Here is an 81680-nt window from a genome sequence, read left to right on the forward strand (position 1 = left end):
ACTGGTGAGACTACAGCGTCGCGCAGCGACTGCAGGATCGTAGGCGGGGCTTTCAAGCCCCGACGCGGCGGCACGACGCGCTCAACATACGATTGCACTGGTAGCAGCATCAGGGCGATGGCATGTTCATTGGTGTACCCGATGCATCATGGAACGGGCGGTCGGGGACTGAAGTCCCCGCCTACAGTCATTCAGTCGCTGCGCGACGGACACCGGAAACGGCGTCGTCTGGTGAGACCGGGGCGTCGCGCAGCGACTGCAGGATCGTAGGCGGGGCTTTCAAGCCCCGACGCGGCGGCACGACGACATCAACATGCAATCGCCCTGCAGGCCGACAGCCTATCCTTGGCCCCAGATGAAGCGGCGAGCACCATCACACAGGCCGCCGAAGGAGGACGTCGATGTCTCAGGAGATCCAGCCCGGGCTGATCGGCGAGGTCGCGCGAACCGTCACGCCCTCCGATCTCGCCAGCGCCGTTGGCTCAGGGCGGCTGGACGTGTTCGGGACGCCGGCCATGCTGGCACTGGTCGAGCTCGCCGCCGTCAACGCCGTAGACCACCTGCTGCCCGACGGCTCGACGACGGTCGGCACGCGGCTGGACGTCCGGCACCTGTCACCGTCGCCGCTGGGCATCGAGGTCCGGGCGCGCGCCGAGTTGACGGCCGTCGAGGGCCGCAAGCTGAGCTTCCTGGTCGAAGCGTTCGACGCGGTCGAGAAGATCGCCGAGGGCACCCACGAGCGGTTCATCGCCGATGGCGCGCGCCTGCTGGCCCGCGCCGAGGCCAAACTGCCGAAGACCTAGCAGGCACGGCATCGCGCTCAGTTGCCGCTCCGGCTCGAAACGTGTATCGGGCCGACGCAGTCACTATGCCCTCACACCAAACACACTGGAATGCAACGAAACTGCAAACATTTCTACACATTTCAGGGGCAGCCATCTCGGCTGCCTCATTCTGTCGTTATGGTCTGCGGGTCAACGATGACGGCCTGCGAAGTCCGGAATACAACCTTCACAGTGGAGAGTGATTCGAACATGCGTCGCCTGTTTTTCAGCCGCCTCGGCGGTGCGATGCTCGCGTTGGCGCTGGTCATCGGGAGCGTCTCGACGGCGTTTGCCGATCCGCGTGACTTTGTCCTGAACAATGCCACCGGCCGGGTTATCACCGAGGTCTACGTGACGCCGTCCAACCTGGACGACTGGGGCGAGGACATCCTCGGGCAGGACGTGCTCGAAGCCGGTCAGAGCGTGACCATCAAGTTCTCGCGCTTCAAGGAAGGCGACTGCTACTACGACGTCAAGGTGATCGTGGTGGACGGTGGCGAGGGTGAGCTGAATCAGGTCAACCTCTGCGAGACCCAGACCGTCACCTTCAACTGAGGACGGCTGGCTCATCCACAGCGCAGACAACAGAAGCGAGGGCTGCCGCCATGGCAGTCCTCGCTTCTTTCCGGTCCGGGCTGCGCCGGTCAGGTCCGCCGTCAGACGGGTGGGCGCTCCAGCGGACGAGCGAAGCTGAGCTCGTGGCCATCCGGGTCCGTCAGGTGGAAGTAGCGCTCGCCCCAGGGCGCATCCGCCGGCGGGAACTGCGGTGAGAGACCGCCAGCAATGGCGCACTGGTACGCGGCGTCGACGTCCGAGACGTGGAAGATCACGCGCCCCCACCAGCCCAGCTCCCGCTCACGCGGGACCAGGATAATGTTCAGGTAGCTGCTCCCATGCGTCAGCTCGCCAGCCCGAAAACTCGTGAAGTCGGCGTCCTCGCCGCCGTAGTGAATCGGGAAGCCCAGCGCACGATAGAAGCGAACAGACCGCGCCATGTCGTGGGTTGCCAGGGTGATCGCGCTCACCGCCTCAAGCGCGAACGTCGGCCGGCCCGCCTTCCGACCCTCGACCTCCTGCGTGATAGCCATAGCTCACATCCCTTCTGCCGCTGAGTTCAGGATACGGCCGAACACGCGCGCGCGTATACCAAAAAACGACGGATCTCTCCGTCGTGATGCAGGCCGAGGCATCGAATCACACGAAGTCTGGCCCGGCGAGGCCGATCCCTCGACCCCGTACACGGATGAGGGGGCGGCGCCACCGGGCCGGTCTGTGCGAATCGGTGGGGACTGATCTCAGTCGAAGAACCCGGCATCCTCCGGCTTGAGGTACTGCCGCGCCTTCTCGGTATCGATCTCGATGCCCAGTCCTGGCCGATCCCAGACGGTGATGTGGCCGTCTTGCACGATCGGGTCCGGGAGGCCCTTGACGATGTCGTACCACCAGGCCGGCTTGCCGTAGGGGTACTCGAACGCGATGAAGTTGTGAGGCATGGCCGCCGAGACCTGCACGAGCGCCGCCAGCCCGATGACGCCGTCGAAGACGCCGTGCGGGGCCATCATGATGCCGTGGAGGTCGGCGTACTCCGCGATCCACTTCAGCTCGGCGATGCCGCCAACATCCTCCGGGTCCGGCCCCACGACGTTGATCGCCTGACGCTCAATCAAGTCCTTGAAGTTGTGGCGCAGGTAGATCTGCTCGCCGGTGTGGATCGGCGTGGTGGTGTTCCAGGTCACGTCGCGGTAGACCTCGGCGCTCACATACGGGGTGTAGTCCCCGGTGATCATGTCCTCGAGCCACATCAGGTTGTACGGCTCGACAGCCTTCGCGAACTTGAGGGCGTCCTTCGGGGAGAACCCGGGGCCGCAATCGAGCGCCAGTCCGATCTCATCGCCGGTCACGGCCTTCATCGCCTCGACGCACGCCACGAGGTGCTTCAGCCCCTTCTCGGTGAGAGCGCCACGGTCCAGCGCGCCGTGCAGCCCGGCCGGGCGTGGGTCGCCGTAGAAGAAGTCGGGCACGATGCGCTTCATCGGGCTGTGAAACCCGATGGGTTGCTTGATGATCGTGAAGCCCTCGGGCGCGGCCACCATTCCGCGGGTGACCTCGGCGTACTCCTCGGGGGTGTACGACTCCATCGGGAAACGCAGCCCGCCGTTGTAGATGCGGACGCGGTCCCGCACTTTGCCGCCGAGCAGTTTGTAGACGGGGACGCCGGCCGCCTTCCCGGCGATGTCCCACAGCGCGATCTCGATGGCACTGATGGCGCTGCCCCACGGCTTGAACGCCCCGCGCTGGCGAATCTTGAGCATGACGCGCTCGACGTTGGTGGGGTCTTCGCCGAGGATCGCGTCCTTGAAGAAGAGGACGTTCGGGACGATGTACGGCTTGGTGGACTCGATCTGGCCGTAGCCGTCGATACCCTCATCGGTGAGGATGCGGATGACCGGGTTCTCACCCAGCACCACGCATCGGAGATCGGTGATCTTCATGCCAGCTCCCTCATTGGATCGCGCGGTCGATGCGGATGGTACCGCGCAGGGCGGTTTCCCGGGCGGCGCCCGTCCCGAGCGGCTGGACACCGCGGTCCCGGACGTGCGACCGTACCAGGCAGCCGGTGTGGGCAAGGGAGTGCGGGCCATGCGACTGTCGCTGTCGGTGCGGATCGCCGAGCTGCAAGCACAGAAGGATCGCGCCTTCATGCCCCTGGCAGAGCTGGCGTCGCTGGCCCGCGAGGTCGGCTTCGAAGGCCTCTCGATGCGGGCCTCGGCGGTATCCGTGGACTCGCCGCCCGAGCGCGTGCAGGAGGTCCGCGCGCTGCTCGACCGCCTCGGACTGGCCGTCTCGATGGTGACGGGCGACGTACCGCTGGCTGCCAATACCGGCGATGTGGCGCGTGTGCTGCGCGATCCGCTGCCGTACATCCGTCTCGCGCAGGCGCTGGGCTGCGACCTGATCCGCGTGATGGTCCGCACCGATGAGGAGGTCGAGTTGCTGAGGTCGGCCTGCGACACGGCTGCCGCCGAGGGCATCCGGATCGCCCATCAGACCCACTTCTTCACCCTGCTCGAAACGGTGGACGAGTGCCTGGACATCCTCCAGCGGGTGGACCGCCCGAACTTCGGCATCACGTTCGAGCCGGCCAACCTGCTGATCTGCGGCAGCGAGTACGGTCGGCGGGCCGTCGAGCGGCTGGCGCCGTACCTGTTCAACGCCTACTTTCAGAACATGCGCCTCGCGCCAGACGGGCCGGTCCGCTGGCGGCACCGCGACGGCGGCCCTGAGGTCCGCGCCGAGTACACGCCGGTCGGAGACCGCTCGGCCATCGACGTCGCGGAGATCGTCTCAGCCCTGCGTGAGGTGGGGTACGACGGCTGGTTCACGGTCCACCAGCCGTTGCAGCCGGGGCAGACCGTCGAGCAGGCGATCCGCGAGTCATACGCGGCAGTGGGGCCGCTGCTCGCCTGAGCGCCCGCTGCTCTCCCGAGCGCCGGCGCGCCCCCGCATCCAGCCGGGCACGCGCCGCCCACTCCCTGTTTGCGCCTGCCGTCAGGACAGGATCTCGACGTACCCCTCCGTGCCATGCACCCGGATCCGCTGTCCATCCCGGATCAGGCTGGTCGCCTGCTCGACGCCGACCACCGCCGGCAACCCGTACTCCCGCGCGATCACCGCCCCGTGGGTCATCAGGCCACCCACCTCGGTTACCAGGCCACCGATGGCAACGAAGAGCGGCGTCCAGCTCGGATCGGTGAAGGCGGTGACCAGAATGTCGCCCGGTTCCAGGTCGGCGCCTGCCATATCCAGGATCACGCGCGCCCGCCCCTCGACCATCCCCGCCGACACCGGCAGACCAGCCAGCGCACCGGCCGGCAGGTCGTCGCGGTGGTACGCCCCGGTCAGGGCTTCGCCGTCAGACGTCAGGACGCGCGGCGGCGTGAGCGACTGATAGGTGCGAAACTCATCCTTGCGCTGGCGGATCAGCCCCGGGTCGACCTGCTGCGTGCGCGCGCCATCATGCAACTCCTGAACAGTGAGAAAGAAGGCGTCTTCTCGCGTCCGCAACACGCCGACGGCCACCAGCCGGTCGGCTTCCGCCATCAACGCCTGCTTGTACACGGCGTAGCGGCAGACCATGCCGTACTTCGGAAACTCGCGGTAGCCAGCGAACGTCCGGAGCCGGTCGATCATCCGTTGGGTCTCGGCGGCCCTTTCCGCGCCATCTGGCAGGGCGCGGACGCGCTCCACCAGTTCGTGCGCCTTCTCAGCAGCTTCCTGCCGTCCCCGCTCGAAGCGCCGCATGCCCTCGCCCGGCCCGAAATTCCTGACGTTGCTGAGGATCATCGGGATGAGCGCGGACGGGCGCTCGCTCCAACGCGGCCTCGTGATGTCGATCTCGCCGACACAGCGCATGCCGTACCGGTCGAGGAAGCCCCGGATCGCCGCCGCCTGACCGCTGGGCAGCCTGGACAGGTCGTCCAGAAAACCGTCGTCCTGGATCTGCTCCAGGAACGCCACCACGGCAGGCGACGTGCGAACCACATCCGCAACGTCGAGCAGCGCCAGCCCCATCTCGGACGTGACGTTGTCGGGCACGGACTGAGAAAGCGTGTGGGCAGCGTCCTTCTCGCCGAGCCACACGCGCAGGTGGTCGTTGAGCCACCAGGTCGCCTCGACACTGGCCACGATCGCCTGATGGCTCTGTGGGTCGAACAGGAGTCGCTTCAGCTCCTGGAGATCGGCCAGGATGAAGTCGAACAGCGCCGGTCCCGATTTCGAACGAATCGCGTCCTTCAGCGCGGCCAGCGAATCGTGCATGCGCCCGACCAGACCGGCGACGATGGCCGGGTCGTTCGCGATGGGCGCTGGCGTGCCGCCTGCCGCCGGTCCGGCCGCCGGGGCCACGCCGGCTCCGTCGTCAGGAAGCGCTCGGAGCCTGTCGTCCCGAGCAATCACCGTTCGCAGGGCGTCCCCAAGCAGCGGATCTGACCGCCCAACAAGCTCCAGCAGCCCGGATTGCCCTGCCGGCGAGGACAGCTCAGCGGTCACGTCCACGAACAGCCGCCCGCCGGCCGTCAGCATCGGTCGCAAGGCCGTCAACTGCCACATCGACAGCCCCAGCTGGAGGATCGGGTCGGTCATCATCTGCTGGTGGCCGACCGAGATGTAAACGTGGTACTCGCCGTCCTCCGCTTCGGGGATCGGGAACAGCGTAGTGACCGGCCGGCTCTGGACGATCTGGAAGCTGCCGTCGTCCAGACACCACTCAATGTCCTGCGGGCGCCCGAACTGGGCCTCGATCCGCCGGCCAAGCTGCGCGAGCTGGACGATCTGCTCGTCGGTCAGGGCCGGCTGCTGCTGGCGCGCTGGCGCAACCTCCTGCCGGATGGTGCCGCCACCCGGTGCAGCGCCGATCTCCAGGCGCTTGGCGGCCACCGTCCTGGCGACGATCTCGCCGTCACGCACCTTGTAGACGTCCGCGTTCACCAGTCCGGACACCAGGGCCTCGCCCAGGCCGAAGCTGGCCTCGATGGAGGCGACCTTCCGATTGCCGGTGATCGGATCGGCGGTGAACAGGATGCCCGCCGCCTGCGGAAAGACCATCCGCTGCACCACGACGGCCATCCGCGCCGTCCGATGGTCGATGCCGTTCCGCAGCCGGTAGGTCACCGCGCGCTCGGTGAACAGCGAGGCCCAGCAGCGGCTGACATGCTGAAGGATCGCTCGCGGCCCGACGACGTTGAGGTAAGTGTCCTGCTGGCCCGCGAAGGAGGCCGTCGGCAAGTCCTCCGCCGTCGCGCTGGAACGGACCGCGTAGGCCTCCTGCCCCCCAACGCGCGCGAGGCGGTCCGCGATCTCCGCCGCCACATCATCTGGCATGGCGACGCTTTCGATGGCCTGGCGAACTTCCCCGCTCAGCACCCGGATCGCCTCGCGGTCATCCGGCCAGAGGTCGGCGAGGCGGGCGATCTGCTGGTCAAGCGACGGCGCTTCGGCCATGATCCGCACAAAGGCGGCCGTCGTCACGCAGAAGGCGGGCGGCACGCGGACGCCATCGATGCGCGCAAGCTCGCCCAGGTGCGCGCCCTTTCCGCCCACGACGGCAAGCTGTGTTCGGTCGATCTCCTGAAGATCCAGCACGTAGCAGCGCATCCGCTCCTCCCCGTCCGGTGTTGTTGAGCGTGCTGCAGCGCGGCACTGGCGCAGCGAGACAGGCATGTCGCGACTCCAGCGTCGGGAGTCCATGCCGAGGACGGCCATTCTGCCAGGGGAGGGCGCTCTTGCGGCAAGTCCCACGTCGGGGTATACATTTGAAGTGGGGAGGAGCATGCACGCTCGTCCCCTTCTTTGTCGGGCACGAGCCGACAGCCCCGGTTCAACGCCGCAACGATGCCGCTCCCCTACCGTATCGATGGCGCACTGACCAGGCACGCTGGGCGCGACGGTCACAGGGCAATTGCATGACAAGCACGTCCTGCGACCCCGGCGGGGACTTCAGTCCCTGACCGCCCGATGCACCGTCTTCGGGAACACCAGAGATCATGCAATCGCCCTGCAGTTGGTCCAGCGCGGGTGGGGATCGAGGCGCGATCCGGGGTACCCTGCCTCGCGTCGCCTCCGCTCCCGCGCGCGACGCCACCATCTCGGCTGCCGTCTGCTGAGCGCCATCGTCGGCGATGCGACGGCTGGCTCGCTCGGAGTGACCATGACCGGAACTGGCCGCGACTACGGTCTGAACGCCATGCCCCTGCGCTACCCCGATCCTGACGTTGTCGTGCTCGACAAGCGCTTTGCGGCGCTCCAGCAGGGCAACACGCCGATCCAGCGCCTCTGGACCGGCTCGCTGTGGGCCGAGGGGCCAGCCTGGAGCGCCAACGGCCGCTACCTCGTCTGGAGCGACATCCCGAACAACCGGCAGCTTCGCTGGCTGGACGAGGACGGCCACGTCTCGGTGTTCCGCAGCCCCTCTGGCAACAGCAACGGCAACACCTTCGACGCGCAGGGACGGCAGATCTCCTGCGAGCACCTGAACCGGCGGGTGGTCCGCTACGAGCTGGACGGCTCGCAGACGGTCCTGGCCGACGCCTACGAGGGTAAGCCCCTGAACTCTCCGAACGACGTAGCCGTGCATGCCGACGGCTCGGTCTGGTTCACGGACCCGCCGTACGGCACCATCGCGGTCGGCGGGTACGAGGGCACCCCGGGCGGCAAGGTCTACCACGACTGCTTCGTCTACCGTGTGGACGCAACCAGCGGCGCGGTGACCCGCGTCCTGCCGGTCAGTGAGATGGACCGCCCGAACGGTCTCTGCTTCTCGCCCGACTTCTCGCGGCTCTACGTCGTGGACACTGGCGAGCCAAAGGACATCCGCGTCTACGACGTGGTGGATGGCACGAAGCTGGCGAACGGCCGCCAGTTCACCGACCTCTCGATCACGGTGGACGGCGAGAAGAAGAACGCGATGTCGGACGGCATCCGCGTGGACATCCACGGCAACGTCTGGTCGGCGGCGGCCGGCGGGCCGGGCATCGACGGCGTCCAGGTCTTCACGCCGGAGGGCGAGCGGATCGGGCAGATCCTGCTGCCGGAGCGCTGCGCCAACCTCTGCTTCGGCGGGGCGAAGCGCAACCGGCTGTTCATGGCCGCCAGCCAGTCGATCTACTCGCTGTACGTGAACACGCGCGGCGCCCACTGGAGCTGACCGGAGGGCCATAGGAGGGTCGTAGATCGAGGGTCGTGGGTCGTGGGGGCGGACCCGGTCCCCACGTCCTACGATCCTCGACCCACGATCCACGATCCTCGACCCATCACCTGGAGGAAACGTGCCAGAGCTTGTCGGGCGCGTCTGGGATAGGGACACCGGCCGGCCGCTCGCGGCGCGCGTCCGGGTGGTCGATTCGGCGGGAGCGCTCTGCAACCCCGTCGACAGCATCCTCAAGTACGGCACCGGCGACCCGTTCTTCTACGCCGAGAACGAGTTCGTGGTGAGCCTACCCTCCGGGCAGGTCGATATCGTGGTGGAGCGCGGCACCGAGTACCGTCCGCTGCACACGGTGGTACAGGCCCCACGCCACGGCAAGGTCGAGATCGATCTGACCATCGCCCGCTGGACGAGCCTGTCCAGCCAGGGCTGGTACGCCGGCAACACCCACATCCACTACGACGAGAAGGAGACGCGCCCCCTGGAGCGGCTGCGCCTCGATCCGCGGGTGGACGATCTGCCGGTCTTCATCGTCAGCGTGCTGCAACGGTGGGATCTGGCGTACGCGTCCAACGCGTTCCCGATTGGCCGGCACGAGTTGTCCACGCCCGAGCACCTCATCGACGTGGGCGAGGAGAGCCGCCACAACCAGGAGCCGTGGACGATTGGCTACGGCCACATCATGCTGGTCAACATCAAGCAGCTGGTCGAGCCGATGAGCCGGGGCGTGCTGGTGGACGACTCCAGCCCCGACTACCCGCCGCTGGTGGACGCTTGCGACCGCGCCCGCGAGCAGGGCGGCGTGGTGCTCTGGTGCCACAACGCCGACGGCATGGAAGCACCTGTCGCCGGGGTGTTGGGGAGGCTGGACGGGCTGAACCTGTTCGATCCGTGGTGGCGCGACCCCGACTACGACGTCTGGTATCGGATGCTGAACTGCGGCATCCAGATCCCCTGCTCGACCGGGTCGGACTGGTATCTCTGCTCGACCAACCGGGTGTACACCCACGTGGCCGGCGACTTTGGCTACGAGAGCTGGCTCGGCGCGCTGAAGTCAGGGCGGACCTTCATCACGGATGGTCCGATCCTCTCGCTGAGCGTACACGGGCACGCGCCCAGCAACGACGTGCTCGCGATCTCGGAGATGACGAAGACGGCAACGGTTAGCGTCACCTGGGAAGGCGCGCAGCCGGTGGATCGCGTCGAGATCATCCGAGACGGAGCGGTCGCCTACGGCCACGAGAACACGAGCGGGGCGCTGGGCGGCTCATTCGAGGTGGCGCTGGATATCGCCGATGCTGGCTGGCTGGCCGCACGCTGCTGGGGCAGCCGCCGAACCAGCTTCGCCCACCCGCTGTGGGCGCACACCAGCCCGGTGTACCTGCGGGCCCGGCCCGGGGCTGCTACCGTCCGCCTGGCGGCCACCTCGTTCCTGGCGCACATTGAGGGTGTGCGGGGCTGGATCGGCGCCAGGGGGAAGTTCGACAACGCCGCCCAACGCGACCGATTGCTGCAGCTGTACGCTGACGGCGAGCAGGCGTTCGAGCGGCTGTCGCGCAGCTAGCAGAAGGCCCGTGCGCTGCCGGCCTGCCCCTGAACGATTCTCGGCGGACAGATTCAAGCAGACAGATACGAGTGCCTCGTGCAAAGCGTGCAAGACGCACCTGTCGTCCTGAGCCTGCGAAGGACCTCACCCGCTGGCGCGACCCTTGACGGTCAGCGGGTGACGGGAGCGTTGACGCTCGGCGGGTGACGCCAACGTTGACGGTCAGCGGGTGAGGTCCTTCACTGCGTTCAGGACGACAGGGGTGGTTCGATCGCGGCATGCTGGATCGTGATGGGAGGGGACGGCGGCGGGTGCAGGGTCACACCTCCATCTGACGAGCAGCCTCGTGGTCTGTCAGTCGTGAACGACCGGGTTGGACCTCTGCCGACGCTTCACCCGTCATCCCGTGGGAAGCGACGCGTTCGGCATGCTCAGGGCAAGCCTGACGCCCCTCCCCCGTCATCCCGAGCGAGGTGAGGCTGCTCCCTTCACCGTCATCCCGAGCGGCGTGAGCGTGCGAACGCAGTCGAGGGATCTTCCTCGTCAGTCGTCCGTCACCCTGGGAGGATCCCTCCACTCCGCTCGTGCCTCGCCGCGGTCGGGATGACAAGAGGGGTGTGCTCGTGCCTCGCCGCGGTCGGGATGACGAGCGGGGTGTGCTCGTGCCTCGCGTAGCTTGCCCTGAGCGTGCCGAATGGGGTCGGGATGACGACCGGCACTGAGCGACCCTGCGATTGACGCCAGACGAGCCTCTAGCGGCGCGCCATCGCGTGGTTGAACACCGGCGCTCGCGACATCCCGCGTCGTCGCTGCCAGCGGTTGATCCCAAAGCCGATCGAGTTCACGATCAGGACGATCGCCGCGATGACCCCGGCGTGCAGGCCAAACTCCGGCAGCCCGCGCGTGAGGTTCGGGCCGCGCCCGCCGCCACCGGCCGCTCGCTGTGGAGCCTGGAGCTGGGTCGTCCCCGTCGAGGCATCCGCCGCGGCAGCCTGTCCGGTGCCCTGGGCCGGTGCGGCGGCCACGGCGGCTTGCCCTGTATCAGACGGTACGGCGCTCGCGTCCACCGCTGTGACACCGGCGGTGGCCGCTGTGACACCGGCGGTGGACGCTGTCGGCTGCGCCTGGACAGCCTGCGGCGGGCCCGGACGGCGGCTCGCGAAGGACGAGCCGTACGGGGTCAGCGAGACGCCGTACAGCACGCCGGTCACGGCGAACGCCAGGACGACGATGATCGAGAGTCGCCAACTGTAGCGACCGAGTGCGTTCATGATCTTGCTCCTCACGGACATCGGTTCAGGCGGCGCGTGCGCGCTGGCCGAGGCGGCTCGACCGGCTCTCAGCGCTCGTTCCACGCGTCGCGATCCACCCGAAGCCCCGCTGCACGACGTTGACCAGCGTCCGCCAGTAGACGGCGATGTGCAGACCCATCAGCACCAGACAGGCGTTCGAGGACGTCGTGTGCAGGACGCGCCAGAAGCCGCGCGAGCCAGTCATCGGCAGCCAGTTCGGTGCGATCGCTTCGGAGATGACCAGGCCGGTCACCGTCACGACGACCAGCGCCGCGAAGAACGCCATGTTGAGCAGGTAGGTCAGGCGGGTCTTCCAGGGGAGCGTCCCGAACAGGCGGCCGGTCGTCGCGGCAAGCCACGACCAGCTCACCAGCATGTGGACCGGCAGGACGATACAGAGCGCCAGCCCCAGCCACTCGTGCAGCGCGAGGCCCGTCAGGCCGAAGGAGAACAGGGCCAGCATCAGGCCGGTCAGCCCGATGTCCAGCCCGAGGCGGGCCAGCATCCCAGGAGAAAGGCGTCGAGTGCGCATCGCGAGTTGCCCCATTCTCGCCCGGCAGCGAGCGCATCGTTGCGGCGTCGAGCGTGTGTGTGTAGCGTGTTTCCGTTCCTGTCTCAGTATCGACGCACCACCTGAAGCGCACGCGACCCGAACCTGACAGATTCCTGAATGTCGACACGCTTCTGACCCACGCGGTGCCGCATAGTGAGCGCAATCCGAAACGTCTCCCTGTGGTACCGTCTGCTCTCAGCATGGCCGAGCCGCCCCCCGACCGATCCGACCCGCCTCAGGCATCTGACACGGCTGACGCGTCCGGAGCCGCCGACACGTCGTCGCTGATCGAGGATGATGTTCTGCTGGACGGAGCACGCCACCACTCCGAGCTGGCCCTGGCCGCGCTGTTCGACCGGCACGGTGGCCGCGTGCTCTCGCTGGCGGCCAGCATCGTCGGCGATCATGCCCAGGCGGAGAGCATCGTGCTCGACGTGTTCATGCGGTGCTGGCACGGCGAGGCTCTGGACGGGCGCACCCGCACACCCGTCCGCGTCTGGCTGATAAACCAGACGCGGCAGCGCGCCACCCCCCTGCTGGCCGAGAGCCAGGAAGCTGCGTCCCACGCCGACGACCCCGCCGGCCGGCTGCGTTCATCACGGCTGTCGGTGGTCGATCCGCGCCCCCTCCGAGACCGGCTGCTGGCGCGGGCACGCGGCGAGGAGTCAGCAGGACCGGCCCTGCCGCCCGCGGCACCGGCCCTGCCGCCCGGAGCAGCGTCCACCCGGCCGATCCGCCCGACGTCCCCACCCATCGACGCGTTCCCCGACCCATTTCCCGGTCCGGCCGCGCCGATCCGCATCGAGGTGCATCCGCCGACAGCCCCACCGACGCCACGTGGCGACGCCATCGAGCCGATCCCGTCGTCGCGCATCCCACACCGGACCGCGCCACGCAAGATCCGGCTCGTCTCGCTGATGTGGGGTGCGGCCCTCCTGTTTGTGCTCGCGGCTGGCCTGTTCGTCGGGGCCTGGAGCGCGACCGGCCCGCACGCCTCGCCGACCTTCGAGGTGCTGGCACGGCTGCCCGGGGGGCAACTCGTGACGCTTACCGGGACCGGCCTGCCCGTTGCGCGGGCACGGCTGTTCTTGATCGACGGCGGCCTCCGCGCCGAGCTTGCCGCCGAGGCGCTGCCGCCGACCCGGCCCGGGCGAGCCTTTCAGGTCTGGTTCGGCGAGCCCGGCCAGCCGTTCCGCACGGGCGGGACGTTCACGGCGAACCAGCGCGGCGTCGCATCAGGGCGGATCGCGGTGCCGCTGCCGATGGACCGAGTCCGCCGCATCTCGATCACCGAAGAGTCCGCCACTGGCAGCGCCAACCCGTCCGGGGTCGAACTGTTATCCTGGACGCCATGACGCTGGTGACTGGCGGCCGGCCGTTCTACGGCGAATCGATCGGTATCCTGATGCTGGACAGCCGATTTCCGCGCATCCCCGGGGATGTCGGCAACGCCACGACGTTCAGCTTTCCCGTGCGCTACCAGGTGGTACACGGCGCCAGCCCGAGCCGCGTCGTGCTGGAGCGCGATCCGTCCCTGCTCACGCCGTTCGTGGAGGCCGCCCAGCAGCTTGCCGGGGAGGGCGTGCGCGCCATCACCACCAGTTGCGGGTTCCTGGCGCTCTACCAGCGAGAGATGGCGGGCGCGGTGGATATCCCGGTCTTTACGTCGAGTCTGCTCCAGGCGCCCCTGGTCTCGCGCATGCTCAGGCCCGACCAGTGCATCGGCATCCTGACCGCCCACGGCGAGACGTTGGAGCCGCGCTACCTCCGCGCCGTCGGCATCGACGAGAGCGTGCCGGTCGTCGTGCAGGGCTCCCAGGACACGCCCGCCTTCTACGAGACGTTCGTCAAGAACGGTCTGACGCTCGACATCGAGGCGGCCGAGGCCGGGGTCGTCAAGATGGCGACCGATCTCCTGGCGCGCCATCCGAACGTCGGCGCGTTCGTCTGTGAGGGCACCAACTTCTCGTCGTTCGGGCCGGCCGTGCAGGAGGCGACGGGCCTGCCCTTCTTCGACATCGTGACGCTCACCCGCTGGGTCCACGAAGCCGTGGTCCGACGGCGCGTCCCCGGCGGCTTCCTGTAGGCGCCGAGCGCCGTTCCGGCTTCTGCCCGGCGGATCGCCCCCCGGCGCCGATCCGGAGGTCAAATCCTGGCCGCACGCCGCCAGCCGTACCGGACAATCCTGACACGATCCTCCCGATCCGGCGGCACGTCGTGGCGTCGATTCTGCAAGGGGGCTCAGCGGCGGGCGACGGGCACGATGCGTCCCGTCAGGAGCGGCAGCAGGGATGTTGACGGGAGCTACAGCAGAACACCATCACACGACGGAGCCACTCCAACGGCGCGTCCGCTTTCTGGGGCACGCCTCGTTGTTGATCGACCTGGACGACACGCGCATCGTCACCGATCCGCTGCTGCGGCAACGGGTGGCGATGCTCTACTGGCGACACCCGATTCCTCGCGCGGCGCTGACTCACCCGGTCGACGCCGTGGTGATCTCCCACATGCACCAGGATCACCTCGATCTGCCGTCGCTTCGCGGGCTCGGCTACGACGTGCCGCTGCTGGTGCCGCGCCGGGCCGGGCCGTTTCTGGAACGGCGGGGCTTCCGCGACGTCACCGAGCTGCGGCCGGGTGACGCCGTCACCGTCGGCAAGGTCCGGGTGCGGGCTGTGCCGGCCCGCCACACGGGGTTCCGGCCGCCGTTCGGCCCCTGGGGTGACTGCATCGGCTTCGTCATCGACGGGAGCGCGAGCCAGACCAGCGTCTACTTCGCCGGCGACACGGACATCTTCGCGGACATGGATGCACTCGGCCCCATCGACGTGGCGCTCCTCCCGGTTGCCGGCTGGGGGCCGACGCTCGGACCAGGGCACATGGACGCGCGCGGCGCTGCCGAGGCGCTCCAGTTGATCCGGCCGCGCGTCGCCATCCCGATGCACTGGGGCACGTTTGCGCCGTTCGGCCTGCACTGGCACCAGTGGTCGTACCTGATCCGGCCGCCGCTCGACTTTCAGAGGCACGCCCGCGCACTGATGCCCGACGTGGACGTGACCATCCTCGAACCTGGCGAGGCGCTCGACCTGGATCCGCTCATCACACGCTGGGCGGCTCAGGAGCGCGAGCGGTTGGGCGCGCCGCTGCACCACCCGACCGCTCCCGGCGACGGCGCATCGTGATCTCGCCATTCCGGCTGTTCGCGCGCGCGGCCGTCACCTGGGCCGCCGAGGTGGCCTTCCTCTACCTGATGCTGCGGCTGTTGCCGACGGTCCATGTCACGGCCTGGGAGTTCGCGCTGCTAGCCGTCCTGGTGATGGGCCTGCTCAACGCGATGGTCCGGCCGGGCATCCTGCTGCTGGCCGCCAACCTGGGGCTGATCCCGTTCCTGATCGTGGCGCTGGCGCTCAACGGTATGCTCGTGCAGGTCACGTCGTGGCTGGTGCCCGGGTTCTGGGTGGACGGGCTGCTGTCAGCATTTGCCGTGGCGTTCGGGATGGCCGGTGTCAACACCGTCCTGACGGGCCTCCTGAGCGTGGACGACGACGACGCCTTCTACCGGAACGTCGTCAGGCGGATCGCGCAGCGGACCGTGCCCGCCGCCGACGACCTTGAGGAAACCGGGGCAGTCATCGTCCAGATCGACGGGCTGGCCGAACCGATCTTGCGACGGGCCCTGGCCGAGGGCCGCATGCCGACGCTCGCCTCGTGGCTGGCGGCCGGTTCGCACCGGCTGATCGGCTGGAAGAGCGAGATTCCGTCGATGACGACCAGCGCCCAGGCGGGCATCCTGCACGGCTCCAACGGCGGCGTCCCGGCCTTCTACTGGTACGAGAAGCGGGGCAAGCGGCTGATGTCGTCGGCCAACCCGCACGACCTGCACGCGGTCCAGCAGCGCATCTCGGACGGCCACGGGCTGCTGCACCGTGACGGCGTCAGCGTGACCAACCTCTTCAGCGGTGATGCCGAACATTCGGTCATGACGGTCGGCACGCTGTTGGACGACGAGGGCAGCATCCACGCCGACCCCCACGACTTCTACGGCTACCTCGTCAGCCCGTACAACCTCTACCGTGGGCTGATCGGCCTGATCTTCGAGGCGGCGCTGGAATGCTGGCAGTGCCTGCGCCAGTGGGCCGAGAACCGACAGCCGCGCATCCGCCGCTTCGGCCTGTTCACGCTCCAGCGCGGCCTCGCGAACGTCATCCTGCGCGATGCCACGACCTGGACCGTTGTCGCGTCGATGTTCCGAGGGCACCGGGTGATCTACTGCGACTACCTCTCGTATGACGAGGTCGGGCATTTCGCGGGTCCGGAGACGCCGGACGCCGTGGCGACCCTCTACGCTATGGATCGGCAGTTGCGGCAGATCGCGCTGGCCGCCCGCGAGGCGCCGCGTGCGTACCAGATCGTCGTGCTCTCGGATCACGGCCAGACGACGGCCCCGATCTTCCAGGCCAAATACGGCGAGACGCTCGACGAGGTCGTGCGGCGGGCGATCGACGCCGGCCCGACAGTCCGCGTCTCCGGCGGCAAGGGTGAGACGCCCGGCTACCTGAGCGCGTTCCTCAGCGAGATGTCCGGCGCGAAAGGCCTGCGGGGGCGGGGGGCGCGCCGCCTGCTCCGCACGAAGCGCGGCTCTGGCCTGATCGACCCGGTCCGCGAGGGGATGAATAAGGCTGCATCGGACGACGTCGAGATCGTGGTGACCAGCTCCGGCAGCCTCGCGCACATCTACTTCGCGAAGGTTCCGGACAAGCTGACGCTCGAGGAGATCGCCGCCGGCTACCCGGGCCTCATCGAGACGCTGGTGGCGCACGAGGGCGTCGGACTGGTGATCGTGCGGTCCGAGTCGCGCGGGACGCTGGTGCTCTCGGAGGACGGCATCCGCGAGCTGCGCGCCGAGCACGTCGAGGATGGCGTGGTCGAAGGGCGCGATCCGCTGGCTGAGTTCGAGCCGTACACCGCTCGCTTCCTGGACGATCTCGCCCAGTTCGAGCAATCCGGCGACATCATCGTCAACGGGACGTTCGATCCGTCGACCGGCTGGGTCATCGGGTTTGACGACCTGGTGGGCGCACACGGCGGCGTCGGTGGGATGCAAACGCAGCCGTTCATCGTCTACCCGGCTGGCTGGACCGACGAACCACCCGAGATCATCGGGTCGGTCGGCGTGCACCGCTTCCTGCGCGAGTACACCGGGGGCGCGACCGCCAACGACCCGGCTCCCCGCATCGACGAGCAGCCGATCCCGGCCTCGCCGCGTCCATGATGGATCCAGCGGGCAGACGGCTGGCCGGACCGGCCCAGGCCCATCTCGGAGTCGGGCGTTGGCGGTCACGGCAGCCGCTGGCGAGTGACGGACCGAGCCGCGACCCCCACCCTGCACCGACCGCGTGGCGTCTCAAGCTCGATCCTGACAATCAAGGCTGCGACCTGGGCTGGCACGAGCGCGAACTGCCACCTGACGCCGTGCCAGCCGAGGTTCCGGGCGTCTGGAACACCGCGTACCCGGGCTACAGCGGCGTCGGCTGGTACGCCTGCCAGTTCGAGCCGAGGTTGCCGCCTGGCGGCCAGACCCGGCTCGTCGTGGGGGCCGCCAACTACTTGACCGACGTCTGGCTGAACGGCGTCCACGTTGGGCGCCACGAGGGCGGCTACGACGCCTTCAGCGTGCCGGCCGGAGCGGCCCTCAGCGTCGGCAGCAATCGGCTCGTACTCAGGATCGTCGACCCACGACCGGAGCGTGAGATCGATGGCCTCCTCCTCCGCGAATGCCCGACGGGAAAGGAGTCCTGGTACGGCGGTGCTGGCGGCCCCTGGGGCGGCGTCTGGCTGGAGCGGTCGGCGGCCATCGCCTTTGAGGACGTGCAGGTGCGCGCCGACCTCGTCACGGGGCTGGTCAGGTTCCAGGCCGCGCTCGTCAGTGACCTGCGAAACGCCACCAGCGTCGTGCTGCGGGCCGACGTAGCTGACCCGTCAGGTCGCCGCTGCGCCGCGCAGATTACCGAGTTGCGTATCGCGCCGGGCCGCGCGTCGGCCTCCCTGCTGCTGGGCATCCCCGATCGACAGGCCTGGTCGCCGTCCGCGCCCAACCTGTACCGCTGGCAACTGACGGTCGAGTCCGGCGACGGCGATGCTGGACAGGTCGACGGCGCCAGCGGGCAGTTGGGGTTCCGCACGGTCGGGTGGCGAGACGGGGTCTTCCACCTGAACAGCGCGCCGCTGTTCCTCAAGGGCGCGCTGCTCCAGCCCACCTATCCGCGTACCCTGCTCGGGTCACCAGTGCCGGACTGGCCGCGCACCGATGTTCAGGCAGCACGGCGCGCCGGCCTGAACCTGCTGCGGGTGCACCTTCGTCCACCGCTGCGGTCGATGCTGGATGCCGCCGACCGTGAGGGTGTGCTGCTCTACGTCGAGCCGCCGTTGGCCTGGATCGAGCCATCCGAGCGACTGCTGGAGCATGGCCGCCGCGAGCTTGCTGCGATGGTCCGCGCCTGCGGCAACCACCCGTCAGTCGCGCTCTGGGGGATTTTCAACGAGAACGCCCGCGCCACGCATGAGGTCGGCGGCGCGCTGATGGCCGAGCTGGCCGCGCTCGACCCGACCCGTCCAACGATCGAGGACAGCGGCGGCGCAGCCGTCGGCGAGGTCGATATGTGGGCCTGGGACGGTCAAAGCCGGTGCTGGTCGCCGGGCTGGGAGTCGCCGCGCCCCCTCAACGACATCCACATCTACCTGGCAAACCCGCCGCGGCGGGAAGCGCGCAACGTGCTGACCTCAGTCGGAGACGGGCCGATCCTGAACGTCACGCCCGGCCGAACCGCTGCTGAACAGGTCGAGTCTCGTCTGACCTCGGACCCGGTCGTCGTCTCGGAGTACGGCTGCGGCGCGCTGCCCGACTTCGACGCTGCGCTGGCGCAGTTCGGAGATGAGGAGCATCTTGCGGATGCGCAGCTCCTCCGCGTGCTGCGCGACAACCTGGCGCGCGGCCTCGCCGAGCGCGGGTTGACGGACGAGATCGGGGACGTCCCTGCCCTGACGCGGCGCACCCAGGCGTTGCAGGCCGAGGGCGTGCTGGCGCAGACGGCCGCCCTGCGCCGCAACCCGAACGTCGCGGGGATCGTCATCACCCAGCTGGCGGATGCCGGCTGGGAGCAGATGGCCGGCCTCACCAGCCTGTGGCGAACGCCGCGCCCGGCGCTTGCCGCCCTCCGCCACGCGATGCGGCCGCGCCTGCTCCACCTGGAGACCGACGACCCGTGCAGTGACGGCGCCGTCACGGTCCGTGCCTGGCTGATCGAGGAGCGGGGCCTGCCGGCGTTGAGGGGAGCAGCGGTGCTGTCGGTGTCGGTGGTGGCGGATGACAGCGAGGGCGTCGATCTCGCGGCGCGGTCGATGCCGGTGGTGGCGAGGCCGCGACCGGGCCGGCCGCTCGCAACGCTGACGCTGCCGCTGCCGGAGCGCGCCGGCCGATGGCGAATCGTAGCCCGACTGCGAGCCGACGGCTGGACGGGCGAGGCACGAGCCGACGGCTGGCGGTTGCCAGATCGCCAGCCGGCCGCCGGCGCGGGGCTGATCGTGCTGGGGCGGACAGTTCGACGCCTGCTACCGGACGCGCAAACATCCGTGCCGGCCGGCTGGCGCGGCCCGATCCTGGCCGAAACGGCGATACCCATCGCCGAGTCGGCGCTGCGCACGGCGACCGACGCGGCCCGCGCGGGCGCACATCTCGTGCTGGCGGGCCTGAAGCCGTCCAGCGCCGAGCGCCTGGGCGAGATCCTCGGGCTGCCGCTGCGGGTCCACGGCGCACGGGGCAACTTCATGGGCGTCTACCACTACCGACGACGCCACCCCGCGTTCGAGGGGCTGGGCGGCCCGGGACTGGCCGACGGCGCCTGGGCCGAGACGCTGCCGGCCTGGGCGCTGGCGGAGCTGCCCGACGCCGACATCGCGGCCGGCTGCTTCAGCGTCCCTGACGGCGGCCGCGACTTCCTCTGGCGCGCAACCGTGCAGACCGTCCGATACGGGGCCGGCCGCGTCACCATGTGGCAGCTGCCGCTCGGGCAGCGGCGCGGCGGGAGGCTGGGTGCGCACCTCCTGGACGGGCTGGTCCGCTGGCTGACACACCCGCCACAATGATGCAGGGCCGACACCGGGGGCGGATACGGGAGCAGGCATGGCCATCAACATCGACGATCTTCGCAGGCTCGCGATGCGCCGCCTGCCGCGCGCCGTCTTCGACTTCGCGGACGGCGGGGCTGAGGACGAGCAGACCCTCCGTGCGAACCGGCGCGACTTTTCGAAGATCGTCTTCCGGCCACGTGTCCTGGTCGATGTCACCCACCGCGACCAGTCCACCACCATCCTCGGCCAGCCGGTCAGCTCGCCGCTGATCCTCGCGCCGACCGGTCTCGCCGGTATGCTCTGGCCGCGCGGCGAGATCGAGGCCGCGCGCGCCGCCACCCGGCGTGGGATCGTCTACACGCTCAGCACCCACGCTGCCTCGTCTATCGAGGAGGTCGCCGAATCCACCTCCGGGCCGCTCTGGTTTCAGCTCTACGTGCTGCGGGACCGTGACCTCGTCAAGCGGCTGGTGGAGCGGGCGAAGGCGGCCGGCTACCGCGCGCTGTGCCTGACCGTGGACGTGCCGATCCTCGGACAGCGCGAGCGCGACCTCCGCAACGGAGCGACCATCCCGCCGAAGATCACGGTCCGCAACGTCGTGGACGTGGTGCAGCGGGTCAACTGGCTGCGCGGCGTCCTGCTCGGCCCGAACATCACCTTCAAGAATTTCGTGGGGGCGAATGCCGGCCTCGGCAGCGACCCTGTTGCCCTGTGGTCGTTCGTGAGCAGACAGCACGATCCCTCGATCACCTGGGACGATCTGGCGTGGTTCCGCAGCCTCTGGCCGGGACCGATGGCCATCAAGGGCATCATGACGGCCGAGGACGCCCGCCGGGCCGTCTCGGAGGGTGTCGAGGGCATCATCGTCTCGAATCACGGTGGCCGTCAGCTCGACTCGCTGCCCTCGGCCATTGAGGTATTGCCGGAGATCGCCGACGCTGTGGGGAACCGCGCCGAGGTGATCCTCGACGGCGGCGTGCGGCGCGGCACCGACGTGGTCAAGGCGCTGGCGCTGGGAGCACGCGCCTGCATGGTCGGGCGTCCGATGCTGTACGGCCTCGCGAGCGGCGGGCAGGCCGGCGTTGAGCGCGCCGTGGAGATCCTCCAGACCGAGACGGACCGTGCGCTGGCCCTGATCGGGCGCCCGACGCTCGCAGACCTGGACCGGACGGCCGTTCGCCCGGCGATGGGGTACCGCTTCGACTAGCCGACCGCCTCAGGCACGCTTCGCAGCCTAACAGCTCAGGCGCAGCCGGCCGGTGACCGTCTTGCCGGCGACATCTACCTCAACTTCGCGGTCGTTCCCCGCTCGTACGGTGAGCGGCACCTGCGCGTCGATCTGCTCCATCGACCAGGACGTGACGCTCGCCTGCCGCCCGTCGATCCTCACCGAGCCCGACACCGACTTCTGGCTGCTGCCGAGCGCCTTGCCACGGATGGCCATCGACTGGCCACAGGTCGCGCTCGCCGGCAGGCTGATCTCGGCCGGCGGCAGGGTTGGGGTCGGCGTGGGAGCCGGCGTATCGGTCGGGTCGGGGCGCGGCGTCCGCGTGGGCGTCGCCGTCTTGACAGGGGTGGCCGTCCGCGTCGGCGTCGGATCGCGGTCAGCCTCGTTGTCGTTCTCGTTGCCGTTGTCGCTCTCAGCACGGCGAACCGGGGTATTGGTCGGCCGGCGGGTACTGGTTGGCCGTGCGTCATGGCCCGGCTGACCAGTAGAGCCGGCCTCGCTGCTGGTGACGGGCACAGGAGTCATCGTGATGGTAACCCCGGCATCCTCTGACGGCCCGACAGCGGGAACGTTGGCTTGCCACGGGTGCAGTGACGCGAACAGCACCGACGATTCCGGACCGGCCGTGGATGCCGGGTCATCGGCAGTGACGGCTCCTGCCGGCATGTCGTCGTCCACTACGTTCACAAGGGCCTGGGTGCAGGTGATAACCCCGCCATCGTCGCCCACGACGCCGAACGTGAACGTCTGCGTCCCAACCGTCTCCGGGATCACCGTCAGTTGCCAGACGAACCGATCGCCCAGACTCTCGGAAGGCGGCTCCTGTGGGCCGCTCGGCCCTGCCAGCAGCACCCGGCCGTGCGGAAAGCGCGAGACGGCGGCCACGGTCACCGGCTCGCCAGTCCGTGGCTCGGGCGGCGCAAGCAGCAGTTGTTCGTCGCCAAAGCAGGCAGTCGCGAGCGCGGTCCCCGGCGGCCGCGGCGACGCTCCGAGCAGCACGGCCACCACGATCGTCGCCGCGAGCAGGCGCAGGCCGGCCACCGCTGGCCGCCACCCATGCGCTCGCATCGCCCCGCACGCTCCCAAAATATGCTGAGTGTCGCCGGGCTGCGTTTTCGCGGCCCGACCACGCGCCTCCAGCATACCTGAGTGAACAGAAGCAGACAAGACCCGACAGAAGACGACGGGCCGTACACAACTGGGTGATGACGCTCTACAATGCGCCCGTGAGCGACGGGCAACACCTGTATCGACCAGCCGCCGTCATCCTGGCCATCCTGGCGTTAGGCACGCTCGGCTACATCGTGATCGAGGGTTGGGGGACGCTCGACGCGCTCTACATGACGGTCACCACGATGGCGACGGTCGGGTTCGGCGAGATTCATCCGCTGACCCAGCAAGGACGGGCGTTCACCATCGGCCTGATCGTCCTGGGGGTCGGCGGCGCGCTGTACTTGCTCACCACGATGATGCAGTTCGTGTTCGAGGGCCACCTCGGGCGCAACCTGGAGCGACGACGCATGGACCGGCGCATCGAGCATTTGCGCGACCACTTCATCCTCTGCGGCCTGGGGCGCGTGGGTCGGCAGGTGGCTCGCGACTTCGAGGATGCGAAAGTCCCGTTCGTGGTCATCGACAGCGATCAGGCGGCCATCGACAGCCTCGCCTCGTTGGGCTATCTATGGGTGCGCGGCGACGCCACCGACGACGATGTCCTCCGGCGGGCGGGCGTCGAGCGTGCCCGGGGCCTCGTCACCTGCGTCCAGAGCGACGCCGACAACATCTTCGTCACGCTCTCCGCGCGGGCGCTGCGCTCGGACCTCTTCATCGTGGCGCGGGGCAACAACGACGACGCCACCCCGAAGCTCAGGCGGGCCGGGGCTGACCGCGTCGTCTCGCCGTACAGCATCGGCGGGCGGCAGATGGCGATGCTCGCCACGCGCCCGGCCGCCGTCGAGTTCGTGGATCGTGTCCTCGGCCGGGCCGACATCGATCTGCTGCTGGAAGACGTGACCGTCCGCGAGGGGTCAATCCTCGTCGGCAAGACCGTGCGCGAGGTCGGCCAGGAAATCGCCCCGGGCATCACGATCCTGGCGATCCGCCGGCGCCTCCAGCTCGTGACGCAGCCACCGCCAGATGCGAAGGTCGGTGCCGGCGACGACCTCGTGGCCATCGGCACGAGCGCCCAGTTGGAGGCGCTGGAGGCCGTCTCGTAGTGCGTCGCTACAGGCCGGCGGTGCCCACCACCCGCATCTTGCCGTTGGCGATGTCGATGGTCCGGATCTTCACCGAACGGTCACCCAGGAGGTCGTCAACGCGCGTCTGGAGCGAGTCGGCGAGCGCGTTCCGTGCCTGCTCCGGCAGGTCGATGCCGCCGACGCTCGCCTGGCTGACCTTTACCAGGGGCCGACCGTTCCCGTCGGGCACGACTGTCCCGGCCGCCTGAAACGGCGCTTGCAGAAAGCCAGCCCTCGCGCCGCCGCCGACCTGGATCAGCCCGTCCCGCAGCTGGACGCTGACGGTCTGGACGGTGGCGTCCCCGAGCGGCGTCGAGCCGAGCGACTGGCCGACCAGCATCCCGTTGAGCTGCGACTCAAGCTGGCCCTCCGTCACCTCAACCGCCACGTCGAGCGGCGCGGGCGTCGGCGTCAGTGCAACCTTGGCCGGTGCCGTTGGAGCGGCCGGCGGCGCAGCCTGCGCGACGGTTGCCTGCGTCGCCACGATGGTCGGCTGACTGGTCACGACATCCACGGTCGCTTGACTGACGTCGAACAGCGCCCGTGCGCCAAGGCCGAGCACGACGCCCACCGCGAGCATCGCGCCGAGGACGGCTACGATCAAGACTCGTCGCATAGTGATGGTTCCTCTTGCAGAAAGAGTACCAGCCTGCTTGACCGGCGCCCTCGGTGAGCGGCATCCTCTCGGAAGACACGCCGACCGCTCACGCGGCCTACCCATGTACCGTGTACTACGCTTGCATGTGCATGCATCTCGGAACGTGGCCGCGCGGAGCTGTCGGCGCGAGCTCCCCCGCTCCCGACTCCTCGGCTCCAGTGCCCGATCCCGCGCCGAGGACCCCACGAGCGGAACTCTCGGCGTGGAGGTCTCACGGTATGACGGCGACGGGTGTCGAGCGGTTCCAGGAACTGCTCTCCAGGCGGGCGGCGAAGGGGCCGCGCCCGCCCCAGGGTCTGGCTCCGCACATCAAGTATCGGTTCGGCACGGGCAACCCCGATCCGGCCTCCTTTCCGTATGCCGGGCTGGCGCAGGCTGCCGCCGACGTGATGGAGACCGATGGCGCAAACGCGCTCTCCTACGGCGGCGTCTTCGGCTTTCAGGAGCTGCGCGAGTGGGTCTGTCACAAGCACAAGGTGTTCGAGAACCTCGCGATCTCGCCGGACAACGTCCTGATCACCAACGGCTCGGGCGACGCGCTCGGACTGGTCATCCAGACGTTCGTCGACGAGGGCGACCCGGTCATCACCGAGGCTCCAACCTTCTCGGCCACGCTCCAGACGTTGCGCCGCAACGGGGCCGACCTTCATGGCATCGAGGTCGATGCCGATGGCATGCGGACCGACCTGCTGGCCGACAAGCTCGAACAGTTGGCGAAGGCCGGCAAGCGCTGCAAGCTGATCTACACCATCGACAACTTCCAGAATCCGGCCGGCCCGACACTCACCCTGAAGCGCCGCCACGAGCTGCTGGCGCTGGCAAAGCAGTACGGCGTGATCGTGCTGGAGGACGACGCCTACGGTGAGCTGCGCTTCGAAGGCGAGCAGCTACCGTCGCTGTTCTCGCTGGACGACGCCGGGTTGGTCGCGCGCACCGGCACCCTCTCGAAGATTCTCGGGGCGGGCACCCGCGTCGGCTGGGTGATCGCGCAGCCGACGCTGATCCCGTACATGTCGGCGTTCAACTACGGCGGCGGCGTTGCGCCGTTCATGAGCCGCATCTGCCACGCCTACATGAAGAACAACCTGGAGACCCATGTCGAGGAGCTGCGCCGGGTCTACCGCGAGAAGCGCGACGCGATGATCGGCGAGCTGGAGAAGGGACTTGCCGGCCTGGACGCCTTCTGGCACAAGCCGGAGGGCGGCTTCTTCCTGTGGATCAGGCTGCCCACGGGCACCGATTCGAAGAAGCTGATGGAGCTTGCCAGCGCGGCAGCAGTCGGCTACGTTCCTGGGCCGGCCTTCATGCCCAACGGCGGCGGCGAGAACTACATTCGGCTGGCCTTCAGCCAGGAGTCGCCGGCGGAGCTGCGTGAGGGCACGCGCCTGATCTGCGAAGCGATCCGCCAGGCCCGCGGCTAGCACCGAGACCGGCAGCCCCGACGCCCTTCGCCAGCGCTGCGCGCGAAGGGCATCGGGGCGACTCGCGCCGGCAGCCCGGACCCCCTCCCGGAAAACTGCAACGCCTCACGCCCATCACTCGTTCTGTCCAGTGGCACAACTCTTGCTCGTGATGCGTCCGTAACGTATTCTGAGCGTGCGCTGCCCGAGTGTGAGCGACTTCCTCGCGGGCATGACACAACCGTGATGTTGTGCCGTGGGGAGGCCGTGGTGTCGGGCAGCGAGAATCAACGGCAGGCTACACTCAGCCTGATCGTGCCCGCGGTCATGCTGGCGGTGGTGAGCGGCTTGCTGCTCCTCGGCCTGCTGGCCGGCCCTGACCCAGTATCCGCGGCGCCCCGCGTCGAGCAGATCGCTGCCGCCGAGAGCGAGCAAGCGGACGTCGACGACGACGAGCTTGTCGCGCCCGTCGCGCTGCCGCCGACCGAAGCGCCGGTCGTCTCAGTCCCGGTTGCGGCCGCCGTTCGGACGCCAGCGCCGGCGACGCCAGCGACTCCGCCCCCCACGCCCACGCCGACCTGGAGCGGCCCGCCCACGTTCACGTTTGTCGCGCTGGGGGTCGATCAGCGAAACGACCGCGAGATCCCCCGCACCGACACCATCATGATCGGGCGAGTGGACCTGCGTGGCCCGTATGTGACGGTCGTCTCGGTCCCGCGCGATCTGCTGGTAGACATCCCGGGCTACGGCAAGGACCGCATCAACGCCGCCTACGTCTACGGCGAGCAGTTCAAGGAGCCGGGCGGCGGCATCGGGCTGCTGCAGCGCACGATCCAGAAGAGCTTCGGCATCCAGATCGACCACTTCGGGATTGTGGACTTCCAGTGCTTCCGCACGGCCGTCGATTCGGTCGGCGGGGTCACGGTGAACGTGCCCCGCGCCATCGTCGATCCGAAGTACCCGACCGAGGACTACGGCACCAAGATCGTCAAGTTCGATCCCGGTATCCAGGTGATGGACGGCGAGCGCGCCCTGGAGTACGCCCGCACGCGCTACGCCGACAACGATTTCCAGCGCATGCAGCGCCAGCAGTCGATCATCTCCGCCATGCGCGAGCAGATGCTCCAGGTGCGCTCGCTGCCGGCCATCCCGACGCTGCTCACCGGCTGCCGCAACATGCGGAGCGATCTCGGCTGGCGCGAGTACCTGAACCTCGCCACCAGCCTCCGCAGCCTGGACAGCAAGAGCGTCTCGTTTTCCGCCATCAACGAGACGATGGTCGTGGATTCGGTGCTGCCGAACGGCGCGGCGGTCCTGCTGCCCCGCTGGGAGGTCATCCGCCCGATGATCGGCGAGCGATTCGGGACCGTGAGCGGACCAGCCCGCCCCACTGCTCCGAACGGCAGTACCGTTCGGCCCGGCGCGTCGCCCCAGCCGAATGCCTCACCGACGCCGTTCACCTCGCCGGCCCCGTTCGCCTCGCCACTCCCGGCCGCGACGCCCCAGGCCGGCTCGGTGGCGGACAGCCCGAAGGACATCCTCCCAGGCGACGCGCTGACGCCGGCCGTTCCCAACGCCCGACGCACCTGACGCCGCCGGCTGGCTCTGACAGCAGGGCAATCGCATGTGCGCTGGTGTTCCCAACCTACCATCCAACGAGTGGTCGGGGACTGAAGTCCCCGACGAGGCCGCACGGCGTGCTCATCATGCAATCGCCCTGGCTCTGACAGACTCCGGCTGGCCCCGGACGGTGCTGCCGACCACAATATCCCGGGCGAGCCTCGCGACACGCGCGAGCAGGCGCATCGGCGGCTGGCCGGCCACGACCAGCGCCACTCTGCCCCCGGGAGCGCCGATGTCTACCAGCCAGCGACGACCGATCTCCGCCGAAGACCTTGCCGCGCTCGTGCTCATCGACAGCCCACGCCTGTCACCGGATGGCACGATCGTCACGTTCACCCGCACGACGACCGAGCTTGCCGAGCGCTGCTACCGCTCGGCCATCTGGAGCGTGCCGTACGACGGCGGCGAGCCGCGCCAACTGACCAGCGGCACCAGCCGCGAGCGCTCGGCGCGCTGGTCGCCAGACGGCCGCTGGCTCGCGTTCATCGCGGACCGCGACGGCGAGAAGGGCCAGCTCTACGTGCTGCCGACCGGCGGCGGCGAGGCCCGCGCCGTCACCAGCAAGCTCGCCGGCATCGGTGGCGTGGCCTGGAGTCCGGACAGCGCTCGGCTGGCGTTCACGGCGCGGGTGCGGCCGGCGGATCAGCCGTCGATCCTGAACAGCCCCGACACGCCCGTCTTCCGCGAGATCCGCCGCATCAAACACCGCTCGGACGGGACCGGCCTGCTCGACGGTCGGGCGCACCTGTTCGTGGTCGAACGCGATGGCGTGGCCGGGAGCGACGGCGCAGCGGCTTCCCAGATCACGGATGGCGACTGGGATGACAGCACGCCAGCCTGGTCGCCGGACGGCCGGAGCATCGCGTTCGCGTCGAACCGCTCCCCCGATCGCGATTGGAACGACGTGTCTGACATCTACGTCGTACCGGCCGCTGGCGGCGAGGCCCGGCTGCTGACGGACGGCGGCCATGCGTTGAGCGCGCCAGCCTTCTCGCCAGACGGTCAGACCGTCGCCTGCCTGGGTCGGACGCTCGACGCGCCGGCCGGCGCAAATGTCGACCTTTGGACCGTCCCGGCGGCGGGCGGCGCACCGCGCTGTCTCACGGCCGGCCTCGACATCTCCATCGGCAGCGACGTGCTGTCAGATGTGCGCGGCGGGCACCTCGTGCTGGCCCCGATCTGGACGCCGGACAGTCAGCATCTGCGGTTCCTGGTCTCGGAGCGTGGCAACGTCACCCTGCAAGAGATCGGCGTGGACGGCGGCTCGCTCCGGCAGATCGCCGGCGGCGACCGTGTGCTGCTCGACGCGGATGGCGACGGCGAGCGGATCGTCTTCGCCGCCAGCACGCCGACGAACCCGGGCGATCTCTACACGATCTCCGCAGACGGCAGCGCCGAGCGGCAGATCACCAGTCTGAATGACGACCTGCTGGCCTCACTGGCACTGTCGGAGCCGGAGCACCTGGAGTTCACTGGCGCGGACGGGCAGGCTGTTGAAGGGTGGTTCCTGCCCGGGCGCGGCGAAGGCCGGCGCCCGCTCGTGCTGGAGATCCACGGCGGGCCACACTCGCTCTACGGCAACGCCTTCTTCCACGAGTTCCAGTTGCTCGCTGCCGAGGGCTACCACGTCCTCTACACCAACCCACGCGGCAGCAAGGGGTACGGCGAGACGTTCTGCTCGGAGATCGCCGGAGCCTGGGGCGACCTCGACTATCGAGACCTGATGGCGGCGGTTGACCTGATCGTGCAGCGGCCGGATGTGGATGCATCGCGGCTCGGCGTGGCTGGCGGCAGCTACGGCGGCTACATGACGAACTGGATCATCGGACACACCGACCGCTTCAAGGCCGCCGTGACGATGCGCTGCCTCTCCAACTTCGTGTCGTTCTACGGCACCAGCGACATCGGACCGTGGTTCGGCGAGCGCGAACTTGAGGGGTCGCCACGCGATCGACTGATGCGCTACTGGGACCGCTCGCCGTTGGCGCACGTCGAGCAAGTGACCACGCCCGTGCTCATCCTGCACGGGGAACAGGATCTGCGCTGTCCCATCGAGCAGGCCGAGCAGTGGTTTGTCTCGCTGCGGCGGCTCGGCAAGACGGCCGAGTTCGTGCGCTTCCCCGACGAGAGCCACGACATGTCGCGGAGCGGTCGGCCGGACCGCCGTCAGGTGCGGCTGCAGCGGATCGTGGGCTGGTTCAAGGAGTATCTTGGGTCGTAGGTCGTAGGTCGTAGGTCGTGGGTCGTGGGTCGTGGGTCGTGGGTCGTGGAAAGGAACTGGCAAATAGACGATGCGGTTTTAGTGCATCATTGCGAGTTTCCATGTCATCCTGAGCGCAGCGAAGGATCTCACCCGCTGACCGTCTACGTGTGCGCCATCTGCCCACCATCAGCATCAACTTGCCCGCTGACGCGAACGTCGACGGTCAGCGGGTGACGCGGACGTTGACGGTCAGCGGGTGAGGTCCTTCGCTGCGCTCAGGATGACAACTGCGACTTGCATGCTTTCACCCACGACCTACGACCTATTCCCCTCGACCTACGACCTATTCCCCTCGACCTACGACGCTGGTGACGGAGGAAACCATGTGGCAACATCGGACGCCGGGGCGGCCCCGCGTCTTCGGTCATCGCGGCTCGATGGGCTACGCGCCCGAGAACACGTTCGCCTCGTTTGAGCTGGCCGTCCAGCAGGGCGTGGACGCCATCGAGCTGGACGTTCACCTGACCACGGATGGCGAGGTCGTCGTCATCCACGATGCGCTGCTCGACCGAACGGCCGGCGGCAGCGGCCTCGTCGGCGAGAAGACCCTGGCAGAGCTGCGGACGCTCGACGCCGGCGCGCACTTCGGGCCGCGGTTCGCCGGGCAGCGCATCCCGACGCTCGGCGAGGTGCTGGCCTGGGCGCGCGGCAAGGTCGTGCTCGACGTGGAGATCAAGGGCGGCCCGTGGCCGTATCCGGGTCTGGAAGAGAAGGTCGTCGGGCTGATCCGAGAACACGAGATGCAGGATCAGACCATCGTGATCTCGTTCGACCATCCGACGTCGGCGCGCGTCAAAGCGCTGGCGCCGGAGGTCGCGACCGGCACGCTCTGGAGCTGTCGGCCCATCGATCCGGTGGCGGTGGCGCAGGCGGCGGGCGCCAACGCGATCCTGCCATTCTGGGCCTACTGCGATCAGGAGACGGTTGACAGGGCGCACGCCGCCGGCCTGAGCGTCCATCCGTGGGCCACATCGGAGCCGCGCGTCGTCGAGCGCCTGATTGCGATGGGCGTGGACTCGATCTGCAGCAATCACCCCGACCTCGTTGTCGGCGCGCTGCAGCGCGCCGGCGGCTAGCGGGAGCGACGCAGGCCGGAAACGGGGTGCTGCCCCCCCTGCCTGACCGATTCAGCTAGGCAATCGCCCAGCGGGTCGGCAGGTAGGCCGAGGCGCGGCAGCGGCGGCGCACGGACTGCCAGCAGGAGCGGCAGAGGTACCCAAGCCCGTCGGGCGATGGCAGCGGCACGCGCTCCTCATGGCCCGTGCCGATGAAGATCTCGCACTCGCGGCACTTCACGGTCGAATGAAACTGACTGACCATCTGGGGGTGGTTTCGGATCAGGCGTTCGGCCATGTCAGGCGTTGCCTCCGACAAACCCGTGCAACAGGGCCACGGCACATGCCAGCCCGAGAACGATGACGGCCAGGTCAAGCATCGCCTACCTCCAATCACCACGAGTCAGCGTCATTGTCTCGCGGTTCCCCAGGGGTCACAATCGATTCGCGATCACAGTCCTGTCACAGCGAGGACTGCCGCCCGCCGACGACGAACATCTGGGCGACGGCGACCGAGAAACCGATCCCGAGCAAGACGAACCCGAACTCAACCATGCGCTGACGACTCCACCGACTGTGAGATCGCGGGCCACGTGTCTTCGTGGTGCGAGGATCGTACGTGTCGATGCATCACATCGCCGTCACGCGGGGCGTCAGAAGTCTCTCGGAGGAATAACAGCCGCGTGATCCGGCCGAGACTCCGCTGTGCCAACGGGCCAGCGTGCCGCCGCCTGCATGCGCCAACCCAGTCTGTCAGGTCTGCCCGTTTCGACCCCACTCGCGCCGGCCGGTTTCGCCAGGGCCGCCCAGGCGCCTGCCTATAATCGCAGCATGGCCGACACGAGCGGACGCGCCCTCTATCTCGTCTGGCGGCCCCGTCGCTTTGACGAGGTCGTCGGGCAGCCGCATGTGGTCCGTACCATCCGGAACGCCGTCAAGCACGGCACCATCGCCCACGCCTACCTGTTCTCCGGCCCGCGTGGCACCGGCAAGACGACGATGGCGCGGCTCCTCTACAAGGCCGTCAACTGCCTGCAGCCAGTGGACGGCGGCCCCTGCGAAACCTGCTCGATCTGCACCGACGCCAACGACGGCCGGGCGCTCGACCTCATCGAGATGGACGCCGCCTCGAACCGTGGCATCGACGACGTGCGCGACCTCCGCGAGAAGATCAACTATGCGCCGGCCGAGGCCCGCTACCGCGTCTACATCCTGGACGAAGCACACCAGTTGACCCAGGCGGCCTGGGACGCGCTTCTGAAGACGCTGGAGGAGCCGCCGCCCCACGCCATCCTGGTGCTGGCGACGACCGAGTCACACAAGGTGCCGGCGACGGTCCTCTCGCGCTGCCAGCGCTTCGACTTCCACCGCCACACGGCCGTCAACATCCGCGACCGCCTCGCGACCATCGCCCACGACGAGGGCATCGAGGTCGAGGGGGCCGTGCTCTCCTGGCTGGCCCGCGCGGCGCGCGGCGGCATGCGCGACGCCATCAGCCTGCTCGATCAGTTGCGCTCGTTCTGCGGCGACCGCATCGATGCCGACAGCGCCCGCGACGTGCTCGGGCTGGCCGGACTGGAGACGGTCCGCCCGTTCCTCGAAGCGATGCAGCAGGAACGGCCCGGCGACGCCCTCGAAGCGCTGAACGAGGCGCTCGACCGTGGCACCGACCTGCGCGTCTACCTCGGGGACACCCTCACCTACTTGCGCGCGCTGATGCTGCTCCGCTTCGGGGCCGTCGCGCCGTTGCGCGCGGAGCTGCCAGACGAAGAGGTGGCGTGGCTCGAGGAGTACGCCACGGCCTGGGACGCCGGCCGACTCCGTCAACTGGTGGGCGGCTTTGGGGAGGCGCTGGCGAAGCTGCGCGACCCGGCCCAACTGTTGATTCAGGTCGAGCTGGTGGTCCTGGGGGGCGGCAGCGCAGCCCACGAGCCGGCCGCGCGGTCTGGCAGCGCACCCCTCCCGACGATGCCGCCACGACCGACGCCGACGTTCACGCCCGCCCGGAGCGGCCGGCCGGCGCCCGGGCAGCCAGCAGGCAGTCCTGCGCCGCAGCCACGGGAAGACCTCACCCCCCAGCCGGCCGCGACGAACCTCACCCCACAGTCGGCCGCGAATCTCACGCCACAGCCGGCCGCGACGAACCTCACCCCACGGTCGGCCGCGAATCTCACGCCACAGCCGGCCACGAACCTCACCCCACAGCCCCCTCTCCGCGTCGGAGAGGGGGAGCAGTCGCCGCCGCCAGCGCCCGCGCATCCGATGGCCGCCAACAGCGCCGTCGCCCGCCCGCCCCTCACCGTGCCTCCCGTGCGGCCCGACGACGACGATCCGCTGCCGGACCTGGACGATCTCGATCCGTACTACGGCGGCGAGCAGCCAGCGCGGCGGCCGGCCACCAGCGCACCGCCTGCAGCACCGGCAACCGCCCCGCCGATGTCAGCGCCGGCAGCCAGCACACCGTCGCAGACGCCCGCGCCGGCCGCCCCCGCTCCGACGAAGGACGACGAGTCGCGGCGCTCGAAGTGGGACGGCATGGGCGTCGGCGGCGGCACCGTCCGTGCCCACTGGGAGACGGACGAGGACGACGCTGCCGAGGCGAAGCGGGTCGTCGTCGATGCGCCCCCGCCGCCGCCACCACCGATCCGCCGGCCAGCCAGTGCGCCCGGCGGGGCAGCCACGCCCGCCGCACCGGCGTCGGGAACGCCGACGCCGGCCGAGCCGGCCCTCGACTTCGCCGACCTGCGGAAGAGGTGGCCGACCATCCGCAACCAGATCTGGAGGAACGGCATTGAGCGCGCCCCGTTCCTCTCGGCCGAGCTGGTTGGGGTGGAAGGCCGCTGCCTGGTCGTTCAGGCGAGCAGCGGGGCCCTCAACTTCGTGGCGAAGGACGAGCAGAAGCGCGCGCTCCGAGGCCGGGTCATCGATCTGCTCGGGCGGGGCGCGGATATCCGCTTCGTCGACGACAAGACGCCCTACACGCCGCCACCCAGCTCGGCGGCGGCGGTCGTTCCGCCTGGACCCGCACTTCCCACGTCGGACCCGGTGATCCAGGCCGGTCTGCGGTTCTTCGGCGGGCCGATCGAGCGGCTGCCGGATGACTGACGCGAACCCTCTGTCCAGGCCGGCGCATCGCAAATCGGGCGCGCCTCTCGAAGCCCCTGGTATCATGAAGCGGTCACACGAAGGCAGCTTCCTCGAAGGAGAACTCGGTCATGATGGGTGGTAACCCGCGCGATTTGCAGCGGCAAATGGCGCAGATGCAGGCGAAGCTCGCCAAGATCCAGGAAGACCTGGGCTCCGAGACCGTCGAGGCGAGTGTTGGCGGCGGCGTCGTCACCATCACCATGACCGGGCATCAGGTCGTCGAGTCGGTCAAGATCGACGCCGAGATCGTCGATCCCGAAGATGTTGAGACGCTCCAGGATCTGATGGTCGCGGCGTTCAACGAGGCGCTCAAGAAGTCGCAGGAGCTGGCCTCGACACGGCTCGGCGCGCTGACCGGCGGGCTGAAGATCCCCGGGCTGATGTAGTCCAGCGGACGCCAGCGCCCCCCGCGCCGAGGCGTCCCTCCGCACAGTCACACGCGCCGGCCGCACCGAACCCGCGGCCGGCGGCTTTTTTCCAAACCTGATCCCTCGCCGGTCGTTCTACTGTCAGGGGATCGCTCGTCCCGGGAGCTGGCAGGCCGCCCATGCAGACAACGGTTGAACCGGTGGCCCGGCTCATCGAAGAGTTGGCGCGGCTGCCTGGCATCGGTCCGAAGACGGCGCAGCGGCTGACCTACCATCTGCTGCGTGTCCCCGAAGACCGCGCCCGCGCCCTGGCCGAAGCCATCGTCCACATGAAAGAGGCCGTCATCTTCTGCTCGACGTGCCTCAACATCACGGACCGCGATCCCTGCACGGTCTGCCGCTCGGAGTCCCGCGATCATGCCACCATCTGCGTGGTTGAGGAGCCGCTCGACGTGGTCGCTCTGGAGCGGACCCGCGAGTATAAGGGGCTGTACCACGTCCTCCACGGCACCCTCGATCCGATGGGCGGCGTCGGCCCCGACGATCTGAAGATCCGCGAGCTGCTGCGCCGCCTCGACGGCGCCGTGACCGAGGTGATCCTCGCGACAAACCCGAACGTCGAAGGCGAGGCCACCTCGATGTACGTGGCGCGGCTCGTGCAGCCGCTCGGCGTGAAGGTCAGCCGCCTCGCGCGCGGCCTGCCCATCGGCGGGGATCTGGAGTACGCAGACGAGGTGACGCTTGCCCGCGCTCTCGAAGGCCGCCGGCCGTTCTAGGCGAATAGCAGCCGCAGGCGTCCGCCGGTTTCGTTCCCAGGCGGCTCCGTCGAGCTTCTTCGCCGGCGGCATCCGACGATTCTGGCGCATCACTCGGCGCGACCGGCGCATCGTCGGCCGGCTTGGCTGGCTGGTGTTGGCGCTGCCACTGATCCTGGTGATCGTGGCCGACAGCATCGGGACACCCACGACGCCGGCCGACGCCGCCCCCAGCACACCCCCTGCGGTCCTGGCTGGGCCGGGTTCAGCGCCGAACGGCGACGGCTCGAACGTCGCACAGGCCGCCGACGCCTCGGCAGTCCAGGCGGTCGCTCCACAGCGGGGCGGCCCGGCCCTCGCGCCGCTCGACGCGGCCGAGCAGGCGCGCCGGGCCGGCGACTACGACCGCGCGCTCACGATCCTCCGCGAGCAGGCGAACGCCCAGGATCGGAACACGGCGAACGAGGCGTTGCTGCAGCATGCCGTGGTGCAGATCGACGCCGGCCGGTACGCCGCCGCCACCGAGTCCGCCGGCGAACTGATGGGTCGGCAGATCGATGCGCCCGTGCGCGCGCGTGCCCTCTTCGTGCTCGGGCGGGCCAAGCGAGCATCCGAGGACTATCTCGGCGCGCTGGCCGCCTTTGACGAGGTCGTCAAGACCGCGCCCGACTTCGGCCCCTACGCCGACTTGCAGGCGGCGTACTGCCTGGCCGCGCTCAACGACCGCCCGGGCCAGAACGCCCGGGCCGGCAAGGCGTTGGAGCTGGCTCAGGCCCGCCTCACGAAGGTGGATGCGCTCGAGCACCAGGTGACGGCCACCCTCAAGCAGGGCAACACCGACGCCGCGCTCAAGGCCTCAGACGCCCTGCTGACGCAGGCCACCACGCGCACCTATCGCGCCCAGACGCTGACCAGCCTCGGCGTCATCGCGCGGGACGCCGAGCGACGCGATCTCGCGATCAAGTCGTTCGCCACGGTCATCGCCGAGCTGCCGGACACGCCATCGGCCATCGGCGCGTTCGACGCTCTCCAGAGCATGAACGCCCTGACCGCCGTCGCCCCGGACGAAGCCCCCGCCGTGCTGTTCTTCGCCGCCCGGTACGGCGAGGCCGTGCCGGGCCTCCGCGCCGCCATCGACAGCGGGCTGATCCCCGAGAAGAAGGCGCGCGCCCGCTTCTACCTGGGGCAGGCGCTCTTGCGGCTCGGCTCGGTGGACGAAGGCGTCTCGACGCTCAAGCTGGTGGCCGACGACCTGCCGGGGTCGGATCTGGCCGCGCGGGCGGCGCTCCGGGCTGGCCGCCGCCTGGAGGCGGACCGTCGGCTCAAGGACGCCAGCGACCTCTACGACCTCGCGGCGAAGGCGTTGCCCGCGTCGGCAGCCTCCCAGGAGGCCCAGTCCCAACTGGTCTACACGCTGATGATGCGGGGGGCGGCGCCGGAGGCGCTCCAGGCGGCCATCGCACTCGCAGGCGGCGAGGCGGACGGCCGCTGGAAGGGGCTGGCGCTGCTCTGGGCCAGCAAGGGCCTGACGAAGGCCGGCGACCGCGCCCAGGCCACGGCGCTGCTGGCCCGCGCCGCCGAGATCGATACGGACGGCTTCGGCGGGCTGCGGGCGCGCGCCATCCTCGACGGCGACACTCGTGGTGGCCAGGGCTCGCCGGACCTCGATCTCGCCGTGCTCCAGCCCACGCCTGACGACCTGGCCGGGCTGAACGGCTGGCTCGCCGGCGGCGGCATCGACCTCGCGGCCCTGGAGCGCGAGCAGGGGTCCGAGCCGGGCTACCAGCGCGCCGCCCTGCTGTACCGCGTCGGTATGCCCGAGTGGGCGGCCTGGGAGCTTCAGGAGCTGGCCGCGCGCTGGGAGGCCGATCCTGGCCGCCTGTATGGACTGGCGCGCTTCGCCTCCGAGCGTGGCGACACGCCGATCAGCATGCGATTCGCACTGGCGGCGCAGAAGGCAACGGGGGCAGCCGTGGCGGCCCAGCCACGGCTGCTCCAACGGCTGATCTACCCGCTCCCATACGCCGACCTGATCGCGGCGCAGGGCAAGCAGCGCGGCGTCGATCCACTGCTCTTCGCCGGGCTGATCCGCCAGGAGAGCACGTTCAACCCGCGCGCCCGTTCCTCCGCCAACGCGCTCGGGCTGGCGCAGGTGGTGCCGTCCACGGGCCAGGGCATCGCCTCGGCGCTGGGGCGGCCGTCGTTCAGCAACGACGACCTGTACCGGCCGGCGGTCGCCGTCGAGTTCGGCGTGTTCTACCTGGCCCGCCAGCTTGGCACCTACGACGGGCGCGTCTACCCGGCCCTGGCGGCCTACAACGCCGGCGGCGGCAACGTGAACGGCTGGGTGGCGGAGTTCGGCAACGAAGACCCGGACATCTTCATGGAGATGATCCCGTTCGCCGAGACGAGCTACTACGTGCGGATCGTCTACGAGAACTACCAGCAGTACCGCCGGCTCTACCGTTAGCTGCGCCTCAGGCGACCTGGCTCTTCTGGCAAGAGGGGGCGACGAGCTGGGGCCGTTCGACCAGCAGCCGGCGCAGCGCCTCGGCCGGGATCGGGCGCGAGAGCAGGTAGCCCTGGCCTCGGTCGCACCCGAGCACCTGGAGGTGGGCAAGCTGCTTGGGCGTCTCGATGCCCTCCCCGACGACCGACAGGCCGAGGTTCCGGGCCAGCGCGACCAGCCCACCCACGATGGCCGTGTTCTGTCGATCTTCGCCCAGGCCAGTCATGAACGACTTGTCCACCTTGAGCGTGTCGAACGGAAAGTGGCGAAGCTGCCCCAGTGACGAGTAGCCGGTGCCGAAGTCGTCGATGCTCAGGCTCACGCCGATGCGCTGAAGCGCTTCGAGGCGCGCCCGCGCGGCGTCGGGATCTTTCATCACGGCGCTCTCGGTGACTTCCAGCTCCAGCCAGTGGGCGGGAAGCCCGGTGGCATGCAACACCCGCCCCACGTCTTCCAACAAGCCGGCGTCGCGAAGCTGGCGCGGCGAGACATTCACACACACCGTCAGCGGCTCAGCTCCATCCGCCTGCGGCCAGGTCATCGCCTCACGGCAGGCCTCGGCCAGTACCCATGCACCGATCCGCACGATCAGGCCGGTCTCCTCCGCGATGGGGATGAACCGGGCCGGCCCGATGGTCCCGCGCTTCGGATGCTCCCAGCGCAGCAACGCCTCGACGGAGCTGACGCGGCCAGTCGCCAGGGAGATGATCGGCTGGTACACGACGGACAGTTGATCCCGGGCGATGGCTTCCCGCAAGTCCATCTCCAGCTCGAGCCGGTCGCCAGCGTCCGCCGCCATACGCGGATCGAACAGCTCAGAGCGGGCGCGACCGTTCACCTTGGCGCGGTACATCGCAAGGTCGGCCGCCTGGAGCAGGGCATCGCGGTCCGCCCGCTCGCCGGCGCTGATCGCCACCCCGATGCTCGCCGTCACCACGACATCGCGGCCCGCGATGGAGAACGGCGCGCGCATCGCCTCGGCCAGCCGGTCGGCCACGCCCTCCGCGTCGGCCTGCGAGCCGATCTCGCCCACCAGCACCGCGAACTCGTCGCCGCCGAAGCGGGCGGCCGTGTCGCAGGCACGCAGGCAGCCGGTGATCCGCCGCGCCACCTGCACCAGCAAGTCGTCGCCGATGTGGTGGCCCAGGCTGTCGTTCACCACTTTGAAGTTGTCGAGATCGAGGAAGAGCACGGCCAGCAAGCTCTGCTCGCGGGCCGCGCGCCGCAGCGCCTGCTCCAGCCGATCCCCGAAGAGCATGCGGTTCGGCAGTCCTGTCAGCGGATCGTGGAACGCCAGCGTCCGATACTGCTCCTGGCTGGCGCGCAAGGCCTGCTCGACCTTGACCCGGTCCGACACGTCGGTCCCGACGCCAATCGCGCCGATCACCTCGCCGCGCTCGTCTCGCTGGGGCGCGAGGCGGACCTCGAACCACTTGCGCGCGAGCTTGACGGTGCCCACGACCTCCTCGCCGTCCAGCGTTCGCTCGACCGCCTCGAAGAAGGGGTCCACGTTCTCGACGATCTCGTGTATGGGCAGGCCGACGATCTGCGCCGAGTTCACGCCGAGCGATTCCAGGCCCAGTCCCTCGGCCATGGTGAAGACGCGCTGCCGATCCACGGCGAAGAGCATGATCGGCGCGCCCGACACGACGGCGCGGACGCGAGCCTCGCTGGCCCGAACCGCCTCTTCAGTCGCCTTCTGATCCGTGATGTCGAAGCCGACGGACAGGTACTCGACAACCAGCCCGTCCGACCCGAAGACGGCGAGGTCGTTCCAGCGGTGCCAGCGAACGGTTCCGTCCGCCATCGGCGCCTGCACGTCGACTTCGACGCTCGGGCGCTCAGGCGTGAGGGCGCTGAGCTGCTCGCGCATGCGCTCGATGTCCGTCGGCGACTTCAGCTCGCAGAGGGACCGCCCGATCAGCCGGTCGGGCGACGTGCCTTCGTGCCGGGCGTAGGCTTCGTTCACGAATGTGATGGTGAGATCAGGGTCGAACCTCGTGATCCACTCGGTCTGCATCTCGACAATGCCGCGGATGTACGACGCCTGGTCGCGCAGCGAGTCATTGGCCTCCTGCAAGGCCGTGACCGCTCGCCTGCGCGAGCGGATCAGCCATGCCGTCAGCGCCGCCATGACGGCCAGTCCGAACAGGTCGACTTCCGGCGCACGGACGAGCAGCGAGCCGGTCGAATCGATGTCAAACGCTGGCATGCCGTACAACACCACCTGCTGCACGGTCCAGATGCCCAGGGCCGCCAGCAGCGCACCGACCGGCAGCCAGAGCAACTGGAACGCACGGCGAGCGTCTGCGACAGGCCACCGTCGAGCCAACCGATTCACCTCCTCGTGCCGATCGCGTTGAGCATCTTCCCGGCGCTTCCCCGTCGCCTGGAAGGGCGCACGCATCTCGTGTGAGAGCGTCGCTGCGTCGATTAAAACGACGCTACCGCGCAGAGGGGACGGTAGGACGGTTCTGGCTCACGTTGTTACGAACGAGAGACGCCATTCTGTCGCTCAACCGCGCCCGAGATCCCTCCCAGACCGATGCACGGCGTGACAATACAGACGGTCAGCATCTATCCTGGAGCCTGGCGGCCGGTCGGTCCGTGCGACGTTCAAGGGGGTCTGACACCGTGTCCATCGTCGTTACCGCCGCCACGGCGGCCACGCCATCGCTCGCCGAGGCGCTCGCACGGCTCGTCCCACAACTGACCGGTGGCCTCTCTCCGATGACCGTCGAGCGACTGGAGACCGTGCTCTCCCAGCCGGCCCTGACGTTGCTGGTGGCCCGCGACGAGCGCGACACCGTCGTCGGGACGGCCAGCGTGGTCGTCGTGATGACGATCAGCGGCTGGGTGGCGCGGCTCGAAGACGTGGTGGTGGACACGGCGACCCGAGGACAGGGGGTCGGTGCGGCCCTGACCTCAGCCGCGCTGGCCCTGGCGCGAGATCGTGGCGTCGAGCACCTCGACCTGACGTCAGCGCCGCACCGCGAGGCGGCCAATCGCCTCTACCGGCGGCTCGGGTTCCAGGCGCGCACGACGAACGTCTACCGCCACCCGCTCGTGTGAGGGCCGCGAGCGCCTACTGGACGACGTAGATCAGCGTCGCCGCGCCGAGACCGACGCCCTTGACCGGCTCACGGTGAACCTCGGCCGTTCGGACGGGCAGACGCATCCGCTCACGGGCCATCGCCACGAGGTGCGCCGCCGTCGCCTTGGCCCGGTTCACATAGAGATCGACCGTCCGGGCGTACAGGTCGAGCGTCACCGAATCGACGCCCGGCAGCGCCCGCAAGCGATCCCCGAGCGCCTGCGCATCGACGCCGTCGAGCGAGTCGCAGACGAGCCGGAGCACGGCGGCATCCGGCGGCAGCGGGATCGGCTTCTGCGGCGCGGCCTCCGACGGATCGCCGGTGCGGCGGCGGCTGCTGGCCGGCCGAGCGGCCTTGCGCCAGGTCAGCGGCGGATCGTCGGAGGCCCCGCTGCCAGGGCGCGTACTGCCGCCTCGACGCGGAGCCGGGTCCACCCGCCGCCAGATCGGCGGCCCGAACGGGCTTGAGCGCGGCTCGTCGGGAGGGTCGGCAGGCATCTCGGCCGGCATCTCGGCCGGCATCTCGGCCGGCGTGTCGTCGCGGCTGGTACGGCGCGGATCGCGCTTGACGGCGTCACGCAGGCCGAACCGGTCCTGACCACCGCCGACGCCGTGCACGTCGACAAGATGATCGCGGGCGCTCTCGGCGACCGAATTGCAGAGCGGGCAGCGCCACGGTTCTGATGTCACGTTTGCATGATACCGGGCCGGCCCGCCGGGGCGCGCCTATCCAGCGGCGAACGCCTCGATGTCTGCCCAACCCTCTACGACCTGAGATGCGCAGCCTTGAGCGCCGCCAACTCCTGCTGGGCGGCGGCCACCATCGCAGCCTTACGCGGCTCGGGCACGAACGTCGAGCGGAACCCGTTCAGGATCAACTCGTCGATCTGCTCGACGCCCAGCCCCATCGGCTCGATCAACGCGGCGTAGTCGTCGGACAGCGACGTGTTGAACAGGGATGGGTCGTCGGAGTTCACCGTCAGTACCACGCCAGCCTTCAGCAGCGTCGGGAGCGGGTGACGCTCCAGGCTGGCGGCCACGCCGAGGCGGACGTTGCTCAGCGGGCAGACGTCCAGTGGCGTCCCGGTCGTGGCAAGGTGGCTCACCAGCGACGGATCCTCGATGGCCCGCACGCCGTGCCCGATGCGCTCGGCCCCGAGCGCGCGCAACGCACCCCAGACGCTCGACGGGCCGTCGTGCTCGCCGGCGTGCGGGGCGCTGTGCAGGCCGGCTGCACGGGCCTTGTCGAACCAGGGCGCGAACGGCTCCGGCGGGGCTCCCGCCTCGGCGCCCGCCAGCCCGAGCGCCACCACGCCGATCTCGCGTCCCTCGATGGAGGCCGCCAGCGTCTCGTCGGCCAGCGGCACGACCTGGTTGCCGTCCTTCCACTGCCGCACGATGTTGAAGATCCAGGCCAGCTCGATCCCGTGCTCGGCCAGCGCACGCGCGCGGCCACGGGCCAGCCCGTCGAAATACTCGCGCCGCGGCACGCCCATCATGTGATGGACGCTCTCCGAAAAGGTCACCTCGGCGTAAAGCACGCCCTGCCGCGCGAGGTTCGCGCCCAGCTCGACGGTCACCAGCTCATAGTCGGCGGCAGTCCGCATGCAGCGGCAGGCAGCCCTGAACACGTCGATGAAGTGATCGAAGTCGCGGAACTGAATCCAATGCCGCATCTCCTCGACCGTGTTGGCCGGCAACTGAACGCCGTTCCGCTGGGCCAGGGTCAGCAGCGTCTCGGGCTGGACAGCCCCCTCCAGGTGAACGTGCAGCTCAGCCTTGGGCGCTGCCTGGACGTACGATGAAAGAGACACCGCGCGCTCCTCTTCGCGGCGCACGGTGTCGATAGACGCGGGAGGGGGTGCCGAGCTTACCGCTCTGGCCCCCAGGCTGCGTGAACCGTCTGCGCCACAGATGCGATTGTCTGGTTGGCGACCTCAGCGTCGTCGATGCCCTCGGTGAAGACGCTCAGCACGTAGCTGCTCGCTCCGTGCGTCACGATGCCGACATCGTTCGCCACGCCATCGTACCACCCGCTCTTGTGCGCCAGCCGAGCGTCGAGCGGCAATCCACGCTTGATCTTCGAGCCATCCTGCGACTGGAGCAGCAGCGCCCGCATCTCGCGGCTGGCAGCGCTGCTCACGAGCTGCTCGCTAGCCAGCATGTCCATGAGGCGGCTCATGTCGAGCGGTGTCGTGACGTTCTGCGGCGCGCCGGTCGCGCGGGACAGGCCGAACGGGTTGCCAAGGCGGGTGCCCGCGAGACCCAGTGCCTGGAGATTGGCGTTCACCGCTCGGGTGCTCAACGCCTCCATCACACGGTTGGCCGCGTCGTTGTCGCTCGAGACGATCATCGCGCGGAGGTCAGCCTTCTGCGCGTCGTTCAGGACGATGGTGCCGGTGAAGGTCTGCCGGTACGCCTCGACCAGCAACGCCAGCTTGCCGACGCTCGCGGCCGGGAACGTCTGCTCGGGGGCCACCCCGATCCGTTGCCCCGTCACCAGGTTCCGCCCGGCGATGCCGATGCGGGCGCTCGGGCCAGCCACCGAGCGAGCTGCGCCAATCGCTCGGGCGGCGAGGCTGGCAGTCGTGGTGCTGGTGGTGGCGCGCGGCTCAGTCGAGACTGCGGAAGCCTGCCGGCCCGTCGCGGCAGTGGTCGCGGCCGCGGCCGGCACCCCGGACTTCAACCGGTCCCGCAGGGCCAGAATGCGCCTGACCTGCTCGTCCGTCCCCGGGCGAACGCCGTTCTCCTTGACGCTGCCCGGCCCCTGAATGAACCCGGCCAGCCCACGCGCGTCGTCGCCGCCCCACTTGAGCATCGAGGCCACGTAGGCGATGCCGGCCTCGACGTTGTCGGACGGATTGCCACGGTCGAGCGCCCGCCGCACGATGGCCGCCTGAATGTACTCAAACGTCTTGTCGGTGACGGTGAGGTAGCCCAGGCCGCCGGGAGCGTCGAGCTTGCGGGGCTTGCCGTCGGTGTCGACCCAGGCCAGGGCGCGCGCCAGGGCCGGATCGACGCCGTACTGCTGCGCCAGCCGGTCGAGCGTCGCGCCGGCCTCGTCGGATGCCGGCGCAGCCGGAGCGTTGTTCGCCGCAGGGGCCGTCGAGCCGGGCTGATTCGAGCGAGCCGCCGTCGTGCCGGCCGGGGCGCTGACCGCGCCGGCCGGCACGCTCAGCTTCTGCCCGACAGTGAGTCGATCCGGGTCAACCAGCTCGTTCGCTTCGAGCAACGCCTTCATCGTGACGCCCAGCGACTTCGCGATGCCGCTCAGCGTGTCGCCGGCCTGCACCAGGTACTGGCCGCCGGCTGGACTCGGTTGCGGCGCAGCCGCCTGTTGCGGGGCGGGCTGGGGCTGCGCGGGCTGGGACTGCGCCGTCGGCGCACCGCTGGAGCGAGCCGGAGCCGGCGGCAGCTTGAGGGTCTGCCCCTCGCCGACCCGGTTCGGGTCCGTAATCCCGTTGAGCGTCACCAGCTGCTCGACGGTCACGCCGTACTGAGCCGCGATGCCACTCAGCGTCTCGCCCGACTTCACGACATGCCCTGATCCATCGGCGACGTTCGCCACCAGCGAGCGCCCACCGAAGAGGCTCGCCAGGATCAGCACGGCGAGCATGAGTCGAACGATCAGACGAGGCACAAGCCCTCCATCACATGCGGTCGAGAGGAGTCTAGGCTGCCCCCCGTCACGCCCGAATCACGCGGCGTGTCACTGGCGTTACAGGGCCATTACAGGTCATTCGTGCGGCTCGTGGGGAGGCCCGGGCGCGGGAAATGCGCGCGTATACTGGCCTCGGCCAGGGTGCCGGGCTGGCGCCGTCCAGCCTGACTGAGGCCGCGCCGCCGTCTGAAAGGCATGGCGGCGACGGGTCGGAGCCGCAGCCTGCGGAGGGGCGGGTCGGGCTGACCACGGGGACACGGGTGGGGATCCCGGCGCGGCGGCGTCGGCAGGTTGAGAGGATCGAGACACCATGGGGCCGAGCGGGCAGCCAGTCAGGCCAGAAACCCGCGTACTTGTCGTCGATGCTGACGCCAGGAGCCTTGAGACCCTGGCCGTCGCGCTGCTCGACAGCGGGTTCGCCGTGCGGACTGCTGCGAGCGCCACGGAAGCGCTTGCCGAAGCACGGAAGCGCCCGCCTTCGTTGATCCTCAGCGACATCGCCATGCCGGGCATGGACGGCTTCCAGCTCTGCGCCGCCTTCCGTGGGGATCCCGGATTGGGAAACGTACCCGTCGTCCTGCTGGCCGGCGGCCAGAACGATCCGCGCCTGCGCGAGCGCGGTGCGACGGCGGGCGCTTCGGACTACCTGACCAAGCCCATCGACCTTCCACGGCTGGTGCAGGTTATTCGCGGCCTGTCGGCGTAGGGGCCCGCTCGGGGTCGGATCGAGCGCTCTCGCATCGTTCAGCGGCGATTTCAGGCAAGTTCGCGAGCGAAAGCGTCGCTCGGAGCCGTTCCGGGACGTTGTTCATCTGTGGACAGGCTCGCGGCGATATGCCGTGCGGGAGGCCGCCTCGATGAACGAACGCCCAGCGAATCCGATGCGTCTGCGTGCGACCGCCGCCATGATCTGGTTTGCCACGGCGGCCGCCGTCTTCGTCACGACGGGCGAAGTCGCCGCGCACTACGCCGGATTGGCCGCGCTTCTCTCGGCGGCTGCCGCCGGCCAGTTCTTGCCATCCAATCGCCTCGTGGTCGCCGCCAGCCTCGGGCTGGGGACGCTGGCGCTGGTGATGCTCTGGGCGGCCGGTGACAACCCGGAGGCCGGCGCACTCGGCGCGCTGTCGGTCGCCGCAAGCTGCCTCGTGGCGCGGTGGTCGCGCGCCACGGCTCCGCCCCGCCCGATGGCCGCGGAGCAGGGCCGCCAGCTGGTGGCCGCCCCGGCCGGCTCGCGCCTGCCAGCCGGCGTAGCCGACGAGCAGTTGCTGGAGCGGCTGGCCGTGCATGAGATGACCCGCGCACGCCGCTACGAGCATCCGCTGACGCTGCTGCTGATCGAGATCGACGGCTGGCCCGCCGTCTATGGTGGCCGCGAGCGGCGCGCCGTCGAGGAGCGCCTCGCCGCCCTCGCCACGCGAGCGCGGCGGCTGCTGCGCGATGTCGATGCGATTGGCCTGCATGGCGACTCGCAGCTTGCGGTGCTGCTGCCCGAGACGCCGCTCGACGGCGCGCTGGTCGTCGCGGCCCGCATCGAGGAGACCGCCCGCCAGGATCTCGACCTGTCGGTGCTGCTCGGCGCGGCGGTCTTCCCCGACGACGCCGTCACCGTCGAATCGCTGCTGCACGAGGCCGGCGAGGCCCTGGAGCTGGCACGCCTCGAAGGGACGGGCATCGCCCGGCGGGTGGTGCTGCGCTAAACGCCGCAGGCCGACCGCTTCGGCGCACGCCCGACAGCCGACCGTCCCCAGTCGGCCGCTCGGGATCAGTTCGACTGCCCGACGCCGCTGCACGGAGATATCGCTGCTACGCGGTACAATCACCCTCGTGATCCCGAGGGTGTGAGGCCGATGGCAGTCCAGCGACGACGCATTCTCCTGGTAGACGACGAGCCACGCATCCGCGACTCGGTCCGCATGAACCTGGAGCTTGAGGGCTTCGACGTCTTCGAGGCGAACAATGGCCAGGAAGCGCTCGACAAGGTGCGCCTCGCCATGCCAGACCTTGTCGTGCTCGACGTGATGATGCCCGACATGGACGGCTTCGAGGCGCTCCGCGAGCTGCGCCGCTTCTCGACGGTGCCCGTCATCATGCTGACCGTCAAGGCCGACGAGCGCGACGTTGCGCGCGGCCTGGAGCTGGGTGCCGACGACTATGTCGCCAAGCCGTTCAGCCAGGTCGTCCTGACGGCCCGCATCAAGGCTGTTCTGCGGCGCGCCGAGCTGCCGCCGCCGGCACCCCGCCAGTCGATCACCGTCGACGACCGCCTCAGCATCGACTTCGAACGGCGGGAAGTCATCGTCGACGGGCAGAAGGTCCAGCTGCGACCGACCGAGTTTCGCTTGCTCTACCATCTCGCCAGCAACCCGGGCGCAGTCCTCTCCCACGAGACGCTCTTGTCGCGCGTGTGGGGTCCGGAGTATCGTGACGCGAGCCACTATCTGCGTCTATACATCAACTATCTGCGGCAGAAAATCGAGCTGGATCCCTCAAACCCGCGCTACATCCTCACCGAGCGCGGCGTGGGCTATCGCTTCATCGACTACACGCGCGACACCTGAGCTTCCCCGTCCGCTTGCGACACAACCGGCGCGCAGTTCGCGCGCGAGCTGTGCCTCCACCACCCGTCCGTATCCCCCTGATCCCCGGTCCCCCGGGCCGTTAATGGTTCGCTAACGGCCTTCTCATGCGGCTCTTACGTTCTGCTCACACCTCCTTCATGTTCGCCCCCTATCATCATGCTCGGAGCGAGAATCATCGGGCGCCAGCAACGGTCTGGCCGTCCGATTCAGGCGCTCCAACCTGGAGCACAGGCAGCGCATCTCTGGCCCACATCCTGCGTACATCCTGACGGTTCGACCTGAAGAGGTTGGCGGCGTAGGCATCCACCCCGGTCCGTTTGGTTGAAGGGACTGGCGATGGACTCTCGGGTCTCGCCCCAGCCTGTCGATAGGTAGACCCTCGTCCCCAGCCCCCAGGAACTTTGCCGGGGAGGCCGGGGGACGGGGGAGTCCAAAAAGCACCACCGCCCCGTTGCGCGGCCACGCTCGGGTGTCCCCTGTGACCACCATCGAGCGTCGCTACGCCGCACGGCCCGCACACGTCGAGGCCCCCGCTGACAGGCGGCGCGGTGGTACCATGAGCCAGTGTCACGATCGGTGCAGCCCCTCGGGCTACCGGATCGGCACTGGCTCGTTTCATGCGTGGGCGCGGTCCGCAGGACCGTACCTGCCATGAGGGGGTGCGCTACCGGCCGGACGTGGCCGCTGGCGCATGGCTACGGAGGAATGAGGTAGAGATGCGAGCTGCTATTGGCATTGCTGCTGGCGCGCTGTTGCTGGTGAGTTCCACCACGGCGTTTGCCCAGTCGCCGGCCGCGACGGCCGAGCTGAAGACGGCTGACGGCAAGAGCGTGGGCATGGCGACGTTCACCCAGGAGAGCGGCGGCGTTCGCCTCAAGGTGCAGGGCGTCGGCATGCCGCCCGGCGACCACGGCATTCACGTCCACGCGGTCGGCAAGTGCGACGCCCCAGACTTCATGACGGCCGGCGGTCACTTCAACCCGGGCAACAAGCAGCATGGGCTGAACAACCCGCAGGGCGCGCATGCGGGCGACATGCCCAACCTGAAGGTGAACGCCGACGGTACAGCAGCATTTGACGCGCTGCTGAAGGATGCCTCCACCGCATCGGGCGCTGGCTCGCTGTTCGGGCCTGAGGGTACCGCGTTGGTGATCCATGCCGGCGCCGACGACGGTATGACCGATCCGTCGGGCAACAGTGGTGGCCGCATCGCCTGCGGCGTCATCATGCGTGCGGCCGGCACTGCCGCGGCGGCGCCGGCGGCCCAGCCGTCACCGGCCGCGAAGCCGGCCGGCCCCGCTCCGGCCGCGTCACCCGCACCGGTCACCAAGCCGGCGGCGCCGGCCCAGGCTCCTGCCGCTGCAAAGCCGTCCGTCGCGGCGTCCCCGGCCGCGCTGCCGCGCACTGGTATCGCGGGCGCACCCATCGACCTGGCCATCCCGGCCGCTGCCACCGGCCTCGGCGCGATTGTCGCGGGCCTGGCGATCTGGCGGCGACGGCGGTAACGCGCCCTCGCCCTCCACGGCATCCGGAGCCGCTCCACCTCGGTGGGGCGGCTCTGCTCGTTTCAGGTGCGGTCCGCCACGAGACGGTACAATTCGACAGATTCCTGCCGCCGTGAGGACCGAGACGCCATGCCGGTGTACGAGTACCGCTGCCCCGCCTGCACCCACCTGTTTGAGAAGCTGGTTCCGTTTGCACAGGCCGGCCGCGAGGCCGACTGCCCGATCTGCTGCGCTCGGGCTGGCAAGGTGCTCTCGACGTTCGCGGCAATCGGCGCAAGCTCCGGGTCGGCGGGCAGCGGCCCCGTGCCCGTCGGTGGCGGTGGTGGTGGCTGCCGCGGCGGCGGCTGTTGCGGGGGAAGCTAGCCGGCGATGCCAGTCGATTTTGGCGTGGTCGCGGCGCTGCTGAGCCAGCTTCCCCGGTCTGAACGTCCTGATGGCGCGCTCCAGATCGTGACGGCAGACCGGCCGTTCGAGCCGAACCCGCTCGCGCCGACGCTCATGCTGAACGGCTCGCCCGACAGCGGCGCACTGCCGGCCGCGGTGATCCGGGTCTACGACAGCAGACAACCGGTCTGGCTGCTGACGCCTGACGCCGACCCGCTGCGCACCACACTCGCCGAAGTCAACGGGCGACCCTGCGACGGACTCTACATACCGGCCGTCCAGGCCGAGGCCGCCGAGCGGAGCCCGGCCGGTCTGCGGCGCATCGTGGAGCGGCTGCGAGTCGAGTGCCCGTGGGATCGGAAGCAGACCCATCAGAGCCTCACGAAGTACGTCGTGGAAGAAGCGTACGAGGTCGTGGACGCCATCGAGCATCACGGCCCGAACGAGGTGGCCGAGGAGCTGGGCGACTTGCTGCTGCAGGTGTACTTGCAGGCGGAGATCGCCCAGCAGGCCGGCACGTTCGCCCTCGACGACGTCGTGCAGCACCTGACGACCAAGCTGATCCGCCGGCACCCGCACGTCTTCGCGGATGTGCAGGTCGGCGGCGCGGCCGATGTCGAGGTGAACTGGGACGCGCTGAAGAAGGCCGAGAAGGCGGCGAAGGGCCTGGCTGAGCGGCAGCCCTCGGCGCTGGACGGCATCCCCCGCAGCCTGCCGGCCTTGATGATGGCCGCCGAGCTGCGCAAGCGAATGATGAAGACCGGCTTCCGCTGGCACGACCGCGCCAGCGAGGAAGCGAAGCTCGACGAGGAGCTGGCTGAGCTGCGGGCCGCCGCCACGCCTGAAGAGGCCGCCGCGGAGCTGGGCGACGTGCTGTTCGTGCTGACGGGGCTGGCGACCTGGCACGGCACCAGTGCCGAAGAGGCCCTGCGCGCCACCATCGCGAAGGTCGACCGGCGCTTCCGATTCGTGGAGGAGACGGCCAGGGCACGCGGCCAGGAGATCGCCGACATCCCGCTGGACGAGCTGTTAGCGATCTGGCGGCTGGCCAAAGCGCGGGAAGACGCCGGGGCAGCGCCGTCCGCGTGACCGACCCGGCCCAGGCTGCCATGCCCGCTCTACCCAGGCCGCGCCGAGGGCGAGCCGCGCGACCCGCGCCGCCGACGCCAGCGGTCGAGCCGGCCCGCCTGCGCGCCGTTCAGGACGCGTTGCTCGGCTGGTTCGCGCGGGTCGGGCGGGATCTGCCCTGGCGGCGCACACGCGATCCGTATGAGATCCTGGTCTCGGAGATCATGCTCCAGCAAACCCAGGTCGACCGGGTCATCCCGAAGTACCGGCAGTTCCTGTTGGCGTTCCCGACACTCGCCGCGCTGGCGGCTGCGCCGCTGGCCGAGGTGATCCGCGTCTGGGCCGGCCTGGGCTACAACCGGCGCGCGGTGCGGCTGCACGCCATCGCGCGGCGAGCCATCGAGCAGCCTGGCGGTACGCTCCCGACAACCCCAGCAGGCTTGCAGGCCCTCGACGGCCTGGGCACGTACACCGCCAATGCCGTCGCCTGCTTCGCCGCCGAGGCGCAGGTCGGGGTGGTGGACACCAACGTGCGACGCGTGCTCGGGCGGGTCTTCGCCGACGAGATCGGGCTGGAACCGGCGGCCGGACCGCCGCTCCAGCGCTTCGCCGAGTCGGTGCTGCCGCCCGGGCAGGCCTGGGCCTGGAATCAGGCGTTGATGGATCTCGGTGCAACCATCTGCACGGCCCGCAACCCAAAGCACAAGGTCTGCCCGCTGGCGCTCCAGTGTACGGGCCGCGCGCTCCTGTCCGAGAGCGACGCGCTGGCCCGTCGTGCCGCCGAGCGCGGCCCGGAGTACGTCGTCTCACGGCCCACGGCGCCATTCGAGCAGACGACCCGCTACTTCCGGGGGCGGATCGTGGATCGCTGCCGCGAGCTCGGGCACGGCGAGACGGTCGGCCTGGACGAGCTCGGCGCGCTACTGCGGCCCGAGTACGATCCAGCGCAGAGGCCGTGGGTCGCGGATCTCGTGCTGGGGCTGGCTCGGGATGGCCTGGTGGCCACCCATGAGCGGGATGGCGAGACGCGCGTCAGCCTCCCGTAGCGATCAGCCGGGCCTGGCCGTCAGCCTCTCCAGGAACCGGCGCACGTCGGGGTAGAGGCCGTTCCAGCCGTCGTCAAGCTGAGCCGTCTCCTCGGGCGTGAGATCCGCGACCAGTTTGCCGAAGCGCGGTACCACGATGAGCGCCGGGAACCAGAAACCGTCCTTGATCCTGGCCGGGTCGTATAGCTCAACCAGCCGCCCGATCGCGCCGCTGGCCTGCCACATCCCCAACTCCTCGCCGGGCCGCGCCAGCCCGACGCCCTCGATCCAGGAGATGTCGCGGTTAGCACCCTGCTCGCCGGCCATCAGCGCGAGCAAGTGGTCGGCCCGGTCATGGTCGTCGGCGTCGCTGCCGGCGGCCCGCTTCGTGAAGATGCTGTTCCAGTCCTGCCCGAGCGCCGGAATGTATGCGCCACCATCGCTGGCGATGACCAGTTGGCCGGAATGTTCGGCCCAGGCCCGCGCCTTCGCCGCCGCGACCTCACCGTGCGTCTCGCCGTGCTCTGGCGGGTCGAAATCCAGGCCTAGATCGCGCGGCGTCACCACGTCGAAGCCGAGACCGTCGATCAGCCAACGCAGCTTGGTCTGCTTCGCCCTGTTGCCCGTCGCCAGAAGGATCGTCGTCATCGGCCGGCTCACCCCCGAAGGCCGCCGGCTCGCGGCTGACGCCCCAGGCGATGGTGCGGCATCGGGGCGTCAGGTGTCCATCTCAGCGGCATCAATCTTCCCGGCCAGCGCCCATTCCGACCGTATACTCAAGAGGCGTCAACCGAACGTCGGAGGCTCCTGGTGGTGGACTGGCTGGACACGCTCAACCCCGCGCAGCGACTGGCCGTGACCACGACGGACGGGCCGCTGCTGATCGTGGCTGGCCCCGGTTCGGGCAAGACGCGGGTGATCGTCCACCGCATCGCCTACCTGGTGGAGCGGGCCGGCGTGGCGCCCTGGAACATCCTGGCCGTCACGTTCACCAACAAGGCTGCCAGGGAGATGCGCGAGCGGCTGGACAACCTGTTGAGCGAGCGCCAGATCCGTGCCCTGACGGTCGGCACGTTCCACTCGACTTGCGCGCGCTGGCTGCGCCAGGACGGCGAGGCGATCGACCTCGACCGCCGCTTCACCATCTACGACGATGGCGACCAGCTCGATCTCGTCAAGCGTGCGCTCGGCGATCTGGAGCTGGACGACAAGAAGTTCAAGCCGCGCTCGGTGCTGGCCGCCATCTCCGGGGCCAAGAACGAGTCGCTCTCGCCGGAGCGGTACGCCCGCAACGCCGAGGGGTACTTCGAGCAGACGGCGGCGCGCGTCTACACCCGCTATCAGGAGCTGCTGGACGAGAACCGCGCCCTCGACTTCGACGACCTGCTGGGCAAGACGCTGGAGCTGTTCAGCACCGTCCCGGAGGTGCTGGAGCAGTACCAGGACCGCTTCCCCTACCTGATGGTGGACGAGTTTCAGGACACCAACGTCGTCCAGTACGAGCTGGTCCGGCTGCTCGGGAAGAAGCACCGCAACGTCTGCATCGTGGGCGACGAGGATCAGTCGATCTACGGCTGGCGCAAGGCGGATGTCCGCAACCTCGAGCACTTCGAGCGCGACTTCCCCGAGTTGAAGACCGTCATGTTGGAGCAGAACTACCGCTCCACCCAGTCGGTCCTCGACGTGGCCAGCGCCGTGATCTCGCCGAACGAGGGCCGCAAGGCGAAGCAGCTCTGGACCGAGAATCCGCGCGGCCTGCCCGTTCACCTGCACGAGGCGTACGACGAGCGCGACGAAGCCCTGTACGTTGTCCGCGAGATCGAGAAGCTGCGCCGCGACGGTCATCGCTACGGCGACGTGGCCGTCACCTACCGCACCAACGCGCAGTCCCGCGCGCTGGAAGACGCCTTTGTGCGGTACGGCGTGCCGTACAAGCTGGTCGGTGGGACGCCCTTCTACCAGCGTCGCGAAGTCAAGGACGTGCTCGCCTACCTGCGGCTGATCGGCAACCCGGCCGATGGCCTGAGCTTCGAGCGGGTGGTGAACGTGCCGGCCCGTGGCATCGGCCAGAAGACCGTTGCCGATTTGCTCCACTGGGCGACGCGGCTGGGCGTCTCAGCGTTCCAGGCGGCGAAACTGGCGGCGGACGGCGTCGAGGACATCAACCATGAAGGCCGCATCGCGCCGGTGGTGCCGATGGCCGCGCGTCCCCGCGCGCTGATCGCCCGGTTCGTCGCGGTGATCGACGGAGCGCAGGAGCGGCTCAAGGACGCTACCCTCAGCGAGACCATCGAGTCGCTGCTGGAGCGGGTGGACTATCGCGGCCATCTCACCGATGGCACCGAGGAAGGCAACGACCGCTGGCAGAACATCCAGGAACTGGTGACGAAGCTCCACGACTATGACAACATGGAGGGCGAGACGGCGCTGCGCGCGTTCCTGGAAGAGGCAGCGCTGGTGCAGGCAGCCGACAGCCTGGAGTCCGCCGACACCGGCGCCGTGACGCTGATCACGCTCCACGCCGCCAAGGGCCTGGAGTTCCCGAACGTCTTCATCATCGGGCTGGAGGACGGCATCGCGCCGCACAGCCGCGCCATCGGGCCTGAAGGCTCGATGGATCAGCTTGCTGAGGAGCGCCGGCTGCTCTACGTCGGCGTGACCCGTGCCGAGAAGCGACTCTTCATGGTCTACGCGGCCGAGCGCACCCTCTACGGCGAACGCCGCGAGCAGATCCGCTCGATGTTTCTGGACGATGTGCCGGCACACCTGCTGACGCTGTCGTTCAGCCAGGCGAGCGGCGGCTCCCGCCAGCAGGCGCAGCGGTCGCTCGGCGGACGGTCGGACGGCTGGGGTCGGCGGGCGTCGTCAGGGTACGGCTCGCGTGGCGAGGCGGCGCGCTTCGACCGGAACCGTCAGCCAGCGCCGTTCAAGCCGTCGGCCATGCCCGGGCGCGGGACCGGCCAGGCTCCGCCACCGCCGCTGCCTCGGGGGTTGCGCCGCGATCCGTATGCCGATCTGGATGTTGGCGTCGGCGGCCGAGGAGACGGCTCATCGTTCGACGACCTCGGAGTCGGCGACGACACGCAGCCCGACCTCGGCTTCGACAGCGGGTCGCCGCCCCGTCGAGGCTCGCCGCCAGCGCCCCGCCTGCCAGCGTTCACGCCGGCCCGGGCCGCCGCCCCTGCGCCGAAGCGCAAGCCGCGGTTCGGGCGAGGCGAGCGGGTGCGGCACCCAGACTACGGCCCCGGCACGGTCGTGGTGTCGAGCTTCGCCGGCACGGAAGAACTGGTGCTGGTCAGCTTCGATCAGCGGCCCGACAAGCCGAAGAACCTCTCGCTCTCGATCCATCGCCTCGAACGAGCATGACGCCGCCCGCACCCGACCCGCTCCCATCTTTTGGCGACGTCCGCGTGGCCAGCCCCGACGACGGCGCGCCCGTCGGGCGTCACGAAGGCAGTGCCCACGGCCACCACGACGGCCGGCCGCGCATGGCCGAGGTGCTGCCGGCCTTGCGACGCGGCGCGCTGCGGTTCGCCAGCGGCGGACTCCTGCCCGTCGTGTCCTTCTACATCGCGTTCCGTATGTACGGCCCGGTCGTCGGCATTCTGACGGGCATGGTCGTCTCACTTACGGCGCTCTCGATCCAGGCGTACCGGCTTCGACGCCTCGATCCCATCGTGCTGGCGCCGATGATCCTGATTCTGGTGCAGGGTACACTCGCCAGCCTGACCGGCTCGGTCCAGCTCTACCTGGCTGCGCCGGCGCTTGAAGCGATTGTCTGGGGCGTCGTGCTGCTGGGGTCGGCGCTGCTCAGGCGGCCCCTGGTGCCGATGATCGCCCGCGAGCTCGGGGTCGTGCCGGCCCGGTTCGCCAGCCACAGCGGCCTGCAACAGTCGCTCGGCCTGCTCACGGTGGGCTGGGGCATCGCAGCGTTCCTGAAGGCCGGCTTGCGGCTCTGGCTGCTGACCTGGCTGGATGTCGAGGCGTTCCTGGTGGCCGTCACGGTCGGGATCGCCGCCATCAACGTCGTGATGCTGAGCGTCTCAATCGGGCTGCCGTTGCTGATGGTGCGCCGTCCGGCGGCGGCCCGGCCCGCCTGACGCTCAGCGCCCGGCCGGCCGGGCGCGCTATGGCGACGCTCGGCCGCCCGTCAGGATCTCGGCAACCTCGGTGACCACCTGCGTGATGTAGAACGGCTTCGAGATCACGCGCGCCACCCGGCGGCGCAGCGGCGCGTCCAATTCTCGGGTGTAGGCTGAGATCACGAGGATCGGGATCTCGCCCGTCTGCTCGTCGTCCTGCAGCTCTTTGACGATGGCCCACCCATCTTTGCCGGGCAACGCCAGGTCGAGCGTGATGAGCATCGGGCGCAGCCTGCGAACGGTCTCGACGACGTCGCGGCCATTCTCAAGCGAGACGACGCGGTAGCCTTCAGCTTCGAGGACGAGTCCGAGCAGCTCGCGAATCTCGTCGCTGTCCTCGACGACAAGGATGCACTTCTCGTCGTCGTTCGGGTGAGACTCTGTAGGCGGGTGGTGACTAGTCATGCATGATCGTCCGAAGGGGAATCCGATCACCCTGACGAGCAAGAATCAGGCCGCCCCTGGCGGGCGGCCTGATCCAGATCACGACTAGCTGCGGAACATGAACTCGACGCGCTCGGGGCGGGAATCGACCAGCTCAAGCTCGCTGCCACGCTGCGTGAGCAACACGCGCGAAAGCTGATTGCCCAGCTCGTGCGTCACCTGGAAGGTGAGCTGCCGCTCGTCAAAGTCGGCCACGCGGACCTCACGCACCTCAGACATCGCCTTGAGCGAGCGCTCGAGCGCGAGCGCGGCCTGGAAGTTCGGCACGGCCTGGAAGATCAGCGTCTGGGTGACCGGGCCGGACGGCGCAGACTCGGCAGCAGCGGCCGAAGGCGCTTCGTGCGGGATCGCCGCGTGCACCGCCGTCGGCACGTTGGAGAGGGTATCCTCGTCCTCCTCCTCGTCGTCGCCGAAGCCGGCCGATGGAACAGCCGTGACGCCCTGCGCGTCGATCTCGTCCTCGGTCTCCTCTTCCTCATCCCCATCAATGGCAAGATCGTCCTTGAACCACGACGACGAGCCGGACGACGGGACAGACTGGATCGGCACGACTGGCGGCGGCGCCGGCGCAGCGGCGAACGGAGCAACCTCCGGCTCGTCGCGATCGTCCTCCTCGACCTCAGTCTCAGACTCGGCCTCAATGGGCCGTCGCGTCTCCAGCAGGGGCCGAGCGGCCACCGGGAGGCTCTCCGGCTCGTCCGGCTCGTCCGGCGCGACGGGCGACTCCGGCGTAGCGGCGGACGGAGGCGGGGGCGACGGCGGGGCGCTCGCGGCGGCTGCCCCGGCCAGCCCGGCCGCGCCGAGACCGGCGGCGGCAACACCCGTCCCCGGCTGGGACAGCAGTCGTCCGACCCGGTCGGACAGGCCACGCAGGCGTCCCTGAGCGTCGTGCGAGCCGCCGACTTCCGACGATGATGCGGGTGCTCTGGCAGCCGCTCGCTCGTGTGCCTCGGCGACGATGGCCTCAGCCCGCGACTCGGCCTCAGAGACGATCAAGTCGGCGCGCCGCCTGGCCGCCGCGCGGATCGACTCGGCATCGCGCTCGGCCTCGGCTCGCGCCTCGCGGATCTCCGCCTCGACGCCTTCGATGTCGGTCTGGAGGGCGGCGACCCGCTCCTCGCGCGCCGTGTTTTCGCCGGCCCGCTCCTGATCGAGAGCCGCGCGCTCCTCGTCCAGGGCGCTGAATAGCTGCGTGCCGCGCTCCTCGATGGATCGCACTGCGCCAAGGGCCTGTTCACGGGCGGCTTCGAGCGCATCCGTCAAGTCGCGCTGAATCGAGGCGACGAGCTCGGTGAGCCCCGCGCGCCACTCCGTTTCTGACGGCGAAGCCTCTGCGCCGGCCGCATCAGCATCGCCGGACCGGGTGATCCGCATGGGCTCGTCCACGATCACGCTCCTTTGTCGAAATGCACCTGGGGGGCGCCCAGGTCTGCGCTGAGGTGCATCTTCATCAACGAAGACGGGTCGGCCGGAGTGCCCGGCCCGTCACTTCTCACGATATCACCGGAGGATAGCCCGAACGACGCCATCGTAGGCACTGTCCGCCATCCGGGCATGCTTACCGCGCCGTCCTCGCCTTGATCAGCGATGCGGCGACCTTTCCACTCTCGCTGGAGAACGCCTTCACTGGCCCAAAGACGGCATCGCGGACCGGCCCGCTGCCCAGGAGCGGCCAGAACGTGAAACCGATCAGGGCCGCCGCCACCCCCCACAGGCCGGCACGCTGCGCGACGCCCGGCCCGACAGCCACCGCGCTCCGCAGACGGGCGGCCACGCGCGGCGGAATTTGATGGGTGGCGGCCGGGGCCTGCGAGGCCACGCCGTGCGTCTCGTGCGGCGCATCGACCCCCGTGAGCGACAGCATGTGCCGCACCAGACGACCGGTCTGATCGATGGTCGCATCCTCAGGCTGGTACACATCCAGTTCGTGGTCGAAGCCACCGGAGGCCGCCGTCAGTCTGGAGCGGACAAAGATGACCGGCGTCGTGGCCTGGCCATCGGCCGGCCGCAACACCTCGTACAACTGCATCAGCAGCCGCCCGGTCACGCCGCGATCCAGCAGCACAGCCTGTGCACCACGGGTCACGCTCAGGCCCGCCCGCAGGGCCACCCACACCGATGCCTCTGGCAACGAGAGCACGATCATCCCGCTCAGCCGGGCCTTCAGCTGCGCCGAGTAGCGATCGTCGTCCGTCACCAGCAGCACGCGCGGCCGAATGGTGATTCCGTCGCGCATGGACATGATCTCCGCTCCCATGAGTCTCCGCGACACGTTGAGCCTGCGTGCGCCCATCGTCACTCTGGACACCACCAGCAGCACGCACCCAAACAGTGCGAGACGCTCTGCCACATCGAACGGGCGGTGGCATACGGGGTTGCACACCAGGGTCCTGTTATGTCGCCTGTGCGCGAAACCCGCCGGAGATCGGCGAAATGTGCGGCGAATCTCGGCCGGCGCTCAGGAGACCCTGGCTACCGCCGTGCCAACGGCAAAGCGGCGGGCCAGCGGCACAGCGTCGAACTGGAGCAGCGCAGCGGGACTCGGGCTGGCGGTCGGCGCGTTCGTCGGCGTCGCGGGTGCAGACTGCGGCGGCGCGGCCATCGGCAGCGAGAACGTCTGCGGACGAATGAACGCCAGCAGGCCGCCGAGGATCAGCAGCACCATCCCGATGCGGAACAGCATGACGTCGAGCCGCCGCCGCGAGCGCGGCGGCCCGTCTGCGACGGCCGGTGTGGCAACAACCGGGCCGCCAGCGACGCCGACAAGCTCGGGAGTCCGATGTTCGCCGGACTGCTCCGGAGTCGGGGCTGAAGGCATCACGTCGTCTGACAGGACGCCGGCCGGCTGAGCCTCACCCTCCTGGTCCAGCGCATCCACGTCCGGAGCAGGCTCGGACGCATCGTCGGCCACGCCAGCTTCGGCATCGGCGTCGGCCACCATCTCGATGACCTGCGCCGCCACGCCGAGCGGAGATGGCTGTCCTGGCAGGAAGTAGTCCGTGCCATCGGACTCCCCAGCCTCGCCGACGAACAGCACCTTGACCCGGGGGCCGTCCAGCTCGCCGCGGACCAGGCTGTTGAGGCGCATCAGGAAAACACGTGGCAGCCCGTAGTCCAACACCAGCACCGATGGACGCAGCTTCGTGAGGATCTCCTCGGCCTCGTCGATGTCGAGCGTGGCACGGGTCGGGACATCGGCCAGATGCAGCGTACGCGCATACAGGTCGAGGCGTGCCTGGTCGACAGCAACGACGACGGCGCGCGGCTGCAGTTCGAGGGCGGCCGGCTGCGGGTCGCTGGTGTCCTGCTCGGACCCGGTCACGTGACTACCGCGCGCCAACGGGCGATGAGCGCCAGCGCGCTACGAGAATGTGCCATGACTGCTCCCAAGCTGGCCTGCGGCGATTGTATCATCGCCATCCGGCGTGGCCGCCGGTGGGCCGGCGTTTCGGTCTGATTCCGTAACGAGACGGGGCGCGGCCGGTGCCGTCACACGCACGTATCCTGCCAGGATGACCAGCAGGCCCAGCACCATCGGGCCGTACAGATAGTGGTGGCCAAAGCGTGTCAGGCTCGCGCCGCTGGCGACAATGAGCGTGCCCAGTCCGATGAGAAAGACGCCGAACGCGCGGCTGCCCTGCCCGCGCGACCACTGGGCATACGCCGAGCCGAATGTGCCGAGCAGCACGACCATCGTCCCAAGCACGTTGATGGTCAGCGCCAGCGCCCGAACCGGCGCCTCCTTCGGCAGTGCCTCCCAGCCGAGCGTCCGCGCCAGCTCGGGATCGACCGGCGTCCGCAGCACGAAGAAGACCATCGACAGCGACTGAATCAGCACCACGCCCAGGGCCACCAGGGCGATGGGACGCGGGACCAGCAGCACGAGCGCGCCAAGGGCGAGAAACCCGACGGACATCGAGGCACCGGCCAGGTAGTAGAGCCGCACGAGTGCCGGGGTCCAGCCGAGGAGGTTGGCGTAGGTCTCCGCGCCGGCCGCCAGGCCAAACGCGGAGAACGTCGCGCCCCAGATCAGCTCATGCACCCGACGCCGGCGGGCAAACCGCGCGAGCATCCGCCACGCCAGCACCAGGCAGAGCGCCGTCGCCGCCCCCGGCAGCAGCAGCTCCATGCTAGCGCCCGGGCAACCAGTTCGGCATGCCGACGACCACCAGCAGCAGGCTCACGACGACCGCGATGGCGACGTTCCGCGCAGCGCCCTTGTCAGAGCGAGATCGCTTCGCCAGCACCTGCCCGACATGCACGGCAACCACGGCCAGGATCATGATCAGCGGGTGCTCCAGCCGGTACGGCCGGGCCTGATCAAGACCGCCGCGCAGCAGCCACAGAACGATGCCCAGCGCCGCCTGCAGGTCAATCGCGATGACGTACAGCAGGCCGGCGCGCCGGGCCGTCTGGCGCGGTGGCAGCGATCCAAACCAGCCGCCGAGCGCCCCAACCAGCGCGACGACGGCCGCGATCAGAACGGCATAGCGCCAGAAGCTATGAAAGTGCGACAGACCGATGACAAGCGTATCCACAGCGTCTCCGATGCCGGGCCAGGGCGGCCCGGTGACAATCCACCCTCGCGCCGACACGCGCCCGCGAATCTGGCCGGCGGATCCGGCCGTCGCTGGCAGGCGGCGACACGCCACGGTCGATTGTATCGTGCGTCAGGCGGCCAGCACGGGAATAGTCGTCGAGCCGCCAGGCACCTGGAGACGAGGAGTCCCGTCAGATGCTCGAATGCGCGGGCAGCAGGAAGGCCCGGGGACAGGTCCCCGGGCCTTCCTGCTGCCTGGAGACCGGCCGTCTGCCGCACCGCCGGCGGCCGGTGACAAGACTCCTGACTGCGCTACTGAACGGGCCGCCGTCGCGAGAGCAGGTACACGCCAGCGCCGACGAGGCCGACGCCACCCGAGATCAGCAGCCACAGGCCAGCGGCCGGATCGGCGGCCTCACCCGTGCGCGGGAGCGCGACCGGCGACGGCGACGCGACAGGGCGCGGCGCCTGGGCCGGGGCCGTTACCGGAGATGCGGCCGGCTTCGCGGCGGGGGCCGGCGCGGCGCCGGCCGCTGCCGGCGACGCCTGGGCGGCCGGGGCGGCTGCCGCCGATGCCACGAGGTTCCCGCACGAGACGTACGCCGAGATCTCCTGCGGCGACTTGTGCACGTTGATGGCGTGCGGCGCGCGCAGAATGTCGGCGATCGACGCGGCGACCGTCGTCTCTGACTTGCCGTTCGTCACCGAGGTCAGCGGGAACACCACTGCGCCGACGGTCGGGCAGGAGCCAGCATGGATGTGAGCCGGGTGGGGACCAGGCGCATTCGACAGCGTCAGCACCACCTTGGTGCCAGCGCCATCGGGAGTCAGCACTGCCGTGCCAGCCACGCCAGAGTTGTTCTGGGCGGTCAGGTTGATAGTCACGCTCTGCTGGGCCTGTGTCGCGCCCGGCAACAGCGCCAGCGTGGTCAAAGCCACCGCGAAGGCCCCCGCAAGCGAGGCCCATACGGCTCTCATACTGCCACCTCCGAAAAATCAACATCGATTGGAGTACGGGCGTGCGGCCAGCCCTTGGCCGATGATAGCGTCAGCCCCAGAGGCTGTCTACCAGATAGGTCGCTCGCAGCGCCCATTCTGGGCAGTTTGCGCAGAGTCAGTCAGAACCGTGGCCGGCGCGGCCATCACCGCCTCGCGTTACCCGCGCGGGAGGATGCGGCGCGGGTTGTCGACGAGCATCGTGTCGAGGGCGACCTGTGGCACGCCAGCAGCCAGCAGGCGCGGCGCCATATGGCGGAGGATGTATCCGTAGCCGGGGCCGCCGTAGGCCGTGAGCGCATCTCGATAGCAGATATCCTGCGCCAGCACCAGCGACGACGCCAGGCCTTCCGCCACGAGGCGGGTCAGCAGCTTGACGCGGTCCGGGTCGCTGGGCATCGAGAAGTTGCGGCTTTCGTAGTGCTTGGTATTGCCCCAGGTGTCCAGTGAGAGCTGATAGCCGCGCTTCGCCAGCACGTGGAAATCCTCCGGCCGCTGCCCGAGGCGTGCCTCCAGGTGGCTGATGACGACTCGCGCCGGGTCTGCGCCCTCTCGCTCCAGGATGTCGAGCCATCTGCCCATCGCATCCGCGTTGAGATGCTGCGGGGCCGGGTGAACGACCATCGGTGCGCCGGTCAGGGCCTGAGCGCGCGCCGCCGCGCGAAGCACCAGGATCTCGGTCTCGTAGAGCGGCTCGGACGTGCCGATCTCGCCGATGACGCCCGCGCGGATCGTCGTGCCGTCGAGCCCGACATCGAGATCGCGAACCAGCTCGTCTGTCACAGCTTCGACCGAACGCCCGGCGAGGCTGGCCGGGTGCGACGACCCGACGTAGTAGCCCGTCCCGGCAACGATGTTCAGGCCGGTCCGCTCGGCAATCGCCCTGAGGCCGTGTACGTCGCGCGACAGCCCGATGCTCGACACCTCGACGATGGTGGAGCCTCCGGCCGCGCGAAACCTTGCAGCCTCAGCAGCCGCCAGCGACGGATCCCGCTGCGAGAGGTTGTGCCGGCTCGCCATCGGATGCTCGCGGACCCACCAGAGCGTGTCGAGTGCCAGCGGCGCTTCGACCAGTGGCGCATCGGCCGGATCTGGCGGCTGATGGAGATAGGTCTCCAGGTCGAAGAGCAGATGCTCGTGCATCAGCGTTCGCCCCAGCGCGTCGGCTGAGATCGGCCCGAGGACGGTCATGACGGCGCCAGCCTCTGCTGTCACCTGCTTCCTCCAAGTCTGAGACAGTTGGCGGTCGACGGTCAGGGGTGAGCGACCACCTCGACCTTGCCCATACGTCGGTGTTCACAACAGGGTACGCTGCCGAACCATAGCCTGCCGTCGCGCACTACTGCGACAGCGCTGCGCTGATATACTCCGTCACGTTGGCAGGCCAATCTATCAAGGTATCGTCAGGAGTGCTGGTGCAGCAGCAGCGCGGTCCCCGCCCGTTTGACATTACCACCCGCCTGCTGATCGACACCGATCCGGAAGGTTGGCTGCGGTGGGCCGGCTACGAGGTGGACGGTGTGCCGCGACCGATAGACTCGGAGGTGTCCACCGTTCTGGCCGAGGTCGACAAGGTGCTGTACGTGGATAGCCCACACCCGTGGCTGGCGCACTTCGAGCTGCAGTCCGGCTACGACCGCACACTGCCAATTCGCCTCCTCCAGTATTACGGGCTGCTGCTTCGCCGCCACGAGCTGCCAATCGAATCGACCATCGTGCTGCTTCGGCCGCAGGCAGATGGGCCTGACCTGGACGGTCGCTTCCGCCACCACGGTCCGCGTGGCAACCTCTTGGTAACGTTTGCCTACAACGTCATTCGCGTCTGGGAGCGGCCCGTAGCCGAGTTCCTTGATAGCAGCCTCGGATTGCTCCCCCTGGCGCCGCTCGCACGCGTCCGGCCTGCGGAGCTACCGGAGGTCATCGCGCACATTGACGAGCGGCTTCAGCGAGATGCGGCCGGCGAGCTGCGCGGCGATCTGTGGGCCAGCATCCGCATCCTGATGGGGTTGCGGTATGATCGAGATCAGGTGAATCATCTGCTCCGAAGGGTTCGGGAGATGCGCGAGTCAGTCACATACCAGGAGATTCTCGAAGAGGGCCGCGAAGAAGGCATGCGGCGTGGGCTGGCGGCAGGCCAGCTCAGAGGCCAACTTGAAGGGCGGATTGAAGGGCGGATTGAAGGCCGGCTCGAAGGCCGGCTCGAAGGCCGGCTCGAAGGCGAACGGCGCGTGCTGCTCAGGTTTGGCACGGCGCGATGGGGTGAGCCGACTGCTGACGTGCGCGCGCAGATCGAGGCCCTGAGTGATCCCGCCGACCTCGAACGTCTGGTGGATCGCTTGCTTTCCGCAGTCTCGTGGGAGGATCTGCTCGACCGTCCCGCATGAGCACCGAGCCACGGCCGTGCGTGCGTAGCTGAGAACATGGGACGAGGGGCCGACAGCAGAACTGTCGGCCCCTCGCGGTGATGCTGGCGCGGTGGGTGCTAGACGTTCGCGCCGCGCGCCTTGAAGATCTCGGTCATCGCGTCGTGTGCGGTCTTCACGGCAGCCTCGACGGCCGTGCCCTTGACGACGATATCCTGGACCATGTCCGGGATCACGTTGCGTGTCCGGGTCTCGCCGAGCGCCGCCATCAGCTTCGGCTCAGGCGACGACGGGTACCAGAGGCCGCGACCGCCAGCCAGCAGATCCGGGTAGAACTTGAAGATCTCGCGGGACTTCCAGTACTCGTGCTGCGAGCCGTTCTTGTAGATCGGGTACCAGCGACCGCCGACCGCTTCGTACACCGTCTGCAGGCGCTTCGGGTCCATCAGGTTGAAGATGAGATCCTTCGCGCCATCGGCGTTCTTGCTCGTCTTGAACACCGACCACGACCACGCGCCCGACGACGAGTAGCTGCCGCCCTTGCCCGCCGGGAAGGCGGCCATGGTCGAGTCCTTCAGCAACTGCTGGTCGTTGGTCTGCATCCAGGCGTAGATCGACGGCGGGTTGCGGACGAACGCCACCTGCTTGGCCTGGTACGCCGAGTTGTTGCCCGTGTCGTCCCAGGTGGTTGACGCGGGCGGGATCAGCTTGTCATCCCACCAGCCCTTGAGCCGCTTCATGGCATCGATGGTGCCCTGGGAGTTCAAGTTCGGCTTGCCGTCCTTGGTCACCAGCGAGCCGCCATCGTTCCAGATCAGCTGGACGGCCTCGCCCTCGCCATCCGGGGTGCGCCCGAGGCAGATGCCGAGCGCGTACACCGATGGCGGCGTGTTGATCTTCTTGGAGACCTCCGTCAACTCGTCGAGCGTCTTGGGGGGCTCGCGCTTGCCGGTCGCCTTCTCCACGAGGTCGAGGCGCGTGAACAGCGGCGAGGTATCGGCCTCGAACGGGATCGCGAAGATCGCGTTGCCGATGTTGTAGTAGTCCTTGACGTAGTCGTAGAAGCCGCCCTCAACGTCCGCCACGCCCTTCCAGAGATCCGCAACGTCCACGAACAGGTCGCGCGAGGCGAAGTTCAGGACGTCAGTCGGGCTGGTCAGCATCGTGATGTCGGGAGTGGCCTTCGCCTCGATGGCGGCAGCCAGCTTCTGCGGGAACTGGGCATTCTCGATCACGACATACTCGATGTCGGTCTTGTTCGCCGCGCCCCACTCCTTCATCTGGTCGCCGAGGAGCTTGTCACCCTCGGGCGTGAAGCTCTGCCAGCCCCAGATCGTCAGCTTCGAGCCGTTCGAAGTGAACTTCGGCGCAGCGGCAGCAGCCGGCTTGGCGGCCGGCGAGCCAGCCGGAGCCGGCGACGCGCCAGCAGCCGGCGAGGCAGCCGCGGCCGGCGAGGCTCCTGGCGCAGCAGCCGCTGGCGACGCTGCCGGAGCAGCGGGCTTGGTCTCGGCCGGCTTCGTCTCAGCCGGCTTGGCCGGCGCGCTCGTCGGCGCGGCGGCGGGTGCGCCGCTGCAGGCGACGGCCAGCACGCCAGCGCCGGCCGTCAGCAACCGGAGAAACTCGCGCCGCGCGAGGAATCGTCCCTGAGATGCCACGAGGTATCCTCCCTTGGATCCGCTTGGTGATTCGCTCGGATTAGCCCTTGACGCTCCCAGCAGACAGGCCCGACACGACCCACTTCTGGGAGATGATGTAGACCAGGACCGGCGGCAGGGCGCCCAGCAGCGATGCCGCCATCATTGGCCCCCACGGGAACGTGTCGCCCCGCACCAGGCCGATCAGGCCGAGCGTCAGCGTCTTCTGCGAATCGCTCCCGATGAAGACGAGCGCGTACAGAAACTCGTTCCATGACAGCGTGAACGAGAAGAGTGCGACCACGGCCAGCGCCGGCAACGCCAGCGGCAGCATGATCAGGACCAGCGACTGGATCCGCGAGCAGCCGTCCACGAGCGCCGCATCTTCCAGCTCGAACGGCACGTTGCGGAAGTAGCCGATCATCATCCAGGTCGCGAAGGGGATGGTGAACGTCAGGTAGGTCACCATCAGGCCGAGGATGTTGTCCATCAACCCGAGCGAGTAGATCACCTGGAACATCGGGATGAACAACAGCGAGACCGGCACGAGATAGGTGACCACCACGGATCGCGCGACCCACTCGCGGCCCTTGAAGTGCAGCCGGGTGATCGCGTAGGCCGCCAGCGTGCCGACGACAATCGAGGCAAGGGTGGTCGCCAGGGTGACGAGCGCGCTGTTCCTGACGTAGAGCAGGAACGGCGTCTTGCTCAGCACGAAGCTGTAGTGATCCATCGTGACCTCGCTCGGGAAGAGCGCCGGCTCACGGTAGATCAGCAGGTTCGGCTTGATCGACGTGACGACGATCCAGTAGAGCGGCGTCAGCGTCCAGATGCCGAATACCAGTAGACCGAGTCCGATGAACACGGACTTCGTGGTACGGGCCTGTCGGCGCGTCATCGCGATTGCCATACGGTCCTCGTCACCAAGTCAAGTGAGGTCGAGAGGCGCGTGCGCCTCGACGTTGTTGCTCGCAGAGAGCATGCGCTCGCAGCAGTTGCGCCACGGGCCTACTTCTCTTCTTCAGCCAGCATCCGCTTGGTGAGGAAGTAGATCATCACCAGGAATACCGGGAAGAAGAAGAGGGAGATCGTCGCGCCCATCCCGAGCCGCTGCGCACCGGCCACGCCGATCTGGTACGCCAGCAGCGGGAAGATCATCGTGGCGTTGGCCGGGCCGCCGCCCGTCAGCACGTAGACGAAGTTGATGCTGTTCGCCGTCCAGATCGTCGAGAGCATGAACGTGATGATCAGCACGTTCATCACGCCCGGCAGCGTGATCATCCAGAAGCGCTGGAAGACATCTGCACCGTCGATCTCGGCCGCCTCGTACTGTTCGGACGGGATCGCCTGGAGCCCGGCCAGCAGCATCATCGACCAGAACGGCGTGCTGGCCCAGACCACGGCGACGGTCACCGACCAGAGCGCCATGTTGTAGTTGCCCAGCCACTGAATCAGGTCCGAGGTCAGGCCGAGCCGCAGCGCCAGCATGTTGAGCAGGCCAACCTGGGTGCCATCGTACATCCACTTCCAGGTCAGGCCAGCGATCAGCGTCGGGACGGCCCAGGGAATGAAGAAGATGCCCCGCACCAGCATCCGGTACGGGAAGTTCTCGTTGAGCAGGAGCGCCATCCCGAAGCCCAGGAACAGCTTCATGCCCTGGGCGGCCGTCACGAAGAGGATCGAGACGACGACGGACTGGCGGAAGACGCCGCCGACGTCGCGCCCGAACAGCAGCTCCTGGTAGTTCGCAAGCCCTACCCACGTGGCAGGCGAGCCAACCAGCTTGGCCTGGAAACTGAGCAAGATCGCCGAGAAGAACGGGTAGGCGATCAAGCCGATGATGACGATCATGCACGGCGCGAGGAAAATCCAGGCCGTCAGCCAGTCACGCCCCAGCGCGCGCCGGAGCGCAATGGTGGTGGAGCTGCTCGCAGGCTGACCGGGCGCCGCGAGCGGTGAACCGGTCGAGAACGTCTGTGAACCCTGGGTCATCCGTGCTCCCGTGGTCCGCCAGTCAGGGCGGCCTACACGGGAGGCGAGTATACCAGAGGCATGAGCGCTCCTTGGTCCGCGACGACCTCCGCGGCCAGGGCAATCGCATGTTGATGTCGTCGTGCCGCCGCGTCGGGGCTTGAAAGCCCCGCCTACCATCCTGCAGTCGCTGCGCGACGCCCCGGTCTCACCGGCCGACGCTGTTCCCGGCGTCCGTCGCGCAGCGACGGCGTGACTGTAGGCGGGGACTTCAGTCCCCGACCGCCCGTTCCATGATGCTTCGGGGACACCAATGAACATGCAATCGCCCTGCCTCCGCGGCTCATTTGACGATGCGTGGCGACGCTGGAACGGACGCAGGCCGGCCCGGCCGACGCGTCACGAAGACGCATCCGTACGGGTGCGTCCCCGGCGACAGCTCCAGTGTTACAAGTCTCTCATCTGCGACAATGCCCCATTCAGGCGGTCCCGTTCCTCGACGGACCGGCGTTACATCGTCAGGTAGGTGATCGGACGATGGACGAGATGTTCGAAGAAGTGCTCGCGATCTGCCTCGATCGTCTTGCGGATGGCGATACGGTCGAAGATTGCATCGCGGACTTTCCGGAGTGCCCGGAGCTGCAGCCGCTCCTGGCGCTGGCGGCCGCGCTGACGGAATCGGCTGAACAGAGCGCCAGTCAGCAGAGCGGCCCCACCTGGCTCGTCCAGCGTGAGCCGATCCAACTGCGGCCCACCGGCTGACGCACCGCCCCGGCCGGGCAGCGGTCCATTCGTACCGCGGCCTGCCCCAATCCGACCACCGGCAGGCTCGCCACGTCACCTCGGCGACCGTCGCGCCGTTGCATCAGAGGGAGCGGTCTTCCCGCCCCAGGGAGCACTGATGGAACGGACGACGCCGGTCCCCTCGCCGGCTCTGGTCAACGTCCACACACGCACCTTGCTCTGCCCGCGCTGCGAGCGCGAGCAGCCTATGCGTGACTACGCCATGCTTGGCATGAGCCCGTTCTTCGCGTCGCAACTGGTGCCGGTCTACCGCTGCGGAGCCTGCAGCCACCTGTTCGCGTTGAAGCCGGGCGTGCTGGGCGAGGCCTGAGGGCGACCACCGTGGCCCAGCGCGCCGCCTCCACCGAGCCTTCAGGCAGCCTCGTCCAGCCGACTGACGCCGCTGCTGAGCCGACAGGCGTCCGCGCCAGTCCGCCTCGTGCGCTCGCTGCGGCTGTGCTGGCTCCAGACTGCGCCGAACTCGGCCAGCGACGCCGCTCCCGCCTGACGCCGTCGCTCTGGACCGTCTGGCTCGGATTGGCTGCCCTGGCAGCAGCGCTCGGGGCCGCCCTCCAGCCGATGGAGCCGATTGACTACTGGTGGAGCGTCCGTCTGGGCGGCCTGATCCGTCAGCTCGGCGCGCTCCCCGCCGACGACCCGCTGGTCTACACACCGGTCCGGCCGGCCCTGGTTGACGGCCAATGGCTGGCCCGCCTGATCCTCTCGGGCCTGCATGACCTGGGCGGCGTCGCGCTGAGCCTCTCGCTGCGGAGCGCGGTGGCAGTGGTCGCGGCGCTGTCGATCGCGCGGGCCTGCCGACAGGCGGGCGCCGGGCAGCGAGTCTCGGCGCTGGTCGCTGGCCTCTCTGTCATTCTGTTCGTACCGGGGCTCGCCGTCCGCCCGCAGCTGCTGGCCGTCATCCCGTTCCTCCTGGTCGCCCAGGCGGCGGCGCGTCCGCCTCAGACCTGGACCGGCAGGCTTGTCGTCGCCGCCGCCGTGGTGTTCTGGGCGAACGTCCACGGATCGTTCATCCTGATCTATCCGCTGGTCGGCATCAGCATCATGGTGGCGGCCCTGGACTGGGCGCGCACCGGCGAGCGCGCCGCGCTCAACCGCGCCCTCCTGCTCGGCATCGTCTGCGGCGTGGCGCCGCTGGTCAACCCGCACGGACTGGATCTTGGCGAGTACGTGCGCGACACCGTCCTCTTCAATGGCGGGTCGGGCGGCGCTTCCGGGGTCGGGGTGCTCGGCCTCGAATGGGGGCCGCCGGCCATTCGGACCCCCTACGGCGGGCTGTTCTACGGGTCGGTCGTGCTGGTCGTGGTGCTGCTTGCGGCCGGAGTCCGACCGCGCCTCGGCGAGGGGCTGCTGCTGCTCGGCTTCGGGGTGCTGGCCGTCTCATCGGTGCGGCACGTGCTGTGGTGGTCGCTGGTGGCGGCGCCGTTCGTGGCGCGCGGCATCGCGGCGCTGGCCGAGCGCGGACCGTCCTGGCTCCCGCGTCCCGGGCCGTTGCCGGCTGGCGCACCGGTGCTGAACGTGACCTGCCTGGCCCTGTTCGGCGTCATGATGGCCGCGTCCCTTCCCTGGTATCGCCAGCAGCTTCCCCTGCCGCCGACACGAACGGCCCTGCTCGACCTCGACACACCGGTGCAGCTCGGCGAGTACCTTGCGGCGAACCCGCAGCCCGGCCGCCTCTTCAACGACACGAACTGGAGCGCCTACCTGACGTGGCGGCTCGCGCCCGACACGCGCGTGTTCGTCGACAACCGCTTCGAGGCGCACCCTGCCGAGATCTGGGAAGCCTACGTGTCGATCAGCCGGGGACACGTCACCTGGGAACGTCAGTTGGATGCGTGGGGCGTCACGCGGCTGGCGCTGAACCCCGTGTCACAGGCAGGGCTGGTCACGGCGGTCCGTGAGTCCACAGACTGGACGCCGGTCTACGAGGATCGGCAAGCCGTCGTCTTCGTTCGCACCGCCACCCTCGCCGCCGAGGTCCCGCCCGCGCGGTAGCGCCCACCCTTCGCAGACGGAGGTCGCCATGTCCCCAGGGTCCGCGCGGTACAGCGCGCTTCGCGTGTGGCTCGCTGGCGCGTGGGCGCCGCTGCTGCTGATCGTCGTCGGGTACATCGGCGTGACGGTCGTCATCCTGCGAGCGTTCGACTACAACCCGTCTGGCCCGATCCGCATCGGCACGATGCTGCCGGCCGACCAGTTCTGGCGGCCAGACACTGTCGTGACGTCGGGCGTCGGCTACGACGGCCAGTGGTTCTTCTACATGGCGCACGATCCGCTGCTGCGGACGCCGGACCCGGACTCCTACCTGGACCTGCCCGCCTACCGCTACGCGCGGATCCTCTATCCGACACTGGCCTGGGCGCTGGCGCTCGGGCAGCCGGCCGCGATCCCGTGGTCGCTGCTGGTGGTCAACCTGCTGGCCGTCCTGGTTGGCACGGCGGCAGTACTGGACCTGCTCAAACAGCTGGGGGCGAATCGGTGGCTGGCCGTCGCCTACGCGTTCAGCCCGCCGATCCTCATCGGGGTGTCGGCAGCGCTCGCCGAGCCGACCGCGCTGGCGCTGGTGGCGCTCGGCCTCGCGCTGGTGGTTCGCGGCAAGGACCGAGCGGCAAGCTGCGTCCTGATGCTGGCCGTCCTGGCCCGCGAACCCTCGATCCTGGTCCCCGTGGCGTTTGGCCTGTACGCGCTGGGCCGGCGCGACTGGCGGCGCGGCCTGACCTATCTCGTGCCGCTGGCGGTCCCCGTCCTCTGGCACGTCTCGATTCTGGTGCGACTCGGTGCACTGCCGTCGGCCCAGTCCCCGTCCAACTTCGGCATCCCCTTTGGAGGGGCGTACTACCGCCTGGGCCTGTTGCTCGGGTGGCACGCTCCCGCTCTGGGCGAGCCGCTGCCCGAGGGGAACGTCTGGCCCGAGGCCGTCATCATTCTGACGAGCTGCGCCATCGTGCTGATCGGCCTGACGAAGCTGCTGGAACGGCGCGACGTGTTCGCCTGGGTCTTCTTCCTGCAGGCGGCGCTGGCGCTTGGCACTGGTCCGCTGGTCTGGGCGGACCTCCATAGCTACGGGCGAGTGCTGGGGCTGCTCTACTTGACGTTTGCGTTCAGCCTGCTGACACAGCCAGCCCGGTCGCGCTTTTTTCCCGGTGCGCTCTCTGAGTGGACTATTCAGCTACCTGGAATGACTAAGTCTCGGAACATTGCGACAAAACCCGTCACTCCGGCCGTCACGACCCCGTTGATTTCATTGAAGCGGTCGGAACGGTCGTCCTGACGCGCTGAAGCGACATCATTTTCATCGTCGCGGAGGAATCATGTTCGAAGTTGTGCGGCACTACCTCAACCTGCTGGCGGTCAAGACTGGTAAGGGCCAGGGCCTCGTCGAGTACGCCCTCATCATCGTGTTGATCTCGGTCGTGTCGATCCTGATCCTGGGCACCCTCGGCCAGAGCGTCTCCAGCGTCTTCTCGCAGGCGAACGCGGCGCTGGCTGCGCCGTGATCTGACGCGCGGGAGACCGGGGTCGGCTAAGACTCCAGCATCCCTGACAAGAACAGCCCGCCTGGGAAATCCCAGGCGGGCTGTTCTCGTTGTGAGGCCGCACCCGTTGCGGACCCGCGCGGCATAGACCCAATCGACGGCCTGCTGATAGCCCGAACGGATCAGTCACCCTGTCCTTCTGTACCATTTCTGCGAAATCACCATTATAGCCGTCTCTTTCATGCGTGACACCCCGTTAGTCCTTGGTGGAAGGTCGGAAGCCCATCGGGGGCGGCAACTGGAGCAGCGGGCGGCCGAGGCTCCATCCGACCCGTAGTGAATTGAGGGGACTCATGTTCGACATCGTTCGGCACTACTTGGACCTTCTCACGCTCAAGACCGGTAAGGGCCAGGGTCTCGTCGAGTACGCACTCATCATCGTCCTCATCTCCGTTGTCTCCATCGTGATCCTGGGCACCCTCGGCCAGAGCGTCTCCAGCGTCTTCTCGCAGGCGAACGCGGCGCTGGCCGCCCCGTGATCTCGCGCTCTGGCAGCTAGCGCTGCCGGAGCCAGTGACGCCTGGTTACCCGAGGCGGCCCACCCGAACGTCGGGTGGGCCGCTCGTCGTTTCGGGACCAGCCCTGACCGGCACGGTTGGGGCTGACGCCCGTCGGGGGCCGCGAGCGCTGCGTGGGGGCCGCCCTCCCACACGGGGCGCGTGGCAAGCGTAAGGAACTCACGATTGATGACTCGTCGAGCGTTGGGCAGCGGGGGCGTCTCTCGGCGTCACTCTCTGCCGTTCTTTAGTGCAGAAGCTGTGAGTACCGCTGCCCGGGCGACTGCGTACTCGGTCGTTCGTGCGAGCGGCTGCCTACACAGGTCGTCGGCTATCGGGGTCGGCGAAGGAGGACTCGATGCCAAGCCGGTTCTGGCACTGGCTGCACCAACTCTCCCGCCAGGTGCAGCGTGGGCAGGGCCTTGCTGAGTACGGGCTGCTGTTGGTGCTGATGGCCGTGACCTGCGTCGCGGTCCTGACGACGGTCGGCCAGAGCGTCAACGGGCTGTACTCGCACTTCCAGAGTGTCTTCCCACGGTAGGGGTGGATTCAGCCAACTGAGGCCGGCGCCTGTGCGCCGGCCTCAGCCGGAAGTTGCAGTCGAAGTCGAAGCGGAAGGAAAGAGCAGATGAAGCGACGAGGAGCGTTGGCGCTGATGGCCCTCGGCATCCTCCTCGCGGGTGGAGCGAGCGTCATCGTGCTCGGCATCGCCCGCCAGGCGGGTGAGGCGAGCCGGGCCGTGATTCCCCAGGTCTACGTGGTGATGGCCGTCCGCGAGATTCCAGACGGCGCGGTGGTCGTGCCAGACGCCCTGGTCGTGCGGCCGTTCCCGGCCGACTTCGCCCCACAGGGCGCTATCGTCCAGCCTGAGGCTGCCGTCGGCAAGTTCGCCGTCGGCACGATCTACAAGGATCAGATTCTGCTCAACGGTCACGTCTCGACCGGCAAGAAGGCCTCCAGCATGTCGGACCGCGTGCCAACGGGCAAGGTGGTCGTATGGCTGCCGATGCCAGACCTGCTGGCCGGACAGGTCGGCTTCCGGCCGGGCGACCGCCTCGACATCCTGCTCTCGCTGAAGCTGGTGCAGAACTCGCTGGGGAGCGACGAGGGCGCCGGCGGCAACCTCGGCATGAGCACCCAGACGACGCTGCAGAACGTCGAGATCTTCGCCATTGGCGAGCAGATTCAAGCGGGCGTCCAGGCGACCAGCAGCGGCCTCAGCGCCCGTACGTCGTCCAGCACCCAACCGCTGGCCCTCCTGGTCGATCACCAGGACGCGATCATCATCAAGTACATCAAGGACTCCGGCGGCACCATCGACATCGCGCTGCGCTCCTCAGACGAGGACCGCATCGTTCGGACAGACGCCGTGACGGTGGACAGCATTGCCGAGCGTTTCCGCTTCCGCGTCCCGCAGGAGGTTGGCCAGGCGAAGCCAGCCGCAGGAGTGATGCCGTGAACAACCGAACATCGCGACTCCGCGTGCTGGTCCTGCGTGACCCTGGCTTCCAGCTTGACGGCCATGAGACCGATGTCGGCCCGATCACCTCGATGCTCGAACAGGATCCCACCTTCAAGGTCAGCGAGAGCGCCGCTGGCTACGGCGAGGCGGCGCGAGCCGTCCACCGTGGCGACGTCGACCTGGTGATCGTGGACGAGGTGGCCGGCGATCCAGCAGCCGTGGTCGAGCAGTTGGACGCCGCCGCTCCCGAGATTCCGGTCATCGTCCTGCTCGATCAGGAGACGGCCACCCTGGCGCAAGCCTGTATCCTGGCGGGCGCGCGTGCCTACCTCTTCCGCCCCTTCGAGCCCGGCGACCTGATCGAGATGATCCGCCGCATCTACGAGAAGGAGGATCGGCGGCGGCGCAAGTCCTCTCCACAGGGCGGCTCGAAGAGCGGTCGGATGATCGCGGTGCACGGCCCGAAGGGGGGTGTGGGCACCACCACCATCGCGGTGAACCTGGCGGTGACCATCTACCAGCAGACCGGCTTGCGCGTGGTGCTGGTGGACGGCAGCCTGCTCTCGGGCGATGTCGCCGTTGCGATGAACATCGCCAACGAGAACAGCATTGCCGACATGGTCGCTCACCTGCGCGACCTGGACGGCGATCTGCTGAACGACATCCTGCTGCACCACAACTCGGGGATCTGGGTGCTCCCCGCGCCCTCTGAACTGGAGCGCGCCGAGGTCATCTCCGGCGAGGAGACGACCGCCGTCTTCACCGCCCTGCGCCAGCACTACGACGTCATCGTCGTGGACACGGCCTCGCGGCCAGACGAGCACCTGCTGGCGGCGCTCGACCTCTCGGATGCCGTGCTGGTGGTCTGCACGCCGGAGATCGCCTCGCTCAAGAACGCCGCGCGCTTCCTGGCCCTGGCCCACGAGCTGGGCTACGGCGACGAGAAGCTCAAGCTGACCATCAACCGTCTGAGCAGCGGTGGCTCGATCCCGCTCAAGGATATCGAGTCGAACCTCCGCCACAAGATGGCGTTTGGCCTGCCCAGCGATGGTCTGCCCGTCATCGAGGCGCTGAACGCGGGAGAGCCGGTCGTCCTGATGCGCCCGAGCGCCCGGATGTCCCGGCAGATCCACTCGGTGGCCCACGAGCTCATTCGGCAGCTCGGGCTGTCCGACGAGGAGCCGCAGGCCAAGGGCACAGCCAACGTCGCACCTAAGAAGCGCCCGGGTCTGGGGGTGCTCACCAAGCTCACACGCCGAAAGGCCAGCTAGCCGCCCGCCGGGCGGCGCCGGATTGTCCCGTCCGCGCCGCCCCCGGCGTTGGCCTAGATAGGGGTCAACGACGACCGTTCCCCGTCGACCAACGCCGCGAGACCAGCGCCAGCACTCTGCCCCGTACGCACGCGTGACAAGGACGGACCGACGATGCCATCACCGATTTTTGAGCGGCTCAACGGAGCGCGCACCGAGGCTGATCCGAAGCGCTCCGGCCCGACTCGTCCGACGGAGCGAGCGAAGGAGCAGGCCCAGCCAAACGGTGCACAGCTGAATCGGACCGACTTCGGCGCGCTCAAGTCCCGCATTCAGCGTCGCATCATCGCCGAGCTGGCCCCCGAAGCCGATCTCGGCGGCGTACCCGGCCGCCGGGCCATCGAGGAGCTGTTCAACGACACGCTCGCCGAAGAGGGCATTCCGCTCCCGCGCTTGGAGCGCACGCGCCTCCTCGAAGCGATTATGGCCGAGCTGCTCTCGTTCGGCCCCATCGAGCCGCTCCTGCGCGACGAGTCGATCAGCGAGATCATGGTCAACGGGCCAGATCAGATCTGGGTCGAGCGGAAGGGTCAGCTCGAAGAGACCGATATCCGCTTCGAGAACGACGATCACGTGCGGCGGATCATCGACCGCATCGTGGCGCCGCTCGGCCGCCGCTGCGACGAAGCCTCCCCGATGGTGGACGCCCGTCTGCCTGACGGCTCGCGCGTCAACGCGATCATCCCGCCGATCTCGCTGATCGGACCCGTCATCACCATCCGAAAGTTCTCACGCGAAGCCCTGACGATGCAGAACCTCGTGCAGTACGGGTCGATCACTCCCGACGTGGCCGACTTCCTGAGCCTGTGCGTCCAGGGCTGCCTCAACGTCCTGGTGTCTGGCGGCACGGGCTCGGGCAAGACGACGCTGCTCAACGTGCTGTCGTCGTTCATCCCAACCAATGAGCGCATCGTGACGATCGAGGACGCCGCCGAGCTGCGGCTGCGCCAGCGCCACGTGATCTCACTGGAGAAGCGCCCCGCCAACATCGAGGGCACGGGTGAGGTGCCGATCCGCCAACTGGTGGTCAACGCGCTCCGAATGCGGCCCGACCGGGTGGTGGTCGGAGAGTGCCGAGGCTCCGAAGCGCTCGACATGCTCCAGGCGATGAACACTGGCCACGACGGCTCGATGACCACGCTGCACTCGAACGGCCCGCGCGATACGCTGGCCCGCCTCGAAACGATGGTGATGATGTCCGGCATCGAGCTGCCGCACCGGGCCATCCGCGAGCAGATCGCATCTGCCGTGGACCTCATCATCCACCAGGAGCGTCTGTTCGACGGCTCACGCAAGGTCACGCACGTCTCGGAAGTGCAGGGCATGGAAGGCGACGTGATCATCCTGCAGGACATCTTCCGCTTCGAGCAGGGGGCCATCGTGCGCGGCAAGGTCCAGGGCGAGCTGCGCTCGACCGGCGTCCGCCCGAAGTTCGAGTTGAAGATGGCCCGCAACGGCGTCAAGCTCCCCGATGCCCTGTTCGGCAACGGCAACGGCATCAGCCAGCGGCTCAACGAGAGCCGCGTCACCTCCCCGCTCCGAGGAGGCCACTAAGCCATGACCCAGCCCGAGCTCGCCGCCCTGATCGCCGGCGCCGGCATCTTGATGATGACGTTCGCCGTGTTCCAGCTCGCCAGTCAGGCGTTGCTTGACAGCCGGCTGCGCGTCTTCGTGCGGCGAGGCTCGACCCCCCAGCCGGTCATGAGCGTGCGCCGCCAGCGCCAGACCTCGCGCGTCGCCTGGGTCGAGGAAGTCAACCGCCGCCTGCGACAGGCCAACTACTCCAAGCAGCTGCAATTGCGGCTGGTGCGCGCGGGCGTGGACATGCAGGCCAGCCGCTTCCTGGTCATTCAGGGCATCGCCGGCGTCGGAGGCTTCATCGTCGTCTGGTACCTGGCGAACACCGTCCCCGACCTGAAGGGCATGGGCGCCGTGATCGTCGCGATGACGGTCCTGCCGGTTGCCTGGTTCGTTCCCCTGATGACGCTCTCGTTCCTCGAGGGCACGCGGCTCAAGAAGCTGGAGCGGCAGCTCGCGCCGACCATCGACTCGATGGCCGGTGCGCTCCAGGCGGGGTCGAGCCTCCCCCAGGCGATGGAGATGGCCAGCCGCGAAATGGCCGCTCCGATCGGCGAGGAGCTGGCTATCGCCGTCCGCGAGATGGCGGTGGGTGTCCCGATGCAGGAGGCGTTCGCGCACATGCTCGACCGCGTCCGCAGCCTCGACCTCGACATGCTGGTGACGGCGATCACCATCCAGCACCGCGTGGGCGGCAACCTCGGGCAGATCCTCCGGACGATCTCCCACACCATCCGCGAGCGACTGCGTATTCGCGGCGAGATCGCCATCCTGACGGCGCAGCAGCGGATGTCGGCCTACATCGTCAGCGCCCTCCCGATCCTGATCGTCGGTGCGCTGTTCGTGCTCGCGCCGGCCTACATCGGCAAGCTGTTCCAGCCGGGCATCGCCCGCATGCTGCTGATCATGGGCGGCTTCGGGATGCTGGCCGGCTTCTACGCGCTCATGAAGATTGCAGACATCGATGTGTAACCTGTCAGCGCCCCAGATCCTCCGCCGGCTCCGCAGCCTTCCGGGTGCGCTGGCCCTCTTTGTGGCCGGTCTGGGACTGCTGCTCGTCGGCGTGCCGCTGATGGCGACCATTACGCATGCCGCCGACGAATCGTCCGTGCGGGCGGTGATCCCGCCCCGCGCGACGGCGGTCCCAGCCCCGGACGATTCCGAGATCACCATCGACGAGATCCGCACGGACAAGTACCCAAGCATCAAGACGCGCTTCAGCCTGCGGCCACTGTCCGGGCTGCCGCCAGCCTACCTGGAGCCGCACGACATCAACATCATCTCGGGCCTTCAGTTCCACCCGGTCCTCGAAGTGCACACCGTCGGGCGGGTGCCGACGACGGGGGTCGGCAGCTACGAAGTGAGCTGGATCTCCTACAGCCCGACGTCGCCCGGCGAGTCGCTCGCGGCGCGGATGGCCGTCTCGATCAACGGTCGTCCCGAGGTCAGCACCGGGCTACAGTTCACGGTGCCGTTCCCGCCGCAGGCGGATGCTCCGGCCCAGCGCGAGCTGAATCATGCGCTGATCGCCGTGCCGGCGCCCACACCCGGCACGATCAACATGTCGCTCGCCAGCTCGCTGGCGGCGATCTTAGGCGGCACGGCGTTCCTGGCGACCATCGCCGGCCTGATCTGGCACGCTCGCTGGCGCGCCGCGCAGGACCGCCTCGCGATGTGGGTCGGCCGGAGCGCGGAGCATCGCGCCAGGGCCATTCAGAAGGCGTCGAAAGAGGGCCGCAAGAGCCTGACCATCTCGCCGATGGTCGCGTTCTTCGGCAAGATCGGCGCGAAGCTGGTGCCGTCCAACCAGGGCGACAAGCTCCGCCGCACGCTGATCCTTGCAGGTCGCCCTGGCAACCAGCAGTACACGCGATTCGTCGCGACGAAGGCCGGCCTTGCTGTGGCCCTGTTCATGGGCGGGTTCTGGCTGATGATCGGGCTGGCGCCGTTCACGACGACGCTCCTGACTGCCACGACGGCGGCCATCGTCGGCTTCATGTTGCCGAGCATCTGGCTCGGGCGGGCTATCAAGAAACGTCAGTACCTGATGAAGAAGGCGCTGCCGGACGCGCTCGACCTGATCACCATCGGCGTGAGCGCTGGCCTCTCGTTCGACGGGGCCATCGGCGAGATCCTGGAGAAGTGGGACAACGATCTCAGCTTCGAGTTCTCGACCATGCTTGGCGAGCTGCGGATGGGCGCAGGCCGCCGGCAGGCGCTCCTGAATCTCGCGGATCGCACCCAGGTGGACGAGATCCAGATCATGACCAGCCAGTTGATCCAGGCGGACGAGCTGGGCATGAGCCTGACCGAGACGCTGCTGACCCTGGCGAACCAGATGCGCCTGCGCCGTCGCCAGCACGCGGAGGAGCTGGCCCACAAGGCGGCGGTCAAGATGCTGATCCCGCTGGTCTTCCTGATCTTCCCGGCCCTGTTCGTGGTGATCCTCGGTCCGGCCGCTCAGGACCTCTTCTCCTTCTTCTCAAACGGCCCGAACTAGTGGCTCGGCAGGCCTGAATCGCAGGGCTGCTCGGTGCCCATCCTCAACCTGACAGCAGCGAGAAACGCGCTCCCGTCCGTCATCCCGACCGCGGCGAGGAACGAGCGGAGAGGGATCTTCCCCAGGTGAGGGACGGCTGACGAGGAAGATCCCTCGACTGCGTTCGCACGCTCACTCCGCTCGGGATGACGGTGACGGGAGCAGCCTCACTCCGCTCGGGATGACGGGGGAAGCGTCGGCAGGAACTCAGCCCGGCAGTTCACGACTGACAGGCCACGAGGCGGCCTGCCATACTGGAGCAGGCACGTCATGCCCAAGACCGTTCGCATCACCAACCTCAGCCGCTCGGTGGAGCTTGCCGACCACGCCGGCCTCGCCGACGGCTTCCTCAGTCGGCTGCGTGGCCTGCTTGGCCGCACTGACCTGCCGGCCGGTGATGGACTGGTCATCGTGCCCTGCAACTCCGTCCACATGTGGGGCATGAAGATCCCGTTGGACGTGGTGTACCTCGACCGCCAGGGGACGGTGCTGCGGCTGGTGACCGACCTCCGGCCGGGTCGGCTCGGCCCGTACGTGCGGCGGGCGCACACCGTGTTGGAGCTGCCGGTTGGGTCCATCGCCGAGAGCGGCACCGAGGTCGGGGATCAGGTGGCCGTGGAGCGCGTGGCCTGAGCGTCTCACGAGTGGAGCCAGCGTCTGGGGTGAAACATCCGACGCGCGCGATGGCCGGCCGTATACTCTCCTGAGTGGACGAACACGGCGGCAGCGGACGCGGCGGACGCTCCATCGACGACGGGCAGCAGCCCGAGCGGCGAGCGCTCTCCGATCAGCAGTACACCTGGGGCGGCAGGCCCGGCGAGGACTTCGGGCCGATAGCGCCGCCGACGCCAGCGCAAGACCCTGGCACCGCCCGCGAGACGCTCGGTCAGCAGCGCGCGGACCAGCCGCCGGCACGCTTCGGGATGCCGCCAGAGGCGCACACCACCTCGGCTGAGGCAGCGCCGACGATCCAACTGCCGCGTTCCGCACCACGTCCGGTCCGGGCGCGGCCGGCGCTCTGGCGACCGATGTTATTGCTTGGAGTCGGCCTGCTGGTGCTGGTCGGGCTGGTGGGCGGCGTGCTGCTGGCGATCTCGCGCTCGGGCGGCGGGCCTGCTGCCAGCCCCGCCGAGCCGCCGCCCACACTCCAGGCTGCCAGCAGCCCGGCCCCCTCGCCGGCCGTCGCCGCGACGCTCGCGCCATCCCCGTCACCGGTCGCGCAGGCCGCTGCCACACCCAGCCCGAGCGCGGCCCGGCCCAGCGAGACTGTCGCCGCCGCCACGCCGAGTCAGGCCGTGACGCCGGCCACCCCCCCGACTCCCCCGCGTGCGGCTGGCTCGCCAGCTCCGGCCGGCAGCCCGCCCACGCGGTTCTCGCCACCGGTCATCGGGCCGACCCCTCCCAGCCTGATCCTGCCGCCCGGCCTGAGCTTCCCGACGAGCACACCGGCCAGGATCATCGCGACCAGGACGCCGCTCCCGGTCCCGACGCTCCGGCCGATCACGACCAATGCGCCCCTGCGGGCGGACCGCAACACCTACAGCGTCGGCGAGGAGGCCACGCTCTGCGCCCAGGCGACGCACGGCAGCTCGGCCCAGATCAACGTCCTGGGGCCGGACGGCTCGCAGCGAACGCTCGGGGAGTTCCAGCCGCCGGCCGACCGCGTGTGCCAAACGCTTCGACTCGATCTGCCAGGCCTGTATGTCGTGACGCTGACCGTGCGGGATGCCGGCGGGCGTGAGCTGGAGCGGTTCGCGACGGTCGTCAACGCGACGCGCTGAGGCAGCCCGACGGTGACAGCGCCCGCGATGCGCGTCAGGTGAGCCGGGCGTGCCGTGGCAGCGGCGACCCCAGCAGCGGCTCGGCGTAGCGCCGGAAGGCCGCCGTCGGGCCGCCGCGCGGGTCGGGCACCATCTCGGGCGGGAGCAGCCGTTGCTCGTTGGCGACCGACGAGAGCGATGTCGCGCCCAGCGCCCAGGTGTACGGATCGTCTGACGCCCGCTGGATGACGGCCATCTGATCCGTTGCGCCGCTCAGGGCCAGTTGCACGGCCTCGCGCCCGACGGCCACGGCCTCCTCGGCGTCGGCCTCCGAGCGGCACGAGATCGACATCCGCTGGAGCGTCCCGTACTTCTCCCAACGCGCCCGCAGCCCGAGCTGTCCGCGAATCTGGCTGACGAGGTGCTCGGCCGGGCTGTCGAAGTAGGCATGTCCGAAGGCATCGACGTGGCGTGGCTGCCCGCCCGATCCGAGGACGTGTCCATCTGGCCCCGGCTGGTTCTCCGAGAGCACCATCACCACGTGGCCGTAGGCCTGGTGGGTCTCGGCGACGTCGGCCAGAATCGAGTCAACGCTGACGGGCCACTCGGGCACGTACACGAGGTGCGGGCCTTCGTCCTCGTACCGCCGTCCGAGCGCCGCCGCGGCGGCGAGCCAGCCGGCGTGCCGACCCGCCACTTCGAGGATCTTGACCGGGTCGCTGCGACGCATCGCCTCGGTGTCCCGCGAGGCCTCCATCGCAGCCAGTGCCAGGAACCGCGCTGCGCTGCCGAAGCCCGGGCAGTGGTCCATCCCGACGAGATCGTTGTCAACCGTCTTCGGGACGCCGATGCAGACGAGATCGTCGCCGGCCGCCTGAGCCGCCAGCGCCAGCCGATGCGTCGTGTCCGCCGAGTCGTTGCCGCCGATGTAGAAGAACATGCCGGCGTTGAGCTGACGGAGGGCGCCGAGCGCACGGTCCAGGTCTTCGTCGGCCAGCCGGTAGCGGCACGAGCCGAGGATGCTGGACGGCGTCTCCTCCAGCGCGTCGAGGAAACCCGCCTGCTGGTTCCGAAGATCGACGAACTGCCCGCCGAGCAGCCCCTCGATGCCGTGGCGCAGCCCGAGGATCGGACCGACACGGTCGTCGGCAGCGAGAGCCTCGCGGATGATCCCGGCGAGAGAACGGTTGATGACCGCTGTCGGACCGCCGGATTGCCCGACGACAAGCGCACGTGGCTGTGACACGCCGCGAAGTCTACCCGAGCGGGACGGCCGGGAGCAGGCTCTTGCCGCGCCAGGCCCTCAGGCCCGACCACTCGTGTCGTGGCGTCCTGGCAACGCCGACGAACATGCAATCGCCCCGCGGGCGGCGGGCCGGCCCCCGCGCCGCCCGGGGGCGGCCCCGGGCCCCCGGGCGGCGCCGCCGCCCGGCGCGCCCCGCCGCGCGGCCGGCCGCCCGCCGCGCCCGACTGTTGGGGCACCCGGCGGGATGATCGGCGTCGG

General features: G+C 69.0%; 69 protein-coding genes and 1 pseudogene. 45 read left to right on the forward strand and 25 right to left on the reverse strand.

Annotated elements, in window-relative coordinates; all coding sequences use genetic code 11:
• Positions 1-401 precede the first annotated feature (401 nt).
• Entirely contained in the window at positions 402-803 is a 402-nt protein-coding gene (locus IT306_02475; GenBank protein MCC7367257.1) for a thioesterase family protein, read from the forward strand.
• 231 nt (positions 804-1034) lie between these two features.
• Positions 1035-1379 (forward strand): hypothetical protein, encoded by a 345-nt coding sequence (locus IT306_02480; GenBank protein MCC7367258.1) that lies wholly within the window; start codon positions 1035-1037, stop codon positions 1377-1379.
• 101 nt (positions 1380-1480) lie between these two features.
• Here IT306_02480 and IT306_02485 read toward each other — a convergent pair whose 3' ends face one another.
• A complete protein-coding gene (locus tag IT306_02485; protein MCC7367259.1) occupies positions 1481-1912 on the reverse strand; it encodes a VOC family protein in 432 nt (143 codons plus the stop codon).
• Between the two features lie 207 nt (positions 1913-2119).
• Positions 2120-3316 carry a mandelate racemase/muconate lactonizing enzyme family protein gene (locus IT306_02490; protein MCC7367260.1) on the reverse strand — a complete coding sequence of 399 codons (1197 nt, stop codon included), beginning with the start codon at positions 3314-3316 and terminating at the stop codon, positions 2120-2122.
• A 148-nt stretch (positions 3317-3464) separates the two neighbouring features.
• On the opposite strand from IT306_02490, the gene IT306_02495 reads away from it, so the two are divergent.
• On the forward strand, positions 3465-4292 hold the full coding sequence (locus tag IT306_02495) for a sugar phosphate isomerase/epimerase (protein MCC7367261.1): 828 nt from the start codon (positions 3465-3467) through the stop codon (positions 4290-4292).
• Positions 4293-4373: 81 nt separating this feature from the next.
• On the opposite strand, the gene ppsA is transcribed toward IT306_02495, so the two are convergent.
• Complete coding sequence (ppsA, locus tag IT306_02500) at positions 4374-6977, reverse strand: phosphoenolpyruvate synthase (GenBank protein MCC7367262.1); 2604 nt, start codon at positions 6975-6977, stop codon at positions 4374-4376.
• A gap of 553 nt (positions 6978-7530) precedes the next feature.
• Between ppsA and IT306_02505 the strand changes: the two genes are divergently transcribed.
• Together IT306_02505 and IT306_02510 are read left to right on the forward strand one after the other, a co-directional pair.
• Positions 7531-8526 (forward strand): SMP-30/gluconolactonase/LRE family protein, encoded by a 996-nt coding sequence (locus IT306_02505; protein MCC7367263.1) that lies wholly within the window; start codon positions 7531-7533, stop codon positions 8524-8526.
• A 121-nt stretch (positions 8527-8647) separates the two neighbouring features.
• Positions 8648-10090 carry a CehA/McbA family metallohydrolase gene (locus IT306_02510; GenBank protein MCC7367264.1) on the forward strand — a complete coding sequence of 481 codons (1443 nt, stop codon included), beginning with the start codon at positions 8648-8650 and terminating at the stop codon, positions 10088-10090.
• A gap of 734 nt (positions 10091-10824) precedes the next feature.
• Here IT306_02510 and IT306_02515 read toward each other — a convergent pair.
• Both IT306_02515 and IT306_02520 read right to left on the reverse strand, forming a co-directional pair.
• A complete protein-coding gene (locus tag IT306_02515) occupies positions 10825-11343 on the reverse strand; it encodes a hypothetical protein (GenBank protein MCC7367265.1) in 519 nt (172 codons plus the stop codon).
• A gap of 25 nt (positions 11344-11368) precedes the next feature.
• Positions 11369-11896 (reverse strand): DUF4405 domain-containing protein, encoded by a 528-nt coding sequence (locus IT306_02520; protein ID MCC7367266.1) that lies wholly within the window; start codon positions 11894-11896, stop codon positions 11369-11371.
• Positions 11897-12117: 221 nt separating this feature from the next.
• Between IT306_02520 and IT306_02525 the strand changes: the two genes are divergently transcribed.
• The 6 genes from IT306_02525 to IT306_02550 all read left to right on the forward strand — a co-directional run bounded on the left by IT306_02525 (position 12118) and on the right by IT306_02550 (position 21251).
• The gene (locus IT306_02525) at positions 12118-13272 is read left to right on the forward strand and encodes a hypothetical protein (protein MCC7367267.1); all 1155 of its coding nucleotides are present in this window, start codon (positions 12118-12120) and stop codon (positions 13270-13272) included.
• A complete protein-coding gene (locus IT306_02530; protein MCC7367268.1) occupies positions 13269-14003 on the forward strand; it encodes an aspartate/glutamate racemase family protein in 735 nt (244 codons plus the stop codon). Before IT306_02525 ends, IT306_02530 begins: the two co-directional genes overlap by 4 nt.
• A gap of 205 nt (positions 14004-14208) precedes the next feature.
• Positions 14209-15099 carry an MBL fold metallo-hydrolase gene (locus IT306_02535; GenBank protein MCC7367269.1) on the forward strand — a complete coding sequence of 297 codons (891 nt, stop codon included), beginning with the start codon at positions 14209-14211 and terminating at the stop codon, positions 15097-15099.
• Positions 15096-17189: a phage holin family protein gene (locus tag IT306_02540; protein MCC7367270.1), complete on the forward strand. Its 2094-nt coding sequence runs from the start codon at positions 15096-15098 to the stop codon at positions 17187-17189. The genes IT306_02535 and IT306_02540 overlap by 4 nt, the downstream gene beginning before the upstream one ends.
• Positions 17186-20059, forward strand: coding sequence for a hypothetical protein (locus IT306_02545; protein ID MCC7367271.1), 2874 nt, complete (start codon positions 17186-17188; stop codon positions 20057-20059). Before IT306_02540 ends, IT306_02545 begins: the two co-directional genes overlap by 4 nt.
• Positions 20060-20096: 37 nt before the next feature.
• Positions 20097-21251, forward strand: a complete 1155-nt coding sequence (locus tag IT306_02550; GenBank protein ID MCC7367272.1) for an alpha-hydroxy-acid oxidizing protein — start codon at positions 20097-20099, stop codon at positions 21249-21251.
• Positions 21252-21539: 288 nt separating this feature from the next.
• Here IT306_02550 and IT306_02555 read toward each other — a convergent pair.
• A pseudogene (locus IT306_02555) lies at positions 21540-21641 on the reverse strand (energy transducer TonB).
• 857 nt (positions 21642-22498) lie between these two features.
• On the opposite strand from IT306_02555, the gene IT306_02560 reads away from it, so the two are divergent.
• The gene (locus IT306_02560) at positions 22499-23488 is read left to right on the forward strand and encodes a potassium channel protein (protein ID MCC7367273.1); all 990 of its coding nucleotides are present in this window, start codon (positions 22499-22501) and stop codon (positions 23486-23488) included.
• Between the two features lie 7 nt (positions 23489-23495).
• Here IT306_02560 and IT306_02565 read toward each other — a convergent pair whose 3' ends face one another.
• The gene (locus tag IT306_02565; GenBank protein ID MCC7367274.1) at positions 23496-24125 is read right to left on the reverse strand and encodes a hypothetical protein; all 630 of its coding nucleotides are present in this window, start codon (positions 24123-24125) and stop codon (positions 23496-23498) included.
• Between the two features lie 260 nt (positions 24126-24385).
• Here IT306_02565 and IT306_02570 point away from each other — a divergent pair, with 260 nt between their 5' ends.
• From IT306_02570 to IT306_02585, 4 genes are all read left to right on the forward strand, one after another.
• On the forward strand, positions 24386-25588 hold the full coding sequence (locus IT306_02570; GenBank protein ID MCC7367275.1) for a PLP-dependent aminotransferase family protein: 1203 nt from the start codon (positions 24386-24388) through the stop codon (positions 25586-25588).
• Positions 25589-25837: 249 nt separating this feature from the next.
• Positions 25838-27157, forward strand: coding sequence for an LCP family protein (locus tag IT306_02575; protein ID MCC7367276.1), 1320 nt, complete (start codon positions 25838-25840; stop codon positions 27155-27157).
• A gap of 265 nt (positions 27158-27422) precedes the next feature.
• Complete coding sequence (locus IT306_02580; protein ID MCC7367277.1) at positions 27423-29411, forward strand: S9 family peptidase; 1989 nt, start codon at positions 27423-27425, stop codon at positions 29409-29411.
• Between the two features lie 365 nt (positions 29412-29776).
• Positions 29777-30529 (forward strand): glycerophosphodiester phosphodiesterase, encoded by a 753-nt coding sequence (locus tag IT306_02585; protein ID MCC7367278.1) that lies wholly within the window; start codon positions 29777-29779, stop codon positions 30527-30529.
• A gap of 55 nt (positions 30530-30584) precedes the next feature.
• On the opposite strand, the gene IT306_02590 is transcribed toward IT306_02585, so the two are convergent.
• Positions 30585-30806, reverse strand: a complete 222-nt coding sequence (locus tag IT306_02590) for a hypothetical protein (protein MCC7367279.1) — start codon at positions 30804-30806, stop codon at positions 30585-30587.
• Between the two features lie 533 nt (positions 30807-31339).
• Here IT306_02590 and dnaX point away from each other — a divergent pair.
• The 4 genes from dnaX to IT306_02610 all read left to right on the forward strand — a co-directional run bounded on the left by dnaX (position 31340) and on the right by IT306_02610 (position 37248).
• Positions 31340-33613, forward strand: coding sequence for a DNA polymerase III subunit gamma/tau (dnaX, locus tag IT306_02595; GenBank protein ID MCC7367280.1), 2274 nt, complete (start codon positions 31340-31342; stop codon positions 33611-33613).
• 110 nt (positions 33614-33723) lie between these two features.
• Positions 33724-34041, forward strand: a complete 318-nt coding sequence (locus IT306_02600) for a YbaB/EbfC family nucleoid-associated protein (GenBank protein MCC7367281.1) — start codon at positions 33724-33726, stop codon at positions 34039-34041.
• Between the two features lie 161 nt (positions 34042-34202).
• A complete protein-coding gene (gene recR, locus IT306_02605; protein ID MCC7367282.1) occupies positions 34203-34799 on the forward strand; it encodes a recombination protein RecR in 597 nt (198 codons plus the stop codon).
• Entirely contained in the window at positions 34765-37248 is a 2484-nt protein-coding gene (locus tag IT306_02610; protein MCC7367283.1) for a transglycosylase SLT domain-containing protein, read from the forward strand. The genes recR and IT306_02610 overlap by 35 nt, the downstream gene beginning before the upstream one ends.
• Positions 37249-37255: 7 nt before the next feature.
• Here IT306_02610 and IT306_02615 read toward each other — a convergent pair whose 3' ends face one another.
• Entirely contained in the window at positions 37256-39619 is a 2364-nt protein-coding gene (locus IT306_02615; GenBank protein ID MCC7367284.1) for an EAL domain-containing protein, read from the reverse strand.
• 398 nt (positions 39620-40017) lie between these two features.
• On the opposite strand from IT306_02615, the gene IT306_02620 reads away from it, so the two are divergent.
• On the forward strand, positions 40018-40359 hold the full coding sequence (locus IT306_02620; protein ID MCC7367285.1) for a GNAT family N-acetyltransferase: 342 nt from the start codon (positions 40018-40020) through the stop codon (positions 40357-40359).
• A gap of 13 nt (positions 40360-40372) precedes the next feature.
• Here the strand turns inward: IT306_02620 and IT306_02625 are convergent, their stop codons facing one another.
• From IT306_02625 to IT306_02635, 3 genes are all read right to left on the reverse strand, one after another.
• On the reverse strand, positions 40373-41071 hold the full coding sequence (locus IT306_02625; GenBank protein ID MCC7367286.1) for a hypothetical protein: 699 nt from the start codon (positions 41069-41071) through the stop codon (positions 40373-40375).
• Between the two features lie 74 nt (positions 41072-41145).
• Positions 41146-42195 carry an adenosine deaminase gene (add, locus tag IT306_02630; GenBank protein MCC7367287.1) on the reverse strand — a complete coding sequence of 350 codons (1050 nt, stop codon included), beginning with the start codon at positions 42193-42195 and terminating at the stop codon, positions 41146-41148.
• Between the two features lie 56 nt (positions 42196-42251).
• Positions 42252-44021, reverse strand: a complete 1770-nt coding sequence (locus IT306_02635; GenBank protein MCC7367288.1) for a serine hydrolase — start codon at positions 44019-44021, stop codon at positions 42252-42254.
• A gap of 331 nt (positions 44022-44352) precedes the next feature.
• Here IT306_02635 and IT306_02640 point away from each other — a divergent pair, with 331 nt between their 5' ends.
• The 7 genes from IT306_02640 (at position 44353) to IT306_02670 (ending at position 50624) form a co-directional block, all read left to right on the forward strand.
• Positions 44353-44748: a response regulator gene (locus tag IT306_02640; protein ID MCC7367289.1), complete on the forward strand. Its 396-nt coding sequence runs from the start codon at positions 44353-44355 to the stop codon at positions 44746-44748.
• 151 nt (positions 44749-44899) lie between these two features.
• Entirely contained in the window at positions 44900-45739 is an 840-nt protein-coding gene (locus IT306_02645) for a diguanylate cyclase (GenBank protein MCC7367290.1), read from the forward strand.
• Positions 45740-45889: 150 nt separating this feature from the next.
• Positions 45890-46600 (forward strand): response regulator transcription factor, encoded by a 711-nt coding sequence (locus IT306_02650; GenBank protein MCC7367291.1) that lies wholly within the window; start codon positions 45890-45892, stop codon positions 46598-46600.
• Between the two features lie 737 nt (positions 46601-47337).
• A complete protein-coding gene (locus IT306_02655) occupies positions 47338-48126 on the forward strand; it encodes a superoxide dismutase family protein (GenBank protein MCC7367292.1) in 789 nt (262 codons plus the stop codon).
• Between the two features lie 129 nt (positions 48127-48255).
• Entirely contained in the window at positions 48256-48489 is a 234-nt protein-coding gene (locus IT306_02660) for a zinc ribbon domain-containing protein (GenBank protein MCC7367293.1), read from the forward strand.
• A 6-nt stretch (positions 48490-48495) separates the two neighbouring features.
• Positions 48496-49599, forward strand: coding sequence for a nucleoside triphosphate pyrophosphohydrolase (gene mazG / locus IT306_02665; protein MCC7367294.1), 1104 nt, complete (start codon positions 48496-48498; stop codon positions 49597-49599).
• Between the two features lie 20 nt (positions 49600-49619).
• The gene (locus IT306_02670) at positions 49620-50624 is read left to right on the forward strand and encodes an A/G-specific adenine glycosylase (GenBank protein MCC7367295.1); all 1005 of its coding nucleotides are present in this window, start codon (positions 49620-49622) and stop codon (positions 50622-50624) included.
• 3 nt (positions 50625-50627) lie between these two features.
• Here the strand turns inward: IT306_02670 and IT306_02675 are convergent, their stop codons facing one another.
• Positions 50628-51251 (reverse strand): hypothetical protein, encoded by a 624-nt coding sequence (locus tag IT306_02675; protein MCC7367296.1) that lies wholly within the window; start codon positions 51249-51251, stop codon positions 50628-50630.
• Between the two features lie 162 nt (positions 51252-51413).
• On the opposite strand from IT306_02675, the gene IT306_02680 reads away from it, so the two are divergent.
• A complete protein-coding gene (locus IT306_02680) occupies positions 51414-53969 on the forward strand; it encodes a UvrD-helicase domain-containing protein (GenBank protein MCC7367297.1) in 2556 nt (851 codons plus the stop codon).
• Positions 53970-54013: 44 nt separating this feature from the next.
• A complete protein-coding gene (locus IT306_02685; GenBank protein MCC7367298.1) occupies positions 54014-54703 on the forward strand; it encodes a hypothetical protein in 690 nt (229 codons plus the stop codon).
• 27 nt (positions 54704-54730) lie between these two features.
• Here IT306_02685 and IT306_02690 read toward each other — a convergent pair whose 3' ends face one another.
• From IT306_02690 to IT306_02725, 8 genes are all read right to left on the reverse strand, one after another.
• Positions 54731-55150 (reverse strand): response regulator, encoded by a 420-nt coding sequence (locus tag IT306_02690; GenBank protein MCC7367299.1) that lies wholly within the window; start codon positions 55148-55150, stop codon positions 54731-54733.
• 84 nt (positions 55151-55234) lie between these two features.
• On the reverse strand, positions 55235-56575 hold the full coding sequence (locus IT306_02695) for a hypothetical protein (GenBank protein ID MCC7367300.1): 1341 nt from the start codon (positions 56573-56575) through the stop codon (positions 55235-55237).
• A 172-nt stretch (positions 56576-56747) separates the two neighbouring features.
• Positions 56748-57425, reverse strand: coding sequence for a hypothetical protein (locus IT306_02700; GenBank protein MCC7367301.1), 678 nt, complete (start codon positions 57423-57425; stop codon positions 56748-56750).
• A gap of 222 nt (positions 57426-57647) precedes the next feature.
• A complete protein-coding gene (locus IT306_02705) occupies positions 57648-58511 on the reverse strand; it encodes a hypothetical protein (protein MCC7367302.1) in 864 nt (287 codons plus the stop codon).
• 39 nt (positions 58512-58550) lie between these two features.
• Entirely contained in the window at positions 58551-59318 is a 768-nt protein-coding gene (locus IT306_02710; GenBank protein MCC7367303.1) for a hypothetical protein, read from the reverse strand.
• A 1-nt stretch (position 59319) separates the two neighbouring features.
• Positions 59320-59727 carry a hypothetical protein gene (locus tag IT306_02715; protein MCC7367304.1) on the reverse strand — a complete coding sequence of 136 codons (408 nt, stop codon included), beginning with the start codon at positions 59725-59727 and terminating at the stop codon, positions 59320-59322.
• Positions 59728-60041: 314 nt separating this feature from the next.
• The gene (locus IT306_02720; GenBank protein ID MCC7367305.1) at positions 60042-60707 is read right to left on the reverse strand and encodes a hypothetical protein; all 666 of its coding nucleotides are present in this window, start codon (positions 60705-60707) and stop codon (positions 60042-60044) included.
• Between the two features lie 177 nt (positions 60708-60884).
• Positions 60885-61940 (reverse strand): phosphotriesterase-related protein, encoded by a 1056-nt coding sequence (locus IT306_02725; GenBank protein MCC7367306.1) that lies wholly within the window; start codon positions 61938-61940, stop codon positions 60885-60887.
• Between the two features lie 200 nt (positions 61941-62140).
• On the opposite strand from IT306_02725, the gene IT306_02730 reads away from it, so the two are divergent.
• Complete coding sequence (locus IT306_02730; protein MCC7367307.1) at positions 62141-63109, forward strand: hypothetical protein; 969 nt, start codon at positions 62141-62143, stop codon at positions 63107-63109.
• A gap of 98 nt (positions 63110-63207) precedes the next feature.
• Here IT306_02730 and IT306_02735 read toward each other — a convergent pair whose 3' ends face one another.
• From IT306_02735 to IT306_02745, 3 genes are all read right to left on the reverse strand, one after another.
• A complete protein-coding gene (locus IT306_02735; GenBank protein ID MCC7367308.1) occupies positions 63208-64743 on the reverse strand; it encodes an extracellular solute-binding protein in 1536 nt (511 codons plus the stop codon).
• 40 nt (positions 64744-64783) lie between these two features.
• Positions 64784-65632: a carbohydrate ABC transporter permease gene (locus IT306_02740; GenBank protein MCC7367309.1), complete on the reverse strand. Its 849-nt coding sequence runs from the start codon at positions 65630-65632 to the stop codon at positions 64784-64786.
• A gap of 98 nt (positions 65633-65730) precedes the next feature.
• Complete coding sequence (locus IT306_02745; GenBank protein ID MCC7367310.1) at positions 65731-66714, reverse strand: sugar ABC transporter permease; 984 nt, start codon at positions 66712-66714, stop codon at positions 65731-65733.
• A 516-nt stretch (positions 66715-67230) separates the two neighbouring features.
• On the opposite strand from IT306_02745, the gene IT306_02750 reads away from it, so the two are divergent.
• The 14 genes from IT306_02750 (at position 67231) to IT306_02815 (ending at position 80197) form a co-directional block, all read left to right on the forward strand.
• A complete protein-coding gene (locus IT306_02750; protein MCC7367311.1) occupies positions 67231-67455 on the forward strand; it encodes a hypothetical protein in 225 nt (74 codons plus the stop codon).
• A gap of 139 nt (positions 67456-67594) precedes the next feature.
• Entirely contained in the window at positions 67595-67807 is a 213-nt protein-coding gene (locus IT306_02755) for a hypothetical protein (protein MCC7367312.1), read from the forward strand.
• 11 nt (positions 67808-67818) lie between these two features.
• A complete protein-coding gene (locus IT306_02760; GenBank protein ID MCC7367313.1) occupies positions 67819-69489 on the forward strand; it encodes a hypothetical protein in 1671 nt (556 codons plus the stop codon).
• 28 nt (positions 69490-69517) lie between these two features.
• Positions 69518-70765 carry a hypothetical protein gene (locus IT306_02765; protein MCC7367314.1) on the forward strand — a complete coding sequence of 416 codons (1248 nt, stop codon included), beginning with the start codon at positions 69518-69520 and terminating at the stop codon, positions 70763-70765.
• A gap of 40 nt (positions 70766-70805) precedes the next feature.
• Positions 70806-70991, forward strand: a complete 186-nt coding sequence (locus IT306_02770; GenBank protein MCC7367315.1) for a Flp family type IVb pilin — start codon at positions 70806-70808, stop codon at positions 70989-70991.
• A 332-nt stretch (positions 70992-71323) separates the two neighbouring features.
• Entirely contained in the window at positions 71324-71509 is a 186-nt protein-coding gene (locus tag IT306_02775; GenBank protein MCC7367316.1) for a Flp family type IVb pilin, read from the forward strand.
• Between the two features lie 376 nt (positions 71510-71885).
• A complete protein-coding gene (locus tag IT306_02780; protein ID MCC7367317.1) occupies positions 71886-72068 on the forward strand; it encodes a hypothetical protein in 183 nt (60 codons plus the stop codon).
• An 87-nt stretch (positions 72069-72155) separates the two neighbouring features.
• Entirely contained in the window at positions 72156-72986 is an 831-nt protein-coding gene (cpaB, locus tag IT306_02785; GenBank protein ID MCC7367318.1) for a Flp pilus assembly protein CpaB, read from the forward strand.
• A complete protein-coding gene (locus IT306_02790) occupies positions 72983-74260 on the forward strand; it encodes an AAA family ATPase (protein MCC7367319.1) in 1278 nt (425 codons plus the stop codon). The genes cpaB and IT306_02790 overlap by 4 nt, the downstream gene beginning before the upstream one ends.
• 153 nt (positions 74261-74413) lie before the next feature.
• Positions 74414-75853, forward strand: coding sequence for a CpaF family protein (locus IT306_02795; protein MCC7367320.1), 1440 nt, complete (start codon positions 74414-74416; stop codon positions 75851-75853).
• 3 nt (positions 75854-75856) lie between these two features.
• Positions 75857-76849, forward strand: coding sequence for a type II secretion system F family protein (locus IT306_02800; protein ID MCC7367321.1), 993 nt, complete (start codon positions 75857-75859; stop codon positions 76847-76849).
• Positions 76842-78377 carry a type II secretion system F family protein gene (locus tag IT306_02805; protein ID MCC7367322.1) on the forward strand — a complete coding sequence of 512 codons (1536 nt, stop codon included), beginning with the start codon at positions 76842-76844 and terminating at the stop codon, positions 78375-78377. The genes IT306_02800 and IT306_02805 overlap by 8 nt, the downstream gene beginning before the upstream one ends.
• A gap of 309 nt (positions 78378-78686) precedes the next feature.
• Complete coding sequence (locus IT306_02810) at positions 78687-79049, forward strand: DUF192 domain-containing protein (protein MCC7367323.1); 363 nt, start codon at positions 78687-78689, stop codon at positions 79047-79049.
• 74 nt (positions 79050-79123) lie between these two features.
• Positions 79124-80197, forward strand: a complete 1074-nt coding sequence (locus tag IT306_02815) for a hypothetical protein (protein ID MCC7367324.1) — start codon at positions 79124-79126, stop codon at positions 80195-80197.
• A 34-nt stretch (positions 80198-80231) separates the two neighbouring features.
• Here the strand turns inward: IT306_02815 and IT306_02820 are convergent, their stop codons facing one another.
• Entirely contained in the window at positions 80232-81422 is a 1191-nt protein-coding gene (locus IT306_02820) for a diphosphate--fructose-6-phosphate 1-phosphotransferase (GenBank protein ID MCC7367325.1), read from the reverse strand.
• Positions 81423-81680 lie beyond the last annotated feature (258 nt).

The organism is Chloroflexota bacterium, from assembly GCA_020850535.1.
GTDB lineage: Bacteria > Chloroflexota > UBA6077 > UBA6077 > JACCZL01 > JADZEM01.

Coding starts and splice junctions, on each gene's coding strand:
- IT306_02490 (MCC7367260.1), bottom strand. CDS start 3,316: ATGAAGATCACCGATCTCCGATGCGTGGTGCTGGGTGAGAACCCGGTC.
- IT306_02775 (MCC7367316.1), top strand. CDS start 71,324: ATGTTCGACATCGTTCGGCACTACTTGGACCTTCTCACGCTCAAGACC.
- IT306_02515 (MCC7367265.1), bottom strand. CDS start 11,343: ATGAACGCACTCGGTCGCTACAGTTGGCGACTCTCGATCATCGTCGTC.
- IT306_02700 (MCC7367301.1), bottom strand. CDS start 57,425: ATGCGCGACGGAATCACCATTCGGCCGCGCGTGCTGCTGGTGACGGAC.
- IT306_02485 (MCC7367259.1), bottom strand. CDS start 1,912: ATGGCTATCACGCAGGAGGTCGAGGGTCGGAAGGCGGGCCGGCCGACG.
- IT306_02800 (MCC7367321.1), top strand. CDS start 75,857: ATGACCCAGCCCGAGCTCGCCGCCCTGATCGCCGGCGCCGGCATCTTG.
- IT306_02590 (MCC7367279.1), bottom strand. CDS start 30,806: ATGGCCGAACGCCTGATCCGAAACCACCCCCAGATGGTCAGTCAGTTT.
- IT306_02495 (MCC7367261.1), top strand. CDS start 3,465: ATGCGACTGTCGCTGTCGGTGCGGATCGCCGAGCTGCAAGCACAGAAG.
- IT306_02745 (MCC7367310.1), bottom strand. CDS start 66,714: ATGACCCAGGGTTCACAGACGTTCTCGACCGGTTCACCGCTCGCGGCG.
- dnaX (MCC7367280.1), top strand. CDS start 31,340: ATGGCCGACACGAGCGGACGCGCCCTCTATCTCGTCTGGCGGCCCCGT.
- IT306_02520 (MCC7367266.1), bottom strand. CDS start 11,896: ATGCGCACTCGACGCCTTTCTCCTGGGATGCTGGCCCGCCTCGGGCTG.
- IT306_02505 (MCC7367263.1), top strand. CDS start 7,531: ATGACCGGAACTGGCCGCGACTACGGTCTGAACGCCATGCCCCTGCGC.
- IT306_02750 (MCC7367311.1), top strand. CDS start 67,231: ATGGACGAGATGTTCGAAGAAGTGCTCGCGATCTGCCTCGATCGTCTT.
- IT306_02550 (MCC7367272.1), top strand. CDS start 20,097: ATGGCCATCAACATCGACGATCTTCGCAGGCTCGCGATGCGCCGCCTG.
- IT306_02655 (MCC7367292.1), top strand. CDS start 47,338: ATGCGAGCTGCTATTGGCATTGCTGCTGGCGCGCTGTTGCTGGTGAGT.
- IT306_02570 (MCC7367275.1), top strand. CDS start 24,386: ATGACGGCGACGGGTGTCGAGCGGTTCCAGGAACTGCTCTCCAGGCGG.
- IT306_02545 (MCC7367271.1), top strand. CDS start 17,186: ATGATGGATCCAGCGGGCAGACGGCTGGCCGGACCGGCCCAGGCCCAT.
- IT306_02740 (MCC7367309.1), bottom strand. CDS start 65,632: ATGGCAATCGCGATGACGCGCCGACAGGCCCGTACCACGAAGTCCGTG.
- IT306_02660 (MCC7367293.1), top strand. CDS start 48,256: ATGCCGGTGTACGAGTACCGCTGCCCCGCCTGCACCCACCTGTTTGAG.
- IT306_02795 (MCC7367320.1), top strand. CDS start 74,414: ATGCCATCACCGATTTTTGAGCGGCTCAACGGAGCGCGCACCGAGGCT.
- ppsA (MCC7367262.1), bottom strand. CDS start 6,977: ATGCGCTGCTACGTGCTGGATCTTCAGGAGATCGACCGAACACAGCTT.
- IT306_02565 (MCC7367274.1), bottom strand. CDS start 24,125: ATGCGACGAGTCTTGATCGTAGCCGTCCTCGGCGCGATGCTCGCGGTG.
- IT306_02710 (MCC7367303.1), bottom strand. CDS start 59,318: ATGGAGCTGCTGCTGCCGGGGGCGGCGACGGCGCTCTGCCTGGTGCTG.
- IT306_02765 (MCC7367314.1), top strand. CDS start 69,518: ATGTCCCCAGGGTCCGCGCGGTACAGCGCGCTTCGCGTGTGGCTCGCT.
- IT306_02530 (MCC7367268.1), top strand. CDS start 13,269: ATGACGCTGGTGACTGGCGGCCGGCCGTTCTACGGCGAATCGATCGGT.
- IT306_02650 (MCC7367291.1), top strand. CDS start 45,890: ATGGCAGTCCAGCGACGACGCATTCTCCTGGTAGACGACGAGCCACGC.
- IT306_02480 (MCC7367258.1), top strand. CDS start 1,035: ATGCGTCGCCTGTTTTTCAGCCGCCTCGGCGGTGCGATGCTCGCGTTG.
- IT306_02780 (MCC7367317.1), top strand. CDS start 71,886: ATGCCAAGCCGGTTCTGGCACTGGCTGCACCAACTCTCCCGCCAGGTG.
- IT306_02600 (MCC7367281.1), top strand. CDS start 33,724: ATGATGGGTGGTAACCCGCGCGATTTGCAGCGGCAAATGGCGCAGATG.
- IT306_02805 (MCC7367322.1), top strand. CDS start 76,842: ATGTGTAACCTGTCAGCGCCCCAGATCCTCCGCCGGCTCCGCAGCCTT.
- IT306_02670 (MCC7367295.1), top strand. CDS start 49,620: ATGCCCGCTCTACCCAGGCCGCGCCGAGGGCGAGCCGCGCGACCCGCG.
- IT306_02720 (MCC7367305.1), bottom strand. CDS start 60,707: ATGAGAGCCGTATGGGCCTCGCTTGCGGGGGCCTTCGCGGTGGCTTTG.
- IT306_02675 (MCC7367296.1), bottom strand. CDS start 51,251: ATGACGACGATCCTTCTGGCGACGGGCAACAGGGCGAAGCAGACCAAG.
- IT306_02580 (MCC7367277.1), top strand. CDS start 27,423: ATGTCTACCAGCCAGCGACGACCGATCTCCGCCGAAGACCTTGCCGCG.
- IT306_02810 (MCC7367323.1), top strand. CDS start 78,687: ATGCCCAAGACCGTTCGCATCACCAACCTCAGCCGCTCGGTGGAGCTT.
- IT306_02755 (MCC7367312.1), top strand. CDS start 67,595: ATGGAACGGACGACGCCGGTCCCCTCGCCGGCTCTGGTCAACGTCCAC.
- cpaB (MCC7367318.1), top strand. CDS start 72,156: ATGAAGCGACGAGGAGCGTTGGCGCTGATGGCCCTCGGCATCCTCCTC.
- IT306_02535 (MCC7367269.1), top strand. CDS start 14,209: ATGTTGACGGGAGCTACAGCAGAACACCATCACACGACGGAGCCACTC.
- recR (MCC7367282.1), top strand. CDS start 34,203: ATGCAGACAACGGTTGAACCGGTGGCCCGGCTCATCGAAGAGTTGGCG.
- IT306_02475 (MCC7367257.1), top strand. CDS start 402: ATGTCTCAGGAGATCCAGCCCGGGCTGATCGGCGAGGTCGCGCGAACC.
- IT306_02645 (MCC7367290.1), top strand. CDS start 44,900: ATGAACGAACGCCCAGCGAATCCGATGCGTCTGCGTGCGACCGCCGCC.
- IT306_02585 (MCC7367278.1), top strand. CDS start 29,777: ATGTGGCAACATCGGACGCCGGGGCGGCCCCGCGTCTTCGGTCATCGC.
- IT306_02620 (MCC7367285.1), top strand. CDS start 40,018: ATGACCGTCGAGCGACTGGAGACCGTGCTCTCCCAGCCGGCCCTGACG.
- mazG (MCC7367294.1), top strand. CDS start 48,496: ATGCCAGTCGATTTTGGCGTGGTCGCGGCGCTGCTGAGCCAGCTTCCC.
- IT306_02640 (MCC7367289.1), top strand. CDS start 44,353: ATGGGGCCGAGCGGGCAGCCAGTCAGGCCAGAAACCCGCGTACTTGTC.
- IT306_02690 (MCC7367299.1), bottom strand. CDS start 55,150: ATGACTAGTCACCACCCGCCTACAGAGTCTCACCCGAACGACGACGAG.
- IT306_02770 (MCC7367315.1), top strand. CDS start 70,806: ATGTTCGAAGTTGTGCGGCACTACCTCAACCTGCTGGCGGTCAAGACT.
- IT306_02525 (MCC7367267.1), top strand. CDS start 12,118: ATGGCCGAGCCGCCCCCCGACCGATCCGACCCGCCTCAGGCATCTGAC.